General features: G+C 73.6%; 61 protein-coding genes and 2 pseudogenes (1 of these 63 cut by a window edge). 37 read left to right on the top strand and 26 right to left on the bottom strand.

The window, feature by feature from the left end:
- The 3 genes and pseudogenes from AC07AL_RS07675 to AC07AL_RS07685 all read right to left on the bottom strand — a co-directional run.
- Positions 1-385: pseudogene (locus AC07AL_RS07675) on the bottom strand (hypothetical protein); the annotation flags it as partial.
- A gap of 161 nt (positions 386-546) precedes the next feature.
- The gene (locus tag AC07AL_RS07680) at positions 547-744 is read right to left on the bottom strand and encodes a ferredoxin (RefSeq protein ID WP_363586152.1); all 198 of its coding nucleotides are present in this window, start codon (positions 742-744) and stop codon (positions 547-549) included.
- A gap of 39 nt (positions 745-783) precedes the next feature.
- Positions 784-1983: a cytochrome P450 gene (locus AC07AL_RS07685; RefSeq protein WP_363586153.1), complete on the bottom strand. Its 1200-nt coding sequence runs from the start codon at positions 1981-1983 to the stop codon at positions 784-786.
- Between the two features lie 232 nt (positions 1984-2215).
- Here AC07AL_RS07685 and AC07AL_RS07690 point away from each other — a divergent pair, with 232 nt between their 5' ends.
- Entirely contained in the window at positions 2216-2770 is a 555-nt protein-coding gene (locus tag AC07AL_RS07690) for a MarR family winged helix-turn-helix transcriptional regulator (RefSeq protein ID WP_363633372.1), read from the top strand.
- A gap of 134 nt (positions 2771-2904) precedes the next feature.
- Here AC07AL_RS07690 and AC07AL_RS07695 read toward each other — a convergent pair whose 3' ends face one another.
- The 11 genes and pseudogenes from AC07AL_RS07695 to AC07AL_RS07745 all read right to left on the bottom strand — a co-directional run bounded on the left by AC07AL_RS07695 (position 2905) and on the right by AC07AL_RS07745 (position 29277).
- The gene (locus AC07AL_RS07695; protein ID WP_363586163.1) at positions 2905-4134 is read right to left on the bottom strand and encodes an aminotransferase-like domain-containing protein; all 1230 of its coding nucleotides are present in this window, start codon (positions 4132-4134) and stop codon (positions 2905-2907) included.
- A 65-nt stretch (positions 4135-4199) separates the two neighbouring features.
- Positions 4200-5372, bottom strand: a complete 1173-nt coding sequence (locus AC07AL_RS07700; RefSeq protein ID WP_478317171.1) for an alpha-hydroxy acid oxidase — start codon at positions 5370-5372, stop codon at positions 4200-4202.
- Positions 5369-6466 carry a 4-hydroxyphenylpyruvate dioxygenase gene (gene hppD / locus AC07AL_RS07705; RefSeq protein WP_363586156.1) on the bottom strand — a complete coding sequence of 366 codons (1098 nt, stop codon included), beginning with the start codon at positions 6464-6466 and terminating at the stop codon, positions 5369-5371. The genes AC07AL_RS07700 and hppD overlap by 4 nt, the downstream gene beginning before the upstream one ends.
- A gap of 53 nt (positions 6467-6519) precedes the next feature.
- A complete protein-coding gene (locus tag AC07AL_RS07710; RefSeq protein ID WP_478317172.1) occupies positions 6520-7866 on the bottom strand; it encodes an MFS transporter in 1347 nt (448 codons plus the stop codon).
- 188 nt (positions 7867-8054) lie between these two features.
- The gene (locus AC07AL_RS07715; protein ID WP_478317173.1) at positions 8055-9062 is read right to left on the bottom strand and encodes a pyridoxal phosphate-dependent aminotransferase; all 1008 of its coding nucleotides are present in this window, start codon (positions 9060-9062) and stop codon (positions 8055-8057) included.
- Entirely contained in the window at positions 9062-10108 is a 1047-nt protein-coding gene (locus AC07AL_RS07720) for an SAM-dependent methyltransferase (protein ID WP_478317174.1), read from the bottom strand. The genes AC07AL_RS07715 and AC07AL_RS07720 overlap by 1 nt, the downstream gene beginning before the upstream one ends.
- Before the next feature lie 123 nt (positions 10109-10231).
- Positions 10232-17392, bottom strand: a pseudogene (locus AC07AL_RS07725) (amino acid adenylation domain-containing protein); the annotation flags it as partial.
- Positions 17393-17538: 146 nt separating this feature from the next.
- Positions 17539-27117 carry an amino acid adenylation domain-containing protein gene (locus AC07AL_RS07730; protein ID WP_478317175.1) on the bottom strand — a complete coding sequence of 3193 codons (9579 nt, stop codon included), beginning with the start codon at positions 27115-27117 and terminating at the stop codon, positions 17539-17541.
- Positions 27118-27315: 198 nt separating this feature from the next.
- On the bottom strand, positions 27316-27528 hold the full coding sequence (locus tag AC07AL_RS07735; protein ID WP_363585184.1) for an MbtH family protein: 213 nt from the start codon (positions 27526-27528) through the stop codon (positions 27316-27318).
- Positions 27529-27589: 61 nt separating this feature from the next.
- Positions 27590-27718, bottom strand: a complete 129-nt coding sequence (locus AC07AL_RS07740) for a hypothetical protein (protein ID WP_363585182.1) — start codon at positions 27716-27718, stop codon at positions 27590-27592.
- Positions 27719-28080: 362 nt separating this feature from the next.
- Positions 28081-29277 (bottom strand): IS256 family transposase, encoded by a 1197-nt coding sequence (locus AC07AL_RS07745; protein WP_478317199.1) that lies wholly within the window; start codon positions 29275-29277, stop codon positions 28081-28083.
- A gap of 373 nt (positions 29278-29650) precedes the next feature.
- On the opposite strand from AC07AL_RS07745, the gene AC07AL_RS07750 reads away from it, so the two are divergent.
- Positions 29651-30634, top strand: coding sequence for a helix-turn-helix transcriptional regulator (locus AC07AL_RS07750; RefSeq protein ID WP_363623297.1), 984 nt, complete (start codon positions 29651-29653; stop codon positions 30632-30634).
- A 60-nt stretch (positions 30635-30694) separates the two neighbouring features.
- Here the strand turns inward: AC07AL_RS07750 and AC07AL_RS07755 are convergent, their stop codons facing one another.
- The 4 genes from AC07AL_RS07755 to AC07AL_RS07770 all read right to left on the bottom strand — a co-directional run bounded on the left by AC07AL_RS07755 (position 30695) and on the right by AC07AL_RS07770 (position 38994).
- On the bottom strand, positions 30695-33244 hold the full coding sequence (locus AC07AL_RS07755) for an ABC transporter permease (RefSeq protein WP_478317176.1): 2550 nt from the start codon (positions 33242-33244) through the stop codon (positions 30695-30697).
- On the bottom strand, positions 33241-33921 hold the full coding sequence (locus AC07AL_RS07760; RefSeq protein ID WP_363585174.1) for an ABC transporter ATP-binding protein: 681 nt from the start codon (positions 33919-33921) through the stop codon (positions 33241-33243). The genes AC07AL_RS07755 and AC07AL_RS07760 overlap by 4 nt, the downstream gene beginning before the upstream one ends.
- Before the next feature lie 2 nt (positions 33922-33923).
- Entirely contained in the window at positions 33924-34457 is a 534-nt protein-coding gene (locus tag AC07AL_RS07765) for a PadR family transcriptional regulator (protein WP_363374032.1), read from the bottom strand.
- Positions 34458-34614: 157 nt separating this feature from the next.
- Positions 34615-38994 carry a LamG-like jellyroll fold domain-containing protein gene (locus AC07AL_RS07770; protein WP_478317177.1) on the bottom strand — a complete coding sequence of 1460 codons (4380 nt, stop codon included), beginning with the start codon at positions 38992-38994 and terminating at the stop codon, positions 34615-34617.
- 524 nt (positions 38995-39518) lie between these two features.
- On the opposite strand from AC07AL_RS07770, the gene AC07AL_RS07775 reads away from it, so the two are divergent.
- The 5 genes from AC07AL_RS07775 to AC07AL_RS07795 all read left to right on the top strand — a co-directional run bounded on the left by AC07AL_RS07775 (position 39519) and on the right by AC07AL_RS07795 (position 50099).
- Complete coding sequence (locus tag AC07AL_RS07775) at positions 39519-46547, top strand: RHS repeat domain-containing protein (RefSeq protein WP_478317178.1); 7029 nt, start codon at positions 39519-39521, stop codon at positions 46545-46547.
- A 991-nt stretch (positions 46548-47538) separates the two neighbouring features.
- Positions 47539-47736, top strand: a complete 198-nt coding sequence (locus AC07AL_RS07780) for a hypothetical protein (protein WP_400810099.1) — start codon at positions 47539-47541, stop codon at positions 47734-47736.
- Positions 47737-47885: 149 nt separating this feature from the next.
- A complete protein-coding gene (locus AC07AL_RS07785; protein ID WP_400810097.1) occupies positions 47886-48266 on the top strand; it encodes a hypothetical protein in 381 nt (126 codons plus the stop codon).
- Between the two features lie 145 nt (positions 48267-48411).
- Positions 48412-48834 (top strand): hypothetical protein, encoded by a 423-nt coding sequence (locus AC07AL_RS07790; protein WP_478317179.1) that lies wholly within the window; start codon positions 48412-48414, stop codon positions 48832-48834.
- On the top strand, positions 48834-50099 hold the full coding sequence (locus tag AC07AL_RS07795; RefSeq protein ID WP_478317180.1) for a WXG100-like domain-containing protein: 1266 nt from the start codon (positions 48834-48836) through the stop codon (positions 50097-50099). The genes AC07AL_RS07790 and AC07AL_RS07795 overlap by 1 nt, the downstream gene beginning before the upstream one ends.
- 51 nt (positions 50100-50150) lie before the next feature.
- On the opposite strand, the gene AC07AL_RS07800 is transcribed toward AC07AL_RS07795, so the two are convergent.
- Positions 50151-51593: a M1 family metallopeptidase gene (locus AC07AL_RS07800; RefSeq protein ID WP_478317181.1), complete on the bottom strand. Its 1443-nt coding sequence runs from the start codon at positions 51591-51593 to the stop codon at positions 50151-50153.
- Positions 51594-51616: 23 nt separating this feature from the next.
- Positions 51617-52597 (bottom strand): M20/M25/M40 family metallo-hydrolase, encoded by a 981-nt coding sequence (locus tag AC07AL_RS07805; protein ID WP_400810091.1) that lies wholly within the window; start codon positions 52595-52597, stop codon positions 51617-51619.
- A 143-nt stretch (positions 52598-52740) separates the two neighbouring features.
- Between AC07AL_RS07805 and AC07AL_RS07810 the strand changes: the two genes are divergently transcribed.
- The 6 genes from AC07AL_RS07810 to AC07AL_RS07835 all read left to right on the top strand — a co-directional run bounded on the left by AC07AL_RS07810 (position 52741) and on the right by AC07AL_RS07835 (position 58459).
- On the top strand, positions 52741-53502 hold the full coding sequence (locus AC07AL_RS07810) for a response regulator transcription factor (protein ID WP_363585162.1): 762 nt from the start codon (positions 52741-52743) through the stop codon (positions 53500-53502).
- Positions 53492-55462 carry a sensor histidine kinase gene (locus AC07AL_RS07815; protein WP_478317182.1) on the top strand — a complete coding sequence of 657 codons (1971 nt, stop codon included), beginning with the start codon at positions 53492-53494 and terminating at the stop codon, positions 55460-55462. The genes AC07AL_RS07810 and AC07AL_RS07815 overlap by 11 nt, the downstream gene beginning before the upstream one ends.
- Positions 55463-55506: 44 nt before the next feature.
- A complete protein-coding gene (locus AC07AL_RS07820) occupies positions 55507-55872 on the top strand; it encodes a PadR family transcriptional regulator (RefSeq protein ID WP_363585158.1) in 366 nt (121 codons plus the stop codon).
- Positions 55869-56876 carry a hypothetical protein gene (locus tag AC07AL_RS07825; protein WP_400810086.1) on the top strand — a complete coding sequence of 336 codons (1008 nt, stop codon included), beginning with the start codon at positions 55869-55871 and terminating at the stop codon, positions 56874-56876. The genes AC07AL_RS07820 and AC07AL_RS07825 overlap by 4 nt, the downstream gene beginning before the upstream one ends.
- Positions 56877-57047: 171 nt before the next feature.
- Positions 57048-57701, top strand: a complete 654-nt coding sequence (locus tag AC07AL_RS07830) for an RNA polymerase sigma factor (RefSeq protein ID WP_363585154.1) — start codon at positions 57048-57050, stop codon at positions 57699-57701.
- Positions 57698-58459: a hypothetical protein gene (locus AC07AL_RS07835; RefSeq protein ID WP_363585152.1), complete on the top strand. Its 762-nt coding sequence runs from the start codon at positions 57698-57700 to the stop codon at positions 58457-58459. Before AC07AL_RS07830 ends, AC07AL_RS07835 begins: the two co-directional genes overlap by 4 nt.
- Positions 58460-58772: 313 nt before the next feature.
- Here the strand turns inward: AC07AL_RS07835 and AC07AL_RS07840 are convergent, their stop codons facing one another.
- From AC07AL_RS07840 to AC07AL_RS07855, 4 genes are all read right to left on the bottom strand, one after another.
- A complete protein-coding gene (locus tag AC07AL_RS07840; RefSeq protein WP_363630409.1) occupies positions 58773-59543 on the bottom strand; it encodes an ATP-binding cassette domain-containing protein in 771 nt (256 codons plus the stop codon).
- Between the two features lie 166 nt (positions 59544-59709).
- A complete protein-coding gene (locus tag AC07AL_RS07845; protein WP_363585150.1) occupies positions 59710-60273 on the bottom strand; it encodes an ArsR/SmtB family transcription factor in 564 nt (187 codons plus the stop codon).
- Positions 60274-60632: 359 nt separating this feature from the next.
- Positions 60633-61157 carry a hypothetical protein gene (locus AC07AL_RS07850; RefSeq protein ID WP_363585148.1) on the bottom strand — a complete coding sequence of 175 codons (525 nt, stop codon included), beginning with the start codon at positions 61155-61157 and terminating at the stop codon, positions 60633-60635.
- An 819-nt stretch (positions 61158-61976) separates the two neighbouring features.
- Positions 61977-62396 (bottom strand): hypothetical protein, encoded by a 420-nt coding sequence (locus AC07AL_RS07855; protein ID WP_363585146.1) that lies wholly within the window; start codon positions 62394-62396, stop codon positions 61977-61979.
- 329 nt (positions 62397-62725) lie between these two features.
- Here AC07AL_RS07855 and leuC point away from each other — a divergent pair, with 329 nt between their 5' ends.
- From leuC to AC07AL_RS07880, 5 genes are read left to right on the top strand one after another with little or no spacing between them, the layout of a single operon-like run.
- Positions 62726-64126, top strand: a complete 1401-nt coding sequence (gene leuC / locus AC07AL_RS07860) for a 3-isopropylmalate dehydratase large subunit (RefSeq protein WP_363585144.1) — start codon at positions 62726-62728, stop codon at positions 64124-64126.
- A 35-nt stretch (positions 64127-64161) separates the two neighbouring features.
- On the top strand, positions 64162-64845 hold the full coding sequence (gene leuD, locus AC07AL_RS07865) for a 3-isopropylmalate dehydratase small subunit (RefSeq protein WP_478317183.1): 684 nt from the start codon (positions 64162-64164) through the stop codon (positions 64843-64845).
- Positions 64842-66041, top strand: a complete 1200-nt coding sequence (locus AC07AL_RS07870) for a pyridoxal phosphate-dependent aminotransferase (RefSeq protein ID WP_363585140.1) — start codon at positions 64842-64844, stop codon at positions 66039-66041. Before leuD ends, AC07AL_RS07870 begins: the two co-directional genes overlap by 4 nt.
- The gene (locus AC07AL_RS07875) at positions 66038-67066 is read left to right on the top strand and encodes a TauD/TfdA family dioxygenase (RefSeq protein ID WP_363623342.1); all 1029 of its coding nucleotides are present in this window, start codon (positions 66038-66040) and stop codon (positions 67064-67066) included. The genes AC07AL_RS07870 and AC07AL_RS07875 overlap by 4 nt, the downstream gene beginning before the upstream one ends.
- 29 nt (positions 67067-67095) lie before the next feature.
- The gene (locus tag AC07AL_RS07880; RefSeq protein ID WP_363585136.1) at positions 67096-68394 is read left to right on the top strand and encodes an MFS transporter; all 1299 of its coding nucleotides are present in this window, start codon (positions 67096-67098) and stop codon (positions 68392-68394) included.
- Between the two features lie 70 nt (positions 68395-68464).
- On the opposite strand, the gene AC07AL_RS07885 is transcribed toward AC07AL_RS07880, so the two are convergent.
- Both AC07AL_RS07885 and AC07AL_RS07890 read right to left on the bottom strand, forming a co-directional pair.
- Positions 68465-69109, bottom strand: coding sequence for a response regulator transcription factor (locus tag AC07AL_RS07885; RefSeq protein ID WP_350880992.1), 645 nt, complete (start codon positions 69107-69109; stop codon positions 68465-68467).
- Positions 69097-70365, bottom strand: a complete 1269-nt coding sequence (locus AC07AL_RS07890; protein ID WP_363585134.1) for a sensor histidine kinase — start codon at positions 70363-70365, stop codon at positions 69097-69099. Before AC07AL_RS07890 ends, AC07AL_RS07885 begins: the two co-directional genes overlap by 13 nt.
- Before the next feature lie 298 nt (positions 70366-70663).
- On the opposite strand from AC07AL_RS07890, the gene AC07AL_RS07895 reads away from it, so the two are divergent.
- The 19 genes from AC07AL_RS07895 to AC07AL_RS07985 form a co-directional block, all read left to right on the top strand.
- Positions 70664-71398, top strand: a complete 735-nt coding sequence (locus tag AC07AL_RS07895) for an ABC transporter ATP-binding protein (protein ID WP_063351478.1) — start codon at positions 70664-70666, stop codon at positions 71396-71398.
- A gap of 3 nt (positions 71399-71401) precedes the next feature.
- Positions 71402-73972, top strand: coding sequence for an ABC transporter permease (locus tag AC07AL_RS07900; RefSeq protein WP_363585132.1), 2571 nt, complete (start codon positions 71402-71404; stop codon positions 73970-73972).
- A 352-nt stretch (positions 73973-74324) separates the two neighbouring features.
- Positions 74325-75485: a serine hydrolase domain-containing protein gene (locus AC07AL_RS07905; protein ID WP_478317184.1), complete on the top strand. Its 1161-nt coding sequence runs from the start codon at positions 74325-74327 to the stop codon at positions 75483-75485.
- An 18-nt stretch (positions 75486-75503) separates the two neighbouring features.
- Complete coding sequence (locus AC07AL_RS07910; protein ID WP_478317185.1) at positions 75504-81848, top strand: amino acid adenylation domain-containing protein; 6345 nt, start codon at positions 75504-75506, stop codon at positions 81846-81848.
- Entirely contained in the window at positions 81845-94312 is a 12468-nt protein-coding gene (locus AC07AL_RS07915; protein WP_478317186.1) for a non-ribosomal peptide synthetase, read from the top strand. The genes AC07AL_RS07910 and AC07AL_RS07915 overlap by 4 nt, the downstream gene beginning before the upstream one ends.
- A gap of 11 nt (positions 94313-94323) precedes the next feature.
- Entirely contained in the window at positions 94324-98934 is a 4611-nt protein-coding gene (locus AC07AL_RS07920; RefSeq protein WP_478317187.1) for an amino acid adenylation domain-containing protein, read from the top strand.
- 55 nt (positions 98935-98989) lie between these two features.
- Complete coding sequence (locus AC07AL_RS07925; RefSeq protein ID WP_363585122.1) at positions 98990-99763, top strand: thioesterase II family protein; 774 nt, start codon at positions 98990-98992, stop codon at positions 99761-99763.
- Positions 99764-100033: 270 nt separating this feature from the next.
- Positions 100034-101578 carry a tryptophan halogenase family protein gene (locus tag AC07AL_RS07930; RefSeq protein ID WP_363585120.1) on the top strand — a complete coding sequence of 515 codons (1545 nt, stop codon included), beginning with the start codon at positions 100034-100036 and terminating at the stop codon, positions 101576-101578.
- A 29-nt stretch (positions 101579-101607) separates the two neighbouring features.
- Positions 101608-102870 carry a cation:proton antiporter gene (locus AC07AL_RS07935; protein ID WP_363585118.1) on the top strand — a complete coding sequence of 421 codons (1263 nt, stop codon included), beginning with the start codon at positions 101608-101610 and terminating at the stop codon, positions 102868-102870.
- A 47-nt stretch (positions 102871-102917) separates the two neighbouring features.
- Entirely contained in the window at positions 102918-103370 is a 453-nt protein-coding gene (locus AC07AL_RS07940) for a flavin reductase family protein (RefSeq protein WP_363585116.1), read from the top strand.
- A gap of 54 nt (positions 103371-103424) precedes the next feature.
- Entirely contained in the window at positions 103425-105128 is a 1704-nt protein-coding gene (locus AC07AL_RS07945; RefSeq protein ID WP_363585114.1) for a 2-isopropylmalate synthase, read from the top strand.
- A 95-nt stretch (positions 105129-105223) separates the two neighbouring features.
- Entirely contained in the window at positions 105224-106645 is a 1422-nt protein-coding gene (pdxR, locus tag AC07AL_RS07950; RefSeq protein ID WP_363585112.1) for a MocR-like pyridoxine biosynthesis transcription factor PdxR, read from the top strand.
- A gap of 82 nt (positions 106646-106727) precedes the next feature.
- Positions 106728-107750: a 3-oxoacyl-ACP synthase gene (locus tag AC07AL_RS07955; RefSeq protein WP_400810062.1), complete on the top strand. Its 1023-nt coding sequence runs from the start codon at positions 106728-106730 to the stop codon at positions 107748-107750.
- Positions 107747-108028: a phosphopantetheine-binding protein gene (locus AC07AL_RS07960; protein ID WP_363585108.1), complete on the top strand. Its 282-nt coding sequence runs from the start codon at positions 107747-107749 to the stop codon at positions 108026-108028. Before AC07AL_RS07955 ends, AC07AL_RS07960 begins: the two co-directional genes overlap by 4 nt.
- Positions 108012-109175: an acyl-CoA dehydrogenase family protein gene (locus AC07AL_RS07965; RefSeq protein WP_478317188.1), complete on the top strand. Its 1164-nt coding sequence runs from the start codon at positions 108012-108014 to the stop codon at positions 109173-109175. The genes AC07AL_RS07960 and AC07AL_RS07965 overlap by 17 nt, the downstream gene beginning before the upstream one ends.
- Positions 109172-110371 (top strand): HAD-IIIC family phosphatase, encoded by a 1200-nt coding sequence (locus tag AC07AL_RS07970; protein ID WP_478317189.1) that lies wholly within the window; start codon positions 109172-109174, stop codon positions 110369-110371. The genes AC07AL_RS07965 and AC07AL_RS07970 overlap by 4 nt, the downstream gene beginning before the upstream one ends.
- Positions 110372-110499: 128 nt before the next feature.
- Positions 110500-111360, top strand: a complete 861-nt coding sequence (locus AC07AL_RS07975) for a 3-hydroxyacyl-CoA dehydrogenase family protein (protein WP_478317200.1) — start codon at positions 110500-110502, stop codon at positions 111358-111360.
- Positions 111357-113273 (top strand): non-ribosomal peptide synthetase, encoded by a 1917-nt coding sequence (locus AC07AL_RS07980; protein WP_478317190.1) that lies wholly within the window; start codon positions 111357-111359, stop codon positions 113271-113273. The genes AC07AL_RS07975 and AC07AL_RS07980 overlap by 4 nt, the downstream gene beginning before the upstream one ends.
- Positions 113274-113292: 19 nt before the next feature.
- Positions 113293-115343, top strand: partial view of a condensation domain-containing protein gene (locus AC07AL_RS07985; RefSeq protein WP_478317191.1) — the beginning only. It continues 2572 nt past the right edge of the window; the window shows 2051 of its 4623 coding nt (coding positions 1-2051); it begins with the start codon at positions 113293-113295; its stop codon lies beyond the right edge, outside the window.

A 115343-nucleotide genomic window follows, 5' to 3' on the forward strand; every position in this document is an offset into this window, starting at 1 on the left:
TCGGTGTCGCAAGCCTTTTATTGTATCCGGCTCCGTGCGAGAGGACGACCAACTTCCCCTGGAAAACGGAGAGTTCACCGCCGAAGCTGGCTGACAGGGCGAGGTCGACGGGTGTCTGCTTGGCCTGCTCCCACGGAAGTACCGGAACCCCGAGGGAGCTCAGCAGCTCGGCGACTCCTGCGCTGAAGGGGGACGATCCCGTGCAGGCGGCCAGCAGTTGGATCCTGAGGTCGTCGCGGAACAGCGGAACGACGTCCAGGAGCCGGGTCGCGGAGGTCACGTTGTGGACGACGAGGAGAACCCGGCGGCAGCCACCGCGGGTGGTCCACCTCGAAGCGTCCTCGCCCACCGGAACCCGGATCCAGTCGGTCACCAGCCCTGCCAACCCGCCGCTCCTTCGATGCTCGCCGCCTCCCCTCGCGAGGTCCGTCCATTGTTCCACGGCGTGGATGTCGAGGTTCGGCCTCGGTCGGGACCGGTCGGTTCGGCCGGACCCGACGCGCGGTCAGGGTCTTCGCCCGGCGGCGGGTTGGGGAGTGGGGATGATTACAGGTGTTCGAGGCGGATGGCCGCGGCCGGGCAGACCGCGGCGGCGTCCTGGACGGCCTGGTGGAGGTCGGCGGGGGGTGCGGCGTCGAGGAGGATGACGATGCCGTCCTCCTCGCGCTGGTCGAAGACCTCGGGGGCGGCCAGTACGCAGTGGCCGGCGCCGCAGCACTTTTCCTGGTCGATGTGGATGAGCATGGCTTTCCTTTCGGAGGATCGGTTCGGACGCGGGGGCCGCTACCAGGCGAGGGGGAGCTCGTGGACGCCGTAGATGAGCATGTCGCCCCGGAAGCGGATCTCCTCGAACGGTACGGCCAGGCGCAGTTCGGGCAGTCGCTGCAGGATGGAGTTCAGCGCGATCTGCAGTTCCAGCCGGGCCAGGGGCTGTCCGAGGCACTGGTGGACGCCGAAGCCGAAGGCCAGGTGGAGGCGCGCGTCGCGGGAGAGGTCGAGCTCGTCGCCGTCGGGGAACTTCTGCTCGTCCCGGTTCGCGGTGCTGATCATGCAGATCACGCCCTCGCCCGCTCGGATCCGGACGCCGCCGACGGTGACGTCCTCGGTGGCGACCCGGGTCAGGCCGGAGTGCACGATGGTGAGGTAGCGCAGCAGTTCCTCGACGGCGCCGGCGACCGACTCCGGGTGCTCGCGCAGGTGGGCGAGCTGGGTGGGGTTCTGCAGCAGGGCCAGGATGGAGAGCGCGGTCATGTTCGCCGTGGTCTCGTGTCCGGCGACCAGCAGCAGCCGGCCCATGGCGCCGATCTCCTCGGTGCTCAGTTCGCCGCGGGCGACCAGGCGGCTGAGGATGCCGTCGTCGGGCTCGGTGCGCTTGGAGTCGGTGAGCTTGACCAGGTAGTCGACCAGGTTCTTCTGGGCGATCTGCACCTCTTCGGCCGAGGAGTCGCGGCGCAGCAGGACCCGGCTGCACTCCTGGAAGAAGTCGTGGTCCTGGTAGGGGACGCCGAGCAGCAGGCAGATGACCAGGGACGGCAGCGGCAGCGCGAACTCGTGGACCAGGTCGCCGGAGTTGCGGCCGGCGGTCAGCTCGTCGAGCAGTTCGTCGGCGATGCGCTGGACCTCGGGGCGCAGTGCCTCGACCTTCTTGATCATGAATTCGCTGGTGAGCATCCGGCGCAGGTGGGCGTGCTCCGGGTCGTCCATCCGGATGAAGGTCCGCTGGCCGGTGCTCAGCTGCCGGGCTCCGGCGCTGATGAACGGGAAGCCGGGCCGGGCGGCGTCCGAGCTGAAGCGGGCGTCGCTGAGCACGGCCTTGATGTCGTCGTGGCGGGTGACCAGCCAGCTGGGGGCGCCGTCCCAGAGGGTGATCCGGCTGATCGGTTCGTCCTGCTGGGCCTGCTGGTAGGCCGGCGGCGGGTCGAACGGGCAGCCGCCACGGGCGGCGGGGTGGGTGAACCGGGGGTTGTGAGCGGCGGTGGCCATCATGGGCTCCCTTCGCGGAGCGGATTTGCCGGTGGCGCCGAGCGGATGGGCCTGCGGTGCCGTGGGGTAGCGCCCGGGACCGTTGCATGCCCTAAGCAACTAACTCACCGTCACGCTAACTCGCGGTCAGTGGTGGCGAAAGGGCCCATCCGGTGGCGAACGAATCTGTCTGGAAACCGGTCAGTGGTCGAGAGGGGAGCCACTCCCCGAACGGGGTCGCTACAGTTCCCCCATGCCGGACGCAACAGACAATCCGACCGCCACCTCCGAACTGGAGGAGGTGCTGGCCTCGCTGGCCTACCTGCTGACCCGCTCGCAGGAACACGAGCGCCAGACGGCGCGGGCCGGCATCACGGCGGCGCGCTCGGACGTCTACCTGCTGCGCGCGCTCGCCGAGGCCGAGGAGGTCAGCCGCGTGGGCGACCTGGCCGCCCGGCTGATGGTCAAGCCCTCCCACGTCACCCGGCAGATCGACCGGCTGCAGACCCAGCAACTGGTGGAACGCACTCCGGACGCGCTGGACCGCCGGGCCCGCCAGGTGGCGCTCACGGCCGAGGGGCGGGCGATGCTCAACCGTCTGAAACAGGCCAACATCGCCGGTCTGGCCAATGCGCTGGACGGCATTCCGGCGCCGGACGTCGCCGCCACGGTCAGCGTGCTGCGCCACTTGGTGGACCGGTATGTGCGGCAGGTCCGGATCAAGATGCTGTCCGAGGACGCCACGCCGGCGGACCGGGCGCCCGGGAGCGTCGGCATCGCCGACCCGGGCCCGAACCGCTGCCCCTGACGCGGGGCCCGGCAAGGAGGGGGCGCCGGAGCGGGCGCCCCCTCCGAGGTCAGGACCGTACGGCGATCGAAACCGTACGGTGATCAGGACCGTGTGGCGATCAAAACCGTACGGAAATCAGGACCTTACGGAGATCAGGACCGTGCGGCGATCAGGGCGGCCAGTCCGTCCAGCCCGCGGTCGACGGTGTCCGGGTCGACCTGGCTGACGGAGAGCCGCAGTTGCCGCTCCCCGCCCGCGTCCGGGTAGAAGTGCGACATCGGGGTCCAGATCACCCCGTACTCCGAGGCCGAGAGTTCGAGCAGCGCGTCGTCCACCACGAACGGCACGGTGACCACCAAGAAGAACCCGCCGCGCGGCTCGTTCCAGCTCACCCCGCTGCCGGGCGGGAAGCGCCGGGCCAGGCCCGCCAGGACGAGCGCGAGGTTGCGCCGGTAGAGCGCGGCGACCTCGGTGTTGGCGGCCCGCAGGCTGTAGCCGTGTTCGAGCAGTGCCCCGCCGATCACGGCCTGGGCGATCGGTGAGGTGTTCACCGTGGTCATGCTCTTGATCATGCCGAGCAGGTCGGCCAGCAGGTCGGTGCCGCCCGCGCCGTCCGCCACCGGCTGGTCCGCCACCACGTACCCGACCCGGGCGCCCGGGAGGGCCGTCTTGGCGAAGGAGCCGAGGTGGACGACCCGCCGTTCGGTGTCCAGGGCCTTGAGCGAGGGCAGCCGCTCCTCGCCGGCGAAGACGCAGTACGGGTTGTCCTCCAGCAGGAGGAAGTCCTCCTCGGCGGCCAGGGCGAGCAGCTCCCGCCGCAGCTCCAGCGGCAGGCTGGCCCCGCTCGGGTTGGCGACGTCCGGTACCAGGTAGAGGGCGCGCGGGCGCAGCCCCTCGGCCCGGGCGGCGGCCAGTTGGCGGCGCAGGTCGGCGAGGTCCACGCCGTCCGGGCCGTCGGCCACCGGCCGCACCGGCAGGTCGGCGAGCAGCGCCGCGCCGGTCAGCCCCACGTACGTGGGCGAGACGGCGAGCACCACGTCCTCGGGGCCGCGGCGCAGCGCCCGCAGCACCAGGAACATCGCCTCCTGGCAGCCCACCGTCACCACGATCGACTCGGCGGGCACCTCGATGCCCTCGTCCACCGCGAGGTGGGTGGCGATCAGCTCGTGGATGATCCCCTTGGTCCGCCCGTACTGGAGCACCTGCCGCCGGGCCGCCTCCTCGGAGAGCCCGCGCTCGGCGCGCAGGTGGGCGACGTAGCGGTCCAGGTGGCGGTGGACGGCGTCGAGTTCGAAGAACTGCTCCGCCGGGCGGCCCGCGGCGAAGGAGACCGCCTCCGGGTAGCGGATGGAGATCTCGTTGAGCAGGTTCATCGAGGTCATCGCCGGGTCGGCGAGGGAGGGGTGCAGGTCGGCCCGCAGCAGGCCGCGGGGTGGGGCGGTGGTGGTCACGGTGCACTCCAGGTGGGGCAGGGCATGGGGGTGGTGCGCAGCGCGGCGGCCGCGCTCAGGTCGGCGCAGCCCGCCAGGCCGAGCGCGTGCCGCAGCTCCGCGGCCAGCAGGTCGAGCACGTGGGCGCAGCCGGCCTCGCCCCGGGCCGCCAGGCCCCAGATCATCGGGCGTCCGAGCAACACCCCGGACGCCCCGAGGGCGAGGGCGGTGAGCACGTCCGATCCGCCGCGCACCCCGCTGTCCAGCAGCACCTGGCAGGCGCGGCCGGCCAGCGCCTCGGCGACGGCGGGCAGCGCGGTGATCGAGGGGACGGCCCGGTCGAGCTGGCGGCCGCCGTGGTTGGACACCACCACGGCTTCGGCGCCGAGTTCGGCGGCTCGCACCGCGTCCGCCGGGTCGAGCACCCCCTTGACCATCAGCGGCAGGCTGGTGTGCTCGCGCAGCCAGGCGAGATCCGCCCAGGTGACGGCGGGGGAGAGCAGCTCGGCGGTGTGCGCGGCCACGGCCGAGACGGCGGTGGTCGCCTGGTGGGCCCGCCCGGCGGCGCCGTCTTCGAGCAGGACCGCGCGGACGTCCGCGGGCAGCGCGAAGGCGTTCTTGGCGTCGCGCAGGCGGCGGCCCATGAACGGCACGTCGGCGGTGACGACCAGGCATTCGCTGCCCGCCGCCTCGGCCGCCGCGACCAGGTCGAGCAGCCGCCCCCGGTCGCGCAGCCAGTACAGCTGGAACCAGAGCGTGGCTCCCGTCGCGGCCAGCTCCTCGAAGCCGACGCTGCTGAGCGTGCCGACGGTGAACGGCACCCCCGCCGCGGCCGCCGCCCGGGCCGAGGCCAGCTCGCCCTCGGGGTGGAACAGCCGGTGGTACGCGACGGGCGCCACCGCCGCCGGCAGGGTCGCGCGGCTGCGCACCAGGGTGGTGGCGGTGTCGCAGGCGGAGACGTCGGCCAGCACTCGGGGCACCAGGGCCAGCTGGTCGAAGGCCGCCCGGTTGCCGGCGAGGGTCCTCTCGCGCTCCGCGCCGCCCTCCAGCCAGTCCCAGACCTCGGGCGCGAGGACGGCCCGGGCGGGCTCCGCGTACTCGGCGACGGAGAGCGGCTGGGGGGAGGGTGACGGGGAGGAGGGCGACGGGGCGGGGGAGGGCTGGTGCCCGGTCAGGGCCGGCGCGCTCATCCGGCCACTTCGCTGGCGCTGCGCTGGAGTTCGACGGCCTCGTAGAGGGCGCGGACGTTGTTGCTGCCGAAGGTGCGGGCCCGGATGCGCTCGATCACCTCGAAGAAGAAGGTGCCGCGCGGGTGCTGGGAGCGGGTGAAGATCTGGAACAGCTGGCCGTCGTGGTCCTGGTCGACCAGCAGGTGCAGGGCGCGCAGCTGGTCGAGCGAGTGCCGCAGTGGCGTCAGACGGGCGGGCAGCGCGTCGAAGTACGCGCCCGGGGTGCGCAGGAACGGCACGCCGCGCTCCGCCATCGCGGAGACGGAGTGCACGGCGTCGGCGGAGGAGAAGGCCACGTGCTGCACCCCGGCGCCGCCGTGGTCGGCGAGGAAGGAGGCGATCTGGCCGCCCGCGTCCGGGCTGAGCGGCTCGATCAGGGTGAGCGTGACGCTGTGGTCGGCGCTCTGCACGACCGCCGAGTCCATGCCGAGCGCGCCGACCTCGATCCGCTCCTCGAAGATCATCCGGAAGCCGAAGACCTCGCAGTACCGGCGGACGGTCTCGCGCAGCTCGCCGGAGGGGACGCAGACCGCGAAGTGGTCGACGGAGCGCAGCCCCGTCGTGCCGGTGTCGGTGACCGGGGCGGCGTCCGGCAGGCCGGGGATCCGGTCGGCGGGGGCCTCGGGGCCGCGCTCGATCAGGGTGTGCACCACGTCGCCGAAGGCGCCGACCACCGCCGTGACGCAGCCGTGCGCGGCCTGCGGCGGGCGCAGGCCGTCGGCGCCCCGGCCGGTCAGCGTCCGGTAGGCGTCGGCGGCGTCCGGCACCCGCAGGGCCAGTGCGCCCACGCCGTCGCCGTGCCGGGCCAGGTAGTCGGTGGCCGGGTGGCCGCCGGCCAGCGGCTGGGTGAGCAGCAGCCGGATGGTGCCCTGCCCGACCAGCGCCGAGAGGCAGCGCTCGGCGGCCTCGCCGCGCTCGGTGGGCGGGACGAGCAGCTCGAAGCCGTACTCGCTGGTCAGCCGGGCGGTCTCGGCGGTGAGGTCGGACAGGTAGAACTCGACGTGGTCCAGTTCGACGGGGAGCGGGGCGGTGGTGGGCGAGGAGCGGTCGGTCATCTGAGGAGCTTTCTGGTGAGGAAGGAGAGGAGGTGTCGAGGGTGATCGGGCGATCAGGTGCGCTGGAGGTCCGGGGCGCTCCCGGGCTCGGTGGGGCTCTCGGAGCCGGCCGGAGGCTCGGTGGGGCTCTCGGAGCCGGCCGGAGGCTCGGTGGGGCTCTCGGGCTCTTCGGGGGCCGCGGGCTCGGCGGAGGTCTCGGTGCCGGCGGGGGCCTCGGGCCCGGTCGGGGCCTCGGGCTTGCCGAGCAGGTGGGCGGCCGCGAGCAGGGCGCCGAGCACCATCACGGCCAGCACGACCCGGAAGTCCAGGGCGGCCACCAGTCCGGAGCCGACGCCGACCGCGAGGGCCTGCGGGGCGGTGAGCGAGAGGTTGACGGCCGCCTGGGCGCGGCCCATCAGCTGGGGCGGCGTGGCCGCCTGGGCGGCCGTGGCGAGGCCGACCATGGCGGCTGGGATGCCCGCCCCGGCGATCACCAGGCCGGCCGCCACCACGGGGAGGGACGGCGCGAGCAGGAGTACCGTGCCGAGGCCGAACACCACCGACCCCGCCATGACCGTCCGGCGCGGTCCGAGCCGGCCGATCAGCAGACCGCCGACCACCGAGCCGCCCAGCGCCCCGACCGCCTCGGTCGTCTCCAGCACGCCGAGGAACTGCGGCGGGCGGTGCAGCCCGTGCTGGGTCAGCGCGAACAGCACCGGCTGGAGCAGGCTCAGCACGAAGCCCGTGACGGCGGTGGCCGCCACCAGCGGGCGCAGCCCGGTCGCACCGCGCAGGTGGGCGAAGCCCGCCAGCACATCGGTGCGCCACCGGAGGCCCGAGGGCTCCGGCCTGGGCTCGTCCGCCCGCAGGCCGAGGAAGGCCAGGGCCGCCAGCAGCAGCACGCCGAGGTCGGCCAGCGCCACGGCGTGCCCGCCCAGCCAGCTGTAGAGGCCCGAGCCGAGCAGCGGCGCGACCAGCGTGGTGCCGGCCCGGGCGCTCTGGGTGAACCCGGCTGCCGCGCCGAAGTCCTGACGATCCGTCAGGATCGTCCGCAGCAGGGCGCTCTGCGCCGGGGCCAGCACGGCCCCGGCGAGACCGCAGAGCGAGGCCGTGCAGTAGATGATCCAGACCCGGTCCGGACCGTCGACGAGCAGCAGGGGCGTCAACCCCACTGCCACTATCAGGTTGACGCCGACCAGCAGCGGTCTGCGCCGGACCCGGTCGGCGAGCAGGCCGCCCAGCGGCAGGAGCAGCAGCGGCGCGGCGAAGCAGAACAGCACCAGCCCGGCGGCGGAGTTGCTGCCGGTCAGCACCTTGGCCCAGATGCCGAGGGCGATGGAGAGGGCGCTGTCGCCGAGGACGGACAGGGTCTGCCCGGCGAGGTAGCGCCGGAACTCCGGGCGGGCCAACAGCGGGTGCATCGCGGTTCCTTCGCTGCGCCGACGGCGCTTCGGGTGCTGGGCGTGCCGGGCGTGCTGGGTTGCTGAGGGTGCTGGGCTGCTCGGCGCGTGGGGCGCGGACGGTGCGCCCTCACGCGCCGTGCGCGGGGACGTGCGGGGACGTGCTGGGACGTGCGGAGACGGCCGGGATGCGCGGGCGCGGGGTGCGGTCAGGGAGCGGCGGGCGCGGTGGCGGTGAAGCCCTCGATCACCGCGTCGTTGGCGTCCTTCTCACCGACGGCGATCCGGATGCCCTGGCCGGGGTAGTAGCGGACGGCCACCCCTCGGCGCTCCAGCTCCGCCCGCAGGGGGAGCTGGTCGCCCGGCGCGACGACCCAGAGGAAGTTGGTCAGGCTGGGCGCCACCGTCCAGCCCAGCCGCAGCAGTTCGGCCCGCAGGCGCTCCCGCTCGGCGGCGATCTCGGCGATCCGCCGGTCCACCTCGTCCTGGGCCGAGACGGCGGCCAGCAGGCCCGCCTCCTGGAGCCGGTTCACCGCGTACGGGACCTGGTGGTCCCGTACCCGCTGGGCCACGGACTCCTCCGCGAGCGCGTAGCCGATCCGCAGGGCGGCGATGCCGTGCGACTTGGAGAGGGTGCGCAGCACCACCAGGTTCGGCCACTCGGAGATCCGGTCCGGCACCGCCGGGGCCGCCCAGTCCCGGGCGAAGTCGACGTACGCCTCGTCCAGCAGGATCAGCGCCGTGGCCGGGACCAGGCGGAAGAAGTCCGTCAGCTCCGCCCAGGAGTAGACCGTGCCGGTCGGGTTGTGCGGGTTGCACAGCACGACGATCCGGGTGCGTTCGTCCAGCCGATCGGCCATCGCGGCCAGGTCGTGCCGGGCGTCGGGGTCGAGCGGGACGGCCCGGGCCTCGGCCCGGGCGATCTCGCAGAACAGCGGGTACGCGTCGAAGCAGGGCGCCGAGTGCACCACGTTGTCGCCGGGCCCGACGACGGCGTGGAAGAGGTCCAGCGCCACGCCCGCCGAGCCGTGGCCGACCACGACCTGAGGGGCCGGGACGCGCTGCCAGTCGGCGATGATCCCCTCGATCCGCTGCGGGCGGAAGTCCGGGTACCGGTGCAGGTCGCCGGCGGCCGCGGCCAGGGCGGCCACGACGGACGGCAGCGGCGGGCCCGGGTGCTCGTTCTGCGCCAGCAGGTGTCTGGCGGCGGCGGCCATCAGTCGGCCTGGAGGACGTAGAGCCAGGAGTGCGGGGTGGCCAGCGCCTCGACGCGGTCGATCCGCAGTCCGGCGTCGGTGAACAGTTCCTCGTACGTCTCCTTGGTGTGCAGCGGCACGCCCATCATCGCGTGCGCCAGCTCGAAGCCGACCGAGAAGACCGGCAGGGCGCTCTGGGACTCGCCCGGGCCGCGCAGCATGGTGTCGCCGAGCACGAAGGTGCGGGCCTTCGGGAAGGCCTCCCGCATCCGGGTGAAGATCGAGGAGCGGGTGGCCGGGTCGGCCAGCAGGTCGTGCAGCAGGAAGAAGCTCATCACGGTGTCGACCTCGGCCACCTCGGCGGCCTCGGCGTCGTTGTCGATCTGGGTGCCGAGCAGGCCCAGGACGTCGGCCCGGACGGCGGTGACGCGGTCCTGCATCCCGGCCGTGACGATGTCGCGGCGGGCGATGTCGGTGGCCGGGCGGCTGATGTCGATGCCCAGGCCCCGGGTGCCCTCGCGCTGCCCGACCACCCGGCGCACCCGGGCGGAGGTGCCGCTGCCCAGGTCGGCGATGGTGCGGAAGTCGATGCCGGAGAGCACGTCGGTCAGCTGCGCGGCGAACAGCGACTGGTCGCACTGGGCGGAGCCGAGGGCGACCATCGCCTCGTCGCGCAGGACGTCCTCGCTGTAGCGGTGCGTCCCCGCGCTCAGGTGCCCGGCGCGGCCGAACACGTCGTGGTACCCGCCGACGGCCCAGGTGAAGTAGCCGCGCGCGGCGGCGACTTCGAGGCCCACCTCGGTGGGCACGTAGGTGCCGCCGTCGGCCTTGACGTAGCCGCAGTCGGCGGCGGCGCGCAGGACGGCCTCGGTCCGGGCGGTGTCACCGCCCTGGGCGGTGGCCTCGACGGCCGAGAGCGGCTCGCAGCGCCCGAGCTTCTCCAGCACGCCGATCCGGTCCAGCGCGAAGATCACGTTGGCGGCGATGAAGCCGTTGTAGGCGTCGGTCGACGTGATCGGCGACGGGGTGACGCCGCGCCAGGTGTCGGGGATGGCGGCAGTGGTCATGGTGGTGTCCGTTTCTCGGTGGGCGGGCCGGGTGCGGCCCGCGCGGTGGGTGCAGGTCGGTGGCCTGCGGTCGGAAGGGATGCGAAAGCCGGCGGGTCAGGAGGCCGGTCGGCGGCCGGTCGGTCAGGTGGCCGGTCGGTCGGTCAGGCGGGCGGCGAGCACCGGGCCGATGACGGCGAGCGCCTTGGGGCCCGTCATGGCGCCGTGGGTGCTCGGCACCTCGTGGACGTCGATCCGGCCGCCCACGTGGGGGCGCCAGCCGTCCGGGTCGGGGGCGTCGGCAGGGCGGTCCTTGGCGGCGGTGAAGACCACCGCGTCGCCGTCGTAGCCGGGCAGCGGGAGCGCGTGCGCCAGCTCGGCGTTGGCCTGGAAGACCGCGACCACCCGGGCCACCGCGGCGCCGCTGAGGCCCGCGAGCGGGCCCTCGCCGTGCCGGACCAGCTCGGCGTAGCCGTCCTCGTCCTCGGGCCAGGCGCCGATCTCCCCGGCCGGGTGGCCGAGCGAGTCGAGGATCACTGCCAGTTGCTCCGGGTCGTTCCGCCACTGCTCGGGCCCGGCCTCGCCGGCGCCCGGATAGGCGTCCAGCAGGGCCAGCAGCCGGACCTCCTCGCCCTGGTCGCGCAGCAGTGCGGCGATCGCGTGGGCGACGGCCCCGCCGAAGGACCAGCCGAGCAGGGCGTACGGGCCCTCGGGGCGGACGGCGCGGATCTGCGCGAGGTAGTCGCGCGCCAACTCCGCGACGGAGGAGGGGCGGTGGCCCGGATCGGCCAGGCCCGGGGCCTGGAGGCCGTAGATCGGCTGCTCGGCGTCGAGGTGGCGCAGCAGCCCCGTGTACACCCAGCTGATGCCCGCGGCCGGGTGGACGCAGAACAGCGGCGGGCGCGAGCCCCGGGTGCGGATCGGCAGCAGGACGGGGAAGCTCTCGGCGCCCGGCCCCCGGGCGAGCCGCTCGGCGAGCCCGGCGACGGTCGGCGCCTCGAACACGGTGCGGACCCCGATCCCCTCGCCCGCGCCGACCAGCTCCCGCAGCCCCGCGACCAGCCGGGCGGCCAGCAGCGAGTGCCCGCCCAGCTCGAAGAAGTTGTCGTCCACACCGACCCGTTCGAGCCCGAGCACGTCGGCGAACAGCCCGCAGAGCACCTCCTCCTGCGGCGTGCCGGGCGCCCGCCCGGCGCCGGGCCAGGCGGCGGTGTCGGGGGCGGGGAGGGCGCGGCGGTCGACCTTGCCGTTGGCGGTGAGGGGGAGGGCGTCCAGGGCCACGACGGCGGAGGGCACCATGTAGTCGGGCAGGGTCGCGCCGACGTGGGCCCGCAGGAGGGCCTGGTCGACCGTCTGCCCGGGCCGGGCCACGGCGTAGCCGACCAGGCGCCGGTCGCCGGGGCGGTCCTCGCGGACCAGGACGAAGGCCTGGGCGAGGGAGGGGTGGCGGACGAGGGCGGCCTCGATCTCGCCGGGTTCGATGCGGAACCCGCGGACCTTGACCTGGTGGTCGGTGCGGCCGAGGTACTCCAGGGAGCCGTCGGCCCGGCGGCGGGCGAGGTCACCGGTGCGGTACATCCGGCTGCCGGGGGCGCCGTACGGGTTGGCGACGAAGCGCTCGGCGGTCAGGCCGGGCCGGTTGAGGTAGCCCCTGGCCAGGCCGGAGCCCGCGAGGTAGAGCTCGCCGACGACCCCGGCGGGGACGGGCTGCAGGGCGGCGTCCAGGACGTGCAGCCGGGTGTTCAGGATGGGCCGGCCCAGCGGCGGTGCGATCCGGCCGGACAGCGGGGTGGTCATGCTGGCGCAGACGGTGGATTCCGTCGGCCCGTAGGCGTTGACCATCCGCAGGCGGGCGGACCAGTGCTCGACGAGGTCGGGCGGGCAGGCCTCCCCGGCGACGGCCAGGGTCTCGACGTGCGCGAGCGCGTCGGGGGGCAGGACGGCCAGGGCGGTTGGCGGCAGGGTGACGTGGGTGACGCCCTGCTCGGCGATCAGTTCGACCAGGGCGGGGCCGGGCAGCAGCTGGTCGGCGTCGGCGAGGACGGCGCGGGCGCCGGTGAGCAGGGCCAGGCTGAGTTCGGCGACGGCGGAGTCGAAGGAGGGGGAGGCGAACAGCAGGTAGCGGCTGTCCGGGGTCACGGCCAGGCTCTGGCGCTGGCTCTCGACCAGGGCGGCGAGGCCGGTGTGGGGGACGACGACGCCCTTGGGGCGGCCGGTGGAGCCGGAGGTGTAGATGACGTACGCGGCGGCGTCGGGGGTGGTGGCGGTGCCGGTTTCGGCGTCGGGTTCGGTGCCGGTTTCGGCGTCGGTTTCGGCGTCGGTGAGGTCGTGTGCCGGGTGGCCGGAGGTGTCGAGCTCCTCGACCAGCAGGCGCGGGACGGCGCTGTCGGCCGGCAGGCCGGCGGCCACCGTGCCGGTGGTGAGGACCAGGACGGGGGCGGCGTCGGCGAGCATGTAGGCGATGCGGTCGGCCGGGTAGCGCGGGTCGAGCGGGAGGAAGGCCGCGCCGGCCTTGAGGACGGCGAGCTGGGCGACGATGAGCTCGATCGAGCGCTCCAGGGCGATCGCGACGAACCGCTCGGGGCCCGCGCCGTGTGCGGTGAGCAGCCGGGCGAGGCGGTTGGCGCGTCCGTTCAGCTCGGCGTAGGTGAGCTGCTCGGCGCCGAAGGCGAGGGCGACGGCGTCGGGGCGGGCGGCGGCCTGGGCCTGGAAGAGCGCCGGGAAGGTGGCGGGGGCGACGGAGTGGTCGGTGTCGTTCCAGGCCGTGATCAGCTGTCGGCGCTCCTCCGGCGCCAGGATCTCCACCTGGCCCACCCGCTGGTCAGGGTCGGCCAGCACCGCGCGCAGGGCGCGCTCGAACCGCGCGGCCGTCGCCGCCGCCGTGGCCCGGTCGAACAGGTCGACGGCGTACTCGACCGTCAGCTCCAGGCCGGCGGGGGTGCCGTCACGGTCGAAGGCCTCGCTGAAGGCGAAGGTCAGGTCGAACTTGGCGAGGTCCGAATCCAGCGCCTCGACCCGGCCCGGCAGGCCGCCGAGGCGGATCGTTCCGGCGTCGCCGCCGGAGGTCAGCATCACCTGGCAGAGCGGGTGCCGGGCCGTCGAGCGCGCCGGGTTGAGCAGCTCGACCAGGCGCTCGAAGGGCACGTCCTGGTGCCCGAAGGCGTCCAGGGTGCCGATCCGGACGCGCTCCAGCAGCTCCCGGAAGCTCGGGTCGCCGGACGTGTCGGTGCGCAGCACCAGGGTGTTGACGAAGAAGCCGACCAGGTCGTCGAGCGCTTCGTCGGTGCGCCCGGCGACGACGGTGCCGATCGGCAGGTCGGTGCCCGCGCCCAGGCGGCCCAGCGTGGTGGCGAGTGCCGCCTGCATCACCATGAACACGCTGGCTCGGCTCTGCTGCGCCAACTCGACCAGGGCGCCGTGGAGTTCGCCGTCCAGGTGCAGTTCCACCGCCGCACCCCGACGGGTCGGCGCGGTCGGGCGCGGCCGGTCGTAGGGGAGCGCCAGTTCCTCGGGGAGGCCGGACAGCACCTGCTGCCAGTGGGCGAGTTGTTCGGTGAGCAGGGTGGTGGGTTGTTGCGGGGTGCCGAGGAGTTCGTGCTGCCAGAGGGCGTAGTCGGCGTACTGCACCGGCAGCGGCTCCCACTGCGGTGCGGTGCCGGCGAGGCGGGCTTCGTAGGCGGTGGCGAGGTCGTGCAGGAGCGGGGCGACGGACCAGCCGTCGGTGGCGATGTGGTGCATCAGGACGAGCAGGACGTGTTCGTCCTGCGGGAGGGAGAACAGCGTGGCGCGGACGGGCAGGTCGTGGGCGAGGTCGAAGACCTCCCCGCCGGCCTCGGCCAGGGCGTCCTGGAGCGCTTCCTCGGTGGCCACCGACACGGTGTGCAGCGGGAGTTCGGGACGCTCGACGATCAGCTGGCGGGGCTGGCCGTCGGTGGTCGGGTAGACGGTGCGCAGCACCTCGTGGCGGTCGAGGACGTCCGTCAGCGCCGCCTGGAGGGCGGGGGCGTCGACCCGACCGGTCAGGCGCACCGCGCACGGGGTGTTGTAGAGCGCGTTGGGGCCCTCGAACTGGTCGATGAACCACAGGCGTTGCTGTGCCGGGGAGAGCGGGATGCGCTCGGGCCGGTCGATGGGCCGCAGGGCCGGACGGGCCGTGCCGGAGGCGGGCAGGACGGCGGCCAGGGCGGCGACGGTCGGGGCGTCGAACAGGGCCCGGATGGGAAGTTCGGTGCTGAGGGCGGTGCGGATGCGGCTGACCAGTTTGGTGGCGAGGAGGGAGTGGCCGCCGAGGTCGAAGAAGCGGTCGTCGATGGTGACGGTGGTGAGTCCGAGGACGTCGGCGAAGAGTGTGCAGAGGGTTTGTTCGGTGGTGTTGCGGGGGGCGCGGCCTTCGGTGGTGCCGGTGTAGTCGGGGGCGGGGAGGGCGCGGCGGTCGACTTTGCCGTTGGCGGTGACGGGGAGGGTGTCGAGGATGACGACGGCGGCGGGGAGCATGTAGCTGGGGAGGGTGTCGGTGACGGCGGCGCGCAGTTCGCCGGGGGTGACGTTGCCGGTGACGTTGCCGGTGGAGGTGGTGGTGAGGGTGGTGTAGACGACGAGGCGTTTGTCGCCGGGTTGGTCTTCGCGGACGTGGGCGAGGGCTTGGCCGACGGCGGGGTGGGCGGTGAAGGCGGTTTCGACTTCGCCGAGTTCGATGCGGAAGCCGCGGATCTTGACCTGGTCGTCGGCGCGGCCGAGGAATTCCAGGACGCCGTCGGTGGTCCAGCGGGCGAGGTCGCCGGTGCGGTACATCCGTTCGCCGGCGAGGAACGGGCAGGCGACGAAGCGTTCGGCGGTGAGGGAGGGGCGGCCGGTGTAGCCGCGGGCGAGTCCGGCGCCGGCGATGTAGAGCTCGCCTGCCACGCCGGCGGGTACGGGCTGCAAGGTGGTGTCGAGGACGTACGTCCGGGTGTTGGCCAGCGGGCGGCCGATCGGTACCACGTTCGGGACCGCCGAGGCGGGGGTCATGGTGAAGGTGGTCTTGATGGCCGTCGTCTCGGTGGGCGCGTAGACCGCGACGACGGAGGTGTCCGGGCACGCCTGGAAGAGCCGGCGGACGGCCTCGGGCGGGACGACGTCGCCGCCGGTCCACACCTGCCGGACGGCCCGGAAGGCCTCCGGCGTCTCCTCGGCCATCAGCCGCAGCAGGCCCGAGGGCGCCTGGACCAGGGTCACCCGGTGGGTGGTGATGGTCTCGGCGAGGCGCCGGATGTCCAGCTCGCCGGGCTCGGCCAGCACGATCGCCCCGCCGGTGACGAGCGGCGCCCAGATCTCGGTGGTGGAGGCGTCGAAGGCGGTGGGCGAGTGCAGCAGGACACGCTCGTGGTGGCCCGCGCGGAAGTGCTGGTTGCCCAGCAGGTCCACCACGTTGCGGTGGGTGACGGCGACGCCCTTGGGCAGGCCGGTCGAGCCCGAGGTGTACATCACGTAGACCAGCTGGCCGGGGTGCACGGGCACGGCCGGGTCGCCCGCCTCGGGGGCCGTGGCGAGCAGGGCGTCGGTGACCTCGACGGTGGCGAAGCCGCCGGTGGCGAGGACCGGATGCCCGTGGTGGGCCGGGTCGGTGAGCAGCAGGCCGGTGCGGGTGTCGGTGAGGATGTGCTGGAGCCGGTCCAGCGGGTAGCGGTCGTCCAGCGGGACGTACGTGCCGCCCGCCTTGGCGATCGCGAGGACGGCCGTGAGCAGCCCGGCGGAGCGCTCCATCAGCACCGCCACCGGCTGTTCGGTGGTCAGGCCGCGCGCCAGCAGCAGGGCGGCGAGGCGGTTGGCGCGGCCGTTCAGTTCGGCGTAGCTGAGCTGTTCGGCGTCGGTGATCAGGGCGGGGGCGTCGGGGGTGGTGGCGGCCTGGGCCTCGAACAGCCGGGGCAGGCTGGTGTCGGGCACCGGTGCGGTCGGTCCGTTCCAGCCGGTGAGCAGGTGCTCGCGTTCGGCGGGGTCGAGGATGTCGATGCTGCCGATCGGGGTGTCCGGGTCGGCCGCGACGGCGCGCAGGACGCGCAGCAGGCGCTCGGCGAGGGCGGTGGCGGTGGCGTGGTCGAAGAGGTCGGCCGCGTAGTCGACGGCGCCGCGGACACCGAGGCAGTCGCCGTCCTCCGTGAGGTGCTCGACGAAGTTGAAGTTCAGGTCGAACTGGGCCTGGGCCTCGCCGGCCTCGACCGGCCGGGCCGACGCCGGGCCGAAGGCGAGGTCGCCGGCCCGCTCCGTGTTCAGGGTGACGAGCGACTGGAAGAGGGGGTGGCCGGCGGTGCGGGTGGGGTTGAGGTGTTCGACCAGGCGCTCGAAGGGGATGTCCTGGTGGTCGTAGGCGTCGAGGTCGGTGCGGCGGACGCGGTCCAGCAACTCGCGGAAGGTGGGGTCGCCGGTGGTGTCGGTGCGCAGCAGCAGGGTGTTGACGAAGAAGCCGACCAGGTCGTCGAGGGCTTCGTCGGTGCGTCCGGCGACGACGGTGCCGATCGGCAGGTCGGTGCCCGTACCGAGGCGGGTGTAGAGGGTGGCGACGGCGGCTTGCAGGGCCATGAAGAGGCTGGCGTTCTGCGTGCCGGCCAACTCGGCCAGTGCGGTGTGCAGTTCGACGTCGAGTTCCAACTCGGCGGCGCCGCCCCGGCGGGTGGGCGCGGCCGGGCGCGGCCGGTCGTAGGGGAGCGCCAGCTCCTCCGGGAGGCCGGACAACGCCTGCTGCCAGTAGGCGAGTTGAAGGGAGACGACGCTCTCGGGGTCGTCCTCCTCGCCGAGCAGCTCGCGCTGCCAGAGGGTGTAGTCGGCGTACTGCACCGGCAGCGGCTCCCACTGCGGCTCGGTGCCGGCGAGCCGGGCCTCGTACGCGGTGGCGAGGTCGCGGAAGAGCGGGGCGACGGACCAGCCGTCGCTGGCGATGTGGTGCGTCAGCAGCAGCAGGACGTGCTCGCCCGGCGAGGGGAGGGCGTACAGCCAGGCGCGGACGGGGAGGTCGGCGGCGAGGTCGAAGACCTGCCCGGCGTCCTCGCGCAGCCGCTCGGACAGTTCGGCCTCGTCGGCCACCGGCACCCGGTGCAGCGGCGGGCGCCCCTGGTCGAGGATGTGCTGGTGGGGCTGGCCGTCGGTGGTCGGGAAGACGGTGCGCAGCACCTCGTGCCGGGCCACCACGTCCCACAGCGCGCCTTCGAGGGCGGCGGCGTCGAGCTCGCCGGTCAGCCGGAGGGCGAACGGCGTGTTGTAGAGGGCGCTCGGGCCCTCGAACTGCTCGATGAACCAGAGCCGCTGCTGGGCGAACGACAACGGGATCAAGGTCTGCCTCCGACTGGCGACTTACGGCTGCTGGGGCTGGTAGGGCTGGTGGGGTTCGGCGGTCGCGGGACGCGGCGGGCCGCGCCGCCGGCCGGGCCGGCGGCGGGCGCGCATCCTGTGGTGGACGGGGCCGCGAGGTGGGCGGCAGGTCAGGCCGGGCCGCCCGGGCGGCGCATCGGCCGCAGGGCCGGGCGGGCCTTCTTCGGCGCGGCTGTCTGCTCGCGCCCGGGCAGGACGGCGGCCAGGGCGGCGACCGTGGGAGCGTCGAACAGGGTGCGGATCGGCAGCTCCGTCCCGAGGGCGGTGCGGATGCGGCTGACCAGCCTGGTGGCGAGCAGCGAATGGCCGCCGAGGTCGAAGAAGCGGTCGTCGATGGTGACGGTGGTGAGTCCGAGGACGTCGGCGAAGAGTGTGCAGAGGGTTTGTTCGGTGGTGTTGCGGGGGGCGCGGCCTTCGGTGGTGCTGGTGTAGTCGGGGGCGGGGAGGGCGCGGCGGTCGATTTTGCCGTTGGCGGTGACGGGGAGGGTGTCGAGGATGACGACGGCGGCGGGGAGCATGTAGCTGGGGAGGGTGTCGGTGACGGCGGCGCGCAGTTCGCCGGGGGTGACGTTGCCGGTGACGTTGCCGGTGGAGGTGGTGGTGAGGGTGGTGTAGACGACGAGGCGTTTGTCGCCGGGTTGGTCTTCGCGGACGTGGGCGAGGGCTTGGCCGACGGCGGGGTGGGCGGTGAACGCGGTTTCGACTTCGCCGAGTTCGATGCGGAAGCCGCGGATCTTGACCTGGTCGTCGGCGCGGCCGAGGAATTCCAGGACGCCGTCGGTGGTCCAGCGGGCGAGGTCGCCGGTGCGGTACATCCGCTCACCGGGCGGGCCGTAGGGGCAGGCGACGAAGCGTTCGGCGGTGAGGGAGGGGCGGCCGGTGTAGCCGCGGGCGAGTCCGGCGCCGGCGATGTAGAGCTCGCCTGCCACGCCGGCGGGTACGGGCTGTAGTGCGGTGTCGAGGACGTACGTCCGGGTGTTGGCCAGCGGGCGGCCGATCGGCACCACGTTCGGGACCGCCGAGGCTGTCGGCATCGGGAACTGGGTCGCGCACAGTGTTGTCTCGGTCGGCCCGTACAGTGCCCGCACCGCGATGCCCGGGACGGCCTCCAGCACCCGGCGGACGGCCGGGGCGGAGACGACGTCCCCACCGGTCAGCACCTCGCGCACACCGGTGAAGATGCCCGGGTCCTCCTCCGCGATGACGCGGAACAGCCCGGCGGTGACGTGCACGTGGGTGAGCCCGTGGGCCCGGACCAGCTCGCGGATGGCGGAGGCGTCCAGGTCGCCCTGCGGTGCGACGACCACCTGGCCGCCGGAGAGCAGCGGCGCCCACAGTTCGTAGGTCGAGGCGTCGAAGGCGTGCGGCGCGTGGAAGAGCACCCGCAGTCCGTCGGGGTGGTGCCAGCACGGGTCCGTCGCGAGCTGCACCACGTCCCGGTGGGTGATGGCGATGCCCTTGGGCACCCCGGTGGATCCGGAGGTGAACATCACGTACGCGAGCTGCTCCGGGTGGAGCCCGGCGGGCTGGGTGCGCCGCCTGCGCGGGCCGTCGAACCAGCCCTCGGTGAGCGGCAGGACGGGGCAGGGGGCGTCGGCGGCCAGCGGGTGGCCCTGGTGCGCGGGATCGACCAGGACGAGCGCCGCCCGCGTCTCGGCGGTGATCTGCCGCAGCCGCTCGGCCGGGTGCCGGTCGTCCAGCGGGACGTAGGTGCCGCCGGCCTTGGCCACCGCCAGGATCGCCGTCACCAGGTCGGCGGAGCGGTCCATCAGGAGGATCACCGGGCTGTCGGCGCCGACGCCCGACTCGGCGAGGTGGGCGGCCAAGTGTTCCGCCCGGGAGTCGAGTTCGGCGTAGCTGAGCTGTTCGGTGCCGGTGATCAGGGCGGGGGCGTCGGGGGTGGCGGCGGCCTGGGTCTCGAACAGCTGCGGCAGGGTGGCCTCGGGCACCGGTGTCGTCGGTCCGTTCCAGCCGGTGAGCAGGTGCTCGCGTTCGGCGGGGTCGAGGATCTCGATGCTGCCGATCGGGATGTCGGGGTAGGCCGCGACGGCGCGCAGGACGCGCAGCAGCCGCTCGGCGAGGGCGGTGGTGGTGGCGTGGTCGAAGAGGTCGGCCGCGTACTCGACCGCCACCGACAGGCCCGCCTGGGAGCCCTGTTCGGTGAAGCGGAAGGACAGGTCGAACTTGGCCACGTCCAGCTCGAAGGGGTGGTCCGCGCAGGCCAGGTCGCCGAAGGCGGCGGGCACCGCCGGGCCGCTCTCCAGGGCGACGAGCGACTGGAAGAGGGGATGGCGGGTGGTGCGCGGGGGGTTGAGGTGTTCGACCAGGCGCTCGAAGGGGATGTCCTGGTGGTCGTAGGCGTCGAGGTCGGTGCGGCGGACGCGGTCCAGCAACTCGCGGAAGGTGGGGTCGCCGGACGTGTCGGTGCGCAGCAGCAGGGTGTTGACGAAGAAGCCGACCAGGTCGTCGAGGGCTTCGTCGGTGCGTCCGGCGACGGGGGTGCCGAGCGGGAGGTCGGTGCCCGCGCCGAGGCGGGTGTAGAGGGTGGCGACGGCGGCTTGCAGGGCCATGAAGAGGCTGGCGTTCTGCGTGCCTGCCAACTCGGCCAGGGCGGTGTGCAGTTCGGCGTCGACCTCGAACTCGGCGGAGCCGCCCCGGTGGCTGGGAGCGGTCGGGCGCGGCCGGTCGTAGGGGAGCGCCAGCTCCTCCGGGAGGCCGGACAACGCCTGCTGCCAGTGGGCGAGTTGTTCGGTGAGCAGGGTGGTGGGTTGTTGCGGGGTGCCGAGGAGTTCGTGCTGCCAGAGGGCGTAGTCGGCGTACTGCACCGGCAGGGGCTCCCACTGCGGCTCGGCGCCGGCCAGCCGGGCCTGGTACGCGGTGGCGAGGTCGTGCAGGAGCGGGGCGACGGACCAGCCGTCGGTGGCGATGTGGTGCATGAGGACGAGCAGGACGTGCTCGTCGTGCGGGAGGGAGAACAGCGTGGCGCGGACGGGCAGGTCGTGGGCGAGGTCGAAGACCTCCCCGCCGGCCTCGGCCAGGGCGGCCCGGAGCGCCTCCTCGGTGGCCACGGGTATGGTCCGAAGGATCGACTCGGGGGCCTCGGCGACCAGTTGGTGCGGTTGGCCGTCGGTGGTCGGGAAGACGGTGCGCAGCACCTCGTGCCGGGCCACCACGTCCCGCAGCGCGCCTTCCAGCGCGGGGCGGTCGAGGGTGCCGGTCAGCCGGAGGGCGACGGGGGTGTTGTAGAGCGCGCTCGGTCCCTCGAACTGCTCGATGAACCACAGGCGTTGCTGCGCGGAGGACAGCGGGACGCGCTCCGGTCGGGTGGCGGGCCGCAGGGACGGGCGGGCCGCGCCGGAGGCGGGCAGGGCGGCGGCCAGGGCGGCCACCGTCGGGTGGTCGAAGAGCGCGCGGATCGGCAGCTCCGTGCCGAGGGCGGTGCGGACGCGGCTGACCAGCTTGGTGGCGAGCAGCGAGTGGCCGCCCAGGTCGAAGAAGCTGTCGTCGATGCCGACCGAGGCCAATCCGAGGACCTCGGCGAAGAGCGCGCAGAGCGCCTGCTCGATGCCGGTGCGCGGGGCCCGGCCGGCGGCGGCGCCGCTGTAGTCGGGGGCGGGCAGGGCGCGGCGGTCGACCTTGCCGTTGGGGGTGACGGGCAGCGCGTCGAGGGCGACGATCGCGGCGGGCACCATGTAGCCGGGCAGGCGGTCGGTGGCGAAGGCGCGCAGTTCGTCGGGCCGGACGGGGCCCGTGACGTAGGCGACCAGGCGCTTGTCGCCCGGCTGGTCCTGGCGGACCATGGCGACGGCCTGGCCGACGGCCGGGTGGGCGGTGAACGCGGCCTCCACCTCGCCGAGTTCGATCCGGAAGCCGCGCAGCTTGACCTGGTCGTCGGCGCGGCCGACGAACTCCAGTTCGCCCGTGGTGGTCCAGCGCACCACGTCGCCGGTGCGGTACATCCGGCCGCCGGGCTCGCCGAAGGGGCAGGCCACGAAGCGCTCGGCGGTCAGGCCGGCGCGGCCGACGTAGCCCCGGGCCAGCCCGGCGCCCGCGACGTACAGCTCACCGGCGACGCCGACGGGGACCGGGCGCAGTCCGGCGTCCAGCGCGTACACCCGGGTGTTGGGCAGTGGCCGCCCGATCGGTACGGCGGCCGGCACCTCGGCGGCGGCGGCCATCGGGTGGCGGGTCGCGAAGGTGGTCGTCTCCGTCGGCCCGTAGCCGTTCACCACCCGCAGGCCGGGGCAGTGCTCCAGCACCCGCCGGATGGCGGCCGGCGAGACGATGTCCCCGCCCGTCCACACCTCGCGCAGCCCGGCGAAGGTCTCCGGGGCCTCGGCGGCCAGCACGTTGAAGAGCCCGACCGTCATCCAGGCGGCGCCGACCCGCCCCCGGCCGATCGCGGTCGCCAGCTCGGCGACGCCGAGCCGTCCGGCCGGGGCGACCACCACGCGGCCGCCCGAGAGCAGCGGCACCCAGAGCTCGTAGGTGGAGGCGTCGAAGGCGACGGGGGAGTGCAGCAGGACGCGCTCGTGGCCGCCGCCCGCGAACGCCCCGCCGAGCGCGAGGTCCACCACGGACCGGTGGGTGACGCCGATGCCCTTGGGCACGCCGGTCGAGCCGGAGGTGTGCATCACGTACGCCAACTGGTCGGCGCTCAAGGGGAGTCCGAGGTTCCCGGCGGTCTCGTAGCCCTCGGGGTCGAGTGCGTCCGAGGGGTCGAGCACGTCCAGCCCGGCCGTCGCGGGGTGCGCCCGGTGGGCGGTGTCGGCCAGCACCAGCCGGGCCCCGGAGTCCGCGAGGACGGCCCGCAGGCGCTCGGCCGGCTGCGCGCCGTCCAGCGGCACGAAGGCGCCGCCGGCCTTGAGCACGGCCAGGATCGCCACCACCAGGGCGGCCGAGCGCTCCATCAGCAGTGCGACGGGGGTCTCCGGGCGGACCCCGGCCTCGACCAGTCGCACCGCCAACCCGTTGGCCCGTGCGTTGAGTTCGGCGTAGGTCAGCTCGACGTCGCCGGCCGTGAGTGCGACCGCGTCGGGCGCCGCGGCGGCCCGCGCCTCGAACAGCTCGGGCAGCGCGGCGTCCGGCAGCGGCGCGGTGGCGCCGGTCCCGCCGGTCAGCAGCCGTTCGCGCTCCTCCTCGGTCAACACCTGGACGGTGCCGACGAGTTCGGCCGGGTCGGCGACGATCCGGTCGAGCAGGGCGAGGAAGCGGTCCAGCAGGGTGCGCGCCTCGGCGGGGGTGAAGGCGTCGGGCCGGTGGTCCAGGCGCAGTTGGAGGCCGTCGCCCGGGGTGAGGGCCAGCAGCAGCGGGTAGTGCGCGCTGTCGACGTCCTCGACCAGGGTGACGTGGGTGGCGCCGCTCGGGTCGGCCTCGTCCAGGGCGGACGGGTCCGGGTAGTTGCCGTACACCGTGACGGTGTCGAACAGGCTTCCCATTCCGGCGAGTTGCTGGATCTCGGTGAGGCTGAGGTGCTGGTGGTCCAGCAGCGCGGACTGCTCGTGCTGGAGGCGCAGCAGCAGCTGCCCCCAGGTCTCGGCCGGGTCGAGGGTGACGCGCACCGGCACGGTGTTGATGAGCAGGCCCACCATCCGCTCCACGCCCGGTAGGTCGTGCGGCCGGCCGGAGACGGTGGTGCCGAAGAGCACGTCCTCGCGCCCGGTGAGCCGGGCCAGCAGCACGCCCCAGGCGGCCTGGACGAGGGTGTTGAGGGTGACGCCGTAGCGGCGGGCGGTGCGGGCCAGCGCCTCGGTGGCCGCCGGGGTGAGGCCGGTGTGCAGGCGCAGCGGCAGCTGCGGGGCGGCGGCGGAGCGGCCGGGGGCCAGCAGGGTGGGCTCGTCGGCGCCCGCCAGTGCCTGGGCCCAGGCGGCGCGGGCGGCGGCGCCGTCGCGCCGGGTGAGCCAGCGCAGGTACTCGCGGTAGGGGGCGGCCGGGGGCATCGGCTGCTGGAAGTACAGGCCCCACAGCTCCTCGGCGAACAGCGGGGTGGACCAGCCGTCGAGCAGGATGTGGTGCGCGGCGGCGATCAGCTGGTGGCGCCCGGGGGCGAGGGTGAGCAGGGTGTAGCGCAGCAGCGGCGGCCGGGCGAGGTCGAAGCGGCGGCCGTACTCGGCGGCGGCGATCCGCGCGGCCTCGGCCCGCGGGTCGGCGTGCGCCGTCAGGTCGAGGACGGTGAAGGGCAGTTCGACGCCGTCCGGCACGGCCTGCACGGGCGGGCCGTCGGGGCGCTGGTGGAAGCCCGCCTTGAGGTTCGGGTGGCGCAGCAACAGCGCCTCGGCGGCGGCGCGCAGCCGGTCGGCGTCCACCGGGCCGGTGAGGTCGAAGGTGCAGACGGAGGTGTAGACGTCGGCGCCGTCGGCGTCGTACGCCGCGTGGAAGGCCATGCCCTGCTGGAGCGGCGAGGTGGGCCAGACGTCCACCAGGCGGTCGGGGGCGTGGTGTTCGGCGAGCTGGTCCACCTCGGACTGGCCGAGTGTGACGAGCGGGAAGTCGGAGGGGGTGTGTCCGCCCGCGTCCGGCCGGTCGGCGTGCTCGGCGAGCGCGCGCAGCGCGGTGAACCACGCCTCGGCGAGCGCGGCCACGCGCTCCTCGGCGAGCAGCCCGGTGGCGTAGGACCACTGGGCGACCAGCAGCGGGCCCTGCGGGGTGTCGACGGTGGTGGCGTCCAGGCCGAGCACCCGGCCGAGCGCGAGGCCGGTCGCGGCACCCTCGCTCATCGCCTCGGTGCCGGCGAGCACGTCCTCGGCGGTGACGCCCTCCGGCGCGAAGCGGCCCAGGTAGTTGAACTCGACCTGCGGGTCGGCGTACCCCTCCAGCACGGCGGCGGTGGCCGGGTTGAGGTGGCGCAGCAGGCCGTAGCCGATGCCGTTGTCCGGGACGGCGCGCAGCTGCTCCTTGACCCGGCCGAGGGCCCGGCCGAGCCCGGGGCCGGCCGCGGTGACCTCGGACCAGGGCAGCGCCCCGGGGGCGAGCCGGACGGGGTAGAGGGAGGTGAACCAGCCGGCGGTGCGGTGCAGGTCGACACCGTCGACGATCTCCTCGCGGCCGTGGCCCTCCGCGGTCACCAGTACGGCGCCGTCCGGACCGGTGGTCGCCTCGCCGCGCCAGTGCCCGAGGGCGAGCGCCAGCGCGGTGAGCAGCACGTCGTTGACCTGCGCGTGGTAGGCGGCCGTGACCCGGGTCAGCAGCGCCTGGGTGGTCTCGGCGGGCAGCACGAGCCGCAGGACGCCCTCGGTGGCGTAGGTGTCCCGGGCCGGGTCGAGCGGGCGCGCGCCGAGCAGCGGGTCCGGGGTGGCCAGGGCGGCCTCCCAGAGCGGGAGTTCGGCGGCCCGGCGGTCGGTCCCGGCCTCGGCGGTGAGCCGCTGGGCCCAGCGGCGGAAGGAGGTGGGCACCGGCGCCAGCGCCACGGCCCGGCCCTCGCGGACGGCGGCGAGCGCGGCGAGCAGGTCCTCCTCGACGATGCGCCAGGTGACGCCGTCCACCGCCAGGTGGTGGATCACGAGCAGGAGCTGCGGGGGCAGGCCCGGCCCGGCGTCGAACCGGACGGCCTGGAGCATCCGGCCGTCCTCGGGCGAGAGGCGCTCGCGGGCGGCCTCGGTCTCGGCGCGCAGCACCTCCTCGGTGGCCGGGCCCGCGACGTGCCGCAGCGCGGTCCCGGCGGGGACGGCGCCGGGGGCGGGGACGTGCAGTGTCCAGGGGCGTTCGGCGAGCGGGGAGGTGCGGGCGCGGAAGACGTCGTGGTGGTCGAGCAGCGCCTGGAGGGCCGTGGCCACGTGCTCGGGCCCGCTCCCGGCGGGGAGGGTGAGCAGGGTGGACTGGTAGAAGCTCTCGACGGCGCCGTGCTGCGCGGCCAGCCAGTGCACGATGGGCGTCGGCGGCACCTCGCCGAGGCCGGCCCCGGCGGGTTCGGCGACGACCGGTCCCTCCAGCGGCCGGGCGATCCGGGCCAGGGCCTCGACGGTCGGAGAGAGGAACACCTCGCGGGGGGTGAGCTGGAGCCCGGCGTTCCGGGCCCGGGAGACGAGCCGGATGGCCACGATGGAGTCGCCGCCGAGCTCGAAGAAGGAGTCCGTGACGCCCACCGCGGGCAGGCCCAGCACCTCGGCGAACAGGCGGGCGAGGGTGTGCTCCAGCTCCCCGGCGGGGGCCCGGACGCCCTCCTCGGCGGCGGCGAAGACCGGCGCGGGCAGGGCGCGCTTGTCCACCTTGCCGTTGGGCGTGAGCGGCAGCCGGTCGAGCACCACGACGGTGGGCACCATGTGGTCGGGCAGCCGCTCGGCGCAGTACGCGCGCAGCTCGGCCGGGTCGGCGGCGCCGACGGTGTAGCCGACCAGGCGGCGCTCGCCCGGGCGGTCCTCGCGGACCAGCACCACGGCCTGGCGCACCTCGGGGTGGGCGGAGAGGGCCTGCTCGACCTCGCCGAGCTCCACCCGGAAGCCGCGGATCTTCACCTGGTCGTCGGCCCGGCCGACGAAGTCCAGCTGCCCGTCCGGCCGGTGGCTGCCGAGGTCGCCGGTGCGGTACATCCGGTCGCCGGGCTCGCCGAAGGGGCAGGAGACGAAGCGCTCGGCGGTCAGGCCGGGGCGCCCGAGGTAGCCCCGGGCCAGGTGCGGGCCGGAGACGTACAGCTCGCCCACGGTGCCCGGCTCGACCGGGCGCAGCCGCTCGTCCAGTACGTGGATGCGCACGTCCTGGCAGGGGTGGCCGATCGGGGGCTGCTCCTCGCCGGTGAGCGGCTCGCTCATGGTGACGATGACGGTGGTCTCGGTCGGCCCGTAGCTGTTGAGCATCAGGCGGTCGCGGCCGCAGCGGGCGGCCAGTTCGCGCGGGATGGCCTCGCCGCCGCCGATCAGGGTGCGCAGGGAGGGCAGTGGCACGTCCGGCAGGGTGGCCGCCATCGCGGTGGCGATGTCGGCGTGGGTGACGCCGTACTGCTCGATCAGCGCGGCCAGCGGCTCGCCGACCAGCTGGCTCTGCTCGCGGGGGAGCACCAGGGCGGCGCCGGTGGAGAGCGCCACGGCCAGGTCGGAGACGGAGACGTCGAAGCTGAGCGAGGCGGCCTGGAGCACCCGGCTGCCGGGGCCGACCCCGGTGGCGGCGACCTGCGTGTCGATCATGCTGGGCAGCCCGGTGTGGGTGACGGCCACGCCCTTGGGCACTCCGGTGGAGCCGGAGGTGTAGATCACGTACGCGGTGTTCCCGGCGCTCAGCGGCCGTACCCGCTCGGCGGCGGTGAAGGGGGTGCCGGGCCGGGTGGCCAGCTCGGCGAGGTGCCCGGGGGAGTCGAGCAGCAGCCGGGGGGCGCCGGTCTCGGGCAGCTGGGCGGCGGCCTCGGCGGTGGTGAGCACCAGGGCGGCGCGGGAGTCGGCCAGCATGTGGCGCAGCCGCTCGGCGGGGTAGGCCGGGTCGGCGGGCAGCCAGGCGGCGCCGGTCTTGGCCACGGCGAGGATCGCGGCGACGGCCTCGGGGGACTTCGGCAGGGCGAGCGCGACGATGTCCTCGGTGCCCAGGCCGCGGGCCGCGAGCACCCGGGCCAGCCGGTTGGCGCGGGCGTCCAGCTCGGCGTACGTGAGGGTGGTGCCCTCGGCGTACAGGGCGGGGGCCTGCGGGGTGCGGGACGTCTGGGCGTCGACCAGCGCGGTCAGGGTCGGCCGCCGGTCGGCTCTGTGCGTCTGCTGGACCCCGGACATGTGACTCTCTCCCTCGTACGGCTGGCCCCCGCGGTGGCGGGAACGGCTTGCTCGGCGACCTTCGGGGCGGTCGGCCCGGGCGGTCGATGGAGCGGCGGTGCGGTGGCGTGGTGGCGCGGTTCTGGTGGTGGCGTGGTGGCGCGGTTCTGGCAGTTCCGGCTGTTCTGGTGGTGCGGCTTCAGCGCTGGGCTGTCGCGGTCAGTGGCCGGACTGCTGGGCGAGCAGGCTCTTCGGCCGCAGGTCCTGCCAGTGCTGTTCGACGTAGTCGAGGCAGTCCTGCCGGCCGGCGGCGCCGAAGACCTGCTGCCAGCCGTCGGGCACCGGGCTGAAGACCGGCCACAGCGAGTGCTGGCCCTCGTCGTTCACCAGGACGAGGTAGCTGGCGTCGGGGTCCTCGAACGGGTTCGCCATCGTCGGTTTCCTCTTTGTTCGGAGAAATTTCGGGGAGGGGGGAATTACGCCGGAGCGCGGCTCACGGACCCCAGCCGGAGTCGGCGTTGGGCGCCGAGACGGGGGTGGCGGCGGCCAGGGGCGAGTACGGGTCGGCGCTGCTCTGGACGCCCAGTCCGGCGACCAGCAGAACGGCGAGAATCCCGAGCATATGGTGAATGCGAACGGCAAGATTCTTCATCGTTAATTCCTTTTTCCGAGGGGGCGGTCGGCCCTCTTCGCTCGGAAATTCATCCTGCCGAGGCTCAAACGGGGGTGGAAGCTCTGGCCATGATCGGGAACACGCATTGCGGGAACCGGAAGCTCGAACAGATCATGTCAAAAACAGACAGATCTGATCCAAAGAGTGCCTGGCACTGTCAGATCAGTGGTGGGAACAGGTCACTGGCGAGGGTTTCGGTCAACCGCCCGCCCGCCCGGCGCGTCGGCGAGGGCGGCCCCGGCCCCCGGAAGCCGCCGAAGCCGCCGCGGGGGCGGGGGTTACGGAGCGTCAGGACAATGGTTCACGGAGCGTCAGAAGTGGGAGCCCCGGCGCAGTTCCTCGCGGACGGCGGGCCAGTCACCGGTCCACGTCCGCCCCGCCGAGGCGGGTGACTCCAGGGCGATCGTCGCCAGGTAGGCGCGCTTGAGCGCGGCCCGCTCGTCCTGCACCCGGCCCGAGGCCTGCTCGATCCGGCGCAGCCGGGCGTGCAGCCGCTCCAGCGCGCCCCCGCCCGCGAGCAGGCGCCGCGCCTCGGGGCCGAAGCGGAAGCCGGCGGCGAGCAGCGGCCAGGCCGACCGCCACACCCGGAACACCTCGCGGTGGCCCGGACCCCACTCCCGCTCGGCCCGGGACAGCCGCGCCATCGCCGCCCGCTCGGTGGGCGCGGCACAGATCTCGCGCAGCGTCCGTGCGAGCGCACCCCAGTCCTCGCCGGGCGCGTGCCGCAGCGCGGCGGGCAGCAGGTGGGCCATCGAGCCGTGCACCAGGGTGCGCGGCCACCGCGCCGCCACCGCCTCGGCCAGGCCCCCGCCGGTGTCGCCGACCAGCACCCAGACCTCGCGCACCCCGCGCTCGGTGAGCTCGGCCAGCACCTGCGGCCAGTGCTCCCCGTCCGTGGCCGGCCACAGGCCCAGGACCTCGCGCCCGCCGTCGGCGGAGATCCCGAGCGCCAGGTGCACCAGCGGGCCGCCCGAGCGGCCGCTGCGCACCGCGTCGAGGAAGACCACCGGGTAGACGGGGTCGAGCGGGCACCGGCGCCGCTCGTCGAGCTCGTCGAGCACCTGGTCGGTGATGGCGGAGACGGTCTCCCGGCTGAGCTCCACGCCGTACACCTCGGCCAGGTGCGCCACCAGCTCGCCGGAGCTGAGGCCGCGCGCGGTGAGCGAGATGACCAGTCGGTCGAGGCCGGGCAGCCGGCGGGCCCGGGGGCGGACGGCCCGGGGGGTGAAGCTGCCCTGGCGGTCCCGGGGCACCCGCACCTCGACCGGGCCGACCTCGGTGAGCAGCCGTCTGGCCCGGGCACCGTTGCGGACGTTGGCGCCGGGTTCGGCCCCACGCAGGTGCTCCTGGAGTTCGAGCTCCAGGGCGTGCTCGATCAGCTGCTTGGCGAGCGTCTGGAACAGCCCGCCGTCGCCCAGCAGCCGGATCGCGCCGGAGCCGACCTGCTCGGCGGCGGCCTCCGCCAACTGCCGTACCAGCCGCTGGTCCACCAGCTCGGCCAGGTCCACGGGCGGGACCGCCGGGCCGGGATCAGCTCGCAACAAGGGGTGCCCTCCGTCTGTCGGCCGTTCGTCCGCCGGCCGTCCGCCCCGGCCGCCCTGACGGGGCGACAGTCACGAGACGGCGGCCGTCCGCCTGTCACCGCGGCCGGGTGCGCTCGGGTCCGCCACTGCCGCGGTCGGCTTCCCCGCCTCCGGGCGCGCTCGGCTTCGCCGTCGACCGCTGATTTCCGCGCCACTTGGGCGTACACTCACGGCAGTCAGAGCCCGGGGGGACGGCTTCCGAACGACAGGTGATTTCCATCCTGCCATTTCAGATGCCTTGCGGTGGCCGGTACGGGCATTCGTGAAACCGCAATGCCGAAGCCGGAAGGATGCCCAGATGTGTCTATCCCAGGACAACAGCGCGGGAATGGGGACACCGCAGCTCTGTGACCGAGGGATCGAGTTCTACCGGGTGGCGCTGGCCGAGGGCTGCGCCACCGGAGACGCCCCCGAGTGCCTGCTCGCGATGGGCCTGCTGCGCTCCGTACCCGGCTCCGGCGAGCGACTGACCCCCGTCCCGCCCGACATCGCGGCCACCGGCCTGACCCGGCCGATCGAACTCGCCGTGCTGGGCCACCAGGAGCGGCTCGCCGAACTGCGCACCGCCTTCACCGCCGCCGACCGCGCCTACCAGGACGTCATGCGCCGGGCCCAGCTGCCGGTCCGCCTCCTGACGGGCGAGGAGATCAACCCCGCGCTGGAGAAGGCCGTCGCCGCCTGCACCGAGGAACTGCGCACCGCCCAGCCCGGCGGCGGCCGCAGCCCCGAGCACCTCGCGGACGCCCTCCCGCGCGACCTCGCCCTCGCCGGGCGCGGCGTGCGCCAGCGCACCCTCTACCAGCACACCGTGCGCTCGCACGGCCCGACGCTCGCCTACATCGAGCAGGTCACGGCCCAGGGCGCCCGGATACGCACCCTGAACGAGGTGTTCGACCGGGTGATCATCTGCGACCGCTCCACGGCCTTCGTCCCGGCCGCGGCCGACCGCGAGGCCGCCGCGATGCTCATCCAGTTCCCACCGCTGGTCGAGTACCTGCTCAAGATCTACGAGTTGATGTGGGAACGCGCCGAGCCGGTCACCTACCTGGAGGGCCGGCACCGCCCCCAGCTGCTCACCGACCGCACCCGCCAGAACGTCCTGCGCCTGATGGTCAACGGCTACACCGACGAGGCCATCGCCTCCCGCCTCGGCATGAGCACCCGTACGGTCTCCAGCCACATCCAGAAGGCCAGCGAACTCCTCGGCAGCCGCAGCCGCGGCCACCTCGGCTACATCATTGCCCGCGAGGGCGTCCTGGACGAACCCCTCGACGACCTGTGACCGGCACCGGCACCGGGGGCCGTCGCCGTCGCTCGGCGGGACGGCCCCCGGCGGCCGGTGCTACTCGTAGCGCAGTTCGGCCGGCCGCATCAGGCGCAGGAGCTGCGGCAGGCCGAGCGCGGTCGTGAGGAGGACGGCGCCGGCGGCGATCGCGGACATGGCCAGCATGGAGCCCCAGTCGAGGGCGAAGGGCAGGCCCGCCGTGTACTGGAGGACGGCTCCCATCAGCAGGCCGCCGACGGCGGCCTGCAGCATGCCCAGGGCCATCGGGACGAGGGTCTGCCACAGCACCGACAGGCCCAGGATCCGGCGGCGGGTGCCGACGGCGCTCAGCACGCCGAGGATGCGGCGCTGCTCCCGGAAGCGCTCCAGCTGGCCGACCAGCAGGCTGAGGGAGACCAGCAGCAGGGTGACGGCGGAGCCGGCGGTGAGCAGGCGTTTGACGGCGAGGTAGGTCGGGTCGAGGGTGCGGTCGAGCGGGGACCCGGCGACGCCCTGCGGGTCGATCGCCATGACGTCGGTGGCGAGTTGCTCCTTCGGGTCCGGCAACCCGGGGGCCATCGCGACCAGGACGGTCGCGGGCTGGCCGCGCAGTGCGGCGGCCGGGGCGGCGCCCGGGGTGAGGAGCAGCAGGCCGGAGCCGATCCGCCCGTTGGGGTCGGAGCCCTCGACGGGCTCGACGGTGGCCGTCACGGCGGGCAGCGGCCAGGACGGCGGCTCGCCGTCACCGCGGAAGAAGGCGGCGTGGACGGTCGTGCCGGGCTTGGTTGCGGCGGCGGCGTCCGCGCCGGTGTTCGGACCGGTGTTCGGGCCGGTGTTCGTGCCGACGTCCGTGCCCGCGCTCGCGCCGCCGCTCGTGCCGACGTCCGTGCCGGCGTCCGGTCGGGTGGTCCGGCCCTGGACGGCGAAGGCGTCACCGTCCTTGCAGTCGGGCAGGGTCGCGAAGCCGCGCAGCACGGCGCAGTCGGCGATCCGGACGGCGGGCAGGTCCCAGAGCTTGGCGGTGGGGGTCTCCAGGGCGAACTCGGTGTAGGCGGCGGTGGCCCGCACCCCGGGAGAGCGCGCCAGCGAGTCGGCGAGCCGGTCGGCCTGCGGGCCGCCGCCGGGGAAGGACACCGACTGCTGGTACGGCCCGACCGCGGCGCGGGGGCCGGGGCGGTCCTCGTAGCTCGCGCTGACACCGAGGAAGAGCGTCTGCAGGGCGATCGCCCCGGCGACGGCGACGACCACGCCGCTGACCGCGGCCGAGGCGGGGCCCGAGCTCAACTGGAGCCTTCGGATGGCGAGTTGCCAGGACACACCGCCGCCGGAGCGCCGGGTGGCGGCCTCCACCAGCCAGGGCAGCAGGGTGCAGACGCCCACCAGCATCAGCAGCACGCCGAACGCGACCAGCAGCGAACCACGCGTGTCCTGAACGGAGTTGAAGACGGCGGTGCGCCCTATCCCGGACGGGTTGTACTGCGTGGGCAGTGCCAGCGCGAGCGCCGTCAGGGCGAGGCCGGCCAGCGGCAGCGCCAGCCGCCATCCGATCCGGCGCCGGCCGGGGCCGGACCGGCGGACCACGCCGAGCGGGTCGACGGTGACCCGGCGCATCGCCAGCAGGCTCACGCCGATGCCGAGGAGCGGCACGACCACGGCGATCGCGGCGGCGATGGCGGGGTGCGGCGCGATGTCCTCGGGGTAGAAGCTGAAGCCCGCGAGCCGCAGGTGGCCGGTCAGCCGCCGGCCGAGCAGGAACAGCGCCGCGCCCGCGACCAGGCCCAGCACCGCGCCGACCAGGGACTCCCCGGCGGCGAGCCGGGCGGTCATCCGGCGGTCCGCGCCGACCAGGCGCAGCGCGGCGAGCCTGCGGTCGCGCCGTTCGCCGCCGAAGCGGGCGGCGGCGGCGAGGAAGACGCCGACCGGGGCGAGCATCACGGTCAGGCCGACCGCGTTGAGCAGGATCAGCCGGGGGTCCATCGGCTTGGGCGGAGAGAAGTGGCCGTACGAGGTGATGCGGGAGGCTCCGGCGTCCCGCGAGAGCCGGTCGCTGCCGAGCAGGTAGCCGGCCTGGCCGGGGCCGAGCAGGCCGTCCGGGCCGATGCCGCCGACCACCGGGTAGGGGAGGCGGTCGCGCAGCAGCTGGTTGGCCGGGTCCTTCAGGAGCTCGGCCAGGGCGGGCGAGACGACCATCCGCCCCGGCGGCGGGTACGCGGCCACTCCGGGCGGGAGCGCCGCGTCCGGGCCCTCGGGCTGGACGACCCGTCCGCGGATAGCGGTGCCCCGGAAGGTGGTGTCGGCGGTGGCGATGAGGACCGTCCGGTCGCCGGGCGTGGGCAGGTCCTCGTCGCGGAAGGTGTCGTTCTGCACGTACAGGCGCTCGTTGCGGTGCTGGACGATGCCGGGGAAGGAGGCGGTGAACAGCAGCAGCGCCACCCCCAGGCCGACGCCGCAGGCGGTGAGCAGCAGCCGCCCCCAGCCGTCCCGTCCGTTGGTGAGGGCCAGCCGCACGCCGAGGCCGAGCTGGTCCAGGAACGGCGAGCGGACCCGGTCGGCGGCGGGGATGTTCGCGTCGGGGCTACTGGTGTCGGGGCTGCTCACGCCGGGGCCGCTCGTGGTGGAACTGCTCATATCGCGCCCGCCAGGTCGCGGGTGCGGCCGTCGCGGACGACGATCTCGCGGTCGGCGTAGGCGGCGACCCTGACCTCGTGGGTGACCAGGACGACGGCGGCCCCGCTCTCCCGGGCGGCCTGGGTGAGCAGCTTCATCACCCGCTCGCCGTTGAGGGAGTCGAGCGCGCCGGTCGGCTCGTCGGCGAAGACCGCCTTGGGCCCGGTGATCAGGGCCCGGGCGGCGCCGACCCGCTGCCCCTGGCCGCCGGAGACCTCGCCGGGGCGCTTGGCGGCCACGTCGTCGACCTCCAGGCGCTCCAACCATTCGCGGGCCCGGGCCTCGGCGGCCCGGCGGCGCAGTCCGTTGAGGCGCAGCGGGAGCGCGACGTTCTCCAGGCAGGAGAGTTCCGGGACGAGCTGGCCGAACTGGAACAGGAAGCCGAACTCGGTGCGCCGCAGGGCGCTCAGCTCGGCGTCGGAACAGGCGGTGAGGTCGCGATCCCGGTAGCGGAGGCGACCGCTGTCGGGTCGGGTGATCCCGGCGAGGCAGTGCAGCAGGGTGGACTTGCCGGAGCCCGACGGGCCCATCACGGCGACGAGTTCGCCGGCTGCGACGGTGAGCGAGGCCCCACCGAGCGCCGGGGTGAGCCCGAAGTTCTTGTGCAGGTCGTGGGCGGCGAGCAGGGGTTCGGACATGGTCAACGCTGGGACTCCGTGATGCGGGCGGCGAGTTCGTCCAGGCGGGCGGCGGTGAGCTCCAGCCAGCGCAGGTCGGCTTCCAGGTGGAACAGGGCGTGGTCGCAGATCAGCTGGTCGGTGAGGTCACCGGTGAGCTTGCGGCGGGTCAGCTCCCGCATCTCCTTGAGGTGTTCGGCCCGCTGCGCGTCCAGGACGTCGGCGCCGGAGCGGCCGGTCAGGAGGGCGAGCACGACCTTCTGGTAGAGCGTGCTCTGCAGGTACGGCTGCGGGCTCTCCGGGTGCGCGAGCCAGTTGGCGAGGTCGGTGACCCCGGCGTCGGTGATCGCGTACCGCTTGCGCTCCGGGCCGTCGCCGGCCTCGACGCCGTCGACCACCACCAGCCCGTTCTTCAGCAGCCGGGAGAGCGTCGCGTACACCTGCCCGTAGTGCAGGCCGCGGTCGCGCCCGAAGTGCTCGTCATGGAGGCGTTTGATGTCGTATCCGTGGCGGGGCTGGGTCTCCAGCAGGCCGAGGAACAGCTGTCCGAGTGACATGCTCCGGGACTATACAGGCCATGTATACACACAGGTGTATAGCGGGCCCCCTCGGGTCCGGCCGCCGGCGCCGACACGGCCGCGGCCTCCCCGAGCAGGACTCGGGGAGGCCGGAGCGGTTCGGTGCCCGGGTCAGTTCAGACCGTGGGCCTGGCGGTCAGGACGCCTGGGCGCGCACCAGCCAACGCTGGTTGGCATTGGCGGTGCAGGACCAGACCCCGAGCGCGGTGCCGTTCGCGTCGGCCCAACCGGGCAGTTCGAGGCACTTGTCGGAGATCGGGTTGTAGAGCGTGCCGTCGTAGCGACGGACCCAGGTCTGCGCGTCATCGGCGGCGCAGGTCTGGAAGGACACCTTGGTGCCGTTGCCGGCCGGCTTGTCGTTGGTGGTGATGCACCGGTCGGTGCCGGAGACCTTGAACTTGTTGTCGGTGGTCAGGGTGAAGTGCTGGGCGTTGCCGTTGTAGCAGTTGTAGAAGGCGACCGCCGTGCCGACGGAACCGCCCCAACTGTCGATGCACCTGCCGGGGTTGTAGGCGCTCTGGATCTGGACGCTGGAGCCGGCCGTGGCGAGCGAGTTGGCCTGCTGGTCGGTGAACGCGTACGGGTAGATCCGGACGTCGCTGACCGCGCCGTTCACGCGGCCGTCAGGCCCGGGGTACCGGGCGGTGGTCTCCCCGCCGATGTTCAGACTGCCGTTGGCCTTCCAGCCCGCAGGGACCTTCGCGCTTCCGGCCGCTCGGCCGTTGACGTACAGCGTCGCGGTCTGGGTGTCCGAGTTGAACGTCCCGGCGAGGTGGGTCCAGACGCCGATCTGGGGTTGCTCGGAGTCGACGGCCGCGTAGTACGTGGTGGGGCGGAGCTGGTCCGACGAGGGCAGGTTGAAGGCCCACTTGCCGTACGTCGCCGAGTACTGCAGGTAGAACGGACTGCGCTCGTTGCCGGTCAGGGAGACGGCGGTCTGGTAACCGTTGGTGTTGTTGACCTTGACCCAGGCGGCGACGGTGTAGCTCTGGCCGGTGTCGATGTTGGCCTGGTTGGTGCTGCGGTAGAGGGTGTTGCCGTCGAGGACGGTCGCCTTGCCCGCGGCGCCGTTGTGGTCGGTGGTGCGGGCGAACGTGCTCGGGTAGAGCGCGTTGGCGGCGTTGCTGTCGACGGCGGAGGTGCCGTCGAGTGCCCACCAGAGCGGGTTCACGGAGGTGTCCGCGGCCTGGGTCGGTCCGGCCTGCCAGGTGAAGGCGGCGTTGGGGCTGCCGGGGTTGGTGGGCGCGCCCCACCAGATGTCGATCTGGCCGTTGCCGCGCTTGCCCCAGAGACCGGCCGCGCCGTTGCCGGTGAGGTCCCCGTCCGAGCCGAGCGTCGGCCAGGTGTCCGGGGAGACGGAGCCGATCGTGACCGGGCTGGAGATCTGGGTCAGCGTCGGGACGGTGGCGGTGTTCCCGCTGCTGTCCAGTACGGGCCTGCCGTTGCGGTCGGTGGACACCACTGTCCCGGTGGTGAAGGTGTAGGCGAGCAGAGTGCCCTTGCCGCCGTCTGCGGCTGCCTCCAGGTTCCGGGCCCACAGGCCTGGGTGGCCCTGCTTGGCCCAGTCGCCGGGGGCGATGAGCTCCTTGTCCTTCCACCCGGAGGCGGCGAGCCGGACGGGCTTGCCGAGGGTCTGGAGCCTGGTCGCGGGGTAGTACCAGAGGGCGGCGTCGGCGCCGTTGGCGGTGCTCTCGACGGTGAGCAGGCCGCTCTTGTTCTTGAACTGCAGCTTGTAGTCGAGGTCCGTGTTCGCCGGGTCGCCGAGTGCGGCCACGCGGAGGGTGGTGGACCAGTCGGTGGCGTTGTATCCGGTGGCGGTGAGCCAGGAGCAGTCCTCGCTGGCCGTCGTGACGCACTTCGGCTTCGGGAGGACCGACCTCGCGTCGACCCGGCCGTAGTAGCCGGTGTTGCCCGGATTCCCGTAGAGGTAGAGGTCCTTGTCACCGGGGGCGTGGGCGACGATGTCGTCGATGTTGTTGCCGCCGGTCAGCGTGCCGCGGTGGGCGAACTGGATGTCGGCCCAGCCCCGTCCGGTGGGTGAGTCGTCGCGCTTGGCGACGAGGGAGACGGCAGGGCTCTTGGCGAGCGGGTTGCCGGCCACGGCGTAGGCGCGCAGGTCGCCCGACTGGTCGGGGGTGACGATGTCGGGCGCACCGTCACCGGTGACGTCGCCGAAGACCGGCGGCGGGCCGTCCGGGTTCCACGGGACGTAGAACGCGTACTGGGCCACCGGCGAGACGTTGCGGGCGTTGTCCATCACCTGGAGGTACACGATGTTGGTGCCCCAGCGGCCCGGCAGGACGCTGACGCCGCCCTGCGGGAGGGCGGATCCGCACTGCCACTGGGCGCCGGAGAGCTGCGGGTCCCAGGACCACCGGGCGCACGTGACACCCGACGGCGTGCCGCCGTTGGGGGCGGTGTCGGCGGCGGTGAAGGGGACGATGCCCCACTCCCAGGCCTTCTTCCTGGTCACCTGTCCGTTGCCGGACGGCGGGAAGTGGTCGGCGAGCGAGCTCTCGGGAAGAGCGGTGTAGACGTCGGGGACGGACAGGCTCGGGGGAGTCAGGTCGACCCCGAAGCGGCATGCGGGGGCGTATCCCGACGAGGTGAAGTCGTCGGTGGCGAAGGAGCCCCAGCCGTAGACGTGCCCGTCCTTGATCACGTCGGAGCGCACCTGGAAGGCGGCGTTGCCTCCGTTGCCGACCAGACCCGATTTCCCGGAGTCGACCTCGGGCGCGCCCGGGAGGTTGTAGTCCCAGATCTTCGACCACGAGTAGAGCGAGTTCTGGACCGGGCTGTGCACGGTGGCGTTCAGGGACACCGCGCCGTTGAAGTTGCTGCCCGCGCCGAGCCAGCCGACCGAGGAACCGTCGCAGCCCTGGTTCTCGGCCCACGGCGACGCCGTGCCCGGCGGCGGCCAGACGTAGGTGTTGGTCGGGGTGTCCGGTGCGCGGTCGTACTCGACGACCACCACCGGGTTGTACGTCAGGCGCTTGAAGGCCATCTTGTTGGACTCGTCGCCGGCGAACACGCCGAAGGTCAGGTTGTCGTGGGTGGCGGCGCGTTCCCGGTAGACGGAGGTGACGTCGTACTGGAACTCGCGGTTGTCGTAGCAGCCGCTGCCGCCGGAGCCGGCGACGTCGGCGCGGCCGAGTCGGCCGCCCACCACGGCGGGCGGGTTGTTCCAGGTGGTCTGGTTGTCGATCGGCCCGGTGAAGTAGAGGTCCACCGGATAGGTGTTGGTGCAGGAGAAGTCCGAGGACTCGTACTCCCAGACCGACATGGTGGCCTTGTTGATGACCGTGCCGCCGAATCCGCGGGTGTCGATCTGGAAGTAGGACCGCTCGATTCCCTTGTCGACCTGGTATCCCTGGTACCCGACGCCGGGACGGGCGTACTGGCCGTCGGAGGCGGTGGTCTGCCCGTAGCGGGGCGTCTTCGGGTACGCCTGCTGGGTCCAGGTCCAGGCGTTGCCGCTGCGGGAGTCGTAGATCCACCCGGGATCGATGAACCAGGGGCCCTGACCCTTGCCGAGCACCGAGGCGTCGGTGGTCAGCTCGACGGCGTCGCCGGAGGCCGTGGTGGGCATGGTCGCGACCCTGGCGCCCGTACCGGGCCCGTCCGCGCTACTGGGCTTGTCCGACTTGGCGGGAACACCGGCCTGGGCCGCGCCGTCGCCGTCGGCCGGGGCGGCCTGCGCGGCCGCGGCGGCCTTGCCGGCAGTGGCTGCGGGGACGGTGCCGGCCGCGCCGCCTGAGCTGTCCCACATCCGAGGGGCTGGGGCGTGCCAGCGGACCTTGCCGTCCTTGCCGGTGGCGGTGAGGTTGTTGGACCCGTCGTCCTTGACGGTGACGCCCTGACCGGTGGTACCGAAGCGGATCTTCTTCAGCTGCGGGTTGTTGGCGGCTTCGGCGGTCTTGACGATCAGGACGGTGCTGAGGCCGCCGAACTTGTCGGCGGTGGCCTTCAGGTCGATGCCGGGGGCGACGTCGGGGTAGACCAGGCCGTCGCCGTCGTCGTCGAGGGCCGGCTTGGTCAGCGGGAACGGCGAGTCGATGACGAGCTTCTCGCCGTCCGGGCTGGTCAGCGTGCCGAGGGGGCCGCTGCCGCCACCGGACAGGTGGACTCCGGAGGAGGCGGTCCGAGGGCGGTAGCCGCCCGCCGGGTCGGCGACGAGCTTGGCGTCCAGCGCGGCCCAGACGCCGTCCTGCCGCCTGACGCGTTGCTGGTCGGCGTGCTGGGAACGGGAGAGGTGGCCCGCGGGAGTGGCGACCGTTTCGCTGTACTCGTCCGTCAGTTCGGGTACGGGGACGGGCTTGCCGGTGGACTTGGCCTGGGCGATCGCCCGGTCGGCGGCCGCAGCCGGAGGCTTCTCCTTGGTCTGCCTGGCGTCTGCGGCGGCCATGGCCGTCAGCACGTCCGGGGGAAGCGTTCCGGGTGTGGTGGTGGGCGTGGTGGGCACCGGGGCGGCGAACGCGACGGGTGCCACCGAGGTCAGGGCCAGGACGAGGCCCACGGCCGCGGCGGATGCGCGCGCGGACGGGGTCCGTGGACGAAGGCGTGTGCAGGAGCGGGCGCCGGGCGGAGCAGCGGGCATGTGGTGAGGTTCCCCCCTCGGTACGACAATCGGGTCCGCCCCCTGGCCGATGGGTAAAGGCGCGGGCAGGGGGCGCCAGCAAGATCGCGCAATGGCAAACTGATGGTCAACTCATTTAGGTGTTCGACTGTCTGGTTTGGGGGTGGGCGAACCGCTTTGGTTCCCCTGTGACATGAATCACCACACGTCTTGATCGGTCGACTCCTCGACCCGGGGCCGCATTACCCCCTACTGTCCGCCACAGTCGTCTGTCCACGCCCTAGCTGAGGCGTGGCTACCTATGGGGGGTAACGGTGTCTGTTCGTCGTGTCCGTTTGCCGTGGTCGGCGGGGAGGGGAGCGCCGCCACCAGGGCGGCGTCGAAGCTCTCGTGTCGCTTTTGTGAGCGCTTTGACCGTGCTGAGTGCTCTTGTGTCACCTGTCGTCCCGGCGTTGGCTGCGCCGGTGGCGGACAAGGACAAGATCTGGTCGCCGCCGGGTACTCCGCTGCCGAAGACGGCTTCCGTACCGGGCTCACCAGAGCAGCCGAAGTCGGTGTCGGCGAAGAAGGGCTCACCGGACTGGGTGCCGCCGAAGGGCGCTCCGAAGAGTGCCTCGGGCTCGGCCGTCGCCCTGCTGGATCCCGCGCCGGCGCCCGGTGCGAAGGCCGTTCGCAAGGGTCCGGACGGCGCCGAGGTGTGGGAGCCGGCGGCCGGCGCCTCGAAGCGGGCCGGTGAACTGCCGGTGTGGCTGGCGCCCGTCGCGCCGGATACCGCGTCGAAGGCCTCGGGTGCTGCGCCGGGCGCGGACGCCGGTCCGGCCAACCCGCCGGTCAAGGTGAGTGTCGCCGACGCGAAGGCCACCGGTGCCGCCGGTGTGCAGGGAGCCCTGGTCACGCTGGAGCGCGCCGAGCAGACGGACGCGACGAAGGTGCGGCTGGGTCTGGACCTGTCCGGTGCCGGATTCGGTGGTGGCTTCGCCGAGCGGGCACAGCTGGTGTCGCTGCCCGCGTGTTCGCTGACCACGCCCGAGGTGGCCGGCTGCCTGGCGCGCACGCCGGTGCCCTCGCACTACGACGCGGAGGCGAAGAAGCTCGTCGCCGACATCGACCTGCCCGCCGTCGAAGCCGCTCTGACGAAGGGACAGCGAGCCGAGTCGAAGTCCGGGGACCAGGCGCCGTCCTCCGGCCCTGTGCCCGCAGCCCCGGCGCGGATGGTGCTGGCGGCCGAGGGTACCCCGTCCAGCGGCCTCGGCACCTACAGCGCGACCTCGCTCTCCCCGAGCCAGGCGTGGACGGCCGGCAGCTCGTCGGGCTCGTTCACGTACAGCTACCCGGTCCAGTCCCCGCCGTCGCTCGGCGGCACGGCGCCCCAGGTGGCACTGGGATACGACTCGGCGGCGGTCGACGGGAGGACCTCGTCGACCAACTCCCAGGCGTCCTGGATCGGTGACGGCTGGGACTTCAGCTCGGGCTTCGTCGAGCGCTCCTACAAGGCGTGCGACAAGGCCGGGATTGCCGGATCCGGCGACCAGTGCTGGGGCGGGGCGAACCTGACCCTGTCGTTGGGCGGCCACTCGGGCGAACTCGTGCCCAACGACCCCTGCGCGTCCGGTGACGCCAAGTCCGAGCAGTCCACGTGCACCTGGCGGTTGAGGAACGACGACGGGACCAAGGTCGAGTTCCTCACCGGCGCCGACAACGGCACCTGGAACGGGTCGTACCTCAAGGTCACCGACAGCTCCGGCACGGTCTACTACTTCGGCCTCAACCACCTGCCCTCCGCGTCCCGTGCGCCGACCAGCACCGGCCCGGAGAGCAAGTCGGCCTGGACGGTGCCGGTGTACTCGCCGAACGCGGGTGACCCGTGCTATGACGCTGCCAAGGGCAAGGGATCGTGGTGCCAGACGGCATGGCGCTGGAACCTCGACTACGTCGTCGACGCCCACAACAACCTGACCACCTACACCTACGCGCCGGAGGCCAACTGGTACGCCCGCGGTGGCGGCCAGAACCGCGGCAGTGGTGTGAACTCCTCGTACACCCGCGGCGGCACGCTCGCCTCGATCGGCTACGGGCAGCTGCTCTCCGACCAGCTCGGTGCGAACGGCGCGCACCAGCCCGCCGCGAAGATCGACTTCGAGACGGACGAGCGCTGCGTCTCGGGCGCGGCGGCCTGCGACCCCGCGCAGCGGACCTCGGCCAACGCGGCCAACTGGCCGGACGTGCCGCTCGACAAGCAGTGCGCCGAGCAGGGCACCTGCTCCAGCTACGGGCCGACCTACTGGTCGACCAGGTGGCTGAACGCCGTCACCACCTCGATCCGCTCCGGCGGCTCGTACCGCCCGGTGGACCGCTACGAGCTCACGCACACGTTCAAGAAACCGGCCAACTCCGATGAGAACACGCAGATCCCGTGGCTCCAGGCGGTCAAGCGGATCGGCAAGGACACCTTCAACGGGCAGACCGACCAGGCCTTGCCGGAGGTCACCTTCGCGGACCTGATGCTGCCCAACCGGGTGGACGGCCTCGTCCCGGCCCGCCCCCGCTACTATCGGCCGCGGATCGAGGTGATCACCCTTGAGACCGGCGGCACGATCGCGGTGGACTACAACCGCGAATCGTGCATGCGCACCACGGGCAAGATGCCGTCCTCGGCGGACGGCAACACCATGAGCTGCTACAACGTGAAGTGGTACGACACGGGTGTGGCCGCGATGGTGGACGACTGGTTCCTGCGCTACCCGGTCGCCTCGGTGACCGTCGACCCGAACTCCAACCTCGTCGCCGGCTCGGTCACCAAGGTCACCGCCTACGAGTACGGGCCGGCCGCCTGGCACCGCAACGACGGCGCCCTGGTGGACGACAAGTCCCGCACCTGGGACCAGTTCCGCGGCTACGCCAAGGTGACCGCCGTGACCGGCTCGGGCAAGGACGGCGCGAAGTCCAAGACGTCGACCAGCTACCACCAGGGAATGGACGGTGACCTGAAGGCGGACGGATCGGCCCGGTCGGCGACGGTGTCCGGGCCGACGAGCGGCGCCCGCCGCGACGACGACTGGCTGTCCGGCCGGGTGCTGGAGAGCGACGTCTACGTCGATGCCGACGCGGCCGCACCCGAGGCGTCCACCGTGAACACCAGCAGTGGCCCGGTGACCACCGCGACCCACAAGCGGCCCGGTCTGCCGGACCTCGTCGCCCGGTACGCGGCCACCACCTCGACCAGCACCTCGACCAGCCGGACCACCACCGGAACCCGGGCCACCTCGACGGTGACCGCCAGTGACCCGGCGAACGGCAACCGGATCAAGACCAGCCTCAGCACCGCCGACGGCACACCCGACGTCTGTGTCCGCAACTCCTACGCCACCGGCGCGAATCCGAGCATGACCGGGCTGGTGTCCGAGGCGCTGACCGTCTCCGGAGCGAACGCCTGCACGGCGACGCCGACCGCAGCGAACACCGTCTCCGGCGCCCGCACCCTGTACGACGGTGCGGCGTTCGGCGCGGCGGGAGCCAAGGGGGAACCGACCGGTGCGCAGGTGCTGGACCGCTACGACGCTTCCGGCGCAGCTCAGTTCGTGACCACCGGCACCTCCGCCTACGACGTCTACGGCCGCGCCACCACCGCCACCGACGTGACGGCCACCGACAGCGCCAATCCGAACGGCGCCACCGTGACCACGACTTACGGCTCGGCGAACCCGGGCGAGCTGCCCAACCGGACCGTGACCGGCACCCCGGCCCCGGCGGGAGCGTCCGACGCCGGAGCCAAGCGCAACACCACCACCACGCTGAACCCGGCCCGCGCGCTGCCGATCACCACCACCGACCCCAACGCCCGTACCGTCACCCAGTCGTACGACTCCCTCGGTCGACTCAAGGCGGTCTGGACCCCGGGCCGGGCGACCAGCGCGAGAGCCAACTTCACCTTCGACTACACGGTGGACGGCACAGCCCGGCCGTCCACCGTCACCAGCCGGACGCTGCGCTCCAACGAGAGCTACGCGGTCTCCACCCAGATCGTGGACGGCCTGGCCCGGACCATCCAGACCCAGACCAACCCGGCCATCTCCGCCTACCACGGCCGACTGCTGACGGACACCTTCTACGACTCGCAGGGCCGCACCAACCGGACCTTCAACACCCACTACGACGACACCGCCGGTCCGAACACGGTCCGATTCAACGCGATCCCCGCCGAGGTCCCCGGCCAGACCTCCACCGCCTTCGACGGCATGGGCCGACCGGTGAGCACACAGTTCATCGCCCTCGGCGTGCTGCAGAACACCACGACCACCGCCTACCCGGGCGCCGACCGGGTCGACGTGTCGCCGCCGGCCGGTGCCACCGCGACCAGCACCCTTTCCGACGCCCGCGGCCGCACCAGCCAGCTGTGGCAGTACAGGACGCCGTCCGCTACCGGCAAGCAGGCCGACGCCGACGTCACCACGTACACCTACACCCCGAGCGGCCAGCCCGCGACGCGAGTCGACGCCGCCGGGAACAGCTGGAGCTACGGCTACGACCAGCGCGGCCGTCAGGTGAAGGCCGACGACCCGGACACCGGCGTCTCGATCCGCACCTACGACAGTGCGGGCCGCCTGGCCACCACCACGGACGCGCGCGGTCAGTCGATGGCGCTCACCTACGACCTGCTCGGCCGCAAGACCGGCACCTACAACGGCACGGTCAACCCGGCCAACCAGCTCACCGGCTACACCTACGACACCGTCGCCAAGGGCCAGGCCGCCAGCTCCACCCGGTACGTCGGGGGCGCCGGCGGAGCGGCCTACACCAAGGCCGTCACAGAGCTGGACCCGGCATACCGGCCGACCAAGTCCACCGTGTCGATCCCCGGCAGCGAGATCGGCAAGACCGGGCAGGCGACCTACGAGTACGAGACCGTCTACGACCCGATCACCGGCGCCGTGACCACCGAGTACCGGGCCGCCGTCGGCAACCTCGCCTACGAGTCGATCGGCTACAACTACGAGATCTACGGCCTGCTGCACGACATGGGCGGGGCCGACGACACCTACCTCCGTCAGTCCGACTGGGACGCCTACGGGCGCAACATCCGCTCCACCGTCAACCCGTTCGGCTGGCAGATCGTCGCCACCAACACCTACGACGTGTCCACCGGGCGTCCGCTGACGCAGTACGTCGACAAGCAGACCTCCACCGACGGCACGGTCCAGAACACGACCTACGCCTACAACCAGGCCGGCCGGATCACGGCGATCCGGAGCATCCCGAACAACACCCCGGCCGCCACCGACCTGCAGTGCTTCTCCTACGACTACCTGGGCCGGCTCACCACCGCGTGGAGCGACACCGGGCGGCTCGACCAGCCCACCCCGTCCCTGGCAGGCCAGGGGGCGTGCGCCAACTCCACTCCCACCAGCGGGGCTTCGGCGCCTTCGAAGACGACGGTGGGCGGCAACGCCGCCTACTGGCAGGACTACACCTACGACCTGACCGGCAACCGCACCAAGCTCGTCGACCACAACCCGGCCGGTGACCAGTCCAAGGACGTGAAGGTCGACCAGACCTTCCCGACCCCCGGCACCCGCAACACGCCGACCACCGCGGCCGGCACGGGCGGCGGCACCGGCGGCCCGCACGCACTCGCCGGCGGCACGTACACCTACGGCTCGGCCACCGCCCCCCAGGGCACCGACGAGTACGACGCGGCCGGCAACACCACGAAGATCAACAACCCCAACGGCATCAAGATCCTCAACGCCGGGTCCGTCCTCAAGTCCGGTGAGAGCGTGCGCTCCAACAGCGTCCGACTCGCCATGCAGGACGACGGCAACCTGGTGCTCAGCTCGCTGCGCACCGGCCAGGTCCTCTGGTCCACCAACACCCAGAACCACCCGGGAGCCTGGGCCACCATGCAGGACGACGGCAACTTCGTCGTCTATGACCCGCAGCGCGTCCCGCTCTGGTCCTCGCAGACCTGGGCGGGTAACGCCAGCGGCTACTTCGCGACCGTCCAGGACGACGGCAAGTTCATCGTCTACGCGCCCGGTTGGAATTCCAAGTGGGGCACCTCCACCTGGAATGCCGCCGACTCGGCCAACGCCTCCACGCTGACCTGGGACGTCGAGGGCAAGCTCGCCTCACTCGCTCAGGGTTCGGCCGTCACGACGTACGTCTACGACGCCGACGGCAACCAGCTGATCCGCCGCAACCCCGGCAAGGTCACCGTCAACCTCGGCGGCGGCGACGAACTCACCTACGACACCGGTACCAAGACCAGCACCGGTACCCGCTACTACAGCATCCCCGGCGGCATCACCCTGGTCCGCGAGAGCCCGACCAAGCTCACGTACCAGTTCGCCGACCACCACGGCACCAACACCCTGTCCATCGGCCGCGACAGCCTCGTCGAGACCCGCCGCCCCACCGACCCCTTCGGCGCCCCCCGCGGCACCACCTCCAGCACCACCGCCTGGGCCGGCGACAAGGGCTACGTGGGAGGCCTCAAGGACGACGCCACCGGCTTCACCAACCTCGGCGCACGCCAGTACCAGCCCACCACCGGCCGCTTCCTCAGCCCGGACCCGCTGCTCCTGCCCGACGACCCGCAGCAGTGGAACGCCTACGGGTACAGCAACAACGACCCGGTCAACAAGACCGACCCCACCGGCATGGCCCTGGAGGAGTGCGCCAGTGGGATGGCCAAGTGCTCCAACATGGGCACCAAGGTGGAGAGCGAGGGGCCGAACTACCAGAAGATCGTTGAACAGAACAACCGCGACTACTACGACACTGCTCGCGAGGTGGGGTTTGGGCCGACGCCCGCATATTCACAGAGGTTCGCTAAGTCGGGTCCCAGCAATGGCGGTGGTAACGGTATCATCATGGCGAGGTTCTTCATTCATATGAAGAATGCCGCCTTTGGGAGTTTGCTGGGTGATAATCGATCTTGGTCGAATTCGCCAGCCGATAGCGCGCGCATGACCGTTTTCTGGGATACCGATACCGGTGGCGCAACGTTTACCGTGATGCCGTCAACTGTGGCGGGGCATCACGATACGGTAATTGGCGGTACGTCGCGCCATCCGACTACGAGGAATGTCTGGGTGCCGCCGCAGATAGTTCCAGCGAAGGAGATCGAAGAGGGCGACAGTGGCTGGGGCACGTCATGGAGCCACAAGAGTTCAGTTAAGTTCATGCAGCTGGACGATAAGGGCCTTCATGCCAGAATTCATGGCATCAACAGCAAGATGAGGATATTTGGCGCCGACAATTCCCTGGATATAGATCTTGGGCCGTCCGGAGTTTCTGTTACTCGACGAGGTGATCACTATCCCGATCTAGAGGTGGTTCAGTATCGTCGAGGAGAGAGTCCCCACGTGATTGCCAGGGATGAGATGGGCCAATTTCAGGGAGATCCTGGTCTGCTTGCAGTTCCGTTTGCGTCATCCCTCTTCTCACCTTCGGACCGTACCTACCAGAATGGCGGGTGTGTATCAGGGTGCTGATTAACAGATTTAATCGAGTCGGCCGGTGGTTCAGTCGGGCGCTGCTGAGATATCTTGCGGTGTGCGTGGCTCCCGTGTGCGTTTTTATGCTCGTTCTTTCAGCATTTGCGCCCGGAGGGCATGACGCCAATGGATTCTCTCGAGCCGACTCCCTGGATAGCCTCAAGCTGCTGGCGCTTATCTCGCTCACAATAACTGTCCCCACACTGTTCTTTCTCTTCCTGGTCTCTTTTTGGGCGGCCAGGGGGAGGAATGTTCGGGGGGCGGCTGCCGTGTTGTTTGCTCTGCCCCCACTGCTCTATCTCCTTGCAGGTGCTTGGCCCTTCCTGCTGATGAGCGCACTCGGTGTGATCTACGCAATGGTAGTGATGCCCGCGCCTTCGCCTAGATCCTGATTTTGCGACATCTGGGTCCCCGGGCGCGTGATGCGCATCGGGGACCCAGATGTTTATTCTGGGCACTTAAGGTAACTTCCCGTTCAATCCTGGTGGGGCTCATCGAGTAATCGCTCGGCGAGGCAAGTCTGCTCCCCGCCATGTGTCGTGGAGAGAAGTCTCCGACCGTGGTGAAGTTCACCGGCACCTGGAAGTACGGGACGCTTGACGACGCCGGACCTGGCGCAGTCGCCCAGCTGGTATCCGTCGACGGCGATCTGAAGTGCGAGAGGTTCTTCCAGTATTCCAAGCGGCAGGACGGGTGGCTGACGATGGCTGGCGTGGACGCTGGTCAAGAGCCATTCGCCCGGGCAGTAGCCCGTTGGCGTGGATAGCCGGTAGGTCTGTGACATGAGCGCCCCATCCGGTTGCCGGATGGGGTGCTCAGCTGTTGAGGGGGTAGCTTGTGGATTTGTTGCGTGGAGGATGATAAGTGGGCGGGGAGGGCTTTCGCTGCGGGGTAGGAAGGCTAGGGTCCAGGCGAACCGATGGATTGTCAGTTCTGACTGGGCGGTGCTACCATATGCGATCCTTGTCCTGTGAGGTCGGGAGTTTTGATGGTCGTCCTTGGAATGCTGATACCGATTGTCCTGGGATTGGCCTTGGTCACGAATTTTCGTGGAACCCGCGACTTCTTCGTGGAGGGTGCTGAGAAGAAGTCGATCCCGGTGATCGCGCTGATTGTCGGCTGGTTCTTCATCGTGGTTCCTGGGGCGGCTGTCCTGGGTATGGCTGTGAAGGCACTCCTGCACTGACCTGTTCGGACTGCCGCAGACGGTGGCGCACGACTTCTGTGGCGGCGGGGCGGTCTTCGAGACGGTCCCGCCGCCGGTCGTTTCAGAGATCCTTTGATGGAGGGCGCGTGAAGGGGCGGCGAATTGTCCTGTGAAGTGTGCTCGGTGGGTTGCTGGGTGTCCTCGGGGTGGGCTGGGCCGTGTGGATGATGGTCCGACTTCCGGGCCCTGACGTGCCGGATCCGGTCGGACGGTGGAGCGGTGGAACGGCGGCTGTCGAGCTTCTCCCGGAAGGGCGGGTCGGATCGGCGCAAGTGCCGGCCCGCGTGTGCGGCGTTGCCTCGGCGGATCGCGAACGGCCGACGGAGATCGAGGGGCGCTGGAAGAAGGCGATCCTCGATGACGTGGGGCCGGGGGTCTACGTGGACGCGACCCGGAAGGACGGGAGCGGTAGTTGTCGGTTCTGGCTGACGGCTGAGGAGAACGGGAAGGACCTGTGGGTCCTGGTCCGCCAGGGGTTCGTCATGAAGAAGGGCTTCTCCGGGGTGTAGGGGCTCGGAGGGTGCCGGCTTCGGTGCCGGGTGTCAGGGGGGTGTCAGGAGTGGGGCGGTGATCGTTGGGATGTCGTCAAGAGTGGTCGAGGTCCGGGGTGGGATCGGGTGAGGTGGGTGGGTGCCGACTCCTCCGTTGCCTGATGTGCCTGGTCCCACTGGTGGTTACCGCAATGCGCCTACCGGGGTGCCGCCGTACGGCGGGCCGGCGGTGCCGACGCTGCCGGCTCTGGACGGGACGCTGGTGGTCGACTTCGCGCTGGTCGGCAAGGCCGGGGCGGATGCGGGCAAGGCGGCCGAGGGCATGGCTGCCGCCTGGACGGCGCTCAGTTCGGCAGCCTTGTTCGGTGCGGCGCCTTGGGGGGATGATCCGGCGCTCGGGCAGGGCTTCGACCAGGTCTTCGCCCAGCCGCGGGACGATCTGCTGAAGGCGGTGCAGGCGCTGCCGGACACCCTGCGCAAGCTGGCCGACGCCCTCGGCGCCACGCGCAGCACGTTCGAGAGGGCCGACGAGCACGCCACGGAACTCGCCTGGACGTTCCCGGGGCCCGGTAGCGGCGGCGCGTGATGGCGGTCGACGCCCCCAACGCCTCGCTGCCGGACGGGTTGCAGAACCTGCTGATGATCCTGGTGGGCAACAAGTGGCCCACCGGGAACGAGAGCGCGCTGCGGGCCGAGGCTGATGCCTGGACCGAGGCGGCGAAGTCGATCCGTGCCTGCGTCCTGGACCTGGCGGACGCCAAGTCCCAGCTCGACCAGGGCCTGAGCGGCGCCAGCAAGGACGCGTTCGACGCCTATCTGGCCAGGCTCGCCGTCGCCGACGACGCCGCGCTGCCGCTCATCGCCCAGTGCTGCGACGCCGCCGCCGACGCGCTGCACAACCTGGCGAACCAGATCGAGACCCTGCGCATCGAGATCATCGGTGCGCTGGTGGTCCTGGCGGTTCAACTGGCCATCGACGCCGTGATGTTCCTCTTCGGCGGGGCCGAGGCGGCGCCCGTGGAGATCGCCTTCACCAGGGCCCTGGTGTGGGCCTTCCTGCGCAAGGCGCTGATCAGCGCGGTGACCCGGGTCGCCGAGTCGGTGCTGGCCCAGGTGGGCTTCGACCTGCTGGCCCAGGTGATCGAGCTGGGCCAGGGCCACCGCACGTCGATCGACGGCGGCGAGCTGGGCACGGCCGCCATCAACGGGGCGGTGGGCGGCGCGGTCGGCGTCGGCGCCGGGTGGCTCGGCAAGGGGCTGGGCAAGGGCCTGGGGAAGGGGCTCGGGAAGGGCTTCACCTCGCTGACCGGCAAGGAGGCCGGCGCGTTCGCCAAGGGCGCGGCCGGGCTGGTCTGGAACACCGGCTACGGGGCGCTGACCGGGATGGCCGAAGGCGCGGCGCAGGACGCGGTGTTCGGGCTGTCGGGTGACTACGTCTCCGGTGCGGCCAACGGCGCGTTCGCCGGGGCGTGGGGGTGGCGGCACGGGGCGATGAACCCCGGGAACAAGTTCTCCATCTCGCCGGGCGACCACATCGAGGGCTGGCTGAACGGCAGGCTGGAGGGCCCGCGCCCACCGCGCGGCGGTACGACGGGGGACGGTACGCCAGGGGGCGGCCCGTCGGAGATCGAGCTCGTCCCGGTGGGGGACCTGCCCCATGAGCTGCCGCCGCTGCCGCCGCAGGACACGGACCTCTCGGGCCTGTTCCACGAGATGGGCCACTTCCCGGCCCCCGTCGGCGACTTCAGATCGACGCACGGCGGCACCCCGGCTCCGCAGCGCCCGCTGCCGCGGACTGTCTCCGACGCCATCCTGGAGGAGCTCAATCCGGGCGTGCACCAGCCCTCCTGATGGAGCATCAGGAGGGCTGGCGTCGGCGCGGGGGAGGGGGCTGGGGGGGTGTTACTGGCTGCCCGCCGGGGCGAGGGGGGCCAGGGTGCCGGGGTAGAGGTACTCCTTCGCGGGGAGTGTGGTGCCGTGGGCCCAGGCGTCGAAGAAGCCCTTGAGGTCCTTGCCCGAGACCTTGGCGGCGAGGGTCTCGAACTGGGGGAAGGAGGCGTTGCCGTAGGCGTGGTCCGCGGTCCAGCGCTTGAGGGTGGCGAAGAACGCGTCGTCGCCGACGGTGCGCCGCAGGGCGTGCATCATCAGGGAGCCCTTGAAGTAGAGGGCTGAGGCCAGTTCCTGGCCCTGCCCGGGGTCGTACAGCTTGGTGGACCAGAACTCCGGCTTGTTCCGGTTCTCCTCGACGGTGGGGGTGTAGAAGCCGGTGTCGAGGTTGCTGCCCTGGTGCTCGTCCCACAGCTGGTTGGCGTACTGGGCGACGCATTCGGCGATGCAGCCGTCGCGCCAGTCGGTGAACGAGACGCTGTCGCCGAACCACTGGTGGGTGATCTCGTGGACGGCCGCGGAGTCCCAGAAGTAGTTGGTGTAGGTGGGCCGGCTCTGGGTCTCCAGGTCCGGCGCGCCGGTGCCCGTCTCCTTGGTCCAGCTGCGGACGATGGCGCCCGCGGAGGAGAACGGGTACGGGCCGAACTTGGAGGCCAGGAAGGCGATGATCTCCGGCTGCTGGGCCTCGGTCGCCTTGGCCATGTCGTCGATCGGCACGTCCGGGCCGTAGGCCGTGATGACCGGCGTCCCGTCGGGCAGCGCCGAGCGGTGGACGGTGAACTTGTCGATGGCGACGGTGCTGAGGTAGGTCGCCATCGGCTTGTCCTCGCGCCAGCGGAAGGTCGTCGAGCCGTCCTTGCTGGTGGTCTGGCCGGGCCGGCCGTTGCCGATGGCGGTCCAGCCGTCGGGGACGGTCGCGGCGAGCGAGAAGGTGGCCTTGTCGGACGGGTGGTCGTTGGACGGGAACCAGGAGGTCGCCGAGTGCGGCTCGCCCATCGCGTTGACGCCGCCGGACACCAGCTGGTGCCAGCCCTCGGGGTCGGGCTTGCCCGCGTACACCACCCGCACCGCGAAGGTGGCGCCGCCGGCCACCCGGCGGGCGGGCACGATGTCCAGCTTGTGCGTGCCGGAGCGGGAGAACGACTTGGCCGGGGTGCCGTTCACGGTGACGGAGGCGACCTGGAAGCCCTTGAGGTCCAGGGAGAGGCGGTCGAGCGACTGGAGGGCCCGGGCGGTGACGGTCGTGTCGCCGTTCAACTGGTCGGGGTGAGCCGGGTCGTAGGCGATCCGGACGTCGTAGTTCGCCACGTCGTAGCCGACGTTGCCGTCCTCGGGGAAGTACGGGTCCCCGATCCCGGCCGCTCCCGCGGGGGCGGCGGTCAGGGCGACTCCGAGGGCGGTGGCGGCGGCCACCAGGGTGACGGCCTTGCGGCGGTGGCGACTCGGCGGTGTGCGCATCTGTGGCTCCTGGGGACGGGCGGTCAGGACCGGGGGGCGGCGGGGACGGTGGCCGGGGCGGTGGTGGCCGGAACGGCGGGGGCGGCGGGCTTGGCGGCTGCGGGCTTGGCGGTGGCGAACTGCCACACCACGCCGATCATGGCGTTGGTGCTGGTCGCCTGCGTCGCGGGGTCGACGTTGGCGAGGTTGTCGCAAGCGCTGTGGAGGCAGTCCGAGACGCCGCTGCTGAAGCCGGACGACGGGATCCCCGCGTCCCCGAACGGCTGGCTGTCGGAGCTGTCCAGCGGGATGTCGAAGGTGGCCAGGCCCCGGTCGGTGAACCACTTCTCGAAGGCCTGGAAGGCCGCGGTCTCGTTGTTCTTCGCGTCCTTCACCAGGAGGTACTGCTGGAGGTTCTTGCTGCCCGCCTGGTCGAGGTTGAGGTACAGGTCGATGGCCTTGCGGTCGCCGGCGGACAGGTTCTTGACGTAGTCCGCCGAGCCGACCATCCCCAGCTCCTCCGCCCCCCACCAGGCGAAGCGCAGGTGCCGCTCGGGCTTCAGCTTGGCCTTGGCCACCTGGAGGGCGGTGGTCAGGACGGCCGCCGAGCCGGAGCCGTTGTCGTTGATCCCCGGGCCCATCGGGACGCTGTCCAGGTGGGCGCCGGTGAGCAGCACGTGGTCGGGGTCGCCGCCCTGCCAGTCGGCGATCAGGTTGTAGCCGTCCTTGCCGTCGTGGGAGAAGCGGCGCAGCTGCGTCTGGAAGCCGGCCCGGTCCAGCGCGTGCTTCACGTACGCCACCGACTCCGCGTACCCCTTGGTGCCGTGCGCGCGGTTGCCGCCGTTGCGGTCCGCGATCCGCTGCAGGGCCTGGAGGTGCGGCATCACCTCGGCCGCCTCGACGGTGGGCGCGGCCGGGGCGGGCCTGTGCTCGGCGGCCGTGGCCGCGGCGGCGGGGACGGTGGACAGCAGCAGGGCGGTCCCGATGACGTGGGCGGCGAGGGACACCAGGCGGCGGGAGGGCATCACACGGGAGCCTTTCGGAGGCGGGGCCGGGGGGCTTCCCCCGGCGGACTCCGTCCACCCTGGTCCGTCGATGTCAGGAACTTGTCGAGAGGCTGTCGGGAACCGGTAGGGGTGCTTCCGGAGGGCGACTTACGATCATCCTCATGTGCGCACATGTCGTGGTCGCCGAGGACGATCCCAAGCAGGCCGACCTGGCCCGCCTGTACCTGGAGCGGGAAGGGCATCGCGTGGTCGTCGTCCACGACGGCCGGGCCGCGCTGGAGCAGGCCCGGCGCGGCCCGGCGGACCTCCTGGTCCTCGACGTGATGATGCCCGTCATGGACGGGCTCGACGTCTGCCGTGCCCTGCGTGCCGAATCCGCCCTGCCGGTGCTGATGCTGACGGCCCGCACCGCCGAGGAGGACCTGCTGCTCGGCCTCGACCTCGGCGCCGACGACTACCTCACCAAGCCGTACAGCCCGCGCGAGCTCGTGGCCCGGGTCCGGGCCCTGCTGCGCCGCGGGTCCCGGCCGCTGACCCCGGGTGCTCCCGCACCGCCGGCCGCGCCCACCCTGTCGCCGACCGCGCCGCCCGCCGCCGCGCCCCCGGCCGTACTGACCGCCGGGGCCCTCACCGTCGACCCCCTGCGCCACGAGGTCACCGCCGACGGACGGCCCGTCAGCTGCACGCCCGGCGAGTTCCGGCTGCTCCAGGTGCTGGCCGCCCAGCCCGGCCGGGTCTTCACCCGGGCCCAGCTGCTGGAGCACCTGCACGGCATCGACCGGTACATCACCACCCGGACCGTCGACACCCACGTGATGAACCTGCGCCGCAAGATCGAGCCCCAACCGCGCCGCCCCACCCGCCTGCTGACGGTCTACGGCATCGGCTACAAGCTCGCGGAGGGGCCGCGCGGTGCGTCGTGACGCCCCGCCGCGCCGCAGCCTGCTGATCCGGCTGCTCGCCCTCTCCGCCCTGGTCTCGCTCTGTTCGATCGCCGCGACGGCCTGGCTGACCGCCCGCACCACGACGGGCGCGATCAGGCAGGAGCAGCGCCAGGTCCTCGCGGACCAGGCCCGGATCTACCACGAACTGCTCGGCTACGCCGCGACCCACCCCGACTGGACGGGTGCGGAGAGCACCGTGCGGCGGCTCGCCGCCGACACCGGGCAGCGCATCCTGCTGACGACTCCGCGCTTCGAGCCGGTCGTCGACTCCGCGGCCACCGCACCCGGGTCACCGGCCGCCACCTCCGGGACCCCCGCCACCGCCCCCGGGTCACCGCCCCCGGCCGCCACGCCGTCGGCACCGCCCCCGGGCGCCGCCGACCGGACGGTGCTGCCCCGGACGCCCACCACCACGGTCGACCCGCTCTCCGTCGACCTCGCCATGCTGCCCGACGCCCCGGCCGACCGGATCGACGCCCGTGCCGTGGGCCCGTTCCGGCTGACGACCGCCGAGCGCGCGGCCATGGAGGAGGCCGCGCGGAATCGGGCCGGCTGCCTGCGGTCGGAACTGGGCGTCGAGGCGACCGTCACCGACGACGCCGCCGGCCGCCCCGTGGTGAGCGTCCCCGGCGGCCGGCCGCTCGGCGTGCGCTGCGCGCCCCCGCTGGTGCTGGACGCCCCGACCCGCACCGAGAGCGCCGCCCTCGCCGACCTCACCGCGCTCGTCAACGCCTGCCTGGAGCGCCAGCAGATCCGGCCCGTGACGCTGTCCCTGGGGTTGCAGTGGGCCCCGGCCCGCGACCGGGAGCAGGAGCAGGTGATCTCCGCCTGCCTCGCCAACTCCCGCCGGCAGCAGCTCGTCCGGTACGTGGCGCCGCCCGTGCTGCTGTTCGTCGGCGCGCCCGCCGGCGCGGCGGACCAGGCCCCCGTGCTGTCCGCCCCGCACCGCGGGCGGGTCGCCGAGGTCGCCGCGCTGGTGCTGGCGGTCACCGTGGCGATCACCACGATCGTTGGCCTGCGGCTCTCCCGGCCGCTGAACGCGCTCACCCGCGCTGCCCGGCGGATGACCGACGGGGACCTCTCCGCCCGGGTGACCGCGACCGGTCGCGACGAGATCGCCGGACTCGCCGCCGCCTTCAACGCCATGGCGCAGCGCCGCGAACAGCTGGAGGAGATGCGCCGGGCGATGGTCGGCGACATCGCGCACGAGCTGCGCACCCCGCTCAGCAACATCCGCGGCTGGCTGGAGGCCGTCGAGGACGGCGTCGTCACCGCCGACGGCGCCTTGACGAGTTCGCTGCTGGAGGAGGCCCTGCAACTCCAGCACCTGGTCGACGACCTGCGGGACCTCGCCGCCGCCGACGCCGGTGAACTGGCCCTGCACCGCGAGCCCGTGGACGTCGAGGACCTGTTGGCCCAGGTTGCCACCGCGCACGGCGCCCGGGCGCAGGCGTCGGGCGTGGCCCTGGTCGTCGAGGCGGTCGCGGACCGGACGGGGCCCGAGACGGCCGGCGCCCCGGCCGGGTACGAGATGGCCGGGTACGAGATGGCCGGGTGCGAGGTGTTCGCCGACCCGGTGCGCCTGCGCCAGCTGGTGGGCAACCTGGTCGCCAACGCCGTCCGGCACACCCCGGCGGGCGGCACGGTCACCCTGCGGACCCGGACGGAGTCCGACGCCCTGCTCATCGAGGTCGCCGACACCGGCGGCGGCATCGCCGAGGCGGACCTGCCGTTGGTGTTCGAGCGCTTCTGGCGGGCCGACAAGTCCCGCAACCGGCAGAGCGGCGGCAGCGGTCTGGGCCTCGCCATCGTCCGCAAGCTCGCCGAGCTCCACGGCGGCGGCGTTCACGCGGCCAGCAGCCCCGGCGCGGGCTCGGTGTTCACCGTGCGCCTTCCCGCCCCGGCGCCCGCCGGGTACGGGGGTGGAGCGGGCCGATAGCTAAATCATCGACATATGTTTGCCATTGATCTATGCTCACGGCCATGGCTAACCGTCAACTACAGGAGCCGACCCGGCTCGTGCTCACCGCGCTCGCCGATGCCCCGCGGCACGGCTACGCGATCGTCCAGGAAGTCCTGGCCATCTCCGACGGCCGGACCAAGCTGCTCACCGGCACCCTCTACACCGCGCTGGACCGGCTCCTCCAGCAGGGGCTGATCCGGATCGACCACGAGGAGGTCGTCGGCGGCCGGATGCGGCGCACCTTCGCCCTCACCGAGGACGGCCGGGACGTCCTGGGCGCGGAGACGGAACGGCTGCGGGCCGGAGTCGTCGAGGCCGAGCGCAGGCTCGCGCTCGGGCGGGGGCCGCGCCTCGGGGCGCTCCGGCTGAGCGGCGGTGCGGCATGACCGCGCAGCAGGCCGGGGCGCTGCCCGGCAGGCTCCCGCTGATCGGCATCTACCCCGCCGCCTACCGGGCCTCGCACGGCGAGGAGATCGCCGCCGTCTTCGCCGAGTCCGTCGAGGGCGCCGACCGGCGCACCGTGCTGCGCGAGTGGGTCACCCTGGCCGCGCACGCCGCTCGGCTGCGGACCCGGCTCAGCTCCGGAGACCCCGCGGGCCGGGCGCTCGCCGGCGCCGCGCCGTTCCTGCTGGCCGGAGGGGCGGCGCTGGCCTTCGTCCAGCTGGTGATGACCTTCTTCGTCGCGGACACGCGCTTCGACCTGATGGGCCTGCACACCACGGCCGCGACCGCGGTGGGCGCGGTGCAGGCCGCCCCCTGGGTCCTCGCGCTGCTCGGCGCCGGCCTCGGGCACTGGGGCGCCGCCCGCCTCCTGGTGCTGGTCGGCGTCCTCGCCCGGATCGGCGCCGCGGTCGGCTACGCCGTCCACCCGGCCGGGGTGCTCTTCCTGTCCCTCCACCAGCTGCCCCTCTGGCTCCTGCTCGGGGTGCCGCTGCTCATCGCCCCGCCCGACGGCGTCGACCAGCGCGTCCGCGCCCGGGTCGGGACGGTCGTCGCGGCGGCCGTCATCGCGCTGCCGATGAGCGCGCTCGTCCTCGCCTGGCCCTGGCGCGACCTGGAGGACTACTCCGAGGTCATCTTCCCGCGCAGCACCCAGATGCTGCTCGACGCGTCGTCGGCCTGGCCCGCCGTGGTGATGGCGATCGCCTTCTTCGTCCACTTCGCCGCCCGCCGGCCCGACCGGCCGCGCGCCGCCGGTGTGGCGCTGGCCGCCCTCCCCTGGGCGGTCATGCTCCCCGCGCCCTACTACTGGGCGCTGCCGCGCGACCTCGCCGACCTCGGGCGCAACCTCGCGGTCGTGGTCGGCCTGCTGGCCGTCGCCGCCGTCCTCGCCGCGTTCGGCCGCACCCTGGCCGCCTCCCGGGACCCGGAGCCGGTCGAGCCGGCCTGACCGCGGAGGCGGCGCCCCGAACCGACCGCCGGTGTCGGGCCGGCCGGTCCGAGGATCCCCGAGTCCCTTCTTCCGGAAGGGGCTCGGGGATCCTTCGTCGATGGCGTGGCGGCCCGGCGCGGTGTGGCGTGGATCACGGCAACGGGTGGCGGCGGCGGGACAGGAGCTGGTGTGGAGAATTCGATACGCGCCCGGGTGCGCGCTGGGGACGCGGCGGCGTTCGGGCTGGTCTTCGAGGACCACGCCCAGGCGGTGTACCGGCACGCCGTGCGGATGACCGGGGACTGGGCCGTCGCCGAGGACGTGGTCTCGCTGACGTTCCTGGAGGCGTGGCGGCTGCGCGCGCGGGTCGATCCCGAGGGGGAGAGCCTGCGGCCGTGGCTGCTGGGGATCGCGGGCAACGTCATCCGCAACACCCGTCGGGCCGCGCGGCGCCACCAGCGGGCGCTGGCCAAGCTGCCGCCGCGCGAGGCGATGCCGGACTTCGCCGGGGAGCTGGCGGGTCGGATCGCCGACGCCGAGGAGCTGGCCGCCGCGAAGGCCGCGCTGGAACGGCTGCGGCCGGCGGAGCGCGAGGTGTTCGCGCTGTGCGTGTGGGAGGGCCTGGACCACGCGGCCGTCGCCGAGGCGCTGGGCCGGCCGGTGGGGACGGTCCGCTCGCGGTTGTCGCGGGCCCGGGCCCGGCTGCGGGAGTTGACGGCGAAGGAGCTCGCCGCGTCACGGTCCGCGCGCTCGGGAAGAGGTGGGCAACGCCCGGGCGCCGGCGGACAGGTAGCAGGTGACCGCGACCTCGCGGTCCGGCCGTACAAGGAGACGACCCGATGAACGCCACCCCCCGGGACCGGTCCGAGCAGACCGAGCGGGAGGAACTGGTCCGGCTGCTGCCGGCCCCGGCGGCCCCGGAGCTCCCCCCGGGCCGCCACCTCCTGCTGAAGGAACACCTGATGGACACCGTCACCGACAACTCCCGGCGCACGGCCCGGCGGCGCAGCCTGGCGCTGCGCCTGGCCCTCCCGGCGGGCCTGGCCGCCGCCCTGGTCGGCGCCCTCCTCGCCACAGGCCCCGGCCGCCCCGCCCCGGACGCCCGGCACCAGGACGCCCAGCACCAGGACGCCCAGCACCCGGCCGACGGCACCGGCCACGCGCTGGGCCGCGTCGACAACGCCGCGTACACCCTCGAAGGCGGTGACGACCTCGTCAAACTCACCATCCTGGAGCAGTACAAGCCGGTGGACCCGGACCAACTGCAGCGCGACCTGGACCGGTTCGGGATCCCCGCCCGGGTCTACGCCGGCCAGCCCGGCTGCCGCGCCTCCGAGCCGGAGACCCCGGACAACCAGGAGGGCCAGGACAGTTGGGACATGCATACGGAGGGCGCCGGCCCGCTCGTCCTCACCGTCCGCCCCCGCGCCGTCCCGGCCGGCCTCAAGCTCTTCATCTACCTGCCCTTCGCCGGGACCGACCCCGCCCACAGCTCGCGCGAGATGCACACCGGCCTCATGCGGAGCCCGGGCCCGGCCTGCATGCCGTCCAAGGTCTACTTCAACCCCCTGGCGAGCCTGATCCCGACCCCGCCGCACTGAGCGGCTGACGGCTGACGACCGGCGGCTGACGACCGACGGGTGCGCGGCGGCAGCGGTAGCCGGCGGAGGCAGGCGATGGCAGGGGTGTCCGCCCGGGGCCTGCCGGGGGGTGTCGCCGGGCGGGCCGGCGGGTGCGGGGCTGCGGTCCGGGATGCGCCGGCGCGGTGCGCCGGAGGACGCACGGGGCGCGGGGGCCGCGGCTGGGGAAGCGCTGTGCACCGCTTGACCGGGGGGCGCCGGGGAGGGCGAGGGGCGCCGGGGAAGGGGCGCCGGGGGCGCCCTGGGAGAGGGGCGCCGGGGAAGACGGGGCGGATCAGGTGGTCGAGCCTCTTCGGAGGTGCTGGAGGCAGTCGGCGATCTCGGCGGGGGTGGAGGGACCGAGGGCGTCGGCGAGGCGGCCGTGGTGGAGGAAGACGACGCTGTCCGCGTACGCGGCGGCTTCCGGGTCGGTGGTGACGAGGACCGCCGTGAGGTCGAGGGCGCGGACCGCGCGGCGGAGTGAGGCGCCGATGGCGCGGGCGAGTTCGGGCGAGTCGTCGTGGCCGGGGGTGTCGACCAGCAGCAGGCGCGGGGAGCCGGCCAGCAGCCGGGCCAGCATGGCGTTGTGCTGCTGGACCCGGCCCAGCCTCCGGAGCGGCCGCCGCCAGAGCCACAGTCGGGTGATCCGACTGATCTGCCAGGCCTGGCGGCGGCCGAGTGCGGAAACGCCCGGATCGACGAATTCACGAACCGTCACATTCGGGTGGACGGGCTCGTGTTGGCCCCAGAGTGCGCCGACGGAACCCCGTTCACCGTCGGCCCAGTGGACCGTTCCGGTGGACGGGGTGGTGACGCCGGCCATGCACTCCAGGAGTGCCGTGGTGCTGGCGCGTTCGTCTCCCATGACGGCACAGAAGCGGCCTTTTCGTACGCCGAGTGAGAACTCGCGCAGGACCGCTGTGGGACCGTTCGTGCCCGGGTGGATTTTCGACACGTTTTCCAGCGTGACGGCACAGTCTGGGGCGGCTTCCCGCTCAGCTGGTCCACCTCCCATCATGAATCCGCTCCCAGGCTTCCGTAAATGATGCGTGCGGCGACAAGGCATCGTGCTTGCATGCCCAGAACCTACTCGCTCGTAATGGGTTTAGGCCATGCTGCCCGCATCCGTATGTATGGTGCACTTTCCTAGACCATCCGTGTCAGATCGAGATCGCTCCTCGGGGTGTGTTGCGGGTGCGTTACTTCGGGAATCGTCGGTATAGGGCGAATTGTCAGACCAGTGGATCCCCACGAAGAAGAGCCCCGCCAAGGGGGGTCAGGGTGTGGTGCACTTTGTTGAGCGAGCGCAGGGTGGTGATAAGTCCGGCCGCCCGCAGGACGGCGGTGTGCTGGCTCGCGGCGGCGGTGGAGATGCCCACCAGCTCGCCGACCTCGGTGGTGGTGCAGGTGGTCGTCAACACCTGGAGGACGGCCGCCCGGGTGCGCCCCAGCAGGGCCCCCAGGGCCTGGTCGCCGTCGGGCGCCGGGTCCCACAGGTTCTCCCGGTCGCGCGGGACGGGGATCGGGTAGAGCAGCAGCAGGGGCCGGTCGCCCTGCTGTTCGACCAGGATCGGCGATCGGGAGAACAGGAACAGCGACGGCGCTATCTCCAGGCCGGTCGACTCCAGTTTGATGTCGTGCCCCGTCCCGGGGACCTCCAGCACCGGGGGACGCCAGCGGATCGCCGGGTGCAGGGTGCTGAGCAACTGGTCGACGCCGCCGCTCATCATGATCTGGGCCCGGGCGTTCCGGTCGACTTCGAGCAGGGTCGACACCTGGCTCCAGTAGGGCTCCACGGCGATCCGGTGGAATGTCTCCAGATCGCGCAGAACCCGCGGTCGGAATTCGTTCCCGGATCCGGCCGCGGAGGAGTTTTCGAGAATTCGGTAGAGATCCGGGAAAGGTCGTACGGTGCGGGCGAGTTCGGCCAGTGCCCGGCCGTCCCGTTCACCCGCGACCCGTCGTCGCCAGGAATGGAAGACGGGGCCTCCGCCGCCCGTCGCGAAGGTTTCGAGGGCGCACAGCGCCTCTCGCATCGGATCCAGATGAGCGGCCGACGATACTTTGGCCAGGCTCGCCGGACTGAAGAATATGCGTCGCATTGCTGTTTTCCCCCTTGAAGTTCCGATGCTGTCGCGATCGGAGGTCATCGGTCTCAGGCCGGCATCGCTGCCGCTTCGATCACGCCCTCGGTCGCACAGTTCGGTCCGTCGGGGAGAATGGGGTAGAAGAGCGTCGGTCCGTCGGCAATGGTGTGGTCGTCCACCAGGACCGGGGAATCGGGTGCCAGGAAGTAGGACGGCGCAATGGTCAGCCCGACCTCCTCCAGTTGCACGTCCTCGTTCTGTCCGGGTATCTCCAGCGAGCAGGTGGAGAGCCGGACGGTCGGGTGAAGGGTGCTCAGCAGGCTGCGCGCGCCGCAGTCCTGGAGGATTTCCAGTCGCTTCTTCCGGTCGCTCTGGACGGTGAGGGAGATCACGTCCCAGTGCGGGGCGACCATGATGCGGTAGAAGGACTCCAGGTCCCGGAGCAGGCGCAGGTCGGCGCCGTTCCCGGAGTGCCGGGCGCGCCGGACCATGGTGTCCATGTCGGGGAACGGGCGGATGGTCCGGGCGAGTTCGACGAGCCGCTGGGTGGACCCGAGCCGGTGGGTGGGACCCAGCCGGCGGGCCGGCCCCACGGGGCGGGTTTTATGCCATCGGAGCCGGCGTTTCGCCTGGCGGTGCCGGGAAGAGAGCAGGTCCAGGGCGAAGAGTGATTCGCTGACCCAGTCCGGGGTCGGCATGATACGCGTTCTCAACAGGCTTGCCGACGTGAAGTGCAGACGTGGCACGAGTCCCCCATGAATGCCGTTGATGTAGGCGGGTCGGGAGCCGGGATCCACGGTGAGGTGGATGGTCGATCGTGCGTGACCGCATCTTCGACATGGCCATGCCCGTTCCCGTACCGACTACGCTACGTGGCGCTTTAGGGGGGTGACAGTCGAGTCTTCGCCAGTTCGAAGGTGCAGTTCTCTGCACCTGATCCGGATAGCGGACTCGACTCGGTTCGACCGCCCCCTGAGGGGTCATGTGACCCGTGGGGCGGTTGGGGAGAGAGGGGTCTGTGGGGCCGGAGTCGCGCCGGACGTGGGTCCGCGCTCTCGGCCTACCTGCCAAGAGCGCGGAAGTTCCTCAGGCGCGGATTCGATCTGCTCGTCAGATCGTGATAAGCACGTTGATCAGAACGCCAACGGCGACCACCGCGAGGACGACCCAGGGCCACATCGGGCGTTCCTTAGTGGGCTTCCAGCCGGTCGAATCGGGCATGACTGCTCCTGGCTTGTATTGGTACGGGGAGATTTACGGCCGGGCCCCCCGGAAGACGGGGGACCCAACGAGGGGCCCGGCCAAGGGAATCGGCGGGGGAACTGTTAGTGCCCTGTTCACCGATTCCGGTCTGTGGTCACCGTGTGCGCTCTGGGAGGCTCAACGGTGACGCTGGTTCGGAAGCCCAGTCATCACGGGTAGTCGTGGTGGTCGAGGCAGGTCTGGCGCAGTTCCTTGATGCGGTCGTTCTGCTCACCGATGTAACCGACCACGGTGCGCACCGCACCCTTCTCGCGGATGTCGGCGTTGCGCATCTTGTCGGCGGTCGACTGGATCGCATTGCGGAGCTTGTCGTCCCCGGCCTGCTTGGCCAGCCCGTCGAGCTCGTCGGCCCGGTCGCGCATCTTCTTGCGGGCCTCCTCCACGTTGTCCGGGAACGGATCGGTGAAGGTCTTGCCGAAGATCTTCGCGCACAGCTCGATCCGGTCGGCGGCCTTGGTACTGACCTGGCAGGCGGATGTTCCGGCGCCGACCAGGAGGACGGCGGCCAGGGTCAGCACGACCGTCCTGCTCCGCCGGCGTCCGGGTTCGGCCCCGTGGCTCCTGCGCATCGGGTACATGCTTCCTCCCTGGGTCCCGTGGGATCCGATGATCTTCTGCCCGTCGTCCCGGCGTTGGTTCCGCCTTCGATGACTCCATCCTGAACCCGGGCGCCGCCGATTTCATGGGGGCTTACTTCCGATCCGAGGTGCAGTTCTCTGCACCTTTCTTCGTGCACGTGATCGCCTGTGCTGGGCGTTTTCGCACCGGCTTAAAGACGTGGTGGGCGGTGGGTGGCGCCATGGAGGCTGAGGTCCGTACGGCCGGGACGGCATGCGGTGGCCGGGGTTCCGCCCCAGGGCCGTGGCGCACGGACAGCGCAGGGGAGAGAGGGACGACGATGGGCCCAGCACGGACACTCGCGGAGAAGCTGTGGGAGCGCCACGTCGTGGCGTCCCGGCCCGGCGGACCGGACCTCCTCTACATCGACCTCCACCTCACCCACGAGGCCACCTCCCCGCAGGCATTCGACGGGCTGCGGCTGGCCGGCCGCGGCGTCCGGCGGCCGGGGCTGACCCTGGCGCTGGAGGACCACAACGTCGCCACCACGGCGACCGCGGTGCTCGACCCGGTCAGCCTGGTCCAGTTGGACACGCTGCGCCGCAACTGCGCCGAACAGGGCGTCGAGCTCTACTCGGTCGGCCACCGGCGGCAGGGGATCGTGCACGTCGTCGGACCCGAACTCGGCTTGGTGCAGCCCGGCATGACGATCGTCTGCGGGGACAGCCACACCGCCACGCACGGCGCGTTCGGCGCGCTCGCCTTCGGCATCGGCACCAGCGACGTGGAGCACGTCCTGGCCACCCAGTGCCTGGAGATCGGCCGGCCGCGCACCCTGGCCGTCGAGTTCACCGGCCAACTCCCCCCGGAGGTCGGGGCGAAGGAGATGATCCTCGCGCTGATCGCCCGGATCGGGGCCAACGGGGCGCAGGGCCACCTCATCGAGTACCGGGGCGACGTGGTGCGCGGGCTCTCCATGGAGGCCCGGATGACGCTCTGCAACATGAGCATCGAGGCCGGCGCCCGGGCCGGGATCGTCGCACCCGACGAGACCACCCTGGAGTACCTGCGCGGCCGTCCGCACGCCCCCGCCGGGGCGGACTGGGACGCCGCCGTCGCCGACTGGTCCACCCTGGCCACCGACCCCGGCGCCGTGTTCGACCGGACGGTCGTGCTCGACGTGGGCGGGCTCACCCCGCTCGTCACCTGGGGCACCAACCCCGCGCAGACCGTGCCGCTCGCCGCCGCCGTGCCCGACCCGCAGACCTTCACCGACCCGCTCGAACGCGCCTCGGCGCAGAAGGCGCTGGCCTACATGGGCCTGCGGCCCGGGACCTCGATGCGGGACCTCGCGATCGACGTCGTCTTCGTCGGCTCCTGCACCAACGGCCGGATCGAGGACCTCCGCTCCGCGGCCGGGGTGCTGCGCGGGCGCACCGTCGCCGGCGGCACCCGGATGCTGGTCGTCCCCGGCTCGATGCAGGTGCGGGCCGAGGCCGAGGCGGAGGGGCTGCACGAGGTCTTCCTGGCCGCCGGCGCCGAGTGGCGGCTGCCCGGTTGCTCGATGTGCCTGGGGATGAACACCGACCGTCTCGAGGGTGTCGAGCGCTGCGCCTCCACCTCGAACCGTAACTTCGAAGGCCGCCAAGGGGCGCGGGCCCGCACCCACCTGGTGTCGCCCGCGGTCGCCGCCGCGACGGCGGTGGCCGGGCGGCTCGCGGCCCCGGCCGACCTGGCCTGACAGCGCCGGCCCGGCCGGAGAGAGGACAGCTGAGTATGGAACCCTTCGTCGAACACCACGGTCGCGCGGTCGCCCTGCGCCGCGACGACGTCGACACCGACCAGATCCTGCCCGCGGAGTACTGCAAGCGGGTCACCAAGAGCGGCTACGAGGACGCGCTGTTCGCCCGCTGGCGCGCCGAGGACGGCTTCGTCCTGGAGCAGCCGCGCAACGCGGGCGCGACGGTCCTGCTGGCCGGCCGGGACTTCGGCATCGGCAGCTCCCGCGAGCACGCCGTCTGGGCGCTGCGCGACTGGGGGTTCCGCGCCGTCGTCGCCACCGGCTTCGGCGACATCTTCCGCCGCAACGCCCTCAACAACGGCCTCGTCCCGGTCGACCTGCCGACCCCCGTGGTCGAGGAGCTGATGGACCTCGCGGAGTCCGCCGAGGGCCTGCGGCTCACCGTGGACCTGCGGGCCGGCCTGCTGCGCCGGCCGGGCGGCGAGCACCCGTTCACGGTCGACGCGCGGGCCCGGGCCCGGCTGCTCGAAGGGCAGGACGTGATCGCGGAGACCCTGCTCAGGAGCGGGGACATCGAGGCGTACGAGGCGGGCCGCCCGTCCTGGCTGCCCGAGATCCCGCGCGGCGCCTTCGACCGGGCCGAACAGCGGCTCCGGGGCGAAGCGCCGCTCCAGACCGAACAGCGGCTCCGGACCGACGCCGCGGGAGTGAGCCGATGAGCGCCACCACGCACCATGACACCCCGGCCCGCCGCGCCCTGGGCGCCGAGCGGGTGGCCGGGCTGCCCGGCGGGGGGCTGGCCGCGCTGCTGCTGGAGGGGCTGCCCCCGAACACCGTGGACCTGGCGGTGGGCACCCCGGCCTACCCCGACACGCCGCCCGGGCTGGTCGAGGCGGCGGTGGCCGCGCTGCGCGCCGGCGTCCACCAGTACCAGGATCCGGCCGGGTTGGCGCTGCTGCGCGAGCGGATCGCCGCGGCCCTGCCCGGCGCCCCGGACCCGGGCTCCGAGATCACCGTCACCGTCGGCGGCAGCGAGGGGCTGGCCGTCGCCCTGCTCTCGCTCGTCGACCCCGGCGACGAGGTGATCGTGTTCGAGCCCTTCTACGAGAACTTCCTCAGCGCCATCGCCCTCACCGGCGCCCGCCCGCGCCCGGTCCGGCTGCGGGAGCCCGACTGGAGCGTCGACCCGGACGAGCTGGCCGCGGCCTTCGGACCGCGCACCCGCGCCGTCATCGTGAACAGCCCGGCCAACCCGACCGGCGTCGTCCTGGAGCGCGGCACCCTCGACCTGCTCGCCGAGCTGTGCCGGCGCTGGGGCGCCGTGGTGATCTCGGACGAGGTGTACGCCGGGTACGTCTACGAGTCGGCCGGCTACCGCTCGGTCGCCGAGATCGAGGGCCTGGCAGACCGCTCCGTGGTGGTCGGCAGCCTCTCCAAGAGCCATGCGATCAGCGGCTGGCGGCTCGGCTTCCTGCGCGCGGCGCCGGAGCTCACCGCCCTGCTGCGCAAGGTGCACGTGGCCACCACCGGCGGCGCGGCGGCCGCGCTCCAGCACGCCGCGGCCAACGCGGACCTGCTGCTGCCGGAGCGCTGGGACCACGCGGCGGGGATGCGTGAGCGGCGCGACCGGACGGTGACCCTGCTGCGGGACGCCGGATTCGACTTCACGCCCCCGGCCGGCGGCTGCTACGTGCTGGCCCGGATCGACGGGCTGACCGACGAGCCCAGCCCGCGCTTCGTCCGCACGCTGCTCGCCGAGACCGGTGTGCTGGTGGCGCCGGGCACCTCGTTCTTCGTCGATCCGGCCGATGGCGAGCGCTACGTCCGGATCGCCTTCAACCGTCCACTCCAGACCCTCGACACCGCTGCCGAGCGGCTTCGCGCCCGCAGCCCGCAGAAGGGAGTCACTCCGTGACAACCGCCATCAGCATCTCGACCGAAGCGCGGCACGACGGACTGGTCCTCGGGATCACCGCCGAGACCGCGGGCAACCGGCTGGTCGACCTCGGCAAGGAGCAGGGGGAGTTCATCCGCCAGCGGATCACCGAGCACGGCGCGGTCGTGCTCAGCGGCTTCGACTGGCAGGAGTGGCCGGAGCTGGACACCTTCGTCAACGCCGTCGTCGGCCGGCCGCTCGACTACACCGAGCGCTCCTCGCCGCGCACCGAGCTGCACCCCGGGGTGTTCACGGCCACCGACCACCCGGCGACCGAGGAGATCTTCCTCCACACCGAGCAGTCGTACAACCTGAACGTCCCGCGCTACCTGTTCTTCTTCTGCCGCCAGGAGTCGCCGGACGGCGGCGCCAGCCTGCTGGCCGACTGCCGCGCCCTGCACGCCGGGCTGCCCCGGGAGACCGCCGAGCGGTTCGAGCGCGAGGGCTACCTGCTCGTCCGCAACTTCCGCCCCGGCCTGGGCCTCTCCTGGCAGGAGGCGTTCGGCACCAGCGACCCGGACGAGGTCAAGGCCTACTGCGACGCCAACAGCATCGAGCTGGAGTGGCTGGAGCGCAACCACCTGAGGACCCGTCAGCTCCGCTGGGCCGTCTCCACCCACCCGGAGACCGGCGTCCGCTCCTGGTTCAACCACCTGACCTTCTTCCACGCCCGCACCCTGCGCGAGGACGTCGCCGACTTCCTGCTGGAGGAGTACGGCCCGTGGGGGATGCCCACCAACACCTTCTACGCGGACGGCAGCGAGATCCCGGACGAGGTCGTCCGGCAGCTCCAGGCCGCCTACCGGGCGCAGCAGATCGACGTCAACGTGCACACCGGTGAGGTCCTGATCGTGGACAACATCAGCGTGGCGCACGGGCGGGCCCCCTTCGTGCCGCCGCGCGACCTGTTCGTCAGCATGGCCGGGGCGCACGCGTGGTCCGAACTCCGCCCGGTGGAGCGGACGTCGGCGCCCGCGGTGGCGCTGCCGACCCCGCCGCAGTGACCTCGGGCAGTACGACGGCCGATGCCGCCGTGGCAGCCGAGCCGGGCCCGCCGCCGCTGTCCCGCAACCGCGAGTACAACGTGCTGTGGACCGCGAACATGGTCTCCCAGCTGGGGGCGCAGGGCACGCTGATCGCGTACCCGCTGCTGGTGCTCGGGCTCGGCGGCTCCGCCTTCGAGGCCTCGCTGGCCGAGTTCGCGATCGCCGGGTCGCGGGCGCTCTCGGCGCTTCCCTCGGGGGCGCTGGCGGACCGGGTCAGCCGCAAGACGCTGATGCTGGTCTCGGAGTTCGGGCGGGCCGTGGCGCTGGGCCTGCTCGCGCTGCTGGTGGCGATCGGGCACGCGCCGCTGGCGGCCATCGTGGTGGTGGCGGTGGTCGAAGGGGTGTGCACCTCGCTGTTCGGCACCGCCGACCAGGCGCTGCTGCCGAGCGTCGTGCCGTCCTCGCAACTCGCCGACGCCGTCACCCGCAACACCGCCCGCTACTACCTCGCGACCATCGTGGGTCCGGGGATCGGTGGATTCCTGTACGGCGTCCAGCGGTTGCTGCCGTTCGTCGCCCAGGCGGTGACCTCGGCGATCGCCTTCGTCACGCTGCTGTTCCTGCGGCTGCCCGCGCCCGCGCCGGTGCCGGTGCCGGCGCCGGCGCCGTCGCCCGAGGGCAAGGGCGAGGGCGGGGACGCGGAGCGGACCGAGGGGGCGTTGCAGGCGATGGCGTCGGGGCTGCGCTGGCTGCGCGGCAACCCGGCTGTGCGGGCCACCGTGCTGTTCGGCACCGCCTTCAACCTGGTGTTCAGCGGCCTGTTGATCGCCGTGGTGGTGATGGCCCAGCAGGACGGGCGGTCCGGTGCCGAGGTCGGCGCCATCGGCGCCCTGGTCGGCGCGGGCGGCGTGTCGGGTGCGCTGGCGGCCGGGCGGCTGCGCCGCTCGCTCTCGCCGTTCACGGCGCTCATGGTGCTGACCTGGGCCTCCGCGGTGCTGGTGCCGCTGCTCGCGGTGGTGCCGACCGGCTGGCCGGCCGGGCTGGTGCTGGGGGCCACCGCGTTCCTCGCGCCCACCGCCACCGCCCTGGTGGCCGGTCATCAGATGATGGTCACCCCCGATGAGATGCGCGGCCGGCTGGCCGGCCTGATCGGGGTCTCGATGGGCGCGGGCGCGGCGCTCGGCCCGCTGCTGTGCGGGCTGCTGCTGGAGACCGTGCACGCCGTGCCCACCGTCCTGAGCTGTGCGGCGGCGTTCCTGCTGATCGCACTCGGCGTGGCCGTCACCCCCGCGGTCCGTGCCTTCCCCGCCCTGCCCGACAACCGGGAGCACCCGTCCGGGAGTTGAGGAGGGAGACACGCAGGAGGGGCGGCGCCCGACCGGCGCCGCCCCTCTCCGCGTGTCTTCCTTCGGCCGTTCAGGCCCGCAGGTAGGTGAGCACGGCGAGCACCCGGCGGTGGCCGCTGTCCGGCGTGGGCATGTTCAGCTTGGCGAAGATGTTGCCGATGTGCTTGTTCACCGAACTCTCCGCGATGAACAGCATCTCGGCGATGGTGCCGTTGTTGCGCCCCTCCGCCATCAGCGCCAGGACCTCGCGCTCGCGCTGGGTCAGCGAGGACAGCGGGTCGTCGCCGGCCCGGCGGACCATCAGCTGCGAGATGACCTCCGGGTCCATCGCGGTGCCGCCGTCGGCGACCCGCTCCAGCGCGAGCAGGAACTCCTCGGCACGCCCCACCCGGTCCTTCAGCAGGTAGCCGACCCCGGAGGCGCTCTGCGCCAGCAGCTCCGTCGCGTAAGCCCGTTCGACGTACTGCGAGAGCACCAGGACGGGCAGGTTGGGCAGTTGCTTGCGCGCCTCGACGACGGCGCGCAGGCCCTCGTCCCGGAACGTCGGCGGCAGCCGGACGTCCACCACGGCGACGTCCGGGCGGTGTGCGAGCAACGCGGGCAGCAGGTCGTCCCCGTTGTCCACGGTGGCGCACACCTCGTGCCCCTCGCTGTTCAGTAACAGGACCAGCCCCTCACGGAGCAGGGCGTTGTCCTCGGCGATCAGGATCCGCATGGAATCTCCACCTTCAGTACGGTCGGGCCCCCGGGCGGGCTGAACAGGTCGGTGGTGCCGTCGAAGGCGGCGACCCGGCGCCGGAGTCCGAGGATCCCGCTCCCCGTGCCCTCGGTGGCGCCGCCCTTGCCGTCGTCCTCGACCCTGATCGAGATGGCGTCCGACGCGATCCGCAGCCACACCAGCGCGCTGCGCGCCCCGCTGTGCTTCGTGATGTTGGTGAGCGCCTCGGAGATCACGAAGTAGGCCGCGGCCTCGGCGGCGGCGGGCGCGCGGGGCGCCGCGCCGGCCGACTCGTCGATGTCTATCCGGGTCGGGACCCCGCACAGCGCGGTGAGCGCCCGGACGGCGTCGGTCAGCCCGCGGTCGGCGAGCACCGGCGGGTAGATGCCGCGGACGAGGTGGCGCAGCGACTCCAACGCCTGCTCGGCGAGGTTCTGGGCCGCGTCCACCATCTCCGGGACCTGCTCGGGCCGTTGGCCGAGCGCGCGCTTGATCATGCCGAGGCGCAGCGAGACGGCGACGATGCCGGCCTGCGCCCCGTCGTGCAGGTCGCGTTCGATCCGGCGCAGTTCGGCGTCGTGCGCGTCGAGCGCCTCGGCGCGGGTCACGGAGAGTTCGCGGACCCGCTGCGCGAGCGCGACCCGGGGGCGGGCGGTCAGCAGCCGGCGGGACATCCGGGCGTGCACGAGGGCCAGCCCGCGCATCGCGGCCATCGCCACCACGGCGTAGCCGATGCCGATGAACACCGCGACGAAGGACTTCAGCCACGAGTCGACGTTCATCAGGATGATCGAGTTGCGCTCGCCCGACGCGAGCTTCCACCACACTGGTGCGGACAGCCAGTTGAAGGCGTTGCCGCAGATGCTCAGGGCGAAGATGCACAGGGCCGAGCCGACGACGCCGTGGGTGATCACCCAGAGCAGGTCCTTGCGGACGGCCGGGTCGCGCAGGGAGGGCTTGCGGGGGCCGGTGCGGCCGGGCTCCAGGTCGCGGTAGGGCGTGCGGACCTCGGTCTCCAGCAGCCGGCCGACCCACCGGCGGTGGACCTCGGCGTACCTGCGCAGCACCCGCAGTGTCCTGGGCAGCAGCAGGAAGCCCGTTCCGACCAGGCAGAGCGCGAAGATGATGGCGATCAGGTAGAACAGCAGCAGCCCGGCGAGTCCGGTCATCAGGCAGAGCAGGACGTAGCCCGCGGCCGGAGGGAAACGGATCACCGTCTGGCGGACCCACTGCTCGGGCTGTAAGCGTCGCAACTCGGCAATGCTGGGGGCGCGCACGGCTCCTAAAACCCTCCGAGTCGTCATCCCGATCACCCTACCACCGTCCCAAATGCGGCGGTGGGTGGCACTTTTCTGCACCATCGACTCTCCAGTTCGTGCCCTGGTTCCGTACCTGCTCCAGGACTTACCTTCGTGAACGTCAAGTAGTGCGTGCGAGTGGTGGAGGCCGGAAGTGAGCAGAAAGGGACGCGGAGCGCGGACGGAGGAGTTCCAGGGCGCGGCCGCGGAGGAGGAGTACGCGGCGCCGCCGCGACCGGACGGCAGTGCCGCGCTGGACGCTCACTGGGTCGTCCGCCTCGACGGGGTCCGGAAGACGTACGGCAAGGGCGCCGGGGCCGTGCACGCGCTGCGCGATCTGTCCCTCGCCTTCGCCCGGGGCACCTTCACCGCGGTGATGGGCCCGTCCGGGGCGGGCAAGAGCACCTTCCTGCACTGCGCCGCCGGGCTGGACCGCCCGGACGCCGGCTCGGTGGTGCTCGGCGGTACCGAACTGGCGCAGCTCAGCGAGGTCGATCTGACCATCATGCGCCGGGAGCGGGTCGGCTTCATCTTCCAGGCGTACAACCTGATGGCAGCGTTGACCGTCGCGGACAACATCACCCTGCCGCTGATGCTGGCCGGCCGCCAGCCGGACCACCAGTGGTTGCAGCAGGTCGTGACGCAGGTGGGTCTCGCCGACCGGATGAGCCACCGGCCCTCGGAGCTGTCCGGCGGCCAGCAGCAGCGGGTGGCCATCGCCCGGGCGCTGGCGGCGCGGCCCGAGGTGGTCTTCGCGGACGAGCCGACCGGCGCGCTGGACACCCGCACCGCCAAGCAGGTGCTGACGCTGCTGCGCGAGGTCGTGGACAGCCTCGGACAGACGGTGATCATGGTGACCCACGACCCGATCGCCGCCTCCTACGCGCACCGCGTGGTGTTCCTCGCGGACGGGAGCTACGCGGAGGAGATGACGCATCCCACGCCGGACCGGGTGGCCGAGCGCATGACCCGGCTGGGGGAGTGGTGAGGCGTGTTCAGGCTCGTCGTACAGACCGTCAAGGAGCGTAAGGCCGGGTTCGTCGGGGCGTTCGTCGCCCTGTTCGGCGCGTCCGTGCTCGTCACGGCCTTCGGAATCATCCTGCAGTCCGGCATCGGCAACGGGGTGCCGGTCCAGCGCTACTCCGGCGCTGCGGTCGTGGTCGGCGGTCAGAAGCACTTCACGGTCCACGAGGCCAAGAAGAGCAAGTCCAAGGACCTCAAGGACGCCGTCGGCGTCCCGATCGACCTGGTCGACAAGGTCGCCAGGACCGAGGGCGTCGACAAGGCCGTCCCGGTGCTCACCTTCCCCGCGCAGGTCGTCTCCAACGACGGCGAGGAGCTGGTCAAGGGCGCCGACGACCGGACGTCCAACGGCACCAACTGGGGCGCGGCCGCGCTCGGCCCGTACGACCGCAACGGCGACGAGCCGAAGCGGGCCGGCGAGGTGGTGCTGGAGAAGTCCGTCGCCGACCACCGCAAGGTGAAGGTGGGCGACAGCGTCAAGATCGCCTCCACCCGGGACGCCAGCTCGTACAAGGTCGTCGGCATCGTCACCTACAAGGGCGGCGGCGGTGCGCTGCGCACCCCGCCGGTGTTCTTCTCCGACGACGAGGCGCGCACCCTGTTCGGCCGCACCGACCAGGTCAGCGCCATCGGCGTGCTGGCGCCCAAGGACACCAACGCCGGCAAGCTCGGCGACCGGATCGACAAGGCGCTCAAGGGCTCCGCGATCGACGTCTACACCGGTGACGGGCGCAGCAGCGTCGAGAACCCGGACGTCGCCTCGGCCCGGGGCAGCCTGAAGGAGCTGGCGGGCTCGCTCGGCGGCACCGTCGTGCTGATCACCATGATGGTGGTGGGCAGCACCCTGGCGCTCAGCGTGCACCAGCGCCGGCGCGAGCTGGCGCTGTTGCGCGCGGTCGGCGCGACGCCCAAGCAGATCCACAAGATGATCTCGGGCGAGGCCCTGGTGATCTCGCTGGTGGCCTCGATCCTGGGCTGCTTCCCCGGCATGCTGGCCGCCGGGGTGCTGCGCGGGGCGCTCGGCGCGATCGGTATCCTGCCGGACGACTTCGAGTTCTCCTACGGGCCGATCCCGGCGATCGCCGCGGTCGGCATCGGCGTGATCGCCGCGCAGGTGGCGGCGTTCGCGGTGGCCCGCCGGGTGGTGTCGATCCGGCCGGTGGAGGCGCTCAGCGAGGCCCAGACCGAGCAGCCGGGCATCGGCGGCGCCCGGGTGGCCATCGGGATCCTGCTGTTCGTCCTCGGATTCTGCGCGTCGCTGCTGCCGCTGTTCTTCGGCAGTATCTTCGCGGTGGCCGCGGCCGGCAGCGGCGGCCTGATCATGGTGATCGCGATCCTCATGCTGGCCCCGCCGGTGGTGGCGAAGGCGACCAGGCTGATGGCCGCGCCGTTCCAGCGCCGGTTCGGGACCCTCGGGTTCCTGGCCGTGGCCAACACCCGGGCCAACGCCCGGCGGCTGGCGGCCGGCATCGGCCCGCTGATCCTGGCGATCGGCTTCGCCTCGGTGCAGCTGTTCATCCCGACCACCACGTCGGGTGCGGCCGAGGCGCAGGCCCAGGCGGGCGTCGTCGCCGACTACACGGTGACCAGCGAGTCCGGCGGCCTGCCGGTCACCGCGCCGAAGTTCATCGCCGGCCTGGACGGGGTGGACGCCGCGGCCGGGACGGTGCGGGTGGACCTGTTCGCCTCGACGAAGATGCTCGGCTCGCCGGAGATCTTCGACTACAAGGCGCAGGGGCTGACCCCGGGCAACCTGAGCCGGGTCGTCGACCTGGACGTCTCCGAGGGCTCCCTGGACAACCTGTCCACGGACACGGTGGCGATCAGCAGCGGGGCTTCGGCCACGCTCGGCGCCAACGTCGGCGGCCAGATCAAGGTGCACATGCCCGACGGGCAGACGCTGGAGCCGAAGGTGATCGCCGTGTACAAGCGCGGCCTGGGCTTCGGCGACATCACCCTGTCCTACGACACCGTGCTCCAGCACAGTTCGCGCCGGATGTACGACTCGGTGCTGGTGCGGGCCAAGGACGGCGCCGACAAGAAGAAGGTGATCGGGGAGCTCACCGGGCTCAACGACCGCTACCCCGGGGTGCACGTCCAGGACAAGGGCGGCCTGTCCGCCGCCCAGGAGAAGGCCGGCACGGCCAACCTGTTCGGCAGCGCGCTGCCGCTGGTCCTGGTCTTCGGGTACATCGCGGTGGCCGTCGCCAACACCCTGGTGATGACCACGCTGTCCAGAGCACGGGAGTTCGCGCTGCTGCGGCTGGTGGGCGCGACCCCCGAACAGGTCATGCGGATGATGCGCACCGAGACGCTGATGCTGATCCTGATCGCGGTGGTGGTCGGCAGTCTGGTGCCCATCGTGCCGTTGATGACGGTGAGCATGGGCCTGACCGGGTCCCTGGTTCCGCACATTCCTCCGCTGCTCTACCTGGCGATCGTGGCGGCGACCTCGGCCCTGGCCGCGGCGGCCGTTCTGGTGCCGACCAAGCTCGCCCTGCGCGCCCGCCCGGTGGAGGCCATCGGACTGCGCGAGTAGCTCCGCCCGCACCATTGCCACACCGACCCGCCGATGGGGTCCGCGACCGCGGACCCCATCGGCGTTTTCGGGTTTCCGGGCAGGTCGAACGGCGTTTCGCAGTGCGGCAACCAGGGTCATTCGGCTGCCGCTTAACGACCCTGACCGGCCCCGCCGCCCGGTGTTAGCCTGCATTCACCAGAGCGAATTCCCCTTTTGCGTAATCCCCGTACCGACGAGCCGTGGACGGAACACGGCCGAACGGGGCTGTTGTGCTGCGCCTTTTTCGGATTCCGGTGAATGCGGTGGGTGGGTTTTAGTGAATTCACAGTCATGGCGTGAAAAGGCCGGACGGCTCGCGCGCGAACACGGTGTGTGCTCCCTCCGGTGCGCCTTCTACGACGCCGGCGAACTCCACGTCGCCGAGGCGGGTGCGGAGCCCGGGCCGGCGCCCGCCGCGCCGTTCGCCTCGCTCACCAAGCTCTTCACCGCGACGCTGGCCATGCAGCTGGCCTTCGACGGCGACCTCGACCTGGACCTGCCGGTCGGCGAGTACCTGACCGAACCACCCTTCGCCGAGCTGAGGCTGACGACTCGTCACCTGCTCAGCCACTCCTCCGGGATGGTCTGCGACGGCCCCGGCGACGGCGGGCTGCGGGCCGCCGTCGCGGCCGGCCCGCTGTTCGCCCCCGGCACCGCGTTCTCGTACTCCAACGCCGGGTTCGCCCTGGCCGGAAAGGTCATCGAGGCCGCCGCCGGGGTGAGTTGGCGCAACGCCGTGACGGACTTCCTGCTCCGGCCGCTGGACATCGAGCCGGCCTTCCTGGCGGTCGGCGAGATCCCCCGCGACCTAGCCCCCGCCGCCGCGATCGCCGGCACCGTCACCGACCTGGTCGCGTTCGCCCGGCTCCACCTGGACGACCGCGACGCCTCGCACGCCGCCCTGCTCGACCAGGATGCCGTCCGGGAACTGGCCGAACCGCCCTTCGACACCCTGCCGTTCGGCCTGGCCGACGGCTGGGGCCACGGCTGGGCCCGGTACGGCAACGGCGCCGACCGCTGGCTCGGTCTCGACGGCGTGGGCGCGGGCGCCACCTGCCACCTGCGGATCCAGCCGGAACGCGGCACCGTGATCGCCCTCCAGGCCGACTCCGCGGCCGGCCTCGGCGCCTGGCAGGACCTGCTGGCCCAGCTCCGGGCCGAGGGCGTGGACGTCGCCGGCTACGCGCCGGGCCCCGCCGCCGGCGCCGCGCAGGACCTGTCGGACCGCGTCGGGCAGTGGGCCAACGGCGAGACCGTGTACCGGATCCGCCCCGGCGCCGACGCGGCGGACGGCGCGCACCCCGGCGCCACCGTCCTGGTCGACGACGACGGGACGGAGTACGACCTGACCGGCCGAGGCGAGCGCTTCTTCGCCGCCCGGCACCCGCGGCTGCCCGAGGTGGAACACCTCGGCCGCTTCCTGCTCGACCCGGAGACCGGGCGCGCGGACCACATGCAGTTCGGCGGGCGCGTCCTGCGACGCGTCGCCTGAACAGGCTGGAGAGCGAACGTGACGATCACCAACGACAGTGTCCTGTCGCCGGCGCAGCAGCGCCTGTGGTTCCTGAACCGCTTCCAGGAGGGCGCCGCCGGCCACACCCACACGGTGGCGCTGCGGCTGGCCGGCGGCCCGGGTCCGGAGCAGCTGCGCGCCGCGCTGGACGCCCTGGTCCGGCGGCATCCGCTGCTGGGCACCGTGCACCGCGAGGCCGAGGGCCGCTGCCGCCCCGAACCCGCCCCCGACGGCGGGGCGTTCGCCGGGCTGCGGCCCGAGCCGGTCGCCCCCGACGAGCTCGACGAGGCGCTGACCCGGGCGGCCGGCCAGGGCCTGGACCTCACCCGGGAGCCCCCGCTGCGGGCCCGGCTGCTCGCCACCGGGCCGGACGCCCACGTGCTGGTCCTGACGGTGCACGAGATCGCGGCCGACGAGCGCTCGCTCGCCGTGATCGTCGACGACCTGGCCCGGGCGTACGCGGCGGCCACCGCCCCGGCCGCCCCCGGCGCGCCCGAGCCCGCCCCGCAGTACGCCGCGGCCGCCGCCGCCGACCGGGAGCTGAACGGCGCCCCCGAGCGGCCCACCGAGTACGCCGCGGCTGAACTCGCCCACTGGCGCGCCACTTTGGACGGCGCGCCGGCGCAGCTCGACCTGCCCGTCGACCGGCCGCGCCCGGCCGTCACCCGCTACGCCGCCGACGAGTACCGCAACGAGCTGGACGGCCCGCTGACCGCGGCCCTCGCCGACCTGGCCGCCGACTGCGGCGCAGGCGTCGAGGCGGTGCTGCACGCCGCCGTCGTGGCGCTGCTCGGCCGCTTCGGCGCCGGCGCCGACGTCTCGCTGATCGGCAGCCTGCCCGGCCGCGACGGCGGGCGGCGCGCCGCCGTGGTCGGCCCGCTGGCCAACCCGGTGGTGCTGCGGGTCGTCCGCCGCCCCGGCGCCTCCTTCCGCGAGCTGGTCGGCGACTGCGCGGCGGTCGCCGCCACGGCCCGGCGCCACGGTGGCGTCCCGTTCGAGACCGTGGTCGGCGAGCTGCGGCCCGAGCGCGCGCTCAACCGCCACCCGCTGGCCCAGGTGGCCTTCGACCTCGCCGAGGACCTGCCCGCCCGGCTCGGCTTCGGCCCGCTCGACGCCCAGGTGGCCCAACTGCCGCGCCAGCACTCCCCGTTCGACCTCCAGCTGCGCTTCCGCAGCGCGCCCGACGGCTCCGGGCTGCGGCTGGCCGCGACCTTCAGCACCGAGCTGTTCGATCCGGCGACCGTCCGGCGGCTCGCCGACGCGCTGCCGCGCCTGCTGGCCGCCGCCGTCGCCGCGCCGGACGCCGACCCGGACGGCTACGAGGTGCTGGACCCGGCCGAACGGCACGCCCTGCTGACCGCGTGGAACGCCACCGGCCGGCCGGTGCCCGACGCCGACGTCTCCGCGCTGTTCCGGGCCCGGGCCGCCGCACAGCCCGCGCGGACCGCCCTGATCGCCGGCGACACCGTGCTCAGCTACGCCGAACTCGACGACCGGGCCGAGCGGCTGGCCGGCGAGCTGCGCCGCCACGGCGCCGCCCCGGGCCGGCTCGTCGCCCTGGCGCTGCCGCGCTCCGCCGACCTCGTCGTCGCCCTGCTCGCGGTGGCCCGCACCGGCGCCGCCTACGTGCCGCTCGACCCCGACTACCCGGCCGACCGGATCGGCTACATCCTCGACCACGCCGCCCCCTCGGCGCTGGTCACCGACAGCGCGACGGCCGGGCGGCTGCCCGCCACCGCCGCCCACCGGGTGCTGCTGGACGACGAGCAGGTGCGCGCCAGGCTGGCGACGGAGCCCGCCGGGCCGCAGGGCCCCGCCGCGACCGCCGCCGACCCGGCCTACGTCATCTACACCTCCGGCTCCACCGGCCGGCCCAAGGGCGTCGTCATCAGCCGCCACGCGCTGACCAACTTCCTGGTCTCGATGGCCGACCTCTTCCCGCTCGCGGCCGAGGACGTCTGGACCTCCGTCACCACGATCGCCTTCGACATCGCCGCCCTGGAGCTCTACCTGCCGCTGGTCGGCGGCGCCACCGTGGTCCTCGCCGACCGCGCGACCGTCACCGACCCCGCCGGGCTGGGCGCCCTGGTCGGCCGCACCGGCACCACGATCATGCAGGCCACCCCCAGCCTCTGGCAGGCCCTGTGCGACGAAGTCCCGCAGGCGCTGCGCGGCCTGCGGATGCTGGTCGGCGGGGAGGCCCTGCCGGCCGCCCTCGCCGAGCGGATGCGCGCGCTCGGCAGCGAGGTCACCAACCTGTACGGGCCCACCGAGACCACCATCTGGTCCACCGCCGCCCGCCTGGACGACCGCCCCGGCGCGCCGACCATCGGCCGGCCGATCGGCAACACCCGGGTCCGGGTCCTCGACGAGGCGCTGCGCCTGGTGCCGATCGGCGCCGCCGGCGAGCTGTACATCGCCGGGGACGGCGTCGGCACCGGCTACCTGCACCGCGAGGACCTCACCCGGGACCGCTTCCTGCCCGACCCGTACGGCGCCGAGGGCGAGCGCATGTACCGCACCGGCGACATCGTCCGCTGGGCCGCCGACGGCAACCTGGAGTACGTCGGCCGCGCCGACTTCCAGCTGAAGGTCCGCGGCTTCCGGATCGAGCCCGGCGAGATCGACGCCGTCCTGGAGCAGCACCCCGCGGTGGCCCGCGCCGTCACCGTCGCCCGCGAGTACGCGGCCGGTGACACCCGGCTGGTCTCCTACGTGGTGCCGGCCGGCGAGGGCGGCGCCGACCCGGCCGAACTGCGCGCGCACGCCGCCGCCACGCTGCCCGGCTACATGGTCCCGGCCGTGGTGGTGCCGATCCCCGGGATCCCGCTGACCCCCAACGGCAAGACCGACCGGGCCGCGCTCCCGGACCCGGGCACCGCAGCGACCGGCAGCGGGCACGGGCCGCGCAGCGCCCGCGAGGAGCAGCTCTGCGACCTGTTCTGCGAGGTGCTCGGCGTCGCCTCGATCGGCGTCGACGACAGCTTCTTCGACCTGGGCGGCCACTCCCTGCTCGCCACCCGGCTGATCGGGCGCATCCGCTCGGTGCTGGACGTCGAGGTGCCGATCCGCACCCTGTTCGAGTCGCCCACCGTCGCCGGGCTGGCCGGCCGGCTGGGCAGCGAGCCCGCCCGCCGGGCCGGGCTGGTGCCGGTCGACCGCGACCGGCCGCTGCCGCTCTCCTACGGCCAGCAGCGGCTCTGGTTCCTGTACGACTACGAGTCCCAGGGCACCGAGTACAACTCGCCGCTCGGCCTGCGGCTGACCGGGCCGCTCGACCGGGACGCCCTCGGGCGCGCCGTCGACGCGCTGGTGGCCCGGCACGAGGCGCTGCGCACCACCTTCGCCACCGAGGGCGGCCAGGGCGTGCAGGTCGTCCACGCCCCCGCCCACCGGCCGGTGCGCTTCACCGACCTCGCGGCCGAGGGGCGCGTCGACGACCTCGACCAGCTGCTGCGCACCGAGCTGAGCCGCTCCTTCGACCTGCGCGGCGGCCCGCTGCTGCGCCCCTGGCTGATCCGGCTGGCCGACGCCGAGTACCTGCTCGTCCTCGACATGCACCACGTCGTCACCGACGGCTGGTCCAAGGAGGTGATGGCCCGCGAGCTCGTCGCCCTGCTCGGCCAGGAGGCCACCGGCCGACCCGCCGCGTTGAGCGAACTTCCCCTTCAGTACGCCGACTTCGCCGTGCACCAGCACGGCGAGCGGGGCGCGCGGGAGGCCGCCGACCTCGCCTACTGGAAGCGCCGGCTGGACGGCGTGGTGCCGCTGGAGCTGCCGACCGACCGGCCCCGGCCCGCCACCCGCGCCACCCGGGGCGCCGGCCACTCCTTCGAGCTGAGCCCCGAGCTGGTGGCCGCCCTCACCCGGCTCTGCCGCCGGGAGGGCGTCACCCTGTTCACCGTCCTCACGGCGGGCGTCCAGCTGCTGCTGTCCCGGTACGCGCGCCAGCGCGACGTCGCCGTGGGCACCATCGTCTCCGGCCGCGAGCACAGCGAACTGGAGGACGTGCTCGGCTTCTTCGTCAACACGCTGGTGCTGCGCGCCCGGACCACCCCCGACACGACCGTCGGGGCCTTCCTGGCCGACGTCCGGCAGGGCGTGCTGGAGGCCTTCACCCACCAGCACCTGCCGTACGACCGGCTGATCGACGAGCTCAAGCCGGACCGCGACCCCAGCCGCACCCCGCTGATCCAGGCCGCGCTGATGCTCAAGCGGGCCCAGGACGCGCTGCCCGGCCCGGACGGCCTGCGGGTCGAGGAGAGCGCCCTGCCGCGGATGCACGCGCTGTTCGACATCGGCTTCGAGTTCGAGGAGCGCGACGGGCGGCTCGGCGGCCTGGTCGAGTACAGCACGGCGCTCTTCGACCCGGAGACCGTCGCCCGGATCGCCCGCCACCTCACCGTGCTGCTGGAGGGCATGGCGGCGGCCGACCCGGACCGGCTCGTCGACGAGCTGCCGCTGATGGACGAGCAGGAACGCCGGCTGGTCACCACCGGCTGGAACGCCACCGCGACCGGCGCCCGGTTCCACACGGCGACCATCCACGGGCTGGTCGCCGACCAGGCCCGGCGCACCCCGGACGCCGCGGCCGTCACCACCGAGGACCGCAGCCTGACCTTCGCCGAACTCGACGCGCTGACGGACGCGCTGGCCCACCGGCTGGCCGACCGCGGCGTCGGCCCGGGCACCGTCGTCGGCGTCCGCACCCGGCGCGCCGCCGAGATGACGATCGCCCAGCTCGCCGTGCTCAAGGCCGGCGGCGCCTACCTGCCGCTCGACCCCGAACTGCCCGACGACCGGACGGTCTACGTGCTCCAGGACGCCGGCGTGCCGGTGCTCCTCACCCAGCGCGACCTGCCCGGGCCCGAGGCGCCGGACGGCGTCGAGGTGCTGTACGTCGAGGACACCGGGCCCGGCACGCACGACGGGCCGCCCGAGGTCGCCGTCGGCCCGTCCGACCTCGCGTACGTGATCTACACCTCGGGCTCCACCGGCAAGGCCAAGGGCGTGCTGATCGAGCACCGCGGCGTGGTCAACCTGTGCGACTGGTACCGGGACTTCTTCGACGCCGGGCCCGGCGACCGGGCCACCCAGATGGTGCCGCCCGGCTTCGACCCGACGGTGCTGGAGCAGTGGGGCGCCCTCGCCTGCGGCGTGGAGGTCCGCTTCGCCTCCGACCGCGTCCTGGAGGACCCGCACCTGCTCGCCGGCTGGATCGTCGAGCAGGGGATCACCCTCATCCTCATCCCGGCGCCGCGCCTGGAGGCCCTGCTCGACCAGCCCGCACTGCACCAGGGCCGGGTGCGCCACATCCTCACCGGCGCCGACGTGGTGCGCCGCCGGCTGCCGCGCGGCTCGACGATGGCGCTGTCCAACCTGTACGGCCCGACCGAGACCACCGTGCTCACCACCGGCACGGTGCTGGAGGCGGAGGAGGACGCCCCGGTCGGGCGGCTGCCCTCGATCGGCCGGCCCATCGCCAACACCACCGGCTACGTGCTCGACGAGCACCGCGAGCCCGTCCCGGTGGGCGTGCCCGGCGAACTGTACGTCGGCGGCGCCGGGGTGGCCCGCGGCTACCTGGGCCGCCCGGAGCTCACCGAGGAGCGGTTCGTCCCGGACCACCTCGCCGCCACCGCCGGCGCGAGGCTCTACCGCACCGGCGACCTGGTCCGCTGGCTGCCCGACGGCACGCTCGAATTCCTCGGGCGGATCGACAACCAGGTCAAGGTGCGCGGCTACCGGATCGAGCTGGGCGAGATCGAGACCGCGCTGCTCGACGACGAGGGCGTCGAGCAGACCGCGGTGGTCGCCCGGACCCAGCCGTCCGGGCAGACCGTGCTGACCGGCTACGTGGTGCCCGCGGACGGCACCGCCGACCCGGAGAAGATCCGGGCCCGGCTCGCCGAGCGGCTGCCCGGCTACATGGTCCCGCCGGTCGTCATCGTCCTGGACGCGTTCCCGATGACCACGAGCGGCAAGATCGACCGGCGGGCCCTGCCGGAGCCGGAGGAGCAGCGGCCGGCCGCCGAGCCCACCGCGCCCCGGGACGAGACCGAGGCGGCGCTGGCCGGGATCTGGGCCGAGGTGCTGGGCGTGCCCGTCGTGGGAGCCGAGGACAACGTCTTCGACCACGGCGCCAACTCGGTGCTCACCCTCCAGGTCACCGCCCGGATCCGGGAGGTGTTCGGCGTCGGGGTCTCGGCCCGGCACGTGTTCGCCGCCCGCACCGTGGCGGCCCTCGCGGACCAGGTCCGCAAGCAAGTACTCGAAGACGTGCGCCGGACACCGGCGGACCGGACGACGACGCGCGGTGGCGCGCGGGGGAGCAACCGATGACAGACCAGCGACACAGCGAGGGCCAGGACGCCGACGAGATCCTGCGGCAGCGACTGGCGGCCGGCGGCGGCGACCGCGACGCGATCCGGCCCGGCGGCGACGGCCCGGCCCCGCTCTCCTTCGGCCAGGAACGGCTCTGGTTCCTCCAGGAGTTCGAGACCGACGCGGTCGAGTACACCACCTCCTTCGGCCTCCGGCTGCGCGGCGGCCTCGACCTGGCCGCGCTGCGCACCGCGCTGACCGGCCTGGTCGAGCGGCACGAGCCGCTGCGCACCGTCTTCACCACCGAGGACGGCGTGGCCCGCCAGGAGGTCCGGCCCGCCTACGCCCCGGACACCGAGCCGGTGGACCTGAGCGCGCTGGGCGCCGAGGAGCGGGAGGCCGAGTTCGCCGCGCTGCTGCGCCGCGAACTCGCCACCCCCTTCGACCTCGCCAGCGGCCCGCTGCTGCGCTCCACGGTCGTGCGGCACGGCCCGGACGACCACGCGCTCTTCCTCAACCTGCACCACATCGCCGCCGACGGCTGGTCCAAGGGCCTGCTGACCGGCGAGCTCGGCGAGCTCTACCGGGCCGCCGTCGAGGGCCGACCGCACACCCTCGCCCCGCTGCCGGTCAGCTACCGCGACTACTCCCGCTGGCAGCGCGAGCGCTGCACCGAAGACCGCCTGTCCGGGCAACTGGACTACTGGCGTGACGAGTTGGCGGACATCCAGCCGCTGGAGCTGCCCACCGACCGGCCCCGCCCGGCGGTGCGCACCACCGTCGGCGCCCTGCACGCCTTCCAGGTCGACGCCGAGGTCGCCGCCGGGCTCGACACGCTCGGTGCCGAACGCGGCACCACGCTCTTCGCCGTGCTCGCCGCCGCCACCCAGGTGCTGCTGGCCCGGCACACCGGCCAGCGCACCGTGGGCCTGGGCACCGTGTCGGTGGGCCGCGACCGCACCGAACTGGAGCCGCTGGTCGGCTTCTTCGTCAACACCCTGGTCCTGCACGGCCGGATCGACCTGGACGAGGCCTTCGGCGACCTGCTGGAGCGCACCACCGACCAGCTCTGGGACGCCCTCAGCAACCAGGACGTCCCCTTCCACCGCCTGGTGGACGAGATCCAGCCCGAGCGCGACCCGAGCCGCACCCCGCTGGTGCAGGCCGCCCTCGTGCTCCAGAACGACCCCGGCGCCCTGCCCGACTTCGGCGGCCCGGCCGTCGAGGAGTTCCGCGCGCCCTCGGTGTCCTCCATCTTCGACCTGACGCTGGAGTTCACCCCGGCCGCCGACGGCACGCTGGGCGGGACGGTGGAGTACAACACCGACCTGTTCGACGCCTCGACCATCGACGCGCTCTGCACCCGGCTGCTGCTCCTGCTGGCGGGCGTCGCCGCCGACGCCGACCGCCCGGTCGGCGACCTGCCGCTGCTCACCGCCGCCGAAATCGACACCGTCACCCGCGACTGGGCCGAGAACCGGGTGCCCTACCCGGCCGACCGGACCGTCCACTCGCTGGTCGCCGAGCAGGCCGCGGCCACCCCCGACGCCATCGCCGTCACCGCCGCCGAAGGTGAGCTGACCTACCGTCAACTCGACGAGCAAGCCGACCGGTTGGCCCGGCTGCTGCTCGACCACGGCGCCCGCCCCGGCCAGCACGTTGCGGTCTGCCTGCCCCGCGGCACCGGCCTGGTCGTCGCCCTGCTGGCCGTGCTCAAGGCCGGCTGCGCCTACGTGCCGCTGGACCCGGACTACCCGGCCGACCGGCTGGAGTTCATGCTCGCGGACACCGGGGCCGCGCTCTGCGTCACCGACCGGGAGCTGCTCGAACGGCTGCCCGACCTGGCCGTCCCGGCCCTGCTGCCCGCCGAGCGCACCGCCGAGCTGGCCGCCCTCCCGGCCGGCCCGCCGGCCACCGACGCGGGGCCGCGGAGCGCCGCCTACGTCATCTACACCTCCGGCTCCACCGGCCGACCCAAGGGCGTCGTGGTCGAGCACCGCTCCATCGTCCGGCTGGTCCGCGGCGCCGACTACGCCCCGCTGGCGGCCGACGACGTGGTGGCGCAGGTCGCCGACGCCACCTTCGACGCGGCGACCTTCGAGTTCTGGGGCCCGCTGGTGGCCGGGGCGCGGATCGCCGTCATCACCAAGGACGTCCTGCTCGACCCGCCGGCCTTCGCGGCCGCACTGCGCTCGACCGGCGCCACCGCGATGTTCCTCACCGCCGGCGTCTTCAACCAGGTCGTCGGCCTGGAGCCCACCGCCTTCGGCGGCATGCGCCACCTGCTGGTCGGCGGCGAGGCGCTCAACCCGCGCCGGATCGCCGAACTGCTGGCCGGCGGCGCCCCGCCGCAGCGGCTGGTCAACGGCTACGGCCCGACCGAGACCACCACCTTCGCCGTCTCCCACCTGATCCGCGAGACCGACGGCGTGCGCGCCATCCCGATCGGACGCCCGATCTCCAACACGGCGGTGTACGTCCTCGACGAGCGCCGCCGCCCCGTCCCGCCCGGCACGCCCGGCGAGCTCTGGATCGCCGGCCCCGGCGTCGCCCGCGGCTACCTGGGCCGCCCGGAGCTGACCGAGGAGCGCTTCCAGCCCTCGCCGTTCGCGGCGGAGCCCGGCGAGCGGATGTACCGCACCGGGGACGTGGTGCGCTGGGCCGACGGCCTGGTCGAGTACCTCGGCCGCGCCGACACCCAGGTCAAGGTCCGCGGCTACCGGATCGAGCCCGGCGAGGTCGAAGCCGTCCTGGAGGCCCACCCCGCGGTGGCCGAGGCCCTGGTGGTCGCCCTCGCGGACGGCGACCACAAGCGGCTGGTCGGCTACCTGCGCGCCGAGCCCGGCGCCGTCATCGCGCCGCAGGACCTGCGGGCCTTCGCCGAGCAGCGGCTGCCCTCCTACAGCGTTCCGACCGCCTTCGCCACCCTCGACGCCTTCCCGCTCACCCCCAACGGCAAGGTCGACGTCCGGGCCCTGCCGGCGCCGGACGCCCCCCTGGAGCGGGAGGACTACCGGGCCCCCGAGGACCCGGCCGAGCAGGCGCTCGCCGAGGTCTGGTCGGAGGTGCTCGGCATCGGCAAGGTCGGCGTCGACGACAACTTCTTCGAACTCGGCGGCGACTCCATCCTGAGCATCCAGGTGGTCGCCCGGGCCCGCCGGGCCGGACTCGTCATCACCTCGAAGGACATCTTCTCCCGGCAGTCGCTCGCCGACCTCGCCCGCGCCGCCTGCCCGGTGGAGGAGGCCCCGGTCGTCCAGGCCGACGCGGACGACCACGAGCCGGCCCCGCTCGGCCCCGTCCAGGAGTGGTTCTTCGCCCACCACACCCGCGGCGCCCACCACTTCAACCAGTCCGTGCTGATCACCCTGGACGGCGCGGTCGACGAGCCCGCGCTGGCCCGCGCCCTGGCCGGCCTCGTCCGCCGGCACGAGGCCCTGCGCACCCGCTTCGCCACCGGCCCCGACGGCCGGCGGGTCCAGACCGTCAGCGCGCCGGACGCCGACGCCGTGCCGGCCGAGGCCCGGATCGAGCGGATCACCCTCGACCAGGCCGCCCCCGGGGAGCGCGCCGCCGCCATGCGCACCCTCGCCGAGGCCGCGCAGGCCTCGCTGGACCCGGCCGAAGGGCCGCTGGTGCGCACCCTGCTGTTCGACCACGGCGTCGGCGAGCCCGCGCGGCTGCTGCTCACCGTGCACCACCTGGCCGTGGACGGCGTCTCCTGGCGGATCCTCCTGGAGGACCTGGAGAGCGCCTACCGGCAGGCCGTCCGCGGCGAGGACGTCGACCTCGGCCCGGCCGGCACCTCGTACCGCGGCTGGGCGCGCCGCCTCGCCGCCTTCACCCAGGACGGCGGCCTGGACGACGAGCTGGCGCACTGGGCCCGCCCGGTGCCGGCCGGCTCCGCCGACCTGCCCACCGACCGGGAGGGCCGCAACAGCGTCGGCGACACCCTCGCCGTCAGCGCCGGCCTCGACGCCGAGCGCACCCGGCAACTGCTCCAGGACGTGCCCGCCGTCTACCGCACCCAGGTCAACGACGTCCTGCTGACCGCGCTCGGCCGCGCGCTCGCCCGCTTCACCGGCCGGGCCCGCACCCTGATCACCCTGGAGGGCCACGGCCGCGAGGAGATCCTGGACGGCACCGACGTCTCCCGGACGGTCGGCTGGTTCACCTCGATCTTCCCGGTGCTGCTGGAGTCCCCGGCCGACCGCCCGCTCGGCCGGCTCATCCGCGACACCAAGGAACTGCTGCGCGCCGTGCCCGGCCGCGGCGCCGGCTACGGTCCGCTGCGCTACCTGCGCGGCGACCAGCCGCAGGCCGCCGCCCTGGCCGCGGCGCCGCAGCCCCAGGTCAGCTTCAACTACCTCGGCCAGTGGAGCGACGCCGCGGCCGGGAGCGAGCTGTTCCGCGCCGTCGAACCCGACTACGGCCTGGACCACCACCCGGACGAGGAGCGGCCGCACCTGCTGGACATCGTCGGCGAGGTCCGGCACGGCGTGCTGACCTTCGACTTCCACTACGCGCCGCAGCGCCACGACCAGGCCACCGTGCAGCGGCTCGCCGACGACTTCGCGGCGGCCCTGACCGAACTCGTCGAGCACTGCCTGACCCCCGGCGCCGGCGGCGCCACCCCCGGCGACTTCCCGCTGCTCACCCTCGACCAGGCGACCGTCGACCGGCTGGTGCCGGCCGGCTCCACCGTCGAGGACATCCACCCGCTGACCCCGATGCAGAGCGGGATGCTCTTCCACACCCTCAACCAGGACGGCGTCGGTGCCTACTCCGACCACGTCGCCTTCCGGCTGGAGGGCGTCCGCGACGTCGACGCGCTGGCCGCCGCCTGGCAGCACGTGGTCGACCGCACCCCCGCGCTGCGCACCCGGCTGGTCTGGGACGGCGTCCCCGAGCCCGTCCAGGTGGTCGAGCGCTCCGCCCGGCTGACGGTGCGCCGCCTCGACTGGACCGGCCTGCCCGCCGCCGAACTGGACCGCCGGCTCAAGGCGCTGATCGACGAGGAGCGCGCCACCGGGATCGAGCTGTCCCGGGCGCCGCTGATGCGCCTCGCCCTCGCCCGCGAGGACGAGCGGACCGTCCGCGTCGTGTGGACCTTCCACCACGCCGTCCTGGACGGCTGGAGCACCTCGCACCTGTTCGCCGACCTCTTCGCCGCCTACCAGGCGCTCACCGACGGCAGGGGCAAGGCCCCGGCGCTGCCCGAGCGCCGGCCGTTCCGCGACTACGTCGCCTGGCTGGCCCGGCAGGACAAGGACGCGGCCGCCGCCCACTGGAGCGCCCTGCTGGGCGACCTGGACGCGCCGACCCAGCTGCCCTTCGGCCGCTCGGTGCCCCAGGGCCACGAGTCCCAGTCCGCCGGGCAGGTCCGGGTGGGCCTGTCCGGCGCCGAGACCGACGCGCTGGTCGCGATGGTCCGCCGCCACCGGCTCACCCTCAACACCGCCGTCCAGGGCGCCTGGGCGATCCTGCTGGCCCGCCACTCCGGGCAGCGCGACGTCTGCTTCGGCACCACCGTGGCCGGCCGCCCGACCGAGCTGCCCGGCGCCGACACCATGGTCGGCAACCTGCTCAACACCCTGCCGCTGCGCACCGAGGTCGACCAGGACGCCCCGCTGGTGGAGTGGCTGGCGGCCCTCCAGGCCGAGCAGGCCGAATCCCGGCGCTTCGAGTACTCCTCGATCGCCGAGATCCAGCGCAGCAGCAAGGTCCCGCGCGGCAGCGCGCTGTTCCAGACCCTGGTGGTGTTCGAGAACTACCCGGGCAACGGGGCCGCCGCCGAACGCCACGGACTGCGGCTCAGCGACGTCCGCGCCGTCGACACCACCAGCTTCACGCTGGACCTCACCGCCTACGACGACGACGGCTCGCTGACCCTGCTGCTCTCCTACGACCCGGCGCTCTACGACCGCGCCCAGGCCGAGGTGCTGGCCGACCAGCTCGCCGTCCTGCTCGGCAGCATGCCCACCGCCCCCGGCCAGCGGGTCGGCGACGTCCCGATGCTGTCGCTGCGCGCCCGCGACCGCGTCCTGTACGAGTGGAACGACACCGGCACCCCGGGCGCCGACGCCTGCCTGCACGAGCTGATCGCCGAGCAGGCGCAGCAGACCCCGGACGCCGAGGCGGTGGTCTTCGAGGAGACCGTGCTGACCTACGCGGACCTGGAAGCCCGGGCCAACCGGCTGGCCCAGCACCTCGTCGGCCAGGGCATCGGCCCGGAGACCGTCGTCGCCATCTGCCTGGACCGAGGCCCGGACACCGTCGTCGCCGCCCTCGGCGTCCTCAAGGCCGGCGCCGCCTACCTGCCGCTGGACCCCACCCACCCCGCCGAGCGGCTGAGCCTGGTGCTGGACGACAGCGCCGCCGCGATGCTCGTCACCCAGCGGGACCTCGCCGAGCGGCTCCCGCTGTGCGACGCGACCGTGCTCTGCCTGGACGCCGACCGCGAGGAGATCGACAGCTGGCCCGCCGAGGCGCCCAGCACCGAGGTGACCCCGGACAACCTCGCCTACGTCATCTACACCTCCGGCTCCACCGGCAAGCCCAAGGGCGTCACGGTCGAGCACCGCAGCGTCGCCCGGGCCGCCGCCGCCTGGCGCGAGGCCTACCGGCTCGACCGCGGCCCCGTCCGCCAGATCAACCTCGCCAGCATGGCCTTCGACGTCTTCGTCTCCGACCTGACGCACGCGCTGACCACCGGCGGCGCCCTGGTGCTCTGCCCGAAGGACGCCACCACCGACCCGGTGCGCCTGCTCGACCTGATGGAGCGCCAGCGCGTCACCCACGTCGAGACGGTGCCCTCGCTGGCCAACGCGCTGGCCGACGAGGCCGCCCGCAGCGGCCGGGCCTTCCCGCCGCTGCGCTACCTGGCCGTCGGCTCGGACAACTGGCGCACCGACGACTGCCGGCGGCTGCTGAAGAGCGTCGCCCCCGGCACCGTCGTGCTCAACTCCTACGGCGTCACCGAGGCCACCGTCGAGTCCTCGTACTTCACCGTCACCCCGCAGAGCCTGCCGGACGTCGCGTCCGTGCCGATCGGCCGGCCCATCCCGGGCACCCGGATGTACGTCCTGGACGCGGACCTGGAGCCGCTGCCGGTCGGCGTCGTCGGCGAGCTCTTCCTCGGCGGCACCGGCGTCACCCGGGGCTACCTGGGCCGCCCCGACCTCACCGAGGAGCGCTTCTCCGCCGACCCGTTCACGCCCCACCCCGACGGCCGGCTCTACCGCACCGGCGACCAGGCCCGCTTCCTGCCCACCGGCGACGTCGAGTTCCTCGGCCGCGGCGACGACCAGGTCAAGATCCGCGGGTTCCGGGTGGAACTCGCCGAGATCGAGGCCGTCCTGCGCCGCCACCCCGACGTCCTGGAGGCCGTCGCGGCGCTGCGCTCCGAGCCGGGCGCCGTCCTGACCGGGTACGTCGTGCCCCGGCCCGGCACCGCACCGGAGAGCGCCGAACTGCGCCGCTACCTGGAGGGCTCGCTGCCCCGCCACATGGTGCCGCAGGCCTTCGTCCGGCTCGACCGGCTGCCGCTGAACGCCAACGGCAAGGTGGACCGGCGGGCGCTGCCGGCCGCGGCCGCCGACGACCGCCCGGTCACCACCAGGACGGCCCCCCGCAACCCCGCCGAGCAGGCGCTCGCCGGGCTCTGGGCGGAGGTCTTCCGGGTGCCCGAGGTCGGCGTCGACGACAACTTCTTCGACCTGGGCGGTGACTCGATCCTGAGCATCCAGGTCGTCTCCCGGGCGCGGCAGTTGGGACTGCGCCTCAGCTCGCAGGACATCTTCAGCCACCAGACCATCGCCGGGATCGCCGCGGCGATCTCGACCCACGAACCCGAGGAGCCGGCCGGCGTGAACACCGAACCCGTCACCGGAAGGGCGCCGCTGACCCCGATCCAGCGCGCCTTCTTCCACCACCACACCGAGGCCCCCCAGCACAGCACCATGTCCGTGCTGGCCGAGCTGCGCGAACTCCCCGACGAGGCGCACCTGCGCACCGCGCTCGACGCCCTCCTCACCCACCACGACGCCCTGCGCACCCGCTTCCGCACCGTCTACGGCCGCTGGCAGCAGGAGATCGCCGCCCCCGGCGACGGCTGGCCGCTGGAGCGGCTGGACCTCACCCTGGAGGCCGACCCGGAGGGCGCGCTGCTGGCCGCCGCCACCGCCGCCCAGTCCGGCTTCGACCTGGCCGAGGGCCCGCTGGTGCGGGCCGTGCTGGCCGACCTCGGCGGCACCGCCGGCGCCCGGCTCTTCCTCACCGCCCACCACCTGGTGGTCGACGCGGTCTCCTGGCAGACCCTGCTGGGCGACCTGGAGACGGCCTACCGGCAGGCCGCCGAGGGCCGGCCGGTCGACCTCGGCTCGCGCGGCACCTCCTTCCTCGACTGGTCCCGCCGGCTCTCCGAGCACACCGCGGTCGGCGGCTTCGACGAGGAGCTGGACCACTGGTTCGCGGCCGGCCGCGCCGGCGGCGAGCCGCTGCCCGCCGACCTCACCGGCACCCCGACCGTCGCCACCGCCGCCGCCGTCCGGGTCGGCCTGGACGCGGAGAGCACCGACGCGCTGCTGCGCGAGGTCCCCGCGGTCTACCGCACCCAGGTCAACGACGTCCTGCTGACCGCGCTCGCCCGGGTGCTCGCCGACTGGACCGGCCGCTCCGCCGTCCTGGTGGACCTGGAGGGCCACGGCCGCGAGGAGATCTTCGACGACGTCGACCTGAGCCGCACCACCGGCTGGTTCACCACCTCCTTCCCGGTCGCCCTGGACACCGCCGACGGCGCCGACTGGGGCGCCCGGCTCCGCTCCGTCAAGGAGCAGCTGCGGGCCGTCCCCCAGCGCGGCATCGGCTACGGCGCGCTGCGCCACCTCAGCCCGGCCGGGGCGCCCGGCGAGCTGCTCGCCGAAGGCCCCCGCGCCCAGGTCGGCTTCAACTACCTCGGCCGGGTCGTCGACGGCCACGACGGCGGCCTGCTGCACGACGTGCGGCTCGGCTACGGCACCGAGCAGGCGCCCGGGGAACTGCTGGAGTACCCGCTCGACATCGTGGCGTACGTGCGCGACGGCAAGCTCGGCTTCGAGCTGTTCCACTCCACCGCGACCCACACCACCGAGACCGTCCAGCGGGTCGGCGACCAGCTCGTCGAGGCCCTGCGCGGGATCGTCGCGCACTGCCGCGAGGCCGGCGCCGCCGCCTCCGGGGCCACCCCCTCGGACTTCCCGCTCGCCCGGGTCGACCAGCCGCTGCTGGACGAGCTGACCGCCCTGGGCCGGATCGCCGACCTCTACCCGGCCACGCCGATGCAGCACGGCCTGCTGTTCCACAGCCTCACCGAGGAGGGCGAGGGCGTCTACCTCGGCCAGCTGTCCTTCCTGCTGGAGGGCGGCGTGGACGCGGACGCCTTCGCCGAGGCCTGGCAGCGCCTCGCCGACCGGACCCCGATGCTGCGCACCGCCTTCGCCCGGGTCGACACCGACCAGCCGCTCCAGGTGGTCCGCGAGCACGTCACCGTGCCCGTCGAGCGGCTGGACTGGAGCGCCCTGCCGGCGGCCGAGCGCGAGCAGCGGTTCGCCGCGTACCTCGCCGAGGACCGCACCCGCGGCATCGACCTGGCCGTGGCGCCGCTGATGCGCCTGGCCCTGATCGACGAGCCGGACGGCGCCCTGCGGGTCGTCTGGACCTCGCACCACCTGCTCCTGGACGGCTGGAGCAGCGCCGAACTGGTCTCCGAGGTGGTCGACGACTACCTCCGGCTCACCGGCCACGACCGGCCCGGCCCGGCCGCCCGCCGCCCGTTCCGCGACTACGTCGCCTGGCTCGGCGAGCAGGACCTGGCCGACGCCGAGCGCTACTGGCGCGAACTGCTCGACGGCTTCACCGCCCCGACCGCGCTGCCGGCCGACCGGGCCGGCGAGGAGGCGGCCCGCCAGGGCAGCGAGGCGACCAGCGTCTTCCAGCTGGAGCCCGAGGTCACCGAGCGGCTCGCCGAGGTCGCCCGGCGCCACCGGCTCACCACCAACACGCTCGCCCAGGGCGCCTGGGCGCTGACGCTCTCGCGCTACGCGGGGGAGCGGGAGGTCTGCTTCGGCTCGGCCGTCTCCGGCCGCCCCGCCGACCTGCCCGACGTCGAGTCGATGATCGGCCTGTTCATCAACAACCTGCCGGTGCGGGTCGAGGTCCGCCCCGAGCAGCCCGTCCTCGACTGGCTGGGCGACCTCCAGCGCGACCAGGTCCAGGCCCGCAGCTACGAGTACGTCTCGCTGGCCCAGATCCGCGGCTGGACCGGGCTGCCCGCCGGGGTCGACCTGTTCGACAGCTACGTGGTCGTCGAGAACTACCCCTTCGACGGCGAACTGGGCTCCGACCAGGGCATCCGGATCCGCGACGTGCGCTCCCAGGAGCCCACCAGCTACGCCATGGTGCTCGCGGTCTTCGCCGGCGAGCAGCTCTCCTTCCGGCTCGCCTACGACCCCGGGCTCTTCGACGCCGACACCGCCGACCGGGTCACCGGCGACCTGCGCGCCCTGCTGGAGGAGATCGCGGCCGAGCCCGAGCGCACCCTCGCCGAGCTGCGCGCGCTGGCCCCCGCCCACCGGGAGCGGCTGCTCACCGGCCACAACGAGACCGCCACCGCGCTCACCACCGACGCCCTGGTGCCCGAGCGGTTCGCCCGCCAGGCCGCCGCCACCCCGCAGGCCGTCGCCCTGGTCCACGGCGGCGAGCGGATCACCTTCGCCGAGCTGGACGAGCGGGCCAACCGGCTCGCCCACCACCTCGCCGACCAGGGTGTCGGCCCCGAGGTGCCGGTCGCGGTCTGCCTGCGGCGCGGCCCCGGCCTGATCACCGCGCTGCTCGCGGTGCTCAAGGCGGGCGGCGTCTACACCCCGCTGGACCCGGCCGCCCCGGCCGAGCGCCTGCGGCTGCTGGTCGAGGACGTCAAGCCCCGGGTGGTGATCGCCGACGAGGCCGCGAGCACCACACTGGCGCTGCCCGCCGACGTCGCCCTGGTCGTCCCGGAGCGCGAGCGGGACGCGATCGCGGCCCGGCCCGCCACCGCCCCCGACCCGGACCTCGCCCCGGAGCACGCCGCCTACGTCATCCACACCTCCGGCTCCACCGGCAAGCCCAAGGGCGTGCTGGTCGAGCACGGCAGCCTGGCGAACCTGCTCGACAGCCACCTGCGGACGGTCTTCGAGCCGCTGCGCGAGGCCTGCGGCGACCGCCAGGTCCGGGTCGCCCACCTGGCGCCCGCGTCCTTCGACGCCTCCTGGAACCCGGTGCTGTGGATGGTCGCCGGCCACGAGCTGCACCTGGTCGACGACGAGGTGCGGCGCGACGCGCACGCCCTGGTCGCCTACCGCGCCGAGCAGCGGATCGACTTCCTGCAGACCACCCCGTCCTGGTTCCGCCAGCTCGACGACGCCGGACTGCTCGCCCCCGGCACCCACCCGCTGCGCGGCGCGGCACTCGGCGGCGAGGCGATCGGCCAGGCCCAGTGGGACCGGCTGCGTGCCCAGTCCGACCTGATCGCCTACAACTTCTACGGGCCCACCGAGGCCACCGTGGACGCGCTGGTCTGCCGGGTCGCCGACAGCCCCCGGCCCGTCCTCGGCCTGCCGGTCCAGAACGTCCGGGCCTACGTCCTGGACCCGGAGCGCAACCTCGCCCCGGTCGGCGCGCCCGGCGAGCTGTACCTGGCCGGCGACGGCCTCGCCCGCGGCTACCTGGGCCGCCCCGACCTGACCGAACAGGCCTTCCTGGCCGCGCCGTTCGACCCCAAGGAGCGGCTGTACCGCACCGGCGACCGGGTCCGCCGGCTGTCCGACGGCCGGCTGGAGTTCCTCGGCCGGCTCGACGACCAGGTCAAGCTGCGCGGCTACCGGATCGAGCCGGGCGAGATCACCGCGGCCCTGGACGCCCACCCGGGCGTCGCCGAGTCCGTCGTCCTGGTCCGCGGCGAGGCCGAGCACGCCCGCCTGGTCGCCTACCTGCGGCCGGCCGCGGGCGGCGTCCCCGGCGCCGCCGAGCTCGCCGGCTACCTCGCCGAGCGGCTCCCGGCCCACCTGGTGCCGGCCGCCTTCGTCGAGGTGGAGTCCTTCCCGCTCACCCGGCACGGCAAGATCGACCGGGCCGCGCTGCCCGACCCCGCCGAGACGGTCGTCGAGGCCGCCGAGGAGTGGGTGGAGCCGCGCGACGAGACCGAGAAGCTGATCGCCGGGATCTGGTCCGAGACCCTGCACGTGGAGCGGGTCGGCGCGCACGACAGCTTCTTCGCCCTCGGCGGGCAGTCCCTGACCAGCGTGCAGGCGATCACCAGGATCAAGCAGACCTTCGGCATCCGGATCGCCTTCCGCAGCCTCCTGGAGAACCCCACCGTGGCGGGGGTGGCGCGACTCGTCGAGGACGCGCTGCTGGAGGAACTGGAGCGAGAGGCCGCGCGCCAGTCGGCGCCGGCGGCGGAGTAGGGGCAACCGACATGAGTGAGACCCAGACGTCCACGTCCCGCGAGGACCGCATCGCGGCCCTGCCCGAGCACCTGCGGGCCCTGCTGCGGGACCGCCTGGCGGGCGCCGAGGCGCCCGCCCCCGAGGCCGCCGCGAGCACCGCGCTGCGCCCCGCCGACCGTTCCCGCCCGCTGCCGATGTCCTTCGCCCAGCAGCGGATGTGGTTCCTGTACGAGTTCGACCCGGAGTCGGTCGGCTACAACTCCTCCTTCGCGCTGCGGCTGCGCGGCGACCTCGACCGCGCGGCGCTGCACGGCGCGCTGGCCGCCGTCGTCGACCGGCACGAGGCGCTGCGCACCACCTACGACCAGGTGGACGGCGTCCCGGTGCAGGTCCCGCACCCGAGCGTGGACATCCCGCTGCCGGTCGTGGAGGCCGGCGGCGGGACGCCCGAGGAGCGGGAGGAGGAACTGCTGCGGCTGGTCCGCGAGGAGGCCGGCCGGCCCTTCGACCTGCGCACCGGCCCGGTGCTGCGGACCCTCCTCGTCCGGCTCTCCGACCGCGAGCACGTGCTCGTCCTGAGCATCCACCACATCGCGCACGACGGCTGGTCGCTGTCGATCGTCACCCGCGAGCTGGGCCAGTACTACGCGGCCGCGCTCCAGGGGCGCGAACCCGACCTGCCCGCGCCGGGGCCGCAGTACGCGGACTACTCGGTGTGGCAGCGCGAGCGGGCCTCCGGCGGGCGGCTCGACGAGCAGCTCGACTACTGGCGCGAGCAGCTCGACGGCGTCCCCGTGCTGGAGCTGCCGACCGACCGGCAGCGCCCCGCCGTGCCCACCGGGGCGGGCGCCTTCCACGAGTTCAGCGTCCCGGCAGAGACCGTCGCCGGGCTGCGCGAGCTCACCGAGTCCGCCGCGGCGACGCTGTTCATGACGCTCACCGCGGCCACCCAGCTGCTGCTGGCCCGGCTCTCCCGGCAGGAGGACGTCGCGATCGGCACCCCGGTGGCCGGCCGCGACGAGCCCGAACTCGCCGACCTGGTCGGCCTGTTCCTCAACACCCTGGTGCTGCGCGCCCGGACCGAGCCGGGCCTGGGCTTCCGGGACTTCCTGGGCCAGGTCCGCGACACCGTGCTGGCCGGCTTCGACCACGCGGAGGTCCCGTTCGAGCGGGTGGTGGACGCCGTCCAGCCCGAGCGCGACCCCAGCCGGATGCCGCTCGCCCAGGTGCTCATCGTCCTGCAGAACGCCCCCGAGGCGGTCCTCGACCTGCCCGGGCTGACCATGGAGCAGCTGGCCCTGCCGCAGGCGAGCACCGGCTTCGACCTCGTGGTGGCCTTCGAGGAGCGCCCCGACGGCAGCCTCTGGTCCGCCCTGGAGTACAGCACCGACCTGTACGACGAGGCCACGGTGCGCCGCTTCGCCGGCCACCTGACCACCCTGCTCGGCTCGATCGCCGCCGACCCCGACCAGGAGCTGGGCCGGCTCGACCTGCTCGACCCGAAGCAGCACAACCGGCTCACCGTGGACTGGGCCCGCAACCCGGTGGCCTTCCCCGAACAGGACCCGGTGCACCTGCTGGTGGCCAAGCGGGCCGCCGAACGCCCCGACGGCCTCGCGGTGGTGCGCGGCGACGAGCGGCTCAGCTACGCCGAACTCGACCGCCGGGCCGGGCTGTTGGCCGAGGTGCTGCGCTCCCGCGGCACCCGCCCCGGTGACGTCGTCGGCGTCTGCTGCGAGCGCGGTCCCGACCAGGTGGCCGCCACCCTCGCGGTGCTCAAGGCCGGCGCCGCCTTCCTGCCGCTGAACCCGCGCTTCCCGGCCGCCCGCCGGGAGCTGATGCTGGCCGAGACCGGCGCCGGGTTCGTCTTCACCGAACGCGCGCTGGCCGCCGACGCGGGCGAGTCCGCCGCCGAGCCGCTGATCCTGGAGGACCTGCGCCCGCAGCTCGACGCGCACACCGGACCGGTGCCCGAGGGCGACCGGGTGGGGCCGGACGCGCTCGCCTACATCGTCTACACCTCCGGCTCCACCGGGACGCCCAAGGGCGTGCTGCTGGGCCACGGCGGCCTGACCAACGTGGTCAACGCCTCCCGGCTGATCGTCGGCACCGGCCCCGAGAACACGGTGACCCAGCTCTCCTCGCCCAGCTTCGACGGCGCGGTCTGGGAGACCTTCCTCGCCCTCGTCTCCGGCGCGGCGCTCGCCCTCCCGGCGAACGAGTCCGAGGCGCTGGGCAGCGAGCAACTGCGCGCCATGGCGGGAGGCCGGCCCACCGTCCTCGCGCTGCCGCCCGCGGCCCTCGCGGCGGTCGAGCCCGAGGCACTGCCCGCCGGCTCGGTGGTGCTCGCCGTCGGCGACCGCTGCCCGGTCGGCCTGGCCCGCAAGTGGTCGCGGGTCCACCGCTTCATCAACGGCTACGGCCCGACCGAGAACACCGTCGGCGCCACCATGTTCGAGGTCCAGGACGAGGAGGCCGGCAGCCGGCTGTCGATCGGCCGGCCGCTGCCCAACACCGAGGTCTACCTGCTGGACCCGCACGGCAACCCGGTGCCGCCCGCCGTCACCGGCGAGATCCACCTCGGCGGCCGCGGCGTCGCCCAGGGCTACCTGGGCCGCCCGGAGCTGACCGAGCAGCGGTTCGTCCCGCACCCCTTCGCGGACGACCCCGGGGCCCGGCTCTACCGCACCGGCGACCTCGGCGCCTGGCTGCCTGACGGGCGGATCGACTTCCGCGGCCGCGCCGACGACCAGGTCAAGATCCGCGGCTTCCGGGTCGAGCCCGGCGAGATCGAGTCGGCGATGCAGCGCCACCCCGCGATCGACCAGGCCGCCGTGGTGGTCCGCGAGAGCGACCGCGGCAAGCAGCTCGTCGGCTACCTGGTCGCCGCGCCCGGCCGCGACCGGGGCGAGGCGGTCCGCGAGGTCCGCGAGGCCCTGACCGAGGAACTGCCCGCCTTCATGGTGCCGGCCGCGCTGATCCCGATGGACGCGATGCCGCTCACCACCAACGGCAAGGTCGACCGGGACGCCCTGCCGGACGCCCGGGAGGCCCTGACCAGGGTCTCCACCCCGCCGACCGGCCCGGTGGAGACCGCGCTGGCCGAGGTGTTCCGCTCGGTGCTGGGCATCGAGGACGTCGGCGCCGAGGACGACTTCTTCCTGCTCGGCGGCGACTCCATCCTCTCCACCCAGGTGGTCGCCCGGGCTCGCCAGGAGGGCCTGCACTTCACCGCCCGGGACCTCTTCCAGCACAAGACCGTCGCCGCGCTCGCCAAGGCCGCCGGGACGGGGGAGAGCGGGCCGACCGAGGAGGACCCGTACCGCACCGGGCCCGTGCCGCTGACCGCCGTGCAGCAGTGGTTCTTCGAGCACCACACCGTCAACCCGGGCCACTTCAACCAGTCGCTGCTGTTCGAACTCGTCCCGGGCACCGACGCCGAGGCCCTGCGCGCAGCCCTGGCCGCGCTGGTCGGGCAGCACGACATGCTGCGCGCCCGCTACACCCGCGACGCCGGGGGCGCCTGGTCCCAGGAGGTGGCGGTCGAGGCCGACGGCTGCTGGGACTTCCAGCGGCTCGACCTCGCCGGGGCGCCGGACGCCGAGGAGCGCGCCACCGAGGCGTTCCGGCAGGCCCAGAGCGGCCTGCGGCTGGCCGACGGGCCGTTGCTGCGCGCCGTCCTGGCCGACCTGGGACCGGACCGCCCGGCCCGGCTGTTCCTCACCGCGCACCACCTGGTGGTCGACGGCGTCTCCTGGCGCATCCTGCTCGACGACCTGCGCTCCGCCTACGCCGACCTGGCGGCCGGCCGGCCCGTGCGGCCCGCCCCGCGCTCCACCTCCTTCGGCCAGTGGTCCCGCCGACTGCGCGAGCACGCCCTGACCGGCGGCTTCGACGACGAGCTGGCGCACTGGCGGTCGCTGCCCGAGCCCGCCGGGGAGCACCTGGACACCGGCCGGTTCGGTGACCGCCGCACCGCGCGGCACACCCTGACCGAGGACGAGACGGAGGCGCTGTTGCGCCGGGTGCCCGGCGTGCTGCGCGCGCAGGTCCACGAGGTGCTGCTGACCGCCCTCGCCCAGGCGCTCGCCGCCCAGGGCCACGCCGGCGACGGCGGCACCGTGATCGACCTGGAGGGGCACGGCCGCGAGGAGATCCTGGACGGCGTCGACCTGTCCCGCACCGTCGGCTGGTTCACCACGATCTACCCGGTGCTGCTCGACGTGCCCGCGGACCTGGCGCCGACCGCCGCCGTCCGGGTGGCCAAGCGCCGGCTGCGGGCCGTCCCGCGCCGCGGCATCGGCCACGGCGTCCTGCGGCTGGCGGCGGCCTCCGAGGCCCGGGAGGACCTGCTGGTCCCGGTGCCCAGGGCCCGGATCGGCTTCAACTACCTCGGCCAGTGGGACAACCAGCTGCCCGAGGGGGACCGGCTGATCCTGCGCCACCTGGACCACGGCGGCGGCGACCACGAGCCGGGCGAGACCCGCACCTACGAGCTGGACGTCGCCGCCGCGGTCGAGGGCGGCCGGATGGAGCTGTCCTGCGTGTACGCGGGCGGCCGGTTCGACGAGGCGGCGGCCACCGCCCTGCTCCAGCGCATGCACGAGGCCCTGCGCGAGATCGTCCGGGCCTGCGGATGACCGGCCGGGCCGGTACGGACACGGCCCCGCGGGGCCGACGGAAGGAAGTGACCGTTTGAACGACGACCAACCCTGGCTGGTGATCCCCCGGCCGCGCCCGGAGGCGACCCGTCGGCTGGTCTGCCTGCCGCACGCCGGCGGCAGCGCGGGCTTCTACCGGCCCTGGGCCAACCACCTCTCGGCGGCCGTCGAACTCCAGCTCGTCCAGTACCCGGGGCGGGAGGAGCGGATCGAGGACCCCTTCGTCCAGGACGCCGCGACCCTGGTGGCCCAGCTGACGCGGGCGCTGCTGGAGACCGACCGTCCCGGCGTCGAGACGGTCGTCTTCGGCCACAGCATGGGCGCGCTGCTCGCGTACGAGACCGTGCAGTCGCTGCACGCGCAGGGCCTGCCGGTGGCCCGGCTGGTGCTCTCCGGCTACCCGCCGCCGCAGGCGCCGGCCGGCTCCGGCGACGGACCGGTCGGGCGGGCGCCGGCCCGGCCCCGCGGCGACGACGAGCTCCTCGCCACGGTCGCGGGCCACGGCGGGACCCAGATGTCGATCTTCGACGACCCGGACATCCGGGAGATGGTGCTGCCGATCCTGCGCAACGACTACCTGCTGATCGACTCCTACCGGCCCACCGCGCTGCGCCCGGTGGACTGCGGGGTCGTGGTGCTCACCGGGGACTCCGACGTCACGGTGAGCGTCGAGCGGGCCCGCGGCTGGGAGGCGCTGGCCGGCAAGGAGTTCGCGTTCCACGTGCTGCCCGGCGGGCACTTCTACCTGACCGCGCAGCGGGCCCGGGTCATCTCCTTGCTGCACGACTACCTGCTGGACGGGGACTGAGCCGGCCCGGCCGGGCCGCGAACCCCCGCCGAACGCCCGTCGAACCCCCGCCGAATTCCGGCGAGTTCCGCCGAACAGATGGCACCCCCAACCATCGGGTGCCATCTGTTCGGCATGTCGGAAAACCCCCGGCGAACGCCGGGACGCGCTGGAGTGCGTGTTTCCGCTGAGGCTTAAAAGCCTGTTTTCCGGAGGCTCCGCTGCCGCAGGATTTCGAGCCATGGGACAGCCCGGGGCTCCGGGTTGAACGACCGGCTGAGAGGGTCAGGAATGCTGGGCAACGTCGTCATCGTCGGTGGTGGGACATCCGGTTGGATGGCCGCCTCGTACCTGCGCGCCGCATTCGGCGATCGCATTTCCGTCACGCTGGTGGAATCCAAGCGAATCAAGTCCATCGGGGTCGGCGAGGCGACCTTCAGCACCGTCCGGCATTTCTTCAACTACCTGGGCCTGCCGGAGCACGTCTGGATGCCCAAGTGCAATGCCACCTACAAGCTCGGCATCCGATTCGAGAACTGGCGGCGCAAGGGCCACTACTTCTACCACCCCTTCGAGCGCCTCCGGGTCGTCGACGGCCTGCCGCTCACCGACTGGTGGCTGAACAGCCGCTCCGGCGACCGCTTCGACCAGGACGTGTTCCTGATGGCCGCGATCTGCGACGCCGAGAAGTCCCCGCGCTACCTCGACGGCACCCTCTTCGAGCAGGACTTCAAGGAGGGCGGCAACACGACCGAGCGCGACACCCTCACGGAGCAGGACACCCAGTTCCCGTACGCCTACCAGTTCGACGCCTCGCTGCTGGCCGACTTCCTCTCCGGGTACGCCACCGAGCGCGGCGCCAAGCACATCGAGGACGACGTCGTCGAGGTCGTCCAGGACGAGCGCGGCTGGATCAGCGGCGTGCGCACCAAGGAACACGGCCTGATCGAGGGCGACCTCTTCATCGACTGCACCGGCTTCCGCGGCCTGCTGATCAACCAGACCCTGGAGGAGCCGTTCACCTCCTTCCAGGACACCCTGCCCAACAACCGCGCGGTGGCGCTGCGCGTCCCGGTCGACATGGAGAAGCGCGGCCTGCGCCCCTGCACCACCGCCACCGCCTCGGACGCCGGCTGGATCTGGACCATCCCGCTGTTCGGCCGCATCGGCACCGGCTACGTCTACTCCGACGAGTACGCGACGCCCGAGGAGGCCGAGGCCACGCTGCGGGCCAAGGTCGGCCCGGAGGCGGAGGGCCTGGAGGCCAACCACATCAGGATGCGGATCGGCCGCACCCGCAACGCCTGGGTCAACAACTGCGTCGCCATCGGCCTGTCCAGCGGCTTCGTCGAGCCCCTGGAGTCGACCGGCATCTTCTTCATCCAGCAGGGCATCGAGGAACTGGTCAAGCACTTCCCGGACGCCGACTGGGACCCGGGGCTGCGCCGCTCCTACAACCGCATCGTCGGCAACACCATCGACGGCGTACGGGAGTTCCTCGTCCTGCACTACAAGGCCGCGGCCCGCGAGGACAACGCCTACTGGCGGGACGCCAAGACCCGGGTGATGCCCGACGGCCTGGCCGAGCGGATCGAGCTGTGGAAGGCCAAGCCTCCGACGGAGGCCACCATCTTCCCGCACTTCCACGGGTTCGAGTCCTACTCCTACCTGGCCATGCTGCTCGGCCTCGGCGGCATCGAGCTCAAGGCCCCGCCCGCGCTCGCCCTTCAGGACGGCAGCCGCGCGGAGAAGGAGTTCCAGCTGCTGAGCGACCAGTCCGCCGAGCTCCTGAAGCGCCTGCCCAGCCAGTACGAGTACCTCGCCCAGATGCACTGACCCTTCGGCGCCCCGAGAAAGGAGGCACCATGGACAGTCTTCCGTACGTACCGGCCGCGGTGACGCTCGCTCTGCTCGTCCCCGTGGCACTGCTCGGACGCCGGCTGGCGAAGCTGCTGCGGCAGCCGGAGATCGTCGGCGAGATCATGGCCTGCCTCCTGCTCGGGGCGCTGCTGGCGAGCCAGTGGCACTGGAAGCCGGCCACCATGGACGGCGGGGCCGTCCTGGAGAAGGCGGGCCACCTCGGCCTCGCGCTCTTCCTGGTGGGCGCCGTCCACGAGATCCGGGCCGGCGGCAGCCGGCTGGGCGGGCGCACCATCGCGATGACCGCCACCGGTTCGCTGCTGCTGCCGCTCGGCTGCGGCGTCGCGTTCGCCGCGTGGGTGCTGGCCGACGGCTCCCCGGCCCTGCGCGGCGGCGCCCCGGCCGGGGTGCTGGTCCTGATGCTGGCGATCGCGCTGGCGGTCACCGCCGTACCGGTGCTGGCCGGCATCCTGGACGACCGCGGCATGCTCAACACCGCGATCGGCCGGCTCTGCATGGCGGTCGCGGTCTCCATCGACGCCGTCACCTGGTCGCTGCTGGCGATCGCGGTCGGCCTGGCGCACGGCGGCGGGAAGATCACCCCGTACCTGGTGTTCGTCGTCGGCCTGCTGGGAGCCTGGCTGCTCCGCCGGGCCGGAGCCCTGCCCGGGCCCCGGGCCTGGGCCGAGCGGATCCCGGTGGCGGTGCCGATCGGGCTGACCGCCGCCGCGGCCGTGGCCGCCGCCCTGACCACCTCGCGGCTGGGCCTCACCGACGTGCTCGGCGCCGTCCTGGTCGCCCTGGCGCTGCCGGGCGACGACGGCGCCGGCCCCTGGACCAGGGCCGCCCACACCGTCGGCGGCTGGGGCCGGATCGTGCTGCCGCTGCTGTTCACGGTGACCGGCATGGGCCTCGCCTCGGCGCCGCTCAGCGTGTTCTCCTGGCAGGCCGTCGTCCTGTCCGTGGTGCTCGCGATCTTCGGCAAGCTGGTCGGCAGCTACTACGGCGCCCGGGCGGCCGGCCGGCCTCCGGTCGAGTCCATGCGGATCGCGGTGTTCCTCAACGCCCGCGGCCTGACGGAGCTCGCCGTCCTCCAGACGGGTTACCAGGCCGGGATCCTCACCCCGGCGCTCTTCCTCGCCCTCGTCGTGATGGCCCTGTTCACGACGGTGCTCAGCGGTCCGCTGCTGTGGGTCATCGACCGGCGCACGGCGAGCGTGGACGCGCCCCGGACCGCGGAGCCGGTCCCCTACCCAGTCGAGCGGTGAATCACGTGGAACTCGTCACCTCAACCCCCTCCGATTTCCGGACCTTCATGTCCGGCTTCCCGAGCGGCGTCGCCATCGTCACCTCGCTGGACGACGCCGGCCGGCCCTGGGGCATGACCTGCTCCGCCCTGTGCAGTGTCACCGTCGAACCGCCCACCCTGCTGGTCGGCATGCGGGCGGAGAGCCCGACCCTGAAGGCCGTGCTGCGCAGCGGCCAGTTCGCGGTGAACCTGCTGCACGCCGAGGGCCGCGGCACCGCCGAACTGTTCGCCTCCGGCGACCCGGACCGGTTCGACGCGACCACCTGGCGGCTGCCCCCCGGCGCCGGCGGACCCCACCTCGTCCACGACGCCCACGCGGTGGCCGACTGCCGGGTCAGCCAGCTGGTCCCCGTCGGCGGCCAGCGGATGGTCTTCGGCGAGGTCATCCGGATCACCGAGCTCAGCGACGCGTCGCCGCTGCTCTACGGGAGGAGACAGTTCAGCACCTGGCCCGCCTAGCAGAGCTAGCAGAGCGTCCCCACAAGACGCCCAGACCACCGTTGTGGAGGAGAGATGACCGCTCAACCCACCGACGCGGACACGCCGCAGGGCACACCCGCCCGCGACCAGGGCATCCAGCGCCACAGCGCGATGCCGGTCCGGAAGTACCAGCCGTACCAGGCGGTCGGGCTGCCCGACCGCGGCTGGCCGGGCCGCCGCGCGGAGCAGGCCCCGCTGTGGTGCAGCGTCGACCTGAGGGACGGCAACCAGGCCCTGACCGACCCCATGGACATCACCCGCAAGCGGCGGATGTTCGACCTGCTGGTCGCCATGGGGTTCAAGGAGATCGAGGTCGGCTTCCCCACCTCCTCGCAGGACGACCACGCCTTCCTCCGCCACCTCGTCGACACCGGCGCGATCCCGGACGACGTCGTCGTCCAGGTCATGACGCCGATCCGCGGCGACTTCATCGAACGCACCGTCAAGGCCCTGGAGGGCGTGCCGCGCGCCGTCCTCCAGATCTTCAACCCGACCTCGGAGGTCCAGCGCCGCCTGGTCTTCCGCAAGGACCGCCGGCAGACCACCGCCATGGCGCTCGACGGGGCCGAACAGGCCCTCAAACTCCAGGACTCGATCCCCGGCACGGAGATCTACCTCCAGTACGCGCCGGAGTCCTACACCCAGACCGAGCCGGACTACGCGCTCGAACTCTGCAACGCCGTCCTCGACTTCTGGGCCCCGCGGGCCGCGCACACGCTGCGGATCAACCTGCCCTCCACCGTCGAGGTGTTCCCGCCGCAGGAGTTCGCCGACCGGATCGAGTACACCCACCGCAACCTGCTCCACCGCGAGCGCACCATCCTCGGCGTGCACCCGCACAACGACCGCGGCAGCGGCGTCGCCGCCGCCGAACTCGCCGTCCTCGCCGGGGCGGACCGGGTCGAGGGCACCCTGTTCGGCAACGGCGAGCGCTCCGGCAACGTCTGTCTGGTCACCCTGGCCATGAACCTGTTCTCCCAGGGCGTCGACCCGATGCTGGACCTGAGCGACATCGACGGCATCCGCCGCATCGTCGAGAGCTGCAACCAGATGCCCGTCCACGCCCGCCACCCGTGGGCCGGCGACTTCGTCTACACCTCCTTCGCAGGCTCCCACCAGGACGCCATCGCCAAGGGCCTGCGCGCCCGCGAGGAGTCCGGGCAGGAGGTCTGGGACGTGCCGTACCTGCCGATCGACCCGCGCGACATCGGCCGCGACTACCAGGCGCTGATCCGGATCAACACCCAGTCCGGCAAGGGCGGCATCGCCCACCTGCTGCGCACCGAGTACGGCATCGAGCTGCCGCGCCGCCTCCAGATCGACTTCGCCGCCGAGATGCAGGCGGTCTGCGAGGAGATCGGCGGCGAGATCACCGGCGACCAGCTGTGGGAGCACTTCGTCGAGCGGTACGTGGCGCTGGGCACCGAGACCGTGCCCGGCCTGCCGGAGCCGGAGCCGCTGGTGGCGGAGCCCGGCGACACCCGCTGGAGCGGGGCCACCGCCGAGGCGGTGGCCGGCTACGGGCTCGACGCCGTCGTCCAGGGCCTCGTCGTGGAGCGGGCCGGCGCACCGCTGAACGCGGTCACCGCCGCCTTCGAGATCGTCGTGGACTCCCACTCCTACTGGGGAGTCGGCATCGCTGAGGAGGAGGGCGAGGCCGTCGGCCGGGCCGTCCGGGCCGCGTCCCTGCGGGCGCTGCTGGACACCGAGCGGTCCGGTCTGTCCGAGGCCCGCTAGGGCCACCGGGTTGACGGGCAGGGCCGGCCGACGGGCTGAACAGGTCCGGAGGGCTTAGACAGGGCCGCCGTGGGCGGGGGAGGGAGGAACCAAGCATGCCCTGGAACACCTTGATCGACGTGGCACGGGAGGACGTGCTCCCGCTGACCGCCCAGATCCGGGACGGCATCAAGCGGGAGATCGCCGAGGGGGCGCTGCACCCCGGCACCCGGCTGCCGTCGAGCCGTCAGCTCGCCGAGGACCTCCGGGTGTCCCGCAGCGTCGTCGTCGAGGCCTACGGGCAACTCGTCGCCGGCGGCTACCTGGAGGCGACCCGGGGGTCGGGCACCCGGGTCGCCACCCACCTGGACCGGGGCACCCGGATGCCGACCCTGCTCGGCGACGCCCGCCCCGCCCCGGTGATCCGCTGGGACCTGCGGGCCGGCGGCGCCGACGCCTCCGCCTTCCCCCAGCGCGAGTGGCTGGCCGCCTACCAGCGGGCCGCGCGCCGGCTCGGCCCGCGCGACCTCGGGTACCCGCCGGTGTCCGGCGTCCCGGCGCTGCGCGCCGAACTCGCCCGCTACCTCGGGCGGGCGCGCGGCGTGCACACCACCCCCGAGCACGTCATGGTGGTGTCCGGGTTCGCCCAGACGCTCGGCCTGGTCTGCGCCACGCTGCCCCGCACCGGCCTCGGCGCGCTCGCCGTCGAGGACCCGTGCCACCCGCAACAGCGCCAGTTCATCGTCGAGTCGGGCCTGGACTGCCCGTCCGTCCCGGTCGACGAGCAGGGCATCGACGTGGCCGCGCTGGCCCGCACCGGCGCCCGCGCGGTGCTGGTCACCCCCGCCCACCAGTTCCCCACCGGCGCCGTGCTCAGCGCCGAGCGGCGGGCCGCCCTGGTCCGCTGGGCGGAGGACGTGGACGGCTGGATCATCGAGGACGACTACGACGGCGACCTCTGGCTGGACCACGGCCGCCGGCCCACCGCGCTGCAACGGCTGTCCCCCTCCCGGGTGCTCTACGCGGGCACCGCGAGCAAGTCGCTGGCCTCCGGGATGCGGCTGGGCTGGCTGGTCGCCCCGCCCCGGCTGCGCCGCCGCCTGGAGGAGGTCCGCTCCCAACGGGACCTCGGCTGCGACGTGTTCACCCAGCACGCGTTCGCCGAACTGCTGGACGGCGGCGAACTCGACCGCCACCTGCGGCGCCAGCGCGAACGGCTGCGGGCCCGCCGCGAGGTCTTCCACGAGGCCGTGCGGCGCCGGCTGCCGGGGGCCCGGATCGTGGGCGCCTTCGCCGGGCTGCACGCCTACGTCCAGCTCCCGCACCGGGTGGACGAGGCCGCGCTGGTCGCCCGGGCGCTGCGCCGCTCGGTGCTGGTGCGCGGCGGCCGCTCGTACCACCACCGGTCCTGGCAGTCCGGGCCGGCCCTGGTGGTGGGGTACGCCGGGGTGCCCCGCAGCGGCGTCGCCGAGGCGGTGCGGGAACTGGGCGAGGCCTACGCCGAGTCGGCGGCGGACGGCTGCCTGCGCAGTGCCTGAGCCGCGCCCCGGCTCGGCCCGGAACGCGACCGTACGACACCGAGAGACGCCCGGACGGACAGTGGAGAGTCGAGGACACGGCATGGTGACGACGAGGACGGGCGGCGCCCCCGCGCCGCTCGCGGTGCGCGAGGCGGCCTGGCATCTGCCGGAGCAGCGGGTGCCGGTCGGCGAACTGCCCGAACTGGCGGGCCTGGACGGCGAGCGCCGAACCACGCTGGCCGGCCTGGGGATCGACACCGTGGCCGTCGACCGCGAACTCGGCCCGACCGGGCTGGCCGAGCGGGCGGCCCGCAGCGCGCTCGCCGGCGCCGGGCTCGCCGCCCAGGACCTGGACGCCCTGATCGTCGTCGACTCCCGGGCCCCCGAGACCCTGCTCAGCTCCGAGGCGACCAGGCTCCAGGCCCGGCTCGGCGCCGACCAGGCCGTCACCTTCGGCGTCGGCGGCCTCGGCTGCGTCTCGCTCGGCCCGGCCCTGCTCGCCGCCCGCGGACTGCTCGCCGCAGACCCGGACGTCCGGCACGTCCTGGTCGCGCACGCCTCCACCCCGGCCACTCCCGGCCGCTACCGGCACCCCGTCACCGTCAACGGGGACGCCGGGCAGGCCCTGCTGCTCGCCCGCACCGGCCCGGTGCGGGTGCTCGACCTGGTCCAGGAGACCAACGGCGCGTACTGGGACCTCTTCCGGGTGGACTACCGGGACCGCCCCTGGGAGCGCTGGCAGGAGGAGTGCCGGGACCTGCCCGGCTACTCCTTCCGGCTCGCGGTGGAGACCAGGAACCGGCTCACCGCGCTCCTGGAGCGGCTGCTCAAGCGGCACGGCCTCGACCGCGCCGACGTCGCCGGCTACGCCAGCCAGAACCTCTCGGCGGGCGGACTGCGCTTCCTGGCGGAGTCGCTGGGTGTCGAACTCCTGCCGGAGTGCCGGGAGAACCTGGCCCGGTACGGCCACCTGGGGCCGAACGACGTCTTCCTCAACCTCTGGACGGCGCTGGCGAACGGGCGGCTGGCCGAGGGCGACCGGGTCGTCCTGGTCAACGTCAGCCCGGTGGCGGCCTGGAACCTGCTGCTGGTGGAAATCGGACCCTGGGAGAGCACCGCGTGACCGACACGGCAATCGAGATACGGGAGTTCCTGACCGTCGCACTGCGCCGGCCGGTGGCGCCGGACGAGGACTACTTCGCACTGGGGCTCGCGGACTCGCTGTTCGCGCTGGAGCTGGTGGTCTTCGTCGAGGAGCGGTTCGACATCCGGATCGAGGTGGACGACCTCGACCTGGACTCCTTCCGCACCGCCGAGCGGATCGCCGCGCTGGTCGAGCGCAAGCGGGCCGGCCTGGGCGCGGGCGGGGAGACGGGGGCCGGCTGTGCCGCCCACGGCTAGCGAGACCCGTCCGTCCGCCCCGTCCGACCTGGGGGCTTCGGTGGTCGACGCCGCCGCCGAGCTGGCCGCCGCCGTCCGCGACGATGCCGCCCGCTGGGACGAGCAGGGCGCGCTGCCCGACGAGGCCGTCCGCGCGGTGGCCGACGCCGGGCTGCTCGGCCTCGACCTGCCCGCCCGCCACGGCGGCGCCGGCGCCACCCCGGCCCAGCTGGGCGAGGCCGTCGCGCACCTGGGCGGCGTCTGTGGCGCCCTGCGCGCGCTGCTCACCGTCCAGGGCATGACGGCCGCGGCGCTGCTGCGCTGGGGCGGCGAGGAGCAGCGCGCGCGGTGGCTGCCCGCACTGGCCTCCGGCGAACGCCTCGCCGGCTTCGCCGCCACCGAACGGGAGGCCGGCAGCGCGCTCGCCGAGGTCGGGACGCGGATCGAGGACGACGGCGAACGGCTGGTCGTCACCGGCGCCAAGCGCTGGGTGACCTTCGGGCAGAGCGCCGACGTGTTCCTGGTGCTGGGGCGCACCGACGCCGGCCCGACGGCCGTCCTGGTAGAGGCCGACCGGCCCGGGATCGTCCGCGAGCCCGTCAGCGGCCAACTCGGCCTGCGCGCCGCGCGGATCGCCCACCTCACCTTCGACCGGGTGCGGGTGCCCCGGGAGAACCTGGTGGCGCCGCCCGGGCTGGGCCTGACCCACACCGCCGCCGTGGCGCTGGACCACGGCCGGTTCACGGTGGCCTGGGGCTGCGTCGGCATGGCGGAGGCCTGCCTGGCCGACGCCGCCGAGCACGCCGCGCGCCGGGTCCAGGGCGGCGTGCCGCTGGCCGGGCACCAGCTGGTGCGCTCGCTGCTCGCCCGCTCCGCCGTCGACACGGCGGCCGCCCGGGCGCTGGCCGAGCGGGCCGCCGAGGCCCGGGTCGGCTCGCCGCTGGGCGCCGCCACCGAGACCGTGGTCGCCAAGTACGCGGCGGCCGGGGCGGCGAAGGCGGTCGCCGACCGGGCCGTCCAGATCCTCGGGTCGGCGGGCTGCGAGCCCGGCGTCCGGGCCGGCCGGTTCTACCGGGACGCCAAGGTGATGGAGATCATCGAGGGCAGCCCGCAGGTCGCCGAACTGCACATCGCCGACCGCCTGTTGCGCCAGGGGGTGCGCCGATGACCGGGCCGCAGCAGAGCGGGGCGGAGCAGAGCAAGGCGGAGCAGGGCGGGGCGGAGCAGAGTAGGGCGGAGCCGACCGTCAAGGTCCTGGTCTGGGATCTCGACGACACGCTCTGGGACGGCACCGTGCTGGAGGGCGACGATCCGGTGCCGTTCCCCGCCGCGACTGCCGCCCTGCGGGCGCTGGACGAGCGCGGCGTCCTGCACGCCGTCGCCAGCCGGAGCGACCGGGCCGTCGCCACCGCGCACCTGGAACGGCTCGGACTGCACGAGCTGTTCACCGTGCTGGAGATCGGCTGGGGGCCCAAGTCGGGCGCGGTGCGCCGGATCGCCGAGACCATCGGCATCGGGCTGGACACCGTGGCCTTCGTCGACAACGACCCGGTCGAGCGCGCCGAAGTGGCCGCCGCCCACCCCGTGGTGCGCTGCTACCCGGCCGAGCAGGTCGCCGCACTGGCCGAACTGCCGGAGTTCCGGCCCGAGTTCGTCACCTCCGACGCCCGTGAACGCCGGTTGCGTTACCGCGGCGAGGCGCTCCGCACCCAGGCCCGGGAGGATCACCAGGGCACCCCCGAGGAGTTCCTCGCCTCACTGGGACTGGAGCTGACGGTCCGTCGGGCCGGGTCGGACGACCTCGCCCGCGCCCACGAACTCACCGTCCGCACCCACCAGCTCAACACCACCGGCCGGACCTACGGCCTGCCGGAGCTGCGCGCGCTGTGCGACTCGCCCGACCACCGGGTGCTGGTGGCCGAACTGACCGACCGGTTCGGCGACTACGGCACCATCGGCCTCGCGCTGAGCGAGCGGACCGGGCACCGGGAGGGCGACGGCCCGGCCGGGCCGGCCGAGGTGCTGCGGCTGCTCCTGCTGTCCTGCCGGGTGATGTCCCGGGGCATCGGGCCGGCGCTGATCGGGCACGTCGTGCGCGCGGCCCTCGCCGAAGGGCGCCGCCCGCTGGCCGAGTTCGTGCCCACCGACGTCAACCGGGTGATGCTGGTGAACCTCCGGTTCGCCGGGTTCACCGTGGTGGGCCAGGAGGGGGAGGGTCGGCTGCTGCTCGGCTACCCGCCCGCCGCTCCGCCGCCCCCACCGCCGGGCCACCTGCGGCTGATCACCCCCGAGGCCCCCGCGGCGCCCAACGCCCCTGTCGCCCTCGAGGCCCCCGACGCCCCCGACGCCCGGAGCCGGCCGTGACCGGGCCGGAATCCGTCGTGACCAGGAAGGACACCGTGCACCCGCAAGACACCCAGAACCGCGAGGCAGGCGAGGCCCGGGCGGCCCGCACCGACCGGATCCCGGTCGGGATCGTCGGCGCCGGCACGATGGGCACCGCCGTCGCCCAGGTCTTCGCCGCGGCCGGGCACCCCGTGGTGGTGGTCGACCGGCAGCGGGCCGCCCTCGACGCCGGCCCCGGCCGGCTGCGGGACGGCCTGCGCGCCGCGCGGCTGCTCGGCCGCCGCCCGGCCCCCGGGGAGGCTCGTGCCGAGATCCCCGGCGAGGCCCGCCCCTCGGCGGCGGAGACCGTCGAACTGGTCGACTGGACGGACGAGTTCGGACGGCTCGCGGTGGCCGGCTTCGTGGTGGAGTGCGCCTCCGAGCGGCTGGCCGTCAAGGAGCGGGTCCTCCGGGAGCTCGACCGGGTCTGCGCCCCCGCCACGGTGTTCGCCTCCTGCACCTCGGCGATCCCGGTCGAGCGGCTCGCCTCCTACACCGACCGGGCCGACCGGGTGCTCGCCACGCACTTCATGAACCCCGCGTACCTCAAGGAGACGGTCGAGGTGGTGCGCGGCCCGGCCACCACCGCCCGGACGCTGGAGACCACCCTCGCCCTGCTCGCCGGGGTCGGCCGCCGCGCCCACGTCGTCCGCGACTCGCCGGGTTTCGTCTCCAACCGGGTGCTGATGCCGATGGTCAACGACGCGGCCGCCCGGGTGCAGGAGGGCGTGGCCGACGCGGAGACCGTCGACCTGATCTTCCAGGAGTGCTTCGGCCACGCCATGGGCCCGCTGCGCACGGCGGACCTGATCGGGCTCGACACCATCGTCGACACCCTCGACGTCCTGCTGGAGACCACCGGCGACGAGCGGTTCCGGCCCTGCGACCTGCTGCTCGACCTGGTGCGGCGAGGACACTTCGGCCGCAAGACCGGGCTGGGCTTCTACGCCTACGGGACCCGCCCGTGACCGCCGGCCGTCCTGCCCCCGACGTGCTCGACCTGATGCGCGAGCGGTTCCGTACGCTGCCCGACCGGACCGCCGTGGCGGTCGGCGATCAGAATCTGACGTATCGTCAACTCGATCTCGAAACAAGTGTGTTGGCGGACCGGCTGGCCGCCGCCGGGGTCGCCCCCGGTCGGCTCGTCCTGATCCACCGCCGCCAGGGCGTGCGCACCGTCGTCGGCATGCTGGCCGCGCTGCGGCTGGGCGCCGCCTGGTGCGTCCTGGAACCCGAGCGCCCCGCCGCGATGGTGCGCGCCCTGCTGCGCGACAGCGGCTGCGCCGTCCTGGTGTACGACGACGGCGACCCGGCCACCCCGCCCGCCGCCGTACGGGAGTTGACGGCCGGCTGCGGGCAGCCCGTCACGGCGGTGGCCGAGAGCGGATCGGCCCCGGCCGTGTCTCCGGCCGCCGGCCGGTCGGACGCCGTGGTTCCCCCGACCGCACCGGCCTACGCCGTCACCACCTCCGGGACCACCGGGGAGCCCAAGGCCGTCCTGGTCTCCCGCGGCGCGCTCGCCCACCTGGTCGCCTCCCGCGCCGAGGACCCCGCCGCGACCACCTTCACCGCCTCCCGGCTCTCCTGGGACGCGCCGCTGCTGATGCTGTTCCACACGCTCTGCGGCGGCGGCACGGCGGTGCTGCCCGACGAACGGGCCCTGCCCGACCCGGAGGCCGCCGCCGCGCTGATCCGCCGCCACCGGGTCGAGGTGGCGGTCAGCCCGCCCTCGTTCCACGTGCTGGTGCTGCCTCACCTGGCCGGCGCCGACGCCCACCTGCGGCAGTGGATCGTCGGCGGGGAGGCGCTGTCGGCCGCGCAGGCCGAGCGGCACCGGGCCGTCCTACCCGGCACCCGGCTGGTCAACGAGTACGGCGCCACCGAGACCACCGTCACCGTGCTCGCCCAGCCGGTCGCGTCCGCGCCGCTCGACCCCGTCCCGATCGGGCGGTCCACCCCGGGCAACCGGATCCACCTGCTGGACGAGCGGCTCGCCCCGGTCGGGCCCGGGCGGACCGGCGAGCTGTACGTGGCCGGGCCGCAGGTCGCCGAGGGCTACGCCGGGCGCCCGGCCGAGACCGCGCTGCGCTTCCTCCCCGACCCCTTCGCCACCACCCCCGGCGCCCGGATGTACCGCACCGGGGACCTCGCCTCCGCCGACCCCACCGGGGCGCTGGTGTTCCGCGGCCGGGCCGACGGGCAGCTCAAGGTGCGCGGCGTCCGGGTCGAACGCGAGGCCGTCGAAGCGGCGCTGGAACGCCACCCCGCCGTCCGGCAGGCCGCCGTCCTCGCCGTGACCGGCCCCGACGGCGCCACCGCGCTGGCCGCGTGCTGGCTCCCCGCCGACCCCGCCGCCCCCGCGCCGGACACCACCGAACTGCTGGCGCACTGCACCGCCCTGCTCGGCGGCCAGGCCCGGCCGGAGCGCTTCGTCCGGATGGCCGGATTCCCGCTCGCGCCGTCCGGCAAGACCGACCTCCAGGCACTGCGCGCCCTGCTCGCCGAAGACCCCGGCGACCCCGGCGACCCCGGCGACCCCGGCGGGCCGGACGGTCTCGGCGGACGCGACGAGCCCGCCGAGGCGGACGGCGCCCCGCGGCTCGTGACGCGCTACTGGACCGAGGTCCTCGGGCACGGCGACTTCGGACCGGACGACGACTTCTTCGCCGTCGGCGGCAACTCGCACCGGATCGTCGAACTCCACCTGCGCCTCGAAGGCCGCTGGCCCGGCGCCGTCCGCGTCGGCCGGCTCTTCGACCTGCGCACCGTCGCCGAGCAGGCCGCCGCCGTCGCCGGGGAGCCCGCCACCCCGGAGCCCGTCGCCCCGGTGGCCGGAGCGCCCACGGGCGGCGCCCGGCCCGACGCCGCGTACGAAGTCTGACGAACGGGAGAGAGCAGCAGTGACCAGGACCCCAGCGACGGCCCCCGCCGACACCGACATCGCCGTCGTCGGCATCGGCGCCCGCTTCCCCGACGCCGACGACCTGGCGGCCTTCCGGGCCAACCTCGCCGCCGGCCGGGACTCCGTCGGGGACATGCCCGCCGCCCGGGCCGCTGCCACCGGACTCGACCCGGACGCGGGCTACCTGCCGATGGGCCACCTCGCCGACGTCCACACCTTCGACCACGCCTTCTTCGGCCTCTCCCGGCGCGAGGCCGCCCTGATGGACCCCCAGCAGCGGATCGCGCTGGTCCTCGCCCACCAGGCCGTCGAGGACGCCGGCTACGCCGCGAGCGCCCTGCGCGGACGCCAGGTCGCCGTGGTGCTCAGCGCCGCCGCCTCCGGCTACCTCGGCGCCGCCACCGAGCCCGGCCCGCTCAGCGCCCTCGGCAACGTGCCCTTCGCGCTGCCCGCCCGGATCGCCCACGTGCTCGGCTTCGAAGGCCCCTGCTACGCCGTCGACACCGGCTGCAACGGCTCGCTCGTCGCCGTCCACCAGGCCTGCCGCGAACTGCGCGACGGCGAGGCCGAGTACGCGCTCGCCGGCGGCTTCAGCCTGCGCCCCGGCGGCCTGCCCGCCCGGCAGACCGAAGGCATGACCGAACTCGTCTCCCCGAGCGGCCGCTGCCGGGCCTTCGACGCCGACGCCGACGGCACCGCCAGCGGCGAGGGCGGCGCCGTCCTGCTGCTCACCACCCTCGGCCGGGCCCGCGCCGACGGCACGCCCGTCCACGCCGTGATCCGCGGCAGCGCCGTCCGGCACAACGGCCGCGCGGCCGCCACCATCAGCACCCCGAGCGCACCCGCGCACGCGGCGGTGATCGGCGCGGCCTGGCGCGCCGCCGGGCTCGACCCCGCCCTGGCCGGCTACCTGGAGGCGCACGGCTCCGGCACCCGGCTCGGCGACGCCGTCGAACTGGAGGGCCTGGCCCAGGTGTTCGGGCCGCGCGGGTTCGGGGCGCGGGGCCGGCGGCTGCCGATCGGCTCGGTGAAGACCAACGTCGGCCACCTCGACCACGCGGCCGGGATCGCCGGCCTGGTCAAGGCCGTCCTCGCGGTCGGCCACGGCGAGCTGTACCCGTCCCTGCACTTCCGCCGGCCCGTCGACGAGGCCGCCCTCGAACCCGTCGAGGTGGTCACCGCGCTGCGCCCCTGGGAGGGCGAGGAGCGGATCGCCGGCGTCAGCTCGTACAGCCTCGGCGGCATCAACGCCCACTGCGTGGTCCAGCGGCCGCCCGTGCCCCCGCGCGCCGACCGGCCGGGCACCCCCCGGCTCGTCGGTGTCTCCGCGCGCAGCCGCACCGCGCTCGCCCGGCTCTGCGCCGACCTCGGCGCCGCGCTGACCGGCCCGGCCGCCCGCGACACCGACCTCGACGACGTCGCCCTCACCCTCAACTCCGGGCGCACCCACTACGGACACCGGGTGGCGGTGCGGGCCCGCGACACCGCCGAGCTCGGCCGGGCCCTGCTCGAACGGGCGGCCCGGCTCGACGCCTCGGCACCGGCCGGCGGCGCCCCGCGCGGCGGCCGGACCAGGCCGCCCGCCGTCTGCCTGCTGCTCTCCCCGGACGCCGCGCCCGACGCCCCCGGCCCGGCGGAGCTGCCCGACACGCTGCCCGACACGCTGCCCGCCACCGGCCCGGCGGCCCGGCTGCTCGCCGGCCAACTCGCCCTCCACCGCGAGCTGTCGCGCTGCGGCGTGCCCGTGGAGACCGTGCTGAGCAGCGGCGTCTCCCGGTACGCCGCCCGGTACCTGCTCGGCACCCTCACCGCCGAGGACACCCGCGAACTCGCCACCGCCACCGGCACCGGTGCCGAGGCCGCGCCGCCCGACCGGGACCGGCTCGTCGCGGCGGCCGAACGGCTCGCCGCCGCCGGACCGGTGGTGTTCCTCGACCCCGGCCCCGGCGGGGTCCTCGGCCGGCTGCTCGCCGAGCGGTTCGGCCCGGAGGGGCAGGACGGCGCCCGGCTGGTCACGGCCGCCGACGACGGGTTCGCCGCGCTGCTCGG

This window comes from Kitasatospora sp. NPDC043949, assembly GCF_056435365.1.

Coding starts and splice junctions, on each gene's coding strand:
- AC07AL_RS07700 (WP_478317171.1), bottom strand. CDS start 5,372: ATGAGCGCGCCGGCCCTGACCGGGCACCAGCCCTCCCCCGCCCCGTCG.
- AC07AL_RS07765 (WP_363374032.1), bottom strand. CDS start 34,457: ATGTCACTCGGACAGCTGTTCCTCGGCCTGCTGGAGACCCAGCCCCGC.
- AC07AL_RS07970 (WP_478317189.1), top strand. CDS start 109,172: ATGACCGGGCCGCAGCAGAGCGGGGCGGAGCAGAGCAAGGCGGAGCAG.
- AC07AL_RS07870 (WP_363585140.1), top strand. CDS start 64,842: ATGAGCGCCACCACGCACCATGACACCCCGGCCCGCCGCGCCCTGGGC.
- AC07AL_RS07690 (WP_363633372.1), top strand. CDS start 2,216: ATGCCGGACGCAACAGACAATCCGACCGCCACCTCCGAACTGGAGGAG.
- AC07AL_RS07780 (WP_400810099.1), top strand. CDS start 47,539: ATGGTCGTCCTTGGAATGCTGATACCGATTGTCCTGGGATTGGCCTTG.
- AC07AL_RS07920 (WP_478317187.1), top strand. CDS start 94,324: ATGAGTGAGACCCAGACGTCCACGTCCCGCGAGGACCGCATCGCGGCC.
- AC07AL_RS07835 (WP_363585152.1), top strand. CDS start 57,698: ATGAACGCCACCCCCCGGGACCGGTCCGAGCAGACCGAGCGGGAGGAA.
- AC07AL_RS07695 (WP_363586163.1), bottom strand. CDS start 4,134: ATGACCTCGATGAACCTGCTCAACGAGATCTCCATCCGCTACCCGGAG.
- AC07AL_RS07940 (WP_363585116.1), top strand. CDS start 102,918: ATGTCCGGCTTCCCGAGCGGCGTCGCCATCGTCACCTCGCTGGACGAC.
- AC07AL_RS07885 (WP_350880992.1), bottom strand. CDS start 69,109: ATGCGGATCCTGATCGCCGAGGACAACGCCCTGCTCCGTGAGGGGCTG.
- leuC (WP_363585144.1), top strand. CDS start 62,726: ATGGGCCCAGCACGGACACTCGCGGAGAAGCTGTGGGAGCGCCACGTC.
- AC07AL_RS07805 (WP_400810091.1), bottom strand. CDS start 52,597: ATGCCCTCCCGCCGCCTGGTGTCCCTCGCCGCCCACGTCATCGGGACC.
- AC07AL_RS07945 (WP_363585114.1), top strand. CDS start 103,425: ATGACCGCTCAACCCACCGACGCGGACACGCCGCAGGGCACACCCGCC.
- AC07AL_RS07840 (WP_363630409.1), bottom strand. CDS start 59,543: ATGCCTTGTCGCCGCACGCATCATTTACGGAAGCCTGGGAGCGGATTC.
- AC07AL_RS07740 (WP_363585182.1), bottom strand. CDS start 27,718: ATGCTCGGGATTCTCGCCGTTCTGCTGGTCGCCGGACTGGGCGTCCAG.
- AC07AL_RS07955 (WP_400810062.1), top strand. CDS start 106,728: ATGGTGACGACGAGGACGGGCGGCGCCCCCGCGCCGCTCGCGGTGCGC.
- AC07AL_RS07825 (WP_400810086.1), top strand. CDS start 55,869: ATGACCGCGCAGCAGGCCGGGGCGCTGCCCGGCAGGCTCCCGCTGATC.
- leuD (WP_478317183.1), top strand. CDS start 64,162: ATGGAACCCTTCGTCGAACACCACGGTCGCGCGGTCGCCCTGCGCCGC.
- AC07AL_RS07755 (WP_478317176.1), bottom strand. CDS start 33,244: ATGAGCAGTTCCACCACGAGCGGCCCCGGCGTGAGCAGCCCCGACACC.
- AC07AL_RS07820 (WP_363585158.1), top strand. CDS start 55,507: ATGGCTAACCGTCAACTACAGGAGCCGACCCGGCTCGTGCTCACCGCG.
- AC07AL_RS07750 (WP_363623297.1), top strand. CDS start 29,651: ATGTGTCTATCCCAGGACAACAGCGCGGGAATGGGGACACCGCAGCTC.
- AC07AL_RS07810 (WP_363585162.1), top strand. CDS start 52,741: ATGTGCGCACATGTCGTGGTCGCCGAGGACGATCCCAAGCAGGCCGAC.
- AC07AL_RS07720 (WP_478317174.1), bottom strand. CDS start 10,108: ATGACCACTGCCGCCATCCCCGACACCTGGCGCGGCGTCACCCCGTCG.
- AC07AL_RS07685 (WP_363586153.1), bottom strand. CDS start 1,983: ATGGCCACCGCCGCTCACAACCCCCGGTTCACCCACCCCGCCGCCCGT.
- AC07AL_RS07800 (WP_478317181.1), bottom strand. CDS start 51,593: ATGCGCACACCGCCGAGTCGCCACCGCCGCAAGGCCGTCACCCTGGTG.
- pdxR (WP_363585112.1), top strand. CDS start 105,224: ATGCCCTGGAACACCTTGATCGACGTGGCACGGGAGGACGTGCTCCCG.
- AC07AL_RS07930 (WP_363585120.1), top strand. CDS start 100,034: ATGCTGGGCAACGTCGTCATCGTCGGTGGTGGGACATCCGGTTGGATG.
- AC07AL_RS07855 (WP_363585146.1), bottom strand. CDS start 62,396: ATGCGCAGGAGCCACGGGGCCGAACCCGGACGCCGGCGGAGCAGGACG.
- hppD (WP_363586156.1), bottom strand. CDS start 6,466: ATGACCGACCGCTCCTCGCCCACCACCGCCCCGCTCCCCGTCGAACTG.
- AC07AL_RS07710 (WP_478317172.1), bottom strand. CDS start 7,866: ATGCACCCGCTGTTGGCCCGCCCGGAGTTCCGGCGCTACCTCGCCGGG.
- AC07AL_RS07680 (WP_363586152.1), bottom strand. CDS start 744: ATGCTCATCCACATCGACCAGGAAAAGTGCTGCGGCGCCGGCCACTGC.
- AC07AL_RS07760 (WP_363585174.1), bottom strand. CDS start 33,921: ATGTCCGAACCCCTGCTCGCCGCCCACGACCTGCACAAGAACTTCGGG.
- AC07AL_RS07935 (WP_363585118.1), top strand. CDS start 101,608: ATGGACAGTCTTCCGTACGTACCGGCCGCGGTGACGCTCGCTCTGCTC.
- AC07AL_RS07735 (WP_363585184.1), bottom strand. CDS start 27,528: ATGGCGAACCCGTTCGAGGACCCCGACGCCAGCTACCTCGTCCTGGTG.
- AC07AL_RS07975 (WP_478317200.1), top strand. CDS start 110,500: ATGGGCACCGCCGTCGCCCAGGTCTTCGCCGCGGCCGGGCACCCCGTG.
- AC07AL_RS07715 (WP_478317173.1), bottom strand. CDS start 9,062: ATGGCCGCCGCCGCCAGACACCTGCTGGCGCAGAACGAGCACCCGGGC.
- AC07AL_RS07915 (WP_478317186.1), top strand. CDS start 81,845: ATGACAGACCAGCGACACAGCGAGGGCCAGGACGCCGACGAGATCCTG.
- AC07AL_RS07795 (WP_478317180.1), top strand. CDS start 48,834: ATGGCGGTCGACGCCCCCAACGCCTCGCTGCCGGACGGGTTGCAGAAC.
- AC07AL_RS07730 (WP_478317175.1), bottom strand. CDS start 27,117: ATGTCCGGGGTCCAGCAGACGCACAGAGCCGACCGGCGGCCGACCCTG.